The 90,971-nt window shown below is 67.8% G+C and carries 94 protein-coding genes, 1 tRNA gene and 1 other RNA gene; 64 read left to right on the forward strand and 32 right to left on the reverse strand.

Translation table 11 applies throughout. From position 1 onward, the window contains the following. Window positions 1-176: 176 nt before the first annotated feature. The 6 genes from NMI01S_RS35450 to NMI01S_RS28670 all read right to left on the reverse strand — a co-directional run bounded on the left by NMI01S_RS35450 (window position 177) and on the right by NMI01S_RS28670 (window position 6,037). Entirely contained in the window at window positions 177-455 is a 279-nt protein-coding gene (locus NMI01S_RS35450; RefSeq protein WP_167669959.1) for a hypothetical protein, read from the reverse strand. Window positions 456-651: 196 nt separating this feature from the next. Then, entirely contained in the window at window positions 652-1,890 is a 1,239-nt protein-coding gene (locus NMI01S_RS28650; protein ID WP_063001839.1) for an acyl-CoA dehydrogenase family protein, read from the reverse strand. Window positions 1,891-1,936: 46 nt separating this feature from the next. Beyond that, window positions 1,937-3,322, reverse strand: coding sequence for an acyl-CoA dehydrogenase family protein (locus tag NMI01S_RS28655; RefSeq protein ID WP_084513364.1), 1,386 nt, complete (start codon window positions 3,320-3,322; stop codon window positions 1,937-1,939). Window positions 3,323-3,687: 365 nt separating this feature from the next. Continuing rightward, on the reverse strand, window positions 3,688-4,473 hold the full coding sequence (gene hisN, locus NMI01S_RS28660; RefSeq protein ID WP_245717070.1) for a histidinol-phosphatase: 786 nt from the start codon (window positions 4,471-4,473) through the stop codon (window positions 3,688-3,690). Window positions 4,474-4,529: 56 nt separating this feature from the next. After that, window positions 4,530-5,336 carry an SDR family oxidoreductase gene (locus NMI01S_RS28665; protein WP_063001841.1) on the reverse strand — a complete coding sequence of 269 codons (807 nt, stop codon included), beginning with the start codon at window positions 5,334-5,336 and terminating at the stop codon, window positions 4,530-4,532. Between the two features lie 113 nt (window positions 5,337-5,449). After that, a complete protein-coding gene (locus NMI01S_RS28670) occupies window positions 5,450-6,037 on the reverse strand; it encodes an NADPH-dependent FMN reductase (protein ID WP_063001842.1) in 588 nt (195 codons plus the stop codon). A gap of 132 nt (window positions 6,038-6,169) precedes the next feature. On the opposite strand from NMI01S_RS28670, the gene NMI01S_RS28675 reads away from it, so the two are divergent. The 6 genes from NMI01S_RS28675 (at window position 6,170) to ftsX (ending at window position 11,011) form a co-directional block, all read left to right on the forward strand. Continuing rightward, entirely contained in the window at window positions 6,170-7,027 is an 858-nt protein-coding gene (locus tag NMI01S_RS28675; RefSeq protein WP_063001843.1) for a helix-turn-helix domain-containing protein, read from the forward strand. Between the two features lie 75 nt (window positions 7,028-7,102). Beyond that, entirely contained in the window at window positions 7,103-8,215 is a 1,113-nt protein-coding gene (gene prfB, locus NMI01S_RS28680; RefSeq protein WP_036504255.1) for a peptide chain release factor 2, read from the forward strand. Between the two features lie 127 nt (window positions 8,216-8,342). Next, window positions 8,343-9,200: a mechanosensitive ion channel family protein gene (locus tag NMI01S_RS28685; RefSeq protein WP_039780106.1), complete on the forward strand. Its 858-nt coding sequence runs from the start codon at window positions 8,343-8,345 to the stop codon at window positions 9,198-9,200. Beyond that, a complete protein-coding gene (locus NMI01S_RS35140) occupies window positions 9,187-9,342 on the forward strand; it encodes an Rv3103c transmembrane domain-containing protein (protein ID WP_157104419.1) in 156 nt (51 codons plus the stop codon). The genes NMI01S_RS28685 and NMI01S_RS35140 overlap by 14 nt, the downstream gene beginning before the upstream one ends. 74 nt (window positions 9,343-9,416) lie before the next feature. Then, window positions 9,417-10,106 carry a cell division ATP-binding protein FtsE gene (gene ftsE, locus NMI01S_RS28690; RefSeq protein ID WP_039780105.1) on the forward strand — a complete coding sequence of 230 codons (690 nt, stop codon included), beginning with the start codon at window positions 9,417-9,419 and terminating at the stop codon, window positions 10,104-10,106. Continuing rightward, window positions 10,106-11,011: a permease-like cell division protein FtsX gene (gene ftsX / locus NMI01S_RS28695; protein WP_036504252.1), complete on the forward strand. Its 906-nt coding sequence runs from the start codon at window positions 10,106-10,108 to the stop codon at window positions 11,009-11,011. Before ftsE ends, ftsX begins: the two co-directional genes overlap by 1 nt. Here the strand turns inward: ftsX and NMI01S_RS28700 are convergent. Together NMI01S_RS28700 and NMI01S_RS28705 are read right to left on the reverse strand one after the other, a co-directional pair. Next, window positions 10,996-11,406: a nuclear transport factor 2 family protein gene (locus NMI01S_RS28700; RefSeq protein ID WP_063001844.1), complete on the reverse strand. Its 411-nt coding sequence runs from the start codon at window positions 11,404-11,406 to the stop codon at window positions 10,996-10,998. The two genes, ftsX and NMI01S_RS28700, sit on opposite strands and share 16 nt — an antisense overlap. 80 nt (window positions 11,407-11,486) lie before the next feature. Then, complete coding sequence (locus tag NMI01S_RS28705; protein WP_063001845.1) at window positions 11,487-13,037, reverse strand: HD domain-containing phosphohydrolase; 1,551 nt, start codon at window positions 13,035-13,037, stop codon at window positions 11,487-11,489. Window positions 13,038-13,235: 198 nt separating this feature from the next. Here NMI01S_RS28705 and recQ point away from each other — a divergent pair, with 198 nt between their 5' ends. The 3 genes from recQ (at window position 13,236) to NMI01S_RS28720 (ending at window position 16,005) form a co-directional block, all read left to right on the forward strand. Further along, complete coding sequence (recQ, locus tag NMI01S_RS28710; RefSeq protein WP_063001846.1) at window positions 13,236-15,356, forward strand: DNA helicase RecQ; 2,121 nt, start codon at window positions 13,236-13,238, stop codon at window positions 15,354-15,356. A gap of 145 nt (window positions 15,357-15,501) precedes the next feature. Continuing rightward, window positions 15,502-15,753 carry an Rv3103c transmembrane domain-containing protein gene (locus NMI01S_RS28715; RefSeq protein WP_157126425.1) on the forward strand — a complete coding sequence of 84 codons (252 nt, stop codon included), beginning with the start codon at window positions 15,502-15,504 and terminating at the stop codon, window positions 15,751-15,753. Between the two features lie 15 nt (window positions 15,754-15,768). Beyond that, on the forward strand, window positions 15,769-16,005 hold the full coding sequence (locus NMI01S_RS28720) for a WLR motif membrane protein (protein ID WP_063001848.1): 237 nt from the start codon (window positions 15,769-15,771) through the stop codon (window positions 16,003-16,005). A gap of 7 nt (window positions 16,006-16,012) precedes the next feature. On the opposite strand, the gene NMI01S_RS28725 is transcribed toward NMI01S_RS28720, so the two are convergent. Beyond that, window positions 16,013-16,381, reverse strand: a complete 369-nt coding sequence (locus NMI01S_RS28725) for a hypothetical protein (protein WP_039780101.1) — start codon at window positions 16,379-16,381, stop codon at window positions 16,013-16,015. A 339-nt stretch (window positions 16,382-16,720) separates the two neighbouring features. Between NMI01S_RS28725 and smpB the strand changes: the two genes are divergently transcribed. Further along, window positions 16,721-17,194, forward strand: coding sequence for an SsrA-binding protein SmpB (smpB, locus tag NMI01S_RS28730; RefSeq protein WP_063001896.1), 474 nt, complete (start codon window positions 16,721-16,723; stop codon window positions 17,192-17,194). A gap of 81 nt (window positions 17,195-17,275) precedes the next feature. Beyond that, window positions 17,276-17,646: a transfer-messenger RNA gene (gene ssrA / locus NMI01S_RS28735) on the forward strand. Here the strand turns inward: ssrA and NMI01S_RS28740 are convergent. After that, window positions 17,625-18,023 carry an NIPSNAP family protein gene (locus tag NMI01S_RS28740; protein ID WP_245717071.1) on the reverse strand — a complete coding sequence of 133 codons (399 nt, stop codon included), beginning with the start codon at window positions 18,021-18,023 and terminating at the stop codon, window positions 17,625-17,627. The genes ssrA and NMI01S_RS28740 overlap by 22 nt on opposite strands. A 176-nt stretch (window positions 18,024-18,199) precedes the next feature. On the opposite strand from NMI01S_RS28740, the gene NMI01S_RS28745 reads away from it, so the two are divergent. Beyond that, the gene (locus NMI01S_RS28745) at window positions 18,200-19,210 is read left to right on the forward strand and encodes a hypothetical protein (RefSeq protein ID WP_063001849.1); all 1,011 of its coding nucleotides are present in this window, start codon (window positions 18,200-18,202) and stop codon (window positions 19,208-19,210) included. Between the two features lie 188 nt (window positions 19,211-19,398). Here NMI01S_RS28745 and NMI01S_RS28750 read toward each other — a convergent pair whose 3' ends face one another. Together NMI01S_RS28750 and NMI01S_RS28755 are read right to left on the reverse strand one after the other, a co-directional pair. Continuing rightward, on the reverse strand, window positions 19,399-20,088 hold the full coding sequence (locus NMI01S_RS28750; protein WP_063001850.1) for a DUF899 domain-containing protein: 690 nt from the start codon (window positions 20,086-20,088) through the stop codon (window positions 19,399-19,401). A gap of 77 nt (window positions 20,089-20,165) precedes the next feature. Further along, on the reverse strand, window positions 20,166-21,137 hold the full coding sequence (locus NMI01S_RS28755; RefSeq protein ID WP_063001851.1) for a GlxA family transcriptional regulator: 972 nt from the start codon (window positions 21,135-21,137) through the stop codon (window positions 20,166-20,168). A gap of 90 nt (window positions 21,138-21,227) precedes the next feature. Here NMI01S_RS28755 and NMI01S_RS28760 point away from each other — a divergent pair, with 90 nt between their 5' ends. From NMI01S_RS28760 to NMI01S_RS28775, 4 genes are all read left to right on the forward strand, one after another. Beyond that, a complete protein-coding gene (locus NMI01S_RS28760) occupies window positions 21,228-22,046 on the forward strand; it encodes a dienelactone hydrolase family protein (protein WP_063001897.1) in 819 nt (272 codons plus the stop codon). 224 nt (window positions 22,047-22,270) lie between these two features. Further along, the gene (locus NMI01S_RS28765) at window positions 22,271-25,063 is read left to right on the forward strand and encodes a type 1 periplasmic-binding domain-containing protein (protein WP_245717072.1); all 2,793 of its coding nucleotides are present in this window, start codon (window positions 22,271-22,273) and stop codon (window positions 25,061-25,063) included. A gap of 48 nt (window positions 25,064-25,111) precedes the next feature. Next, complete coding sequence (locus NMI01S_RS28770) at window positions 25,112-25,903, forward strand: thioesterase family protein (protein WP_063001853.1); 792 nt, start codon at window positions 25,112-25,114, stop codon at window positions 25,901-25,903. 125 nt (window positions 25,904-26,028) lie between these two features. Then, window positions 26,029-27,534: an alpha/beta fold hydrolase gene (locus tag NMI01S_RS28775; protein WP_063001898.1), complete on the forward strand. Its 1,506-nt coding sequence runs from the start codon at window positions 26,029-26,031 to the stop codon at window positions 27,532-27,534. Window positions 27,535-27,583: 49 nt separating this feature from the next. On the opposite strand, the gene NMI01S_RS28780 is transcribed toward NMI01S_RS28775, so the two are convergent. Beyond that, window positions 27,584-28,345, reverse strand: a complete 762-nt coding sequence (locus tag NMI01S_RS28780; RefSeq protein WP_063001854.1) for a 3-hydroxyacyl-CoA dehydrogenase — start codon at window positions 28,343-28,345, stop codon at window positions 27,584-27,586. A 192-nt stretch (window positions 28,346-28,537) separates the two neighbouring features. Then, window positions 28,538-29,497 (reverse strand): serine hydrolase, encoded by a 960-nt coding sequence (locus tag NMI01S_RS28785; RefSeq protein ID WP_063001855.1) that lies wholly within the window; start codon window positions 29,495-29,497, stop codon window positions 28,538-28,540. 129 nt (window positions 29,498-29,626) lie between these two features. On the opposite strand from NMI01S_RS28785, the gene NMI01S_RS28790 reads away from it, so the two are divergent. Beyond that, window positions 29,627-30,199, forward strand: a complete 573-nt coding sequence (locus NMI01S_RS28790; protein WP_063001856.1) for a TetR/AcrR family transcriptional regulator — start codon at window positions 29,627-29,629, stop codon at window positions 30,197-30,199. A 19-nt stretch (window positions 30,200-30,218) separates the two neighbouring features. On the opposite strand, the gene mscL is transcribed toward NMI01S_RS28790, so the two are convergent. Beyond that, the gene (gene mscL, locus NMI01S_RS28795) at window positions 30,219-30,680 is read right to left on the reverse strand and encodes a large conductance mechanosensitive channel protein MscL (protein ID WP_063001857.1); all 462 of its coding nucleotides are present in this window, start codon (window positions 30,678-30,680) and stop codon (window positions 30,219-30,221) included. A 145-nt stretch (window positions 30,681-30,825) separates the two neighbouring features. Here mscL and NMI01S_RS28800 point away from each other — a divergent pair, with 145 nt between their 5' ends. Next, window positions 30,826-31,566, forward strand: a complete 741-nt coding sequence (locus NMI01S_RS28800) for a helix-turn-helix transcriptional regulator (RefSeq protein WP_245717073.1) — start codon at window positions 30,826-30,828, stop codon at window positions 31,564-31,566. Here the strand turns inward: NMI01S_RS28800 and NMI01S_RS28805 are convergent. Next, on the reverse strand, window positions 31,548-31,940 hold the full coding sequence (locus NMI01S_RS28805) for a VOC family protein (RefSeq protein WP_084513370.1): 393 nt from the start codon (window positions 31,938-31,940) through the stop codon (window positions 31,548-31,550). The genes NMI01S_RS28800 and NMI01S_RS28805 overlap by 19 nt on opposite strands. A gap of 220 nt (window positions 31,941-32,160) precedes the next feature. Between NMI01S_RS28805 and NMI01S_RS28810 the strand changes: the two genes are divergently transcribed. Beyond that, window positions 32,161-33,168 carry an AraC family transcriptional regulator gene (locus NMI01S_RS28810; protein WP_063001859.1) on the forward strand — a complete coding sequence of 336 codons (1,008 nt, stop codon included), beginning with the start codon at window positions 32,161-32,163 and terminating at the stop codon, window positions 33,166-33,168. A gap of 124 nt (window positions 33,169-33,292) precedes the next feature. Here the strand turns inward: NMI01S_RS28810 and NMI01S_RS28815 are convergent, their stop codons facing one another. The 3 genes from NMI01S_RS28815 to NMI01S_RS28825 all read right to left on the reverse strand — a co-directional run bounded on the left by NMI01S_RS28815 (window position 33,293) and on the right by NMI01S_RS28825 (window position 37,111). After that, window positions 33,293-33,484, reverse strand: a complete 192-nt coding sequence (locus NMI01S_RS28815) for a hypothetical protein (protein WP_030515537.1) — start codon at window positions 33,482-33,484, stop codon at window positions 33,293-33,295. Between the two features lie 262 nt (window positions 33,485-33,746). Continuing rightward, a complete protein-coding gene (locus NMI01S_RS28820; RefSeq protein ID WP_063001860.1) occupies window positions 33,747-35,450 on the reverse strand; it encodes an AMP-binding protein in 1,704 nt (567 codons plus the stop codon). After that, window positions 35,450-37,111 (reverse strand): AMP-binding protein, encoded by a 1,662-nt coding sequence (locus NMI01S_RS28825; protein ID WP_063001861.1) that lies wholly within the window; start codon window positions 37,109-37,111, stop codon window positions 35,450-35,452. Before NMI01S_RS28825 ends, NMI01S_RS28820 begins: the two co-directional genes overlap by 1 nt. A gap of 70 nt (window positions 37,112-37,181) precedes the next feature. Here NMI01S_RS28825 and NMI01S_RS28830 point away from each other — a divergent pair, with 70 nt between their 5' ends. Next, entirely contained in the window at window positions 37,182-38,063 is an 882-nt protein-coding gene (locus NMI01S_RS28830; protein ID WP_063001862.1) for a LuxR C-terminal-related transcriptional regulator, read from the forward strand. A gap of 118 nt (window positions 38,064-38,181) precedes the next feature. Here the strand turns inward: NMI01S_RS28830 and NMI01S_RS28835 are convergent, their stop codons facing one another. Further along, complete coding sequence (locus tag NMI01S_RS28835; protein ID WP_063001863.1) at window positions 38,182-38,721, reverse strand: YceI family protein; 540 nt, start codon at window positions 38,719-38,721, stop codon at window positions 38,182-38,184. 102 nt (window positions 38,722-38,823) lie between these two features. Between NMI01S_RS28835 and NMI01S_RS28840 the strand changes: the two genes are divergently transcribed. The 10 genes from NMI01S_RS28840 (at window position 38,824) to NMI01S_RS28885 (ending at window position 44,070) form a co-directional block, all read left to right on the forward strand. After that, the gene (locus NMI01S_RS28840; protein ID WP_063001900.1) at window positions 38,824-39,645 is read left to right on the forward strand and encodes a helix-turn-helix domain-containing protein; all 822 of its coding nucleotides are present in this window, start codon (window positions 38,824-38,826) and stop codon (window positions 39,643-39,645) included. A gap of 145 nt (window positions 39,646-39,790) precedes the next feature. Next, a complete protein-coding gene (locus NMI01S_RS28845) occupies window positions 39,791-40,357 on the forward strand; it encodes an RNA polymerase sigma factor (RefSeq protein WP_084513365.1) in 567 nt (188 codons plus the stop codon). Then, window positions 40,348-40,932, forward strand: coding sequence for an anti-sigma factor family protein (locus NMI01S_RS28850; RefSeq protein ID WP_218021144.1), 585 nt, complete (start codon window positions 40,348-40,350; stop codon window positions 40,930-40,932). The genes NMI01S_RS28845 and NMI01S_RS28850 overlap by 10 nt, the downstream gene beginning before the upstream one ends. Next, on the forward strand, window positions 40,929-41,309 hold the full coding sequence (locus tag NMI01S_RS28855) for an Asp23/Gls24 family envelope stress response protein (protein ID WP_063001864.1): 381 nt from the start codon (window positions 40,929-40,931) through the stop codon (window positions 41,307-41,309). The genes NMI01S_RS28850 and NMI01S_RS28855 overlap by 4 nt, the downstream gene beginning before the upstream one ends. Then, entirely contained in the window at window positions 41,306-41,629 is a 324-nt protein-coding gene (locus NMI01S_RS28860) for a hypothetical protein (protein WP_245717074.1), read from the forward strand. The genes NMI01S_RS28855 and NMI01S_RS28860 overlap by 4 nt, the downstream gene beginning before the upstream one ends. Before the next feature lie 99 nt (window positions 41,630-41,728). Continuing rightward, window positions 41,729-42,244 carry an Asp23/Gls24 family envelope stress response protein gene (locus NMI01S_RS28865; protein WP_084513371.1) on the forward strand — a complete coding sequence of 172 codons (516 nt, stop codon included), beginning with the start codon at window positions 41,729-41,731 and terminating at the stop codon, window positions 42,242-42,244. A 1-nt stretch (window position 42,245) separates the two neighbouring features. Next, window positions 42,246-42,434 carry a hypothetical protein gene (locus tag NMI01S_RS28870; RefSeq protein ID WP_030515548.1) on the forward strand — a complete coding sequence of 63 codons (189 nt, stop codon included), beginning with the start codon at window positions 42,246-42,248 and terminating at the stop codon, window positions 42,432-42,434. After that, window positions 42,431-42,781, forward strand: coding sequence for a hypothetical protein (locus NMI01S_RS28875; protein ID WP_063001865.1), 351 nt, complete (start codon window positions 42,431-42,433; stop codon window positions 42,779-42,781). The genes NMI01S_RS28870 and NMI01S_RS28875 overlap by 4 nt, the downstream gene beginning before the upstream one ends. Next, window positions 42,778-43,350, forward strand: coding sequence for a DUF6286 domain-containing protein (locus tag NMI01S_RS28880; protein WP_063001866.1), 573 nt, complete (start codon window positions 42,778-42,780; stop codon window positions 43,348-43,350). Before NMI01S_RS28875 ends, NMI01S_RS28880 begins: the two co-directional genes overlap by 4 nt. Before the next feature lie 138 nt (window positions 43,351-43,488). Continuing rightward, complete coding sequence (locus NMI01S_RS28885; RefSeq protein ID WP_063001867.1) at window positions 43,489-44,070, forward strand: hypothetical protein; 582 nt, start codon at window positions 43,489-43,491, stop codon at window positions 44,068-44,070. 66 nt (window positions 44,071-44,136) lie between these two features. Here NMI01S_RS28885 and NMI01S_RS28890 read toward each other — a convergent pair whose 3' ends face one another. Together NMI01S_RS28890 and NMI01S_RS28895 are read right to left on the reverse strand one after the other, a co-directional pair. Next, window positions 44,137-45,435, reverse strand: coding sequence for a D-arabinono-1,4-lactone oxidase (locus NMI01S_RS28890; RefSeq protein ID WP_063001868.1), 1,299 nt, complete (start codon window positions 45,433-45,435; stop codon window positions 44,137-44,139). Between the two features lie 150 nt (window positions 45,436-45,585). Next, window positions 45,586-46,260 (reverse strand): TetR/AcrR family transcriptional regulator, encoded by a 675-nt coding sequence (locus tag NMI01S_RS28895; RefSeq protein WP_063001869.1) that lies wholly within the window; start codon window positions 46,258-46,260, stop codon window positions 45,586-45,588. Window positions 46,261-46,389: 129 nt separating this feature from the next. Here NMI01S_RS28895 and NMI01S_RS28900 point away from each other — a divergent pair, with 129 nt between their 5' ends. From NMI01S_RS28900 to NMI01S_RS28915, 4 genes are all read left to right on the forward strand, one after another. Continuing rightward, a complete protein-coding gene (locus NMI01S_RS28900) occupies window positions 46,390-47,907 on the forward strand; it encodes an MFS transporter (protein ID WP_063001870.1) in 1,518 nt (505 codons plus the stop codon). Between the two features lie 843 nt (window positions 47,908-48,750). Beyond that, window positions 48,751-49,152 carry a DUF190 domain-containing protein gene (locus tag NMI01S_RS28905; protein WP_084513372.1) on the forward strand — a complete coding sequence of 134 codons (402 nt, stop codon included), beginning with the start codon at window positions 48,751-48,753 and terminating at the stop codon, window positions 49,150-49,152. Window positions 49,153-49,199: 47 nt separating this feature from the next. Continuing rightward, the gene (gene pgm, locus NMI01S_RS28910; RefSeq protein WP_063001905.1) at window positions 49,200-50,855 is read left to right on the forward strand and encodes a phosphoglucomutase (alpha-D-glucose-1,6-bisphosphate-dependent); all 1,656 of its coding nucleotides are present in this window, start codon (window positions 49,200-49,202) and stop codon (window positions 50,853-50,855) included. Between the two features lie 14 nt (window positions 50,856-50,869). After that, window positions 50,870-52,084 (forward strand): MFS transporter, encoded by a 1,215-nt coding sequence (locus NMI01S_RS28915; protein ID WP_174554580.1) that lies wholly within the window; start codon window positions 50,870-50,872, stop codon window positions 52,082-52,084. A gap of 44 nt (window positions 52,085-52,128) precedes the next feature. On the opposite strand, the gene NMI01S_RS28920 is transcribed toward NMI01S_RS28915, so the two are convergent. Continuing rightward, window positions 52,129-53,154, reverse strand: coding sequence for an NAD(P)H-dependent amine dehydrogenase family protein (locus NMI01S_RS28920; RefSeq protein ID WP_063001908.1), 1,026 nt, complete (start codon window positions 53,152-53,154; stop codon window positions 52,129-52,131). Window positions 53,155-53,234: 80 nt separating this feature from the next. Beyond that, on the reverse strand, window positions 53,235-54,062 hold the full coding sequence (locus tag NMI01S_RS28925) for an SDR family oxidoreductase (RefSeq protein ID WP_245717075.1): 828 nt from the start codon (window positions 54,060-54,062) through the stop codon (window positions 53,235-53,237). Between the two features lie 94 nt (window positions 54,063-54,156). Here NMI01S_RS28925 and NMI01S_RS28930 point away from each other — a divergent pair, with 94 nt between their 5' ends. Then, a complete protein-coding gene (locus NMI01S_RS28930; RefSeq protein ID WP_063001871.1) occupies window positions 54,157-54,753 on the forward strand; it encodes a TetR/AcrR family transcriptional regulator in 597 nt (198 codons plus the stop codon). 111 nt (window positions 54,754-54,864) lie between these two features. Beyond that, window positions 54,865-55,566, forward strand: a complete 702-nt coding sequence (locus NMI01S_RS28935; RefSeq protein ID WP_063001910.1) for a DsbA family protein — start codon at window positions 54,865-54,867, stop codon at window positions 55,564-55,566. Window positions 55,567-55,654: 88 nt separating this feature from the next. Here NMI01S_RS28935 and NMI01S_RS28940 read toward each other — a convergent pair whose 3' ends face one another. After that, on the reverse strand, window positions 55,655-55,888 hold the full coding sequence (locus tag NMI01S_RS28940) for a hypothetical protein (protein WP_063001872.1): 234 nt from the start codon (window positions 55,886-55,888) through the stop codon (window positions 55,655-55,657). A 55-nt stretch (window positions 55,889-55,943) separates the two neighbouring features. Further along, on the reverse strand, window positions 55,944-57,320 hold the full coding sequence (locus NMI01S_RS28945) for a DUF222 domain-containing protein (RefSeq protein WP_063001873.1): 1,377 nt from the start codon (window positions 57,318-57,320) through the stop codon (window positions 55,944-55,946). Between the two features lie 151 nt (window positions 57,321-57,471). Here NMI01S_RS28945 and NMI01S_RS28950 point away from each other — a divergent pair. Next, window positions 57,472-57,547: transfer RNA gene (locus NMI01S_RS28950), tRNA-Ala, on the forward strand. A 527-nt stretch (window positions 57,548-58,074) separates the two neighbouring features. On the opposite strand, the gene NMI01S_RS28960 is transcribed toward NMI01S_RS28950, so the two are convergent. Further along, a complete protein-coding gene (locus NMI01S_RS28960) occupies window positions 58,075-58,779 on the reverse strand; it encodes a TetR/AcrR family transcriptional regulator (RefSeq protein ID WP_063001875.1) in 705 nt (234 codons plus the stop codon). Between the two features lie 135 nt (window positions 58,780-58,914). On the opposite strand from NMI01S_RS28960, the gene NMI01S_RS28965 reads away from it, so the two are divergent. From NMI01S_RS28965 to NMI01S_RS28990, 6 genes are read left to right on the forward strand one after another with little or no spacing between them, the layout of a single operon-like run. After that, complete coding sequence (locus NMI01S_RS28965) at window positions 58,915-60,138, forward strand: oxygenase MpaB family protein (RefSeq protein ID WP_063001876.1); 1,224 nt, start codon at window positions 58,915-58,917, stop codon at window positions 60,136-60,138. A gap of 52 nt (window positions 60,139-60,190) precedes the next feature. Next, the gene (locus tag NMI01S_RS28970) at window positions 60,191-60,493 is read left to right on the forward strand and encodes a hypothetical protein (RefSeq protein ID WP_063001877.1); all 303 of its coding nucleotides are present in this window, start codon (window positions 60,191-60,193) and stop codon (window positions 60,491-60,493) included. Further along, a complete protein-coding gene (locus tag NMI01S_RS28975) occupies window positions 60,490-61,470 on the forward strand; it encodes an FAD:protein FMN transferase (RefSeq protein WP_063001878.1) in 981 nt (326 codons plus the stop codon). Before NMI01S_RS28970 ends, NMI01S_RS28975 begins: the two co-directional genes overlap by 4 nt. Further along, on the forward strand, window positions 61,467-62,033 hold the full coding sequence (locus NMI01S_RS28980; RefSeq protein WP_063001911.1) for a ferric reductase-like transmembrane domain-containing protein: 567 nt from the start codon (window positions 61,467-61,469) through the stop codon (window positions 62,031-62,033). The genes NMI01S_RS28975 and NMI01S_RS28980 overlap by 4 nt, the downstream gene beginning before the upstream one ends. Beyond that, window positions 62,030-63,112, forward strand: coding sequence for an NADH-ubiquinone oxidoreductase-F iron-sulfur binding region domain-containing protein (locus NMI01S_RS28985; RefSeq protein ID WP_063001912.1), 1,083 nt, complete (start codon window positions 62,030-62,032; stop codon window positions 63,110-63,112). The genes NMI01S_RS28980 and NMI01S_RS28985 overlap by 4 nt, the downstream gene beginning before the upstream one ends. Window positions 63,113-63,115: 3 nt before the next feature. After that, window positions 63,116-63,355 (forward strand): ferredoxin, encoded by a 240-nt coding sequence (locus NMI01S_RS28990; protein WP_063001879.1) that lies wholly within the window; start codon window positions 63,116-63,118, stop codon window positions 63,353-63,355. Between the two features lie 34 nt (window positions 63,356-63,389). Here NMI01S_RS28990 and NMI01S_RS28995 read toward each other — a convergent pair whose 3' ends face one another. Continuing rightward, on the reverse strand, window positions 63,390-63,638 hold the full coding sequence (locus tag NMI01S_RS28995; protein WP_063001880.1) for a hypothetical protein: 249 nt from the start codon (window positions 63,636-63,638) through the stop codon (window positions 63,390-63,392). A 462-nt stretch (window positions 63,639-64,100) separates the two neighbouring features. Here NMI01S_RS28995 and NMI01S_RS29000 point away from each other — a divergent pair, with 462 nt between their 5' ends. From NMI01S_RS29000 to NMI01S_RS29060, 13 genes are all read left to right on the forward strand, one after another. After that, window positions 64,101-64,325: a hypothetical protein gene (locus NMI01S_RS29000; protein ID WP_063001881.1), complete on the forward strand. Its 225-nt coding sequence runs from the start codon at window positions 64,101-64,103 to the stop codon at window positions 64,323-64,325. Between the two features lie 2 nt (window positions 64,326-64,327). Then, complete coding sequence (locus NMI01S_RS29005) at window positions 64,328-64,519, forward strand: hypothetical protein (RefSeq protein WP_063001882.1); 192 nt, start codon at window positions 64,328-64,330, stop codon at window positions 64,517-64,519. Between the two features lie 305 nt (window positions 64,520-64,824). Further along, window positions 64,825-65,643, forward strand: a complete 819-nt coding sequence (locus tag NMI01S_RS29010; RefSeq protein ID WP_063001913.1) for an MlaE family ABC transporter permease — start codon at window positions 64,825-64,827, stop codon at window positions 65,641-65,643. A 1-nt stretch (window position 65,644) separates the two neighbouring features. Next, the gene (locus tag NMI01S_RS29015; protein ID WP_039780054.1) at window positions 65,645-66,508 is read left to right on the forward strand and encodes an ABC transporter permease; all 864 of its coding nucleotides are present in this window, start codon (window positions 65,645-65,647) and stop codon (window positions 66,506-66,508) included. Window positions 66,509-66,517: 9 nt separating this feature from the next. Further along, window positions 66,518-67,969 carry an MlaD family protein gene (locus NMI01S_RS29020; protein ID WP_063001914.1) on the forward strand — a complete coding sequence of 484 codons (1,452 nt, stop codon included), beginning with the start codon at window positions 66,518-66,520 and terminating at the stop codon, window positions 67,967-67,969. Beyond that, window positions 67,966-68,988 (forward strand): MlaD family protein, encoded by a 1,023-nt coding sequence (locus NMI01S_RS29025; RefSeq protein ID WP_063001883.1) that lies wholly within the window; start codon window positions 67,966-67,968, stop codon window positions 68,986-68,988. The genes NMI01S_RS29020 and NMI01S_RS29025 overlap by 4 nt, the downstream gene beginning before the upstream one ends. Beyond that, window positions 68,988-70,019: an MCE family protein gene (locus NMI01S_RS29030; RefSeq protein WP_063001915.1), complete on the forward strand. Its 1,032-nt coding sequence runs from the start codon at window positions 68,988-68,990 to the stop codon at window positions 70,017-70,019. The genes NMI01S_RS29025 and NMI01S_RS29030 overlap by 1 nt, the downstream gene beginning before the upstream one ends. Then, window positions 70,019-71,122, forward strand: a complete 1,104-nt coding sequence (locus tag NMI01S_RS29035; RefSeq protein WP_063001884.1) for an MCE family protein — start codon at window positions 70,019-70,021, stop codon at window positions 71,120-71,122. The genes NMI01S_RS29030 and NMI01S_RS29035 overlap by 1 nt, the downstream gene beginning before the upstream one ends. Continuing rightward, window positions 71,119-72,312 carry an MCE family protein gene (locus NMI01S_RS29040; protein ID WP_063001885.1) on the forward strand — a complete coding sequence of 398 codons (1,194 nt, stop codon included), beginning with the start codon at window positions 71,119-71,121 and terminating at the stop codon, window positions 72,310-72,312. Before NMI01S_RS29035 ends, NMI01S_RS29040 begins: the two co-directional genes overlap by 4 nt. Further along, complete coding sequence (locus NMI01S_RS29045) at window positions 72,309-73,502, forward strand: MCE family protein (RefSeq protein WP_063001886.1); 1,194 nt, start codon at window positions 72,309-72,311, stop codon at window positions 73,500-73,502. The genes NMI01S_RS29040 and NMI01S_RS29045 overlap by 4 nt, the downstream gene beginning before the upstream one ends. Before the next feature lie 12 nt (window positions 73,503-73,514). After that, window positions 73,515-74,237 carry an Rv1363c family protein gene (locus NMI01S_RS29050; protein ID WP_157126427.1) on the forward strand — a complete coding sequence of 241 codons (723 nt, stop codon included), beginning with the start codon at window positions 73,515-73,517 and terminating at the stop codon, window positions 74,235-74,237. 31 nt (window positions 74,238-74,268) lie between these two features. Next, window positions 74,269-75,522: a TetR/AcrR family transcriptional regulator gene (locus NMI01S_RS29055; protein ID WP_063001916.1), complete on the forward strand. Its 1,254-nt coding sequence runs from the start codon at window positions 74,269-74,271 to the stop codon at window positions 75,520-75,522. A gap of 360 nt (window positions 75,523-75,882) precedes the next feature. Further along, window positions 75,883-76,890, forward strand: coding sequence for an oxygenase MpaB family protein (locus NMI01S_RS29060; protein WP_084513369.1), 1,008 nt, complete (start codon window positions 75,883-75,885; stop codon window positions 76,888-76,890). An 89-nt stretch (window positions 76,891-76,979) separates the two neighbouring features. Here the strand turns inward: NMI01S_RS29060 and NMI01S_RS29065 are convergent, their stop codons facing one another. Beyond that, complete coding sequence (locus NMI01S_RS29065; RefSeq protein WP_245717076.1) at window positions 76,980-77,732, reverse strand: oxygenase MpaB family protein; 753 nt, start codon at window positions 77,730-77,732, stop codon at window positions 76,980-76,982. 475 nt (window positions 77,733-78,207) lie between these two features. Between NMI01S_RS29065 and NMI01S_RS29070 the strand changes: the two genes are divergently transcribed. The 4 genes from NMI01S_RS29070 (at window position 78,208) to NMI01S_RS29080 (ending at window position 81,184) form a co-directional block, all read left to right on the forward strand. Beyond that, window positions 78,208-78,684 carry a MarR family winged helix-turn-helix transcriptional regulator gene (locus NMI01S_RS29070; RefSeq protein WP_063001888.1) on the forward strand — a complete coding sequence of 159 codons (477 nt, stop codon included), beginning with the start codon at window positions 78,208-78,210 and terminating at the stop codon, window positions 78,682-78,684. Continuing rightward, complete coding sequence (locus NMI01S_RS29075; protein ID WP_063001889.1) at window positions 78,677-79,054, forward strand: DUF5313 family protein; 378 nt, start codon at window positions 78,677-78,679, stop codon at window positions 79,052-79,054. The genes NMI01S_RS29070 and NMI01S_RS29075 overlap by 8 nt, the downstream gene beginning before the upstream one ends. A gap of 209 nt (window positions 79,055-79,263) precedes the next feature. After that, window positions 79,264-79,419 (forward strand): hypothetical protein, encoded by a 156-nt coding sequence (locus NMI01S_RS35145; RefSeq protein ID WP_157104334.1) that lies wholly within the window; start codon window positions 79,264-79,266, stop codon window positions 79,417-79,419. 316 nt (window positions 79,420-79,735) lie between these two features. Continuing rightward, on the forward strand, window positions 79,736-81,184 hold the full coding sequence (locus NMI01S_RS29080) for a hypothetical protein (RefSeq protein ID WP_157126428.1): 1,449 nt from the start codon (window positions 79,736-79,738) through the stop codon (window positions 81,182-81,184). Here NMI01S_RS29080 and NMI01S_RS29085 read toward each other — a convergent pair. Further along, window positions 81,124-82,200, reverse strand: a complete 1,077-nt coding sequence (locus NMI01S_RS29085; RefSeq protein WP_245717077.1) for a substrate-binding domain-containing protein — start codon at window positions 82,198-82,200, stop codon at window positions 81,124-81,126. The two genes, NMI01S_RS29080 and NMI01S_RS29085, sit on opposite strands and share 61 nt — an antisense overlap. Before the next feature lie 194 nt (window positions 82,201-82,394). Between NMI01S_RS29085 and NMI01S_RS29090 the strand changes: the two genes are divergently transcribed. Continuing rightward, window positions 82,395-84,719, forward strand: a complete 2,325-nt coding sequence (locus tag NMI01S_RS29090; RefSeq protein WP_063001892.1) for a heavy metal translocating P-type ATPase — start codon at window positions 82,395-82,397, stop codon at window positions 84,717-84,719. Between the two features lie 17 nt (window positions 84,720-84,736). Here the strand turns inward: NMI01S_RS29090 and NMI01S_RS29095 are convergent, their stop codons facing one another. Then, window positions 84,737-85,981, reverse strand: coding sequence for a serine hydrolase (locus tag NMI01S_RS29095; RefSeq protein WP_245717078.1), 1,245 nt, complete (start codon window positions 85,979-85,981; stop codon window positions 84,737-84,739). Window positions 85,982-86,102: 121 nt separating this feature from the next. Beyond that, window positions 86,103-86,813, reverse strand: a complete 711-nt coding sequence (locus NMI01S_RS29100; protein ID WP_063001893.1) for an MgtC/SapB family protein — start codon at window positions 86,811-86,813, stop codon at window positions 86,103-86,105. A 344-nt stretch (window positions 86,814-87,157) separates the two neighbouring features. Here NMI01S_RS29100 and NMI01S_RS29105 point away from each other — a divergent pair, with 344 nt between their 5' ends. From NMI01S_RS29105 to NMI01S_RS29115, 3 genes are all read left to right on the forward strand, one after another. Beyond that, entirely contained in the window at window positions 87,158-87,481 is a 324-nt protein-coding gene (locus NMI01S_RS29105; protein WP_245717079.1) for a hypothetical protein, read from the forward strand. A 69-nt stretch (window positions 87,482-87,550) separates the two neighbouring features. Further along, window positions 87,551-89,080 (forward strand): catalase, encoded by a 1,530-nt coding sequence (locus NMI01S_RS29110; protein ID WP_063001894.1) that lies wholly within the window; start codon window positions 87,551-87,553, stop codon window positions 89,078-89,080. Between the two features lie 98 nt (window positions 89,081-89,178). Further along, on the forward strand, window positions 89,179-90,971 hold a 1,793-nt coding region (locus NMI01S_RS29115), incomplete at its 3' end, for a glycoside hydrolase family 15 protein (RefSeq protein WP_063920899.1).

Below are 90,971 nucleotides of genomic sequence, written 5' to 3' on the forward strand. Positions count from 1 at the left end.
GGGTCCGGCTCTGGTGAGGGTTCTGGGTCCGGCTCTGGTGAGGGTTCTGGGTCCGGCTCCGGCGAGGGCTCGGGCTCTGGTTCTGGTGAGGGTTCGGGCTCTGGTTCTGGTTCTGGTTCTGGCGAGGGCTCCGGCTCAGGCTCCGGTTCCGGTGACAGTTCGAGTTCGGGCTCCGGTCACGGTTCGGGGTCGGGCTCGGGTTCTGGCGACGGATCGGGTTCCGGTTCCGGTGATGCTTCGGGTTCCGGTTCCGGTGATGCCTCGGGTTCCGGTTCCGGTGATGCTTCGGGTTCCGGTTCCGGTGACGCCTCGGGTTCCGGCTCCGGCAATACCTCGGCTTCCGGCCAGGGATCGGGCACGACCTCGGCGCACAGTTCCGGTTCCGGCGAGACCGCGAATTCCGGTGCCGATTCGGCGAATTCGAGTGCCGATTCGAATCCCGTCGGCGAGCCCACCGCGGTCCCGGCGACCTATCGCCCGGGAGATCGCTGGCAGTTCGGCATATCTCCGCCCGGCTCGCACCCCTGGCAGCGACTCGCCACCACCGCCCCCGCGAACGGCTCCAACCCTCCGCCGACCAAGACCTGAGCGTACGCACGAAAAAACCGGTGCGGGTCGTGAACCCGCACCGGTTTTCCGTTGTCCCGCAATCTACTTCAGCTGCGCGCTGCTCAGTTCCAGCACGCGCCGGGCCACGATCAGCTGCTGGATCTGCTGGGTGCCTTCGAAGATGTCGAGGATCTTCGAGTCGCGGCTCCACTTCTCCAGCAGGGTGCGCTGCGAGTAGCCGACCGCACCGGCGAGCTCGACGGCCTTCAAGGTCACGTCGGTGCCCATGCGGCCGGCCTTGGCCTTGGACATGGAGGCTTCGAGGGAGTTGGGCTTCTTGTTGTCGGCCATCCACGCCGCGCGCAGGGCGAGCAGGTAGGCGGCTTCCCAATCCGATTCCATGCGAAGGAATTCCGCGGCGGCGGCGGACTGGTTGTTCGCGGGGAGGTCGTAGGAGATCTCCACACCGGACTCCTCGAGGATGGTACGCAGTTCCTCGAGGGCGGCGCGGCCGACGCCGATGGCCATGGCGGCCACCAGCGGGCGGGTGTTGTCGAAGGTCTGCATGACCCCGGCAAAACCCTTCTCCACGTTGACTTCCGGGCTGCCGAGGATGTTGTCGGCCGGAATGCGGCAGTCCTCGAGGCGCAGTTCGGCGGTGTCGGAGGCCTTGATGCCGAGCTTGTGTTCGAGGCGAGCCACGGTGAGGCCCTTGGCATCTCGCGGCACCACGAACGACTTGATCGCCGCGCGGCCCTTGGACTTGTCCACCGAGGCCCACACCACGATGTGGGTGGCGCGCGAGCCGGCGGTCACGAAGATCTTGGTGCCGTTGAGAACCCACTCGTCACCGTCGAGCACCGCGGTGGTCGACACGGCCGCGGAGTCCGAACCGAAGGAAGGTTCGGTGATGGCCATCGCCGCCCACACCTTGCCGAAGCGCTCCAGCTGCTCGTCGGTGGCGACCGCGGCGATGGCCGCGTTGCCCAGTCCCTGGTAGGGGATCGACAGCATCAAACCGACATCGCCCCAGCAGGTTTCGAGCGCGTTCAGCAGTGCGGACATGTTGCCGCCGTTGCTGTTGCCGAGCAGTTCGGTGGAGTGGCTGTCGGCGGCCTCCTCCCCGGATTTGGCCTTGCGGCCGCCGGTGGCGCCGGAGATGTCCTGGGTGCCGGAGTCGGCCAGGCCCTCCACCATGGCGGCCATGGTGTCGAGCTCCACCGGGTATTCGTGCTCGGCCAGGTCGTATTTGCGCGAGATGGGCCGGAAGATCTCGGCGGCGACCTGATGGGCCTGGTTGGCGCTGGCCCGCAGCTTCTTGGGGAGTTCGAGATTGATCATCGGAATGTCTCCATCAATACGGTTCAGGGGGTCGAGGAGACCCGGATCAGATCAGGACCACACCTTCGGCGACGCCGATCGCCCGCAGATCGCGGTACCAGCGCTCGACCGGGTGTTCCTTGGTGTAGCCGTGACCGCCGAGCAGCTGCACGCCGTCCAGGCCGATCTGCATGCCCTTGTCGGTGGCGAACTTGCGGGCCAGCGCCGCCTCCCGGGAGAAGGACAGCCCCTGCTCCGCGCGTGACGCACCCCGCAGAGTCACGAGCCGCAGGCCGTCGAGTTCGATGGCGATATTGGCGACCATGAACGCCACCGCCTGCCGGTTCGCGATCGGCTCGCCGAACGCCTCGCGCTCCTTCACGTACGGCTTGACGTAGTCCAGCACGGCCTGGCCGGTGCCGACCGCGAGCGACGCCCAGCCCAGGCGGGCCAGCCGCACGGCGTCGGCGTACTCCTCGGCGCGCTGCGCGGCGTCGCCGTCACCCAGGATGGCCTCGGCCGGAACCGCGACGTTGTCCAGGATCAGCCGGCCCAGGCCGGCGGCGCGCAGGCCCATGCTCGGATCGGCCTCGATCACGACACCCGGCGTATCCGATTCGACGATGAAAAGCGCGGGGCGGCCGTCGATTTCGGCGCCGACGATGAACAACTCGGCGTCGGCGGCGGCCGGAACCAGGCTCTTGACGCCGTTGATCCGGTAGCCGCTGGGGGAGCGGGTGGCCTTGGTCTGCAGCGCGAACGGATCGAACAACGCCCGCGGCTCGCTGATCACGACCGAGGCCTGCGGCACGTTCTCACCCGTGAAGGCGCCCAGGTAGGTCTGCTGCTGCGCGTCCGAACCCCACTGCGACAGCGCGACGGCCACACCCGACGGGGCCAGGATCGGCAGGGCCAGGCCCATATCGCCGTGCGCCAGCGCCTCGGCGACCAGCGAGTTGGTGACGGCGCCACGCTCGGTGGCGGCACCCTCGAGTTCCTCGGGCACGTTGATCAGCGTGATGCCCAGTTCGGCGGCGCGCTCGAGCAGATCCTTGGGCGCCTGGGCCGCGCCGTCGGCCTCGTAGGCCGCCGGGCGCAGGATCTCCGCGGCGAATTCGCGCACCGTCTCGACGATCATCTGCTGCTCGTCGGTCGGGGTGAGGTCGAAGTAGTCCTTGCTGCGGGACTCGTTGGCGGGCAAGCGCTTCGGCTTACCACCACCGGATACCTTGCCGAATGCGCGGGTCGCGGCGCCGAGCGTGCGGAAGCCGGTCTTCGTGCCCTCGTAGGTCAAGCGTTCGATGGGCTTGCGCAGGTTGCACTTCTCGGCCAGTTCGGAACCGGTAATGGTCGTCATGACCCGCATGGCCGCGCCCATCCAGTCGCGCTTGACCGGGTTGAGGCCGACAGCGGAATCCGGACGTCGCTTCGTTGCGGTGTCTCGAGTGCTCATAGTCACCAGTCTTCTCGGGTGTGGGTATCGGGTGATCGGTCCCAGGATCTTACTTTCGAGTAAGTCTATCTTACTCCAGAGTAAGAACGCAGTCGAGAGGCTGCGGATATCGCCGTGATCTCGATCCCATCGCCGCCTCGGCAACCGCGCCGCGTAAGCAGGGCAATTGACCAGGACGGCCACCGAGTACCCAGGTGTAACGGAGCCGAACGCGAAAACGGCCGAACGGCGAACGCCGCATCGGCCGGGGCTTCGGCGCAATGCGGCGTTCGGTTTCCCAGGGTGCTGGATTCCGGGGGTGGTCGGAGAAAAGCGGTCGGCAGGGCGAGACGGTGCCGGCGTCGCACATGCGCCGGCCGCCGTCCTCAGGGGCGCAGCGCGGCGAGTACCGAGTCGTGCAGCAACCCGTTGGTGGCGACCGCGCTACCGTGATGCGGTCCGGGGTTCCCGTCCAGGGCGGTGAAGCGGCCGCCGGCCTCGCGCACCAGTACATCGAGGGGTGCCAGATCCCACAGCGAGACCTCCGGCTCGGTGGCGATGTCGACCGCGCCCTCGGCGAGCAGGCAGTAGCCGAAGAAGTCGCCGTAGCCGCGGGTGCGCCACACCTGATCGGTCAGTTCGATCAACTGGTCACGCAGGCCCAGGTCCCGCCAGCCGGACAGGCTGGAGATCGCGAGACTGGCCGAATTCAATCCGCCGACCTCGGACACCGTGATCGGCTTCGGTTCCCCGGCCTCGAAGCGGGTCCACGCGCCGGAACCCGTTGCGGCCCACCAGCGTCGGCTCAACGCGGGCGCGCTGACGGCGCCGACGACCGGAACGCCGTCCCGCAGCAGCGCGATCAGGCTGGCCCACACCGGAACTCCGCGCACGAAATTCTTGGTGCCGTCGATCGGATCGATCACCCACTGCCGGCCGATGAACTCGGCCTCACCGCCGAACTCCTCACCCAGCACCGCGTCGTGCGGGCGGCGCTCGATGAGGATTTCGCGGAGCGCCCGCTCCACCGCCAGATCCGCGTCCGAGACGGGAGTCAGATCCGGTTTGCTGTTCACCTTCAGGTCGAGGGCGCCGAAACGATCACGGGTGATCGCATCGGCCGCATCGGCCAACAGCAGGGCAAGTTCGAGATCGCCGGCATGATCGCTCACACGGCAACCGTAATCGGCGCACCCGATCGGAGCCATTCGGCCTCGCGGCGGCCCGTTTACTGCTGCGGATTCCAGACCGCGGGCCAATCCTTACCGCGGAAAGCCGCATCGATACCGCCGTCGCAGAAGATCACCGAGCCGACGAAGAAGCCGGCCTTGTCCGACAACAGGAAGGCCGCGAGGTCGGCGATCTCCTCGGGGCGTCCCGGCCGGCCGATCGGGGTCATGGCGAGGAACTGCTTCATCCCCTCGCCGGTGAGCGCGTCCTTGCTGCCCTCCTGGGTCATCGGGGTGTCGATGATGCCGGGCGCGATGGCGTTGAGGCGGATGCCGTCGGCGATGTATTCCGCCGATTTGGTGCGGGCGTACCAGGCCAGGGCCGCTTTCGTCGCCGGATAGGCCTGGATCGCGCCCAGGTCGCCGAACGATTCGGCGATGCCGCGGGCCCGTTCCTCGTCGCCGGCCAGGCACGCGTCGGCCAGCTCCACCGGCCAGAGCGGTTGTGTCGTCGTGGAATTCGACGACACCAGCACCACCGAGGCGTTGCCGGATTCGCGCAGCAGCGGCCGCAGCCCCTCCAGCAGGGCGATCGCGCCGAAGTAGTTCACCGACACCACGAGCCCGCCGGGACGCCCGGTCGCCGCGGCGACCCCGGCGAAGGGCAGGAATCCGTCCAGCCGGCCCGCGCTGATCCGGGTGACCTCGGCGACCGCGTGCGCCCGGCCCTCGGCCGTGGCCAGGTCGGCGGTCACTTCGGTGTCGCGCAGATCGACACCGATGACCCGGTGCCCTTCTTTCTCCAGGTGAGCGGCGACGGCCGCCCCGATCCCCGACGCGCTCCCGGTTACGGCGATGGTCCCCATCGACCCTCCTGTTTCGGCTGGATGAAATCACGACTCAGACATTCGAAATCGAGGCTAGTGGCCGGGGCCGGTCGTGTGGCGCTGCGTTCCGCTGAGCGGGCCTGCCGCGTTGTTCACGCCGCGACCCGCGCCGCAGCCAAAGCAGTCGCCCACCAGTGCAATTGGTCGAGCATTCCCGCTGCCGCCGCCTCGGATTCGCTCGGTGCGGTCCACTGCCCCTCGGCGTCGAACTGCTGGTAGTACCGAGGGAACGAGACGTAGTCGCGGATCGTGTGCGCGTTCAGTTCGGCGAACACCTGCCGCAGGTGGGCGATGGCGTTCAGCCCGCCGCTCGCACCGCTGTAGCCCACGAATCCGATCGCCTTGCGGTCCCACTGCGTGTAGTGCCAGTCGATCGCGGTTTTGATCGATGCCGGGTAGCTGTTGTTGATATCCGGCGTGACGACGACCATCGCGTCGGCGGCGTCCAAGCGCGCCGTGAGATCGAGCATTCCGGCCGGACGCTGCGGATTCGGCTCGATCCGTGGTGATACGGCGGGCAGCGCGACGGGCAGATCGGCCTCCGCGAGGTCGATCAGGTCGACCTCGAAGCCGTCGTGCCGCCGGGCCTGTTCGGCGAACCATTCACCGACCACCGGCCCGAACCGGCCCTCCCGGACGCTGGCGATGACAACGGCGAGCCGCAGTGTGCTGCTGGACATTTCGGATCTCCTTCGGAAAGCGTCGTTCGCTGTCGTCGACTCTGCCGTCCGGACACAAGGCCAGGGAGCCCGCTGTGAGGGTGGTAGTGAGAGGGATACCCTCGGCGCGCCCCGCGCTGTTAGCGTCGATCTGTGAGCGATAACGAGCTGGGGCTTTTCCTGCGTACTCGGCGGGAGGCGGTCACCCCCGCCGAGGTCGGGCTCCCGGCCGGACCCCGCCGCCGCACCCCGGGACTGCGCCGCGCTGAACTCGCGACACTCGCCGGCGTCAGCGTCGAATATCTGATCCGGTTGGAACAGGGCCGCGACCGGCATCCCTCGACGGGTGTGCTGTCCGCCCTGGCCGATGCCCTCCGGCTGAGCCCGAGCGAGCGCGTCCAACTGCATCGGCTGGTCAAGTCGGCCGACCCAGGATTCAGCTGCACCGGCGGTGCTCTGCCCAATCGCTCGGTCCGGCCCGCGGTGCAAGCGATTCTCGACCGTCTCGCCCCGGCGCCCGCGGCCGTCTTCAACCGGCTCGGTGAGGTCCTGAGCTGCACTGATGGCTACCGCGCACTGGTCGGCGGCACCGGCTTGCTCGACCACGGCCTGCCCGCGGGCTACCCGCGCTGGTTGTTCACCGATCCGCGCGCCCGCGTCGTGTACCCGGAGTGGGACCGTCGTGCCGATCTCGCGGTGGCGAATCTGAAGGCAGGTCCCTTCCGCTCGGATCCGGCCATCGCCGTGCTCGCCGACGAGCTGACGCTGCTGGCGGGTGCCGCATTCACCCGCCGCGTCGCCGACATCGCCGGACTGCCCGATACCAGCGGCATCAGCCGGATGAACCATCCCGAGGCCGGCCCGCTGCGGCTGGCCTACGAACGGCTGGACCTGTCCGCCGACGACGACCAGTACATCCAGGTCCAGCTCCCCGCCGACGACGCGACCGCCGCGGCCCTCGACACGCTGCTGGGCCGTCGCCCGGGTGGACTGCGCGCGGTATCCGGCTGAGCCGCCACGGCGCCCGCGCTGCCGGCGCCTCGCCGCATTTCACCGCCACCTGCGTGAGCGGTAGATTGGACAACCGTGCATCCTGACGTTTCCGCTGATCTCGCCGAACTCGACACCACGTTGAAGACTGTCGAGTCGGTGCTCGACGTCGACGAGCTGCGCCGTCGCATCGACGAACTCGAACATCAGGCCGCCGATCCGGAGCTGTGGAACAACCAGGAACACGCCCAGCAGGTGACCAGCGAGCTGTCGCACGCCCAGGGTGAGCTGCGCCGCGTCACCGAGTTGCGGCAGCGGCTCGACGATCTGCCGGTGCTCTACGAACTCGCCGAAGAGGAAGAGGGCGAGGCCCGGACGTCCGCGCTGGCCGATGCCGACGCCGAACGCGCCGCGCTGCACGCCGACGTCGAGGCGATGGAGGTTCGCACCCTGCTCTCGGGCGAGTACGACAAGCGCGAGGCGCTGGTCAACATCCGCTCGGGCGCGGGTGGGGTGGACGCCGCCGACTGGGCGCAGATGCTGATGCGCATGTACGTGCGCTGGGCCGAGCGCCACAAGTACCCGGTCGAGATCTACGACACCTCCTACGCCGAGGAGGCGGGCATCAAGAGCGCCACCTTCGCGGTGAAGGTGCCCTACGCCTACGGCACCCTCTCGGTGGAGATGGGGACCCACCGCCTGGTGCGGATCAGCCCCTTCGACAACCAGGGCCGGCGCCAGACCTCCTTCGCCGAGGTCGAGGTGCTGCCGGTGGTCGAGGGCACCGACCATATCGAGGTCCCGGAATCGGAGATCCGCGTCGACGTGTACCGCTCGTCGGGCCCGGGTGGTCAGAGCGTCAACACCACCGACTCGGCGGTGCGGATCACCCACATCCCGACCGGCATCGTGGTGACCTGCCAGAACGAGAAGTCGCAGCTGCAGAACAAGATCTCGGCCATGCGCGTGTTGCAGGCGAAACTGCTCGAGCGCAAACGCCAGGAGGAGCGCGCCGAGATGGATGCGCTCAAGACCAACGAGGGTGCCTCCTGGGGTAATCAGATGCGCTCGTACGTGCTGCACCCGTATCAGATGGTCAAGGACCTGCGCACCAACTTCGAGGTGAACAATCCGTCCTCGGTTCTCGACGGTGATATCGACGGCTTCATCGAAGAGGGAATCCGCTGGCGGATGCGCCAGGACGCGTGAAACTCGCCTATCACGGCACAATCACGGCATATCGGTCGGCGTGCGGTCGTAGTAACCTGTCTGGCGTGTGTTCGGGCGCCAGAACGGCTTGTGTCGGTGCACGGTTGATACCGGAAAGGATGCGCCGATGACGACGACTCTCGCGGCCGGAACCGGGGCGGAATTCACCTCGTGGCTGCGCGGCAGCGGGCTGGAGATCGTGCTCCTGATCGTGGGCGCGATGCTGTTCAGCCGCTTCGCCACCTTCGTGCGCGACCGGATCACCCGCCGCATCGACTCCGGCTTCCAGAGCAGCGATTCGCTGGTGCGCACCGAGGCCGCCAAACATCGGCACGCGCTGGCCCAGGTCATCACCTGGGTCGTGCTGGTGATCGTGTACTTCCTGGTATCGCTGGAAGTGTTGCGGCGCTTGGGGTTCCAGCTCAGCGGCCTGGTCGCGCCGGCGGCGGTACTCGGTGCCGCGCTCGGTTTCGGCGCCCAGCGCATCGTGCAGGACCTGCTGGCCGGATTCTTCCTGATCACCGAGCGGCAGTACGGATTCGGTGATGTGGTGCGCATCGCGGTCACCGGGCAATCCGAGCCGGCCGAAGGTACCGTGGAGGACGTCACGCTGCGGATCACCACGCTGCGCAATCCCGACGGGGAGGTCATCACGGTGCCCAACGGGCAGATCGTGAAAGTGACCAATCTGTCGAAGGATTGGGCTCGTGCGGCGATCGATGTGCCGGTGCCCGCCACCGCCGATATCACCAAGGTCAACGAGATCCTGCACGAAGTGGGCGCCAAGGCATTTCAGGATCGCCGCCTGAAATCGCTACTGCTGGACGAACCTACGGTGATGGGTCTGGAAGATCTCACCGTCGACCAGATGAACATCCGGATGGTGGCCCGCACACTGCCGGGTAAACAATTCGACGTCGGACGTGAGCTGCGTGTGCGTGTCGCCGCGGCGCTGCGTCGGGAGGGTTTGAGTGAAACCGCGTAAATCGACCGCGATCCTGCTCAGTGTCTGGGTCGCGACGCTCGTGTTGTATCTGTTCGTGAAACCGGCCACGCCGGACCATTCAGGTTTCAACATCGCGAATACCGTTTCCGGTTCCGCGCTGACGACCGCGCCCGCCCGCTGACCTCTCTGTGACAAGTCGCATGCCGTGGAGTGGGCCGGAGTGTGCCATGACTTCGCTGGCTACACTGGCACCTCGTGATCACCCTGCGGAACGTCACCAAGTCTTATAAAACCTCGACGAGACCCGCGCTGGACAATGTTTCGGTCGAGGTCGACAAGGGCGAGTTCGTCTTCATTATCGGACCGTCCGGGTCGGGTAAATCGACGTTCATGCAACTGTTGCTGAAAGAGGTCAAGCCGACCACCGGCGAAGTGCATGTCGCCGATTTCCGGGTCGACCGGTTGCCGGGACGGCGGGTGCCCAAGCTGCGCCAGCGCATCGGCTGCGTCTTCCAGGATTTCCGATTGCTGCAGCAGAAGACGGTCGAGCAGAACGTGGCGTTCGCGCTCGAGGTGATCGGCAAGAATCGCAAATTCATCAATCGGGCGGTGCCGGAGGCGCTGGACCTGGTGGGTTTGTCCGGCAAGGCGGATCGCCTGCCGACCGAGCTGTCCGGCGGTGAACAGCAGCGGGTCGCGATCGCGCGCGCGTTCGTGAACCGGCCGCTGGTGCTGCTCGCCGACGAGCCCACCGGCAACCTGGACCCCGACACCAGTCAGGACATCATGATGTTGCTGGAACGCATCAACCGCACGGGCACCACGGTGCTGATGGCCACCCACGACAATCACATCGTCGACGCCATGCGCCGGCGCGTGGTCGAACTCGATCGCGGTCGACTGGTCCGCGACGAGGCCACCGGCGTGTACGGGGTGGGCCGGTAATGCGCGCGAGCTTCCTGTTCGGTGAGGTCTTCAACGGCCTACGCCGCAACGTCACCATGACCATCGCGATGATCCTCACCACCGCGGTCTCGCTCACCATGCTCGGCGGCGGCATGCTGGCCGTCCGGATGGCCGACAAGACCGAGCAGTACTTCCTGGACCGGCTCGAGGTGCGGCTGTACCTGACCGAAGACGTCTCGGCCAACGATCCGGACTGCTCGCAGGATCCGTGCAAGGCGCTGATGTCGTCGCTCAAATCCGAGCCCGGCGTGGAATCGGTGCAGTACCTCAATCGCGAGGAGGCGGTCCGCGAGGCGAAGGAGAAGACCTTCAAGGACCAGCCCGAGCTGGCCAAATACGTCAGCGAGTCGCCGCTGCCGGCCTCGCTGCGCGTCAAGATGACCGACGCCGCGCAGTACCCGCGCATCTTCAAGGACTTCCAGGGCAAGCCCGGCGTCGGATTCGTACGCAACGACAAGGACATCGTCGACCGGCTGGTGAGCCTGTTCGACGGCCTGCGTAACGCGGCCTTCGGCCTGGCCGTGCTGCAGGCCCTGGCCGCCCTGCTGCTGATCGCGAATATGGTGCAGATCGCGGCGTTCACCCGCCGGGAAGAAGTCGGCATCATGCGTCTGGTCGGTGCGACGCGCTGGTACACCCAGCTGCCGTTCCTGCTCGAGGCGGTGGTCGCGGCGCTGGCCGGGTCGGTGCTGGCGGTGATCGGACTGATGGTCGCGCGACCGCTGGTCATCGACCGCGCCCTCGGTGATCTGTTCGCCTCGAAGGTCTTCCCGCGCATCACCGGTGACGACATCGCGGTGGTGGCGCTGACCGTGGTGCCCGTCGGCATCGTGTTCGCCGCGCTGACGGCCTACGGCACGCTGCGCTACTACGTGCGCGAATAGGGTCGTTCCGGGTTCCAGCCGGAGCAGAGCAGGTCGATGGCTTCGATGCGGTCGCCCGCGACGGCGAAGAGATGTTGTTCCGCGATCCGCGCGGGCGCGTCGGTGTCGATCGGCCACATGCGGACCAGGTACCGCAGATACACCTTGTCGCCGACGCGGCCGGTCTCGCAGCTGAGCACCTCGAACGCGTCCGGCCCGCCGAACCAGTGCCGGAACCGGCTCACCGCCGCGTCGGCGGTGTCGGTGTCGAAGGGACCCGGCGGTATCAGCCCGCGCATCCGGACGTCCGGAGTGAGACAGCGCGACAGTTCGGTGAAGTCGCGGGCGGTCAGTGCGTCGAGGAATCGGCCTGTTACCGGTCGATCCGTGGTGGGGGTGGATGTGATCGTGGTCATATCTTTTTGTACGACCGCAGGGCTTTCCGCACATCGGGCGAACACCCGATCTCGGGCGACGGGTGTGCGCCGAACGGCGCTCAGTCCGCGCCCACCAGGCCGTGGCGCATGGCGAACATCGCCGCAGCGCCCCGGGTGGTGACGCCGATCTTCGTATAGATGTGCTCGATATGGCTACCCGCCGTGCGCGGCGTGATGGACAACTGCGCCGCGATCTGTTTGTTCGACCGTCCTCGCACCAGCAGTTGCAGCACCTCGATCTCCCGTGCCGTCAGGCCGGCGACCTGCCGGATGCGGCGCGGGGCCCGCTGTCCGGCGGCTTCCAGAACCGCGCGCACCGCGTCGGAGTCGAGCCGACCGGCGGCGACCTCGTCTTTCAGGATCGCGCAGCGCTGATCGAGGGCCAGCGCGGCGCGATACGGCCGCTCCTCGCCGAGCGCCTGAAACGTGTCGGCCGCCGCGATCAACCGCGCCGACGGCGGAATCGCCGCACCCGAAACGCCGCGCGGATAGCCGGAACCGTCCATCCGTTCATGGCACAGACCCGCCACCGTGCCGAGCCTGCGCAGCCGCGCACACCGCGACAACACCCGCTCGGTGAGATAGGGAACCATCCGGACCCGTTCGAATTCCGCCGGCGACAGCGCGGTGGCCTTGTCCCAGATGCCGGTGGAGACACCGGTGACGCCGAGTCTCGACACCAGTGCCGCTCGCGTCACCTCCGCCGCCTCCTCGCCGGCCATCCCGCAGTGCCGCGCGGCGGCGCCGGCCAGTGCGGCGGTCGCGCGGGTGTGGCCCAGGAACCACGGCGACTTCAGGTCGGCATAGTCGGCGAAGATTTCCAGCACCTCGGTCAGCTCCGCGTCGGGCACCCAGCGATCCAGCGCGGCGCAACCGTCGATGACGGCACTCCAGGCATCGACGGCATCGATGTCATCGAGTACCTCGGGCCGTCGTTCGCACAGCGCCACCAGCTCCGGATCGAACTCGGTGCCGCTGCGCGAACGCAGCATCTCGACCGCCGCCGCGGGGCCGCCGAACCGGCAATAGACCTCGGCGTCGTCGGCGATCTGCACGACCCGCGTCACCCGCGTGATCCGCGCACCCGCGATCCCGTCCGGCACTCCTTTGCCGTCCCAACGCTCGAACGCCTGCGGCAGCGCGGCACACACCTCGTCCGGCAACCGCAACCGATCCGCGATATCGGCCGTCGTCTGACAGTGGGTCAGGAAGGAATGCATCGCATCCCGGAATCCGCTGGTCAGAAAGGCGCCGGTCAGCGCCATCCGTCGTATCGGCGACAACCCCGGCCCGATATGGCCGAGCAGAAACCCCATCATCGGCAGCCCGGCCTTGTCGACCCGGTAGCTGTCCGCGCGGATCACCCGATCGTCACCGAACCAGTGCGCCATCTCGTGCGAATCCGCGACACACCCCACCCATGCGAGCAGCGACACATAGAACGCGCCCGCCTGCTCCGCGCCGGAGAACCCGGCGGCCTTCGCCAGCCGCGTGGCGATCACCGTCTGCCGCAGCACATGCTCCTCCGGCTGCCCCAGACCGAGATCCGTGGCCAGCGACAGCGAGGCGACCAACTCGGCCAGCCGCAACCCGACCGGCGGTGTGTCCATGGAGTAATTGTGCTCGTATTTTCGGCCTCCGCTTCGCTGCGGCGGGGTTCGCGGTCTCGGAGGGCGCTCGTATTCGGGTCGGGTGGACGTCTGCCGCGAGGGAGATCGGGTTGGCGAAGGTTTGCCGCCCCGCGGGATCTTCGTGGACGGGGTGCGGCTGTGGATTGGGGGTTCGGATCGTCGGTGGAGGTCCGTAGGATGGCTGGCGTGAATTCCCCGGAGACGCTCGAGACGGCCGACGCTTCGTCGCGCACTGTGGAAACCGATGCGGCGCAACAGGTTCTGCAGCGCGTATTCGGGTACGACAGTTTCCGGGGATTACAGCGCGAGATCGTCGAGCAGGTCGTCTCCGGTGGCGACGCGCTCGTTCTGATGCCCACCGGCGGCGGCAAGTCGCTGTGTTATCAGATTCCGGCGCTGGTGCGGCCCGGGGTGGGTGTGGTCATCTCACCGTTGATCGCGCTGATGCAGGACCAGGTCGACGCGCTGACCGCGCTCGGGGTGCGGGCCGGCTTCCTCAACTCCACCCAATATCCGGACGAGCGGCGCACGGTCGAGGCGCAGTTCGTCGCGGGCGAGCTGGACGTGTTGTATCTGGCGCCGGAGCGGTTGAAGCTCGAATCGACCGCGGATTTGCTCGATCGCGGCAAGGTGTCGGTCTTCGCCATCGACGAGGCGCACTGTGTCTCGCAGTGGGGCCACGACTTCCGTCCCGACTACCTGGCGCTGTCGGTACTGCACGAACGCTGGCCGGACGTGCCGCGGATCGCGTTGACCGCCACCGCCACCGAGGCCACGCGCCGCGAGATCGCCGAACGGCTCGACCTCACCGGGGCGAAGCATTTCGTCGCGGGTTTCGACCGGCCCAATATCCAGTACCGGATCGAACCGAAGAATCGCGCCGATCAGCAACTGCTGTCCTTCATCCGCACCGAACATCCAGGGGAGGCGGGCATCGTCTACTGCCTGTCCCGCAATTCGGTCGAGCGCACCGCGGAATTCCTGTGCCGCAACGGAATCGAGGCGGTGCCCTATCACGCCGGCCTGGACGCGCGCACCCGTGCCACCAATCAGTCCAGGTTCCTGCGCGAGGACGGATTGATCGTCGTCGCGACCATCGCCTTCGGCATGGGCATCGACAAACCCGATGTGCGGTTCGTGGCACATCTGGATCTGCCGAAGTCGGTGGAGGGCTACTACCAGGAGACCGGTCGCGCCGGTCGTGACGGCCTGCCGTCCACCGCCTGGATGGTCTACGGCCTCAATGATGTTGTGCAGCAACGCAAGATGATCGACTCCTCCGAGGGTGACGCGGCGCACCGGCGGCAGTTGCAACTGCATCTGGACGCGATGCTCGCGCTGTGTGAGACCGTGCAGTGCCGCCGCACCCAGCTGCTCAACTATTTCGGCCAGTCCGGTGACACCTGCGGCAACTGCGACACCTGCCTGAATCCGCCGGAGTCCTGGGACGGCACGGTCGCCGCGCAGAAGGTTCTCTCGACGGTGCTGCGGCTCAGACGTGAACGCGGGCAGAGCTTCGGCGCCGGGCATATCGTCGACATCCTGCTCGGGAAGTCGAATCCGAAAGTGTTGCAGCACAAGCACAACGAGTTGAAAGTCTTCGGCGTCGGCGCCGATCTGCGCGATACCGAGTGGCGCGGCGTGATTCGCCAGTTGCTCGCCCAGGGCCTGCTCGCGGTGCACGGTGAATACGGTGTGCTGACCCTCACCGAAGCCAGCGACGACGTGCTGTTCAAGAAGCGCACGGTCCTCATGCGCCGCGAGCCGGAACGAGTGAAGCCGCCGCGCGCCGCCAAGGCGAAGGCGTCCCGCCTCGCGGCGGCCGAGCTGGCGCCCGCCGCGGCGGGACTGTTCGAACAGCTCCGCACCTGGCGCGCCTCGGTCGCCAAGGAGCAGGGCGTTCCCGCCTACGTCGTCTTCCACGACGCCACCCTGCGCGATATCGCCGGCCGGGCCCCCGCGAGCCTGGCCGAACTCGGCGGGATCAGCGGAATCGGTGAGAACAAGCTCGCGAAGTACGGCGAGGGTGTCCTCGAGGTGGTCGCGGGATTCGATGCGGGTAGCTCGGGCGGTGCGCCGGAGGCGCCGGCCTCGCGTCCGAACCGAGCCGAGCGACCGGCCGACCAGCGTGGCTCCTCTCGCGCAGCCGCATCGAGTGCCCGCTCGCGCCCCGAGCCGTCTCGTGGCACGGTGACGCGCTCGAGGTTCGAGGCCTCGGACCCGGGCGCCCCGGATGATTCGGTGAACTGGGACATCCCCGACGCCGATTTCGAGCCCCCGCCGGAAGACTTCTACTGAACCGCTCGGTGAGCCGGCCTGCCCGCTCACCAGCGCGGCCGGTGGTTTCCGTCTCCGCGCGGGCCGGTGTCGACCGCCACGCCGCCTCGGGAGTGACGGCCGTTGCACGTTTATCCCTCCACCCGGCGAGGGTAACCGTGTCGCCGTGACGCATGGCCAGGACGGAGTGATCGAGGGCAACGGGTTGCCGGGAAACCACAACAAGGCTGCGGACGCCGATTCGACCGTGCCCGCCACGCCGGATCCTTCCCGGATGGAGGTGCGGCCCGTCGGCAGGATCAGCATGCCCCGGCGGCTGCGTCGGGCCCACACCGGTATGCGGCCGTCGACGCTGGCACTGATTACGGTGTGGATTGCCGTTTTGGCGCTGTATCTGGCGGTGCGACCGGGCGGATAGCGGTAGCGTGCCGCTATGTCCCACGACCATCACGACGACCGCTCCGATCAGTCGTCGGATTCCGGCCCCGGCGGCGATCCGCCGGACGCCGCGAAACCCGGACCTCGCCGCACCCGAGCGGATTCGGTCGAGGCCGGGTGGCTGCGTCCGCACACGAGCCCGCTGGGTCGCCCGCGGGTGACGACCGTGGTGCTGCTGCTCACCTGGATCGCCGTACTGATTCTGTACCTGCAGGTCCGGCCCGGCGGCTGATCGCGCGTCAGCGGTCGGCGCCGACTCGCTCCCACATCATCGCTTCGTGCCAGCCGTAGCGTTGAAAGGCCCAGTCCTGCACGGTCTTTGCGACGAGTTCGAAGGCCGGGGAGTGTGGGGTTCCCCAGCGCGCGGTGTCGCGTACGCTGGCGCGGAACTGCATACCGGGCCCGCCCCCGCCGTACTCGACGATATAGCCGCGACCGTCGTCGGGATCGATGCGCCGATCCATCTCGACGCGCAGATAGTGTTGGGCCGCAGGCGAACCCGGGCGTTCGACGACGAGTTGGGGTTCTCGATAATCCAACTCGGCCAGGAGGTCGTGTAGTTGCGCATCGGTCGGGTCGTCGAGTACACGATCCGAGGCGGTGCTCACTCTGAATCTGGGTACCGTTGTCACGCAACCATTTTGCGCGCTCGCGCGGCGGAGGGCACACGGAATCGGTTCCCGGCGGTGGGGATGTCCGCAATCGTCCGCAGCCGCCGTCCTCCGGTGCGGTGTTTTCTCCCGCGGCGCCGCCTCCGGGCGACCGGGGCAGGTTTCCGGATGACGGCCGATCGTGAGCCGGATCACGGCATGTTCCGGGCCGGAATTTCGTTTTCCTTCTGTTCGGCGGCCGTGTAAACCGGACAGGTCCGTACGCTCAGCGGGCATCGAGGCACAATGACAGCGTGGAGCGCCGCCGAGCTGCGCGGACTCGAGGGAAAGGTGTTCATGAAGGAGAAGGGGCGCAAGGTCATCGCCACCAACCGCAAGGCGCGGCACAACTACACGATCCTCGACACCTACGAGGCGGGGATCGCGCTGGTCGGTACCGAGGTGAAGAGCCTGCGGGAGGGTAAGGCGTCGCTGGTGGACGCCTACGCCACCATCGACGACGGTGAGGTGTGGCTACGTGGCCTGCACATTCCCGAATACGGGCACGGCACCTGGACCAACCACGCCCCGCGCCGCACCCGGAAATTGTTGCTGCACCGCCGCGAGATCGACAAGCTCACCGGTAAGACCAAGGAGAGCTCGCAGACCCTCGTCCCGCTGTCGATGTACTTCACCGACGGCAAGGTGAAGGTCGAACTGGCGCTGGCCAAGGGTAAGCAGGACTACGACAAGCGTCACGACCTGGCCAAGCGCACCGCGGAGCGTGAGGTGACGCGCGAACTCGGCCGGCGTGTGAAAGGCATGCGCTGACCGGCGGGAATGCATGAAGGTGAAGTGATGTTAATATGAACAGCCCGGCCCACCAGCCGGGTGTTCAACTGAGTTGACTACGGGGCTGATCGGTTTCGACTGCGTACGTCGATTCAGGGGAAGCGTGTCGGTGCAGGCAGGAGACCACCGTAAGCGTCGCTGTAACCCAATAAGCGCCGATTCTCATCAGCGCGACTACGCTCTCGCTGCCTAAGCAGTAGAGCGTGTCTGTCAGTCCGGGTTTGCTCTCGGCCCGGGTACTGGCATCAGCTAGAGAGCTTCACCGTCCGGCTCGGTCGCGGAGTCGTACGGGACAACCAACAGCGACTGGGATCGTCATCTCGGCTTGTTCGCGTGACCGGGAGATCCGAGTAGAGGCCTAGCGAACTGCACACGGAGAAGCCCTGAAGAAGCGGCGGAGGACCCGGGTTCAATTCCCGGCAGCTCCACTAGGGCCCCTCACCTGAGCCCCAGGTGAGGGGCTTTTTTCATGCCCCGACTCACTGTGCCGTCCGGTGTTCGGCAGTGGTTGTGAAGCGTTGGGCAGCAGTGGACGCATGAAGGTGCGCTCGTAGCGCAGCACGCATCCGCTGTCGTCTCGGATGCGATCGGCTTCGACGAAGTCGGGATCGACACCGAAGCGGGTGCGATATTGCTCGTAGGCCGCCAGGCTCGGAAAGCTGAACAGTGCCAGCGCCTTGTCGCTCGCCCCTTCGCCCGGCAGGAAGTACCCGTGGTGGGTGCCACCGTGGGCGTCGACCAGTTCCATCCAGCGGCGCGCGAAGCGTTCGAAGGCGTCGATGCCGGCCGGATCGATCACGTATTCCACAACGCAGGTGATCATGACCCGGGGGTAACCGGCATACGGGGGGCCCACACCGGACGTCGCGAACGCAGTTTCGGCTCGCGTCTGTCCACGAGGGTAGAACTGACAGCGTGACGCGGTATGCATATGAGCAGGGGGCCGGCGCACTTGTCGCGAGTTGGGGGACCGGCCGGGGAGATGTGGCCGAGACGATCGCGACTCTGCCGGAGACGGTGGCGGCGGAGGTCGCGCTCGCGTTGGCGGCGGCGCTGACGAAGCTGTCGGAGTACCAGTGGCGGACCTATACGCATCCGGCGTCGGCGGCGGGGGATCCGGAGGTGCCGAACAGTGTGGCGTGGCATCGGGCCGAGGAGCGCAACCGGTTCCGGGAGGTGGAGGCGGCCGTGCGGGAACCGAATCTGCCGGACGCGGACGGGATGATGGCGGTCTCCTACAGCGTGATCGAGGAGGCGGCACATCGGATCGGGCGGGTGGCGCATCTGATCGGCGACGCGACGCTGGTGGATGCCCTGGTCGCCGAGGTGCGCACCGAGCAGGCGGCGATCGAGGCGGCGGAGCTGGGCGATCTGTCCGGGCGGGCCCGGCAGGCGGTGGAGTTGTCGCGGGCCGACATCTCGCCGGTGCAGGTGCACGCCGCCGATGCGCTGCTCTACGCCGACCCGCTCGCCTCCATCGACCGATTCACCGATATCGACCCGGCCGCCGCCGCGGTGGCCGCCGCACGCTGGCTGTATCTCGCCGCTCAGGTCGCGGCCGAGGTGGCTGAGGTGCATCCCGTGCACGTGGTCGCGGAGGCGGACAACCTCGAGGCGTTTCAGGTGGAGACGCCGACGCTGGTGCTGGAGCGGCTGTGCGCGGGTGAGAGCCCGACCGAGGTGGTGGTCGACCTGATCGCCGACGCACTCGCCGCCGCGGAAGGCCGGGTGCGCAACCCGGCCCGGATCGTGGAGGCGGCCGAGGCGATCGAAAGACGTTTGCGCGGAGAGGAACTCGACGAGGAGGGGCTCACCGCGATCACCGACGAGTTCCGCATTTCCAGTCTCGATCCGGCCCGCCCGGCCGTCGACCTCCTGGAGGATCTGCTGGACGGCATCCGCGGCTGCTGGCTGCTCTACCAGGAGGAGTACGAGTCGGGGTTCGAGGACATGGTGCGCGCCGAAGGCGACAAGCAGGGCACGCCGCGGCTGTAGCACCACAGCCTGACGGAGTTACTCCGCTGCGTCCCAGGAACTACATCCTCGTCGGAGAGTGCTCTCCGGACACGGCGCCCGCAGTCACGACCGGTCTGCCGTTCGCGATAGATATTCCCTGGGCCGACCTGGAGTTCTAGGCGCCGGGCGAGGAGAGCCGGTCCCGGAGGCCGGTTCGCGCGGACCGCTCACGCCCCTGGATCTCCGTAGGCGGCAGCGATCTCCTTCGATCCGCTCCATTTGCTGTAGGTCGGCGATTGTGGCCAGCCCTCCGGGGAGTCCTGCCATTCTTCCTGCCGCCCGTAGGGCAGCAGGTCGATCAGGGCGAAGCTGTAGCCGAGCTGTTCGGTGCCGCGGCCGTCGGTGTGCCAGGTGCGGTAGACGGTGTCGCCGTCGCGGAGGAAGACGTTGACCGCGAAGCCGCCGCCGGGAGGTGCGCCGACGTCCGCGCCGAAGGAGCTGTTCGCGGTCGAGTACCAGGTCATCGTGTTGCCGACGCGACGCTTGTAGGCCAGTGCCTCGTCGATCGGTCCCTGGGTGACGATGACGAAGCGAGCGTCCCAGTTGTCCAGGAACTCCAATCGGGTGAATTGCGAGGTGAATCCGGTGCAACCCGGGCATTGCCACGTCTCGGCCGGGAACCACATGTGGTTGTAGACGATCAGCTGTGACTTGCCCTCGAAGACGTCCGCCAGCCGGACCGGTCCGTTCTCGCCCTCGAGGGTGTAATCGGGCATCCGGACCATCGGCAGGCGACGGCGCGCGGCCGCGATCGCGTCGAGTTCCCGAGTCGCCGCCTTCTCCCGTACCCGCAGCGCGTCGAGTTCACGCTGCCAGGTCTCGGCGTCGACGACGGGCGGCAGTGCTGTGGTGCTCATGGGTCCTCCCTGACCGTTCTCCCGGATTGCGAGCTGTAGATACAGACGTGACCCCGCTCCGGAACTCATCGGTCGATTCACGAACGGGTGCGGCGGAAGGTGGTGCGGTAGTCCCCGGGGCGCTGTCCGGTGTGTTCGGCGAACAGGGCGGCGAAGGTGCCGGCATCCCGGTATCCGACGGCGCCGCAGATGTCGGCGACCGTGCGGTCGGTGGTTTCGAGCAGATGGCGGGCGCGGCGTACGCGCGCGGACTGTAGATAGTCGAGCGGGCTGTGCCCGGTCTCGTCGGCGAAGCGCCGCAGCAGCGTGCGGGTGCTCACATGGAAGGTGTTCGCCAGTGCGGTGAGGTCGTAGCGGGTGGAGAGATTGCGGTCGAGGTGACGCATCACCTTGCGGGAGAACATATTTCCGGGTTGCGGCAGCAGGTGGGCGTCGACATACGGGGTCTGTGACGAGCGGGCGTCGTCCACCAGGGCGATCCGGGCAGTGGTCCGCGCGACCCGCGGGCCGCTGTGACGTGCGATCAAGTCCAGCGCGAAGTCGTACATGGCGCTGAACGCTGCCGTCGTCGTCACACCGCGGTCGGTGACGACCAGTCGATCGGGCCGGATATCGGCCTCCGGATACTGCTGCGCGAGGTCGTCGGCGAACAACCAGGCCGTCGTCGCCTGCCGGCCCGCGAGCAGGCCCGCCCGGGCGAGCAGGAAGGCGCCCACACAGATCGATACGACGGCGCCGCCCGCGGCGGCGTGGTCGCGGATCGCGGCGATCTCGGCGGTGAGCGGTGGCAGCCGGGCATCCGGATCGATTCCCGGAACGAGTTCGAAGCCCGGCACCACGAGGATGTCGACCTCCCGCAACGGCGACACCGACAGTGCGACACCGCCGGACGCCACCACTCGGCGCCGCGGCGAGACCACCGTCACCTCGTATCCCGCGCGGTCCGGACCCGCGACATGCGCGGCCATCGTCAGCAGATCGGGAATCCCGAACACCTCGGACGCGAAGCAGCCCGGATATGCCAGCACACCGACCCGATACGCGCTCACGACCCGCCTCTTCGTCCGATGGCGAGATTACCCCTCGATGTGGCGATCCCGCCGATCGCTTTCCCGCCGATTCCGGCCGAGGCTGACCGAATGACTATCGACGACAACCCGATCGCCGCCTTCGCACCCCGTCTCGTCGACGTGGACGGGGTGAGCAAGACCGTCTACACGGCCGGATCCGGCCCGGCCGTCGTGGTGATGCCGGAGATGCCGGGCATCAGCCCCGACGTTCTGCGGCTCGCGCGCTGGATCCGCGACGCCGGGTTCACCGTCTATCTGCCGTCGCTGTTCGGCGTCGACGGTGCCTATCCGACGGTCGACGACGGCGCCGAAGTCGTGCGGCGCGCCTGCGTGAGTGCCGAATTCCGCGCCTTCGCGGGCGGAGGCACCAGTCCCGTCACCCGATGGCTGCGCGGACTCGCGCGGCTGGCCCACGACGAATCCGGCGGCCCCGGAGTCGGCGCGCTCGGGCTGTGTTTCACCGGCAATTTCGCGCTCACCATGACCCTCGAACCGGCCGTCGTCGCGCCGGTGGTGAATCATCCCTCGCTCCCACTCGACGATCCGGCCGGGCTCGAGATGAGCGACGAGGACGCGACCGCGATCCGCGACCGTATCCGGCGCGACGGGCTCACGGTCCTGGCCTACCGTTTCGACAACGACCGCTGGTGCACCGGCCGCCGCTTCGCCGCCTACCGGGCACTGCTCGGTGACGCTTTCGACGGCCGCGTGCTGGCGGGCGATTCCGCCAACCCGGCCCCGCCGCCGTTCTTCCGCGACATCGTCCAGACCCCGCACAGCATCGTCACCGCGCATTTCGTCGACGAGGAGGGCCACCCCACTCGCGCGGCCCGCGACGAGATTCTCGAGTTCCTCAGCGCGCGCCTGCACACACCGGCAACGGAGTAGATCCACGATCGGAGCCGTCCTCGACCCGACCGCTCGAAGTCCGAGACCCCGTCTCACCGGATGCCGCCGGGAGCGCACGCACCCGCCGCGGGTCGGCGAAATAGCCGGCCGATAGCGGATTGGCACCCGGAAACCGCTCCGCCGCACCGGATTCGGCGTCCGCACGCGTAGTCGGTTACAGTTCCGGGAACTCTGGAAGTGATGGGGAGCACTCACGATCGGGGATGGCAATGGCGGACCGCGAGCGCTATATCCGCAAGTATCTGAAGGCGCTACGGGCGGTCTACGTTCCGGATGAGCGCCCGCGGATTCTGCCGACCTTGGTGCGCCGCCGGAAGAATCGGCGTCTGCCGCCGCCGATCGTGCGGCTGATCGCGCCGGAGACCACCGAATTCGACCGCACCACCGGTCTGCTGCCGCGCACGGGGGAGTGGCTGGCCGAGCCCGGAGGACGGCGGGCGGTGCCGCGGGCGGTGATCGACGTCGCCGGCGCACTGCCGGATATGTTCACTCCCGGTTTCGCCCCCGCCGGCGATCAGGAGATGGAGGGTCACTGCCTGCCGATCCTGCACGACCTCTACACCTGCTTCGCCAGTGACGATACGGCCATGGGGCCCATCCCGTTTCCGCGCTACCGCACCGCCGACTGGCTGACCCGGCAGCGGTTGCGGGGTTCGGCGACCGACGCCTCCGATGAACTGCGGGAACGGCTGCCACAGCTGCTGCGGGGAAAGGCGTCGGCCGATCGTTCCGCGACCGCACTGGGCGCGGTGGGTGGCACCGTCGCCCGGATCCTGACTGTGCTGGTGTCGGTATGGCCGGTGGTGCGATTGTGGTTGTTCGTGAGTTCGCACATTCCGGGACTCTCGCGGGTGAGCTACTGGTTCATGCACCAGCGCTACCTGTCTCCGGGCCTGTCGCACAGCTTCGTCGGCTTCGGAGTCCGTCTGACCGAGCCGATGCGCGCCCGGGAGAACAAGGACCAGATCGCGAAGCTGCTGCTGAACGCGTTTCTCGAGGATTTGCGGGCGGCCTATCGACGCGCGCCGTGGCGGCCTTCGGGGTGGCGGCGCACCGCCTACCCGGTCGCGCTCCTCGACGGCGTCACCGCTGACGACGGCGCCGACCGCATCATCCGATTCCTCAACGAGATCCGCAACGAGACAGGGCTTTTCGATCCGCTGGTGATCGTGGCGCGGATCGAGCATTCGGCAGAGTCCCCGGATGCGCGATTCGACGATCTCGGTGTCACGGTCGACGGCGAAACCCAGGATCCGCTGCTCTCGTGGCGCGACGATATCGACGAAAGCCGCCGCCACCGCAACACCGACAGCTGGTACCTCACGCTGCCCCTTCCGGAATCGCTGAGCACATCGCTGTCGCGGTTCGATCGGTCCGAATTGGCTTATCCACCCGCACCGCCGTGGGCGGCCCGCAGGTCGATGGTGGCCGCGGTGGCGCTCCTCCCGGTCGTCGCCCTGGTGGCGGCCGCGGTGGCCGTCGTCCAGCCGCGGCTCGTCGCCGGATGCACCGCGTCGCCGTGGCGGTCCGGGGTGGATGTCAGCGTGCGCGGCACCGAATGCGTCGGACTGAGTAGTTCTGCGGCACAGACCTTTTCCGACGATCTGGAACTCGGCGAGATGCAGCGCGAGGTTTTCCACCAGAACGAGGTGGCCGCCCGCTTGCGCCACGACAATCCGCGCCGGCCCCTCGTCACGCTGGTCTACTTCGCCGGGATGACCTACGTCGATCGCAACGGGCGCTACCCCCACGCCCAGGCCGAGGAGCTGGCCGGATTGGCGGTGCGCCAGCGCTGGGCCAACAAACAGAGCGGTGCGTCCGAACCGCTGCTGCGCGTCGTGATAGCCAACGGCGGGACGACGATGCGCTACGCCACCTGGGTGGTCGACCACCAGATCGGCCGGTTGGTGCGTTCGGACCCGACCGTGGCCGGAGTGATCGGCCTGGATCGCAGTACGGCCGAAACGCGCAGGGCGATCGCGAGATTGGGCGAGCTCGGGGTTCCCACCATGGCGACCACCCTGTCCGCAGACGGGCTGGAGGAAGTCTCACCGCTGTATTTCCAACCCGTGCTGCCCAATTCGATGCAGGCGAAGTTGGTCGCCGAGTATGTTCTCGGCGCGCGGAATCTCGATGGCAGCCCTCGCTACGGCAAGGTGAACGTCTACGTCTCCGACGACCCGTCCGATATCTACGTCCGCACGTTGGAGAACGATCTGCGGCAGGAGCTCGGGGACCGATTCGGCGAGATCGAACCCTGGTCCGATCAGGGCCAGATCCCCAGCCGGCGGATGCCCTGCGCACCGGCGGACCACACGCGGCCGAGCGATCTGCTGTTCTTCGGCGGCCGCAATCCGGATTTCGGCCCCTTCGTCAGTGCGGTCGCCCAGCACTGCGGTGCCGACATGCCGCCGATCCTCGCCAACGACACCGCCACCCGTGCGGTGTCGGACAAGCTGGTCCAGAATTCGGCGCCCACCGGATTTCCCGTGCATTATGTCGCCAAGGGCGTGCCGGCGCTGCTGGCGGGCAGAAACTGTGTTCGCGACGGCGAACCCGTTCGGCCCGCGAGCCCGAATATGCACACACTGTGTTCCGAGCTGCGCGATCTGCGCCGGGCCTTGCCGCATTTCCAGGTGAGCTGGCCCGGTGATCGCACCGGTATCGGATTCGACGTAGCCGAACTGTTCCTGGGAGCGGTCAAGCGAAACCGGGCTCGGCCGGAGTATTCCGGTGCGGTCGTCAACCGTGCCGCCATCGCGCTCGAACTGCGCCGAGGTGAACTCGACGCCGACACCGTGACGGGGAACCTCCGTTTCGACGGCCCCCACGGGCTGGTCAGCGGCGCAACGATCGCGATCCTGAGGACCTCGGATCTCAACGACGCCGAGACTCCGCCGGCGTGTTTGCTGCAACTGCCGTTGCCGCCCGACGGCGGCAACGGCTGCCCACCGGGCACCGGAAGCCAGACCGAAACGTGGGTGCGGCCGGGCTGAGTCCGCACCACCGCATCGCCGGCAGGTGCCGTGCGGTAGTAAGGATCCATGGAGGCCTTCTATCGACCCGATCCCTCGGATCCCACGCTGTTCCACTCCACCGAGCTGACCCGCGGTCCGTGGTCGCCGGACGCGCAGCACGCGGGGCCGCCGTCGGCGCTGCTCGGGCATGTGATCGAGCGCTGTGAGCCGCGGCCGGGGTTCCGGGTCGGCCGCGTGGCGGTCGAAATTCTGGGGCCCGTTCCCATCGCGCCGCTGCGGGCCGAGGCGCGGGTGGTGCGGCCGGGGCGCAGTGTGGAGTTGATCGAGGCCACCGTCGCCACCGACCGCGGACCGGTGTTGAAGGCGAACGCGTGGCGGTTGCGGGTGGCCGATCCGGAAATCGAGGTGCCGGCGGATGCGGTCGCGGCCGGCGCGTATCCGGGGCCGGAGACCGTGCCGCACAGTGGGGAGTTCCCCAGCGACCAGCCCGTCGGATTCCATACCGGGATCGACTACCGCTTCGTCGCGGGCTCCTTCCAGCAGCCCGGGCCGGCGGTGTGCTGGATCAAGCTGCGGTATCCGATCGTCGCCGGAACCACGCCGAGCCCACTGGAGCGGATCCTCGCGGCAGCCGACTCCGGAAACGGTGTGAGTGCGGTATTGGATTGGGAGCGTTACCTTTTCATCAACACCGACCTCACCGTCACACTGCATCGTGAGCCCATGGGGGAGTGGGTCTGCCTGGACGCGGTCACCTATCCGGAACGCGACGGCATCGGGATGGCCGAATCCCGGCTCTACGACGAGAAGGGACCGGTCGGCCGCGGCACCCAGACCCTGCTGATCGGGAACCGGTAGCGGGCGGCTCGCGGCGCCGGGCCTCGGTGATCGCGCCCCGATCACCCTATGCTTCCCGCCACGGGCGACTCCGAATCCCTCGGCTACCGTGGCGACGTGGACGAGTGTGGCGCTGGAACCTGGTGATGTCGAGGGTGTTTCGCTGGGGAGCGGCGGTTCTGGCGGTGGCGGCCGTGCTCGTCACGTCCGGCGCGGCAGTCCCGTCGCCCGTCACCGGCATGGACCGCTTCTACCGGCAGCAGGCGAAGTGGAAGCCTTGCGCAGTGGAGACGCTGGACGCCGCCGGAGGATCCTGCGCGGCGGTGCGGGTCCCGCTGGACTACGCCGATCCGGACGGCCGCACCCTGAACATCGCGATATCCCGGGTGCCCGCGACCGATCCGGACCGCAGGCGTGGTGTCCTGCTGGCCGATCCCGGCGGACCGGGAGCCTCCGGGCTGGACACCGTCGACCTGCTGGGTGATGTTCTCGCGCCGGAGGTCCGGGCCCAGTACGACCTGATCGGAATGGACCCCCGCGGCGTCGGGCGCTCCGACGGCGGCCGGACCTGCGGCTGGCCGATCGGCGAGATGATCCGGTCCGCCGGCGTCGGACCGGCCGGATTCCTCACCGACACCGCCCGCGCCGCGCGTCTGGCGATGGCTTGTCTGACAGGTGATTCCGCCTCACTGCGGCAACTGACGACCCGCAACACAGCGCGCGATATGGAGGTGATCCGGCGCGTCCTCGGAGAACCGTCGCTGAGCTACTACGGAGTCTCCTACGGCACCTATCTGGGCGCGGTGTTCGCGCAGATGTTTCCGCGGTCGGTCGATCGCATGGTGCTCGACAGTGCGATCGATCCCGATCGATACTGGAACGCGATGGTGCACGACTGGGGCGCCGCCGACGAAGCGGCACTGGACGATTGGGCCGGGTGGGCCGCTCGTCGCGACCCGGACTATCACTTCGGCACGACGGCCGCGCAGGTACGCGCCGCGGTCGAGCAGTTGATGAACGACATTGCCCGGCAGCCTATTACGGTGAACGACTTCGTCATCGACGATCATTGGCTGCCGTTCCTGCTGCACAATCTGCTGGGCAACTTCCGGCTGAACGAGAAGATGGCCGACACCGTCGCCGAACTGCGGGCCGCGACCGGCGCAACGCCACCGGCCGTCCACACGCCCTGGCTGACCGACACGCTGGATTCCCTTCGGCAATACGAGGATTCGGCGCTGGCGTTCGTCGCCTGCGGTGACGATGCCGCGCCCGAGGATCCGGTGCGCTACTGGGCGGAGATCGAACAACGCCGCGCCACGCAGCCGATCTTCGGCGCGCTGGCGGCGAACATTCAGCCCTGCGCCTTCTGGCCCCGGCCCGTGGAAAGCATTACCACAGTGCGGAATTCGGTTCCGGCGCTGATCGTGCAGGCGACCGGCGACCCCCGCACGCCCTACGATCACGCCCTCGCACTTCATCGCGATCTGGTCGCGTCCCGCCTCGTCACACTGGCGGATGTGCGGATTCACATGACGTTCCGTCCCGGTCTCAGTCGCTGCGTCGGCGCGGCGATCAACGGGTATTTCGCCGACGGCCTGTTACCCGCGACCGACGTGGTGTGCGCGCCCGACAGCCGAGCTGAGCCGTAGCACGGACAGGCCCGGCTTCCGAGGAAGCCGGGCCTGTGTGCAGACGAAATCAGCGCGGCGCCATGCGGATCGCGCCGTCGAGGCGGATGGTCTCGCCGTTGAGCATCGGGTTTTCCACGATGTGGCGGGCCAGGGCCGCGTATTCGGCGGGGTCGCCGAGACGGGCGGGATGCGGGACCTGCGCGCCGAGGGCCTTGATGGCCTCCTCGGGCAGGGTGGCGAACAGCGGGGTGTGGAACAGGCCGGGCGCGATGGTGTTCACGCGGATGTTCACGCTCGCCAGGTCGCGGGCGATCGGCAGGGTCATGCCGACGATGCCGCCCTTGGAGGCGGAGTAGGCGGCCTGGCCGATCTGACCGTCGAAGGCCGCGACCGAGGCGGTGTTGATGATGACACCGCGCTCCTCACCCTCGAGCTCGGTGGCGGCGATGCGCTCGGCGGCCAGGCGGATCACGTTGAACGTGCCGATCAGGTTGACATTGATGATCTTGGTGAAGTCGGCCAGCGGGAACGCGCCCTTCTTGCTGACCGTCTTGATCGCATTGCCGATACCGGCGCAGTTCACCGCGATCCGCAGGGTGCCCAGCTGCGCGGCGGCATCCAGCGCGGCGCTCACCTGCTCCTCGTCGGTGACGTCGGTCGCGGCGAAGACCACACCGTCGCCCCGCTCCTTGGCGATCGCCTCCCCGTTGGACGAGGGCAGGTCGATGATCACCACCTTGGCGCCCTGGCCGTGCAGTTCCTTCACCGTGGCCAGGCCCAGACCCGACGCGCCACCGGTGACCACGGCGACCGCATTCTCGAGCTTCATACGAGGTCCTTTCTGATCGGTATCGGCGTCAGACTAACCGCCGCACCAGCCATAAGTAAATAGCGATTCGCCTTGCTGCTCATGATGGAGCAGGAGGCGATCCGCAGTCGGTTCTTTTGTTATACCAGCTCACAGCGATTCAACCAGAACGTTCTGGATCGGTCGCGCGACCTTGATGTTCTGCCGAGTTCGCTACTTGTCGCCAACTGCGCAGAATTTAGAACATGTTACAGTTTCGGTGGAGGCGGCGGCAACCGCCGAGGTCGCCGCGAGGGTCTGCCGCAAGGCGGTGACGGCCGCGCCGCCGGTGGTCCACGCGGTTCCGGCCGGCTGGGTGGTGAGCACGACGACCACGTAGCGGCCCGGCTGGGCCGGGTCGGTGGAAACCAGGCCGGTCGTATTCAGTGTCGTGGAGTCGTCCGTCGTCATCCAGCCCTGTTTGATCGCCCAATCCGTCCCGGTGAGGGCGTCGGGGATGCCGAAGTACTGATCGGTTCCGTCGGCGGCGGTCGCACTCGCCCGGTGCAGCGCGGTGAGAATCAGATCGCGTGCCGGCTGCGGGATCTCGGCGCCGATGTAGCGATAGATTCGCACCACATCGGCCGCAGTGGTGAGTGTTTCGCCCCACTGAGCCGGATCCTGCGGCGGCCGAGTGGCGTCGAGTCCGATGTCCGCCGCGACGCGGGACACGATGTCCGGGCCGCCGCGGGTATCCCACAGCGCGTCGGCGATATCGTCGTCGCTGGCCGACAGCATCTGCGACAGCTGCGCGGCGGTATCCGAATCCGGCTGCCAGTTCCCACTTTTCAGCTCGTCGAGGGCGATCAGTAGTTTGACCACCGAAGCGGTGTAGAACTGCTGGTCGGTGTTCAGTCCGGCGAGCGACGTCCCGGTGACCGTGTCGACCACGTCGATGCCCACCTGGCTGCCGGGTTCGGCGGTGAGGATCGCATCCCGCATCTGCTGCGCCAGCGGATTCGGCGAAATCGGCTGAGCCGCAACGGTGGTCGACTCGCCGACGGTGGCCGAACCCGGGTGTGCCGCAGCGGTTCCGGTCGCCACGTGTGCCACCGCGATCCCCGAAATCGCGAGTACCGCAGCGAATGCCACGACAGCCAGTACGCGGCGCCGCCGGCCGGACGGAGTGTTCATACTTTCCAGAAACCGCGCGCAGCTGTGTACAGCTCGAGGGCCGGTTGGTAGAACGCTGTCGGTTCACGGTGGGGTCGCTGTCGGGCGTGTTGGTGGACGCGGACCCGGTCCCTGCGCCACGATCGTCGGGTGACCAAGAGCTCCTACCACCACGGAGATCTGCGGGCCACGCTGCTGACGGCGGCGGCCGAGCAGATCGCTGCCGACGGCGTCGACGCGGTGTCGCTGCGAGCGCTGGCCCAGCGCGCCGGCGTCTCACATGCCGCGCCCGCCCACCATTTCGGCAATCGGCAGGGTTTGCTCACCGCGCTCGCGATCCGCGGACACGAGCTGCTGGCCGACGAATTGCGGGGCGCCCGCGACGATTTCCGGGACATGGCGGTCGCCTACATCCGCTTCGCGCGTCGCCATCCCGGGCATTTCGACGTCATGTTCCGCCACGATCTGCTACGGGCCGACGATCCGGAGCTGATCGCTGCGCGCACCGTCTCCGGCGAGGAGTTGCGTTCCGGCGTAGCTCACCTGGGCGTCGCGGAATCCGCGCGACCGGCGACCGAACTGGCGGCCTGGTCGCTCGTGCACGGCTTCGCGTCGCTGTGGCGCGAGGGCGCGCTCACCGACTCCGAACTCGGCGGCGCCGATCCCGAACAGCTGGCCCGGCAGATGGTCGCCACCGTCGACTTCGTCGGAGCGAAAATGTAGCGACGACAGGTTATCCGGCTCAGCGTTCGTGCACCATCTCGGCCACCCGGCGCTGCGCTTCCGTCGCGTCGGTGTCGACGATGGCGTCGGTGGTCGCGTTCTCGTTGCGGCCGGCGAGCAGATCGCGGATTTCGATCAGCAATTCCGTTTGGGTCGGAACGGCCTTCTTCTTGCGGCTGAACCGTTTCTGCAAGGTGTTCATCGGAAGAATGAGCACGAAATACAACACCGTCGCCACCATGAGGAAATTGATCGCCGCACTGATGATCGGTCCGATGGCGATGAACGCGGCCGGTTTCCCGGCGACCAGTTGCACGCCCAATCCGAGCTGCCCGTTGGTGCCCACGACCGCCAGCAGCGGCTCGACGATTCCCTTCGTCACCGAGGTGACGATCGCGGTGAAGGCCGTGCCCATCACCACCGCGGTCGCCAATTCGATGACGTTGCCGCGCATCAGGAAGTCTTTGAACCCTTTGAGCATGTCAGCCTCACGATCGATCCGAACACATCAACGCTGTCTCGGACGGGCAGTCTAACGGCGAGCAGCGAACCAGCAGCAACTCGTTGTGGGCTCGATCACGCGTTCGGATCCGAATCCGTCGGTCCCGGACGATAACCTTTCCGGCGTGGCCGAGAATTCGCCGGGGTGCTATCGCGAACGCCGCTCGCGGGCGTCCGCGGGCGCGATGGTGTGGCAGCGGGAGGTGGCGGGGGAGTCGGCCACGGTGTTGCCGGACGGCTGTATGGATCTGTTGTGGCTCGGCGGCCGGCTGGTGGTGGCCGGGCCGGACACCCGCGCCTACCGCAGCGGCGCCGCCGCGCAGACCGTGTACGGCATTCGCTTCGCGCCGGGCACCGCTCCGGCGCTGCTCGGCGTGCGTGCGCCGGAACTGCTGGATCGCCGCGCCGAGCTGGACGAGCTGTGGTCGTCGCGGCGGGCCCGCGTCATGGCCGACGTGGTCGCCGCGGCGCCGGACCCGCTGTGCGGACTCGAGGAGGTGGCCCGGCGCTGTGCGGCGGCGACCGCCCCGCCCGACCCGGTGGTGGCACAGATCGTGCGCCGGCTGGATGCGGGGGAGACGGTCGCGGCCACGGCCGACGCGCTGGGTCTGGGGGCGCGGCGGCTGCATCGGCTCTCGGTCTCGGCCTTCGGATACGGGCCCAAGATGCTGGTCCGCGTGCTGCGGATGCGCAGGGCTCTGGATCTGACTCACACCGGCGTGGGTTTCGCCGAGACCGCGGCGCTGGCCGGATATGCCGATCAGGCCCATATGACCCGGGAGATCCGGGCGTTGACCGGGCGATCTCCCGGTGGTATCCGAGGGGCCGCCGCGCGTCTCGAGGACGCTCAGCCCAGCGGCGCGTAGAGGTCGACGCCGTTGCCGTCGGGGTCGTGCACGGTGGCGTAGCGCTGGCCCCATACGGCGTCGAAGGGCTTCGTCTCCCCGTGGTATCCGGCCGCGACCAGATCGTCGAATACCGCGTCGACCTCGGCCGCCGAACCGCATTCGACGGCCAATCCGATCCGGCCCGCCGCGGCGTTCCAGTGCCGATCGCCGCCGACGTCGCGGGCGATGTTCTCCTCGGAATCGAGCATCAGGCGGAATCCGCCCGGTAGCTGCGCTTCCACGTGCCCACCACCGACGACCTCGCCGAATTCGAGACCGAGCCGCCGGTAGAAGCCGAGTGCGGCCGTCAGATCGGAGACGACCACGCCGATTGCGTTGAGTTGAGGTGCCATGGCGTCACCGTAGAGCGCCGCCGGCAGTGCCGTCTTGAACGAATCGGACGGCGTGGCTGGGTTTGTCACAATTCGGGATCGAAAGCCTGGTGACCAGGATCAATCTATTACCGCGACGTGCTGACCACCACAATCGGAGTGAAATTAGGTCGGAACGCTGGTCGGAGTGGTTAGCGTTTCCCCCAACGTGTTCGGGGACGCGAATGAGGGCAGGAGGGATATGGGTACCGACCAGACATTGCTGCATCGTTTCGTGATCTCGCAGATGACCGACGCCGGGATCGATCGTGACCGACTGCTGCGCGAATGCGAACTACCGGAATGGACCCTGGCCGGCGAAGGCGTTCACGTGCCCGCGCGGGTCTTTTCCCGGTTGTGGGAGATCGGTGAGAATTGGCTCGACGATCCCGACGTGGCGCTGCATGTCGCCAGCAGATATCAGCTGGCCGCCACCCGGCTCTACGACTATCTGTTCGCCAGTGCGCCGACCGTGGGCGCCGGCCTGGCGACCTGCGGTCCGTACGTCACCGCCGTGACCACCAATCACCGTTTCGATCTGGTGGTGGAGAACGAGGCGGAGACCACGCTGTACCTGGACATGATCGAGGGCGAGGGTCGCGGCCGCGAACTGGTGCAACTGTGGGGGCTGGTCGCCGTGCTGACCCGAGCCCGCCGCGTGGTGGCCGCGCCGTTCGACCCGGTTCGCGTAGCGCTGCGGCAACCGGCTCCGCGTCGCCTGGACACGTTCGCGCAGGTATTCGGTTCGGCAATGGTGGAATTCGATGCTCCGGTGGATTCGATGACCTTTCGGTCGGCCGATATGGATCTGCCCCTGACCACCGCCGATCCGGTCCTCGCGGATGTGCTGCAACCGCTGGCCGCGGCGCTGCCGCCGCCACCGCCGCTGGCTTCGGCGTGGCCGGAGCGTGTTTCGCGGGCCTTGGCCGACGCCTTCGCCGAGGGCGAGGTGTCGCTCGAGCAGGTGGCGCGGCGGCTCGCCATCAGTCCGCGCACCTTGCAGCGGCGGCTGTCCGAGGCGGGGACCACGTGGCGGCGCGAATTGGATCGGGCCCGCTTGGCCCGGGCCCAGGCCGCGGGACCGCTGAGCCGGGAGCGGCAGGCGGCATTGCTCGGCTATGCCGACGCCGGCTCGATGCGGCGTGCGGCGCGGCGCTGGTCGATGGTGGCGCACACGCGCACTGCGGGATCGGCCGACTGTCAGGCCTAGTTCACCGGACGCGCCCCTGATCGCGGGGCCGCGTAGCCGCGGAGCGCTTCGCTCGATCACCGGCCTCGGCGTGCGGGTGTAGCGACCGACGCCGAGATGGGTGATCGAGCGGCACCGCGCTGCGCTATGCCCGCAGATTGCTCGCCGCGATACTCCAGAACGTATGCCGGTCCAGTGCCTGGAAATCCCAGCTCTCGGCGATGGCGTGGGAGGTGGCGACGATGGCCGGTACATCGAAGTCTTCGCGGGTCGCCGTGCCCTTGGCCTCCAGTTCGGCGATCACGTACTGGGTGGCGGTTTCGAAGGTGTACAACACGGTGCTCTCCCATCGGTCGTAGCTACACATCCGGAACGCGCTGCGCGTACTTTGTCAGTCTTGTCACGCTGTCACAATCGGGCCAGCGCCGAACGCGCCACATCCGGGCAAATGTGCCATTTTCACATTTCGACGGCCGCGAGGAATCTGCGTGAGAATTCTCTACCCGCAGGCGGTTTCGACCAAACTATTCACCGAAAGTGTAGCGCCGCCGGCAAGCCTCCGGCGGCGAGCAACTCATCGGCAAAGCTGTGGCGAACCGCTAAACGGTCGGTTGTGCGAGAACGTCCTCGTAGCGGAATTCCTGGGCGATGCCGGTGCCGGCGGCATGGGCGGCCTCCTCGCGCTGCCGCAGTTCCACGCGGCGGATCTTGCCCGAGATCGTCTTGGGCAGTTCGGTGAATTCGATCCGCCGCACCCGCAGGTACGGTGCGAGGTGATCGCGCGCGTATTCCAGTATGGCCCTTGCGGTTTCACGGTCCGGCTCCCAGCCGGCGGCCAGCGTGACATACGCCTTGGGGACGGCCAGGCGGGTGTCGTCGGGTTGCGGCACCACCGCGGCCTCCACCACCGCCGGGTGTTCGATCAGCACACTTTCGAGTTCGAACGGCGAAACCTTGTAATCGGAGGATTTGAACACGTCGTCGGTCCGGCCGATATAGGTGATGTAGCCGTCTTCGTCGCGGGCCGCCACATCGCCGGTGTGGTAGTAGCCGCCCTCCATCACCGCCGCGTTCCGTTCCGGATCCTGGAGATAGCCGTTCATCAGGTTGACCGGATGGGCCCTCAGATCCAGGCAGATCTCGCCCTCCTCGGCGGGCATGCCGGTGACGGGATCGACCAGCACCACGGGCACACCCGGCATGGGGCGGCCCATCGAGCCGGCCTTGACCGGTTGTCCGGGCGTGTTGGCGATCTGCAGGGTGGTTTCGGTCTGGCCGAATCCGTCCCGGATGGTCAGTCCCCAGGCGGTTTCCACCTGGGCGATCACATCGGGATTGAGCGGTTCGCCGGCGCCGAGGATTTCGCGCAGTCCGGACGGACGCTCGCCGAGGTCGGCCTGAATCAGCATGCGCCACACCGTCGGTGGCGCACAGAAGGTGTTGACCTCCGCGCGGCGGAGCTGACCGAGTAGCGCCTCGGCGTCGAACCGGCCGTAGTTGTAGACGAAGATCGTCGCCTCGGCGATCCAGGGCGCGAAGAAGCAGCTCCAGGCGTGCTTCGCCCAGCCCGGCGCGCTGATCGCGAGATGCACGTCGCCGGGACGGACGCCGATCCAGTACATGGTGCTCAGATGCCCGACCGGATAACTGGTCTGGTTGTGCTGCACCATCTTCGGCTTGCTCGTCGTGCCGGAGGTGAAATAGACCAGCAGTTCATCGCCCACCTGTGTCACCGTGGGAAAGGGGCCCGCGGACTCCACCGCGGCCGCCGCCGCGTAGTCGTGCCAGCCCTCGACCGGACCGCCGACCGCGATGCGCCGGTAGTCGCCGGGGACCTCGTCGAATTTCGCGGTGTCGCGGGCGTTGGTGAGGACGAAACGCACCTCGCCCCTGGTGATCCGGTCGATCAGATCGGCCGGTCCGAGTGCGCCCGTGGTGGGCATGACCACCGCGCCGAGTTTGGCGACGGCGAGCATCGACTCCCACAGCTCGACCTGGTTGCCCAGCATCAGGATGACCCGATCACCTTGGCGCACACCGAGTTCGGCGAGCCAGGTCGCCACTCGATCCGAGCGCCGCGCCATCTCGTCGAAACTCACCCGCAGTTCACTGCCGTCCTCCTCGACGATCCACAGCGCGGTGCGGTCGTTGCCGCGCGCGATCACGTCGAACCAGTCCACGGCCCAATTGAACGCGCCGGTCAGCCGGGGCCACTGAAACGTCCGCACCGCGGTGTCGTAGTCGGTCGCCAGTTCGACCAGCCGGTCGCGCGCCTGGCGATACAACTCGGTGTTGGACGTCATCACTGCTCTCCTGTCTGTTGCTGATCCAGCTCCCGCACGCCGAACAGGCGCTCCGACGTCGTGCGGATATCGACCTTGCGCACTTTGCCGGTGACGGTCATCGGGAATTCCTCCACCACGTGGACGTAGCGCGGAATCTTGTAATAGGCCAGGCGACCGCCGCAGAACTGAGCCAGCGTCTGCGCGTCCAATGGTGCCGCGCCCTCGCGCATCCGGATCCAGGCGACCAATTCCTCACCGTATTTCGGGTCCGGGATCCCGACCACCTGGGCGTCGAGAATATCGGGGTGGGTGTAGAGGAATTCCTCGATCTCGCGCGGATAGATGTTCTCGCCGCCGCGGATCACCATGTCCTTGATCCGGCCGGTGATCGCGACGTAACCGTCGTCGTCCATGGTGGCCAGATCGCCGGTGTGCATCCAGCGGGCGGAGTCGATCGCCTCGGCGGTCTTGTCCGGATCGTTCCAGTAGCCGAGCATCACCGAATATCCGCGCGTGCACAGCTCACCCGGTTCACCGCGCGGGACGGTCAGCCCGGTATCGGGATCGACGATCTTGATCTCGAGGTGCGGGCCCACCCGGCCGACCGTGGCGGTGCGCTGGGTGATGGTGTCGTCGCGCCGGGTCTGCGTCGACACCGGCGAGGTTTCGGTCATGCCGTAGCAGATGGAGACCTCCGCCATGCCCATCCGCTCGATCACCTGCTTCATCACCTCGACCGGGCACGGTGAGCCGGCCATGATGCCGGTGCGCAGCGAACCGAGGTCGAAGGATTCGAAGTCCGGATCGGCCAGTTCGGCGATGAACATCGTCGGTACCCCGTACAGCGAGGTGCAGCGTTCCTCGGCGACGGCGGCGAGGGTGGCCCGCGGTTCGAAGGAGGCCGCCGGAATCACCATGGCCGCACCGTGACTCGTCGCCGCCAGATTGCCCATCACCATGCCGAAGCAGTGGTAGAACGGCACCGGGATGCAGATCCGGTCGGCCTCGGTGTAGCCGCACAATTCGCCGACGAAATAGCCGTTGTTGAGGATGTTGTGGTGCGACAGCGTCGCACCCTTGGGGAAACCCGTTGTGCCCGAGGTGTATTGGATGTTGATCGGATCGTCGGCGGCGAGTCCCGCTCCGGCCTCGGCCAGGCGCGCGGGATCGGCGGCGCGACCGGCGGCGACCAGCGCCTCCCACTCGGCGCTGTCGAACAGGACCACCCGCTCCAGCTTCGGGCATTCGGGCCGCACCCGGCCGATGATCTCCGCGTAGTTCGAGCTCTTGTGCGCCCGCGCCGAGATCAGCATCCGGATCCCGGCCTGGGTGATGACGTAGCGCACTTCCTCGCTGCGGTAGGCCGGATTGATGTTGACCAGGATCGCGCCGATCTTCGCGGTGGCGAACTGCACCAGCGTCCACTCGGCGCGATTGGGCGACCAGATGCCGACCCGATCGCCTTTGCCGATCCCGGACGCCAGCAGTCCGAGAGCCACGGCGTCGACCTCGGCGGCCAATTCGCGGTAGGTCCAGCGCACTCCGGTCACCCGGTCGACGAGTGCGTCTCGATCACCGTGGACGGCCACCGTGCGATCGAGATTCGCCCCGATCGTCTCGCCCAGTAGCGGCGCATCCCATACCCCGTGCGTATAACTGACCGGCCGGACCCGGCCCATACTCGCGCTCACGGATATAGGATTCACGTCACACTTTGCTCTCCACCACCCCCGGAAAGGGGTAGCGCCGATGGCCTCCGCCGATCTGCTCCGCCCGCGTGACGCCGATGCGTTGCGGGCCGAGTTGCGGCAGGTCTCGGCTCTGTCGGGGATGCCGGTGGTATTCGGGGGAGAGGTCTGCGAGGGGGCGCTGATCCTGAGCGAGTTCTTCGGCACTCGTACCGCCGCGATGCGCGGACTGGTGGTCTCGCCGACCTCGGGGGTGGGTGGCGCGGCCGTCGCGAGCCGGCGTCCGACCTCGGTCGCGGACTATCGGGCGGCGGCGACCATCACTCATCACTACGACGCGCCGGTCTCGATGGAGGGGCTGCGTGCGGTGGTCGGGGTACCGGTCGTGGTGGACGGGAGTTCCCGGGCCGTGCTCTACGTCGCCAGTCGCGAACCGGGGCCGATCGGCGATCGGATCGCGGAGCTGGTGCTGCGGTCGAGCCGGCGGCTGGCGGTGGAACTCGCGGTGCGCGACGAGGTGGACCGGCGGCTGCGCCTGCAGGCGGCGGCGCGCGCGACCGCGGAGGTCACCCCCGGTCTCGCTCCGGATACCGTTGTCGCGGAACAACTTCGGGATTTGCACGCCGAGGTGCGCGGGATTGCGCAGACACTCACCGACGCTGAGGCCCGCAAGCGGTTGCGCGCGGTATCGGACACCCTCGTGCGCCTGATGGGCGGGTCCGATGAGCCCCCGGCCGCGGACGTCGCGCCCGGACTGTCCCCGCGCGAGCTGGACGTGCTGTCGTATGTCGCGCTCGGTTGTACGAACAGCGAAGCGGCGCAGCGGCTTTCGCTGCGCCCGGAAACGGTGAAGAGTTATCTGCGCAGTGCCATGACGAAACTCGGCGCCCACACCCGGCACGAGGCGGTGGTCCGGGCGCGTCGCCGCGGTCTGCTGCCGTGATGCTGCCGGCCGCTGATCGACCGCGGATACGCGACTGCCGGCCCGGAGAACCGGACCGGCAGATGCGGTGTTCCGCCCGGCGGTGCGGCCGCGGCGGTGTGACCGTGATCGGTGTGGACTAGGCCTGCGGCTCGACGAGCTGGATGTCGAGCTCGATGGCGACCTTGTCGCTGAGCATGGCGGTGGGCAGGCCGGGCGCGACGTCGAATTCGCTGCGCTTGATGGTGCCGGTGGCGGTGAATCCGGCGTGGCGGCTGCCGTCCGCGAACGGCTGTACGCCGCCCCACTCGACGTCGAGGGTGACGGGCTTGGTCACGCCGCCGAGGGTCACCTCACCGGTGACCTCGAACTCCTCGGCGACCCGCACCGGCTCGACGGCCTTGAAGTGCAGGGTGGGGCGATCGGTGACGTTGAGCAGCTCGGCGCTGCGAACGTGCTCGTCACGCTGGGAGTTGCCGGTGTCGAACGAGTCGAGGTAGATGGTGGCCTCGATGGTGGCCGCACCCGAGGCGTCCACGACGAAGCTGGTCTCGAAGTTGTTGAAGCGGCCGCGGACCTTGGAGATGCCCAGGTGGCGAACGGTGAAGTTCACCGAGGAGTGGGCGGGGTCCAGGGCCCAGGAACCGGTAGCGAGAGTGGTCTGCTCGGAAGTGGTCATGTCCACCAGATTTGCGGACCGTGGTCCGGTTAGCCACACCGCGGTTATCCTGGGACTGCCAGGGCGTGGATAAGGAGGCCCGGACAGATACAGGATGGTGTGGTGGCACGATCGGAATTCGGCGAGTTTCTCATCGCGCGGCGGGCTCAGTTGCAACCCGAGGATGTCGGGCTGCCGGTCGGCCGCCGGCGACGCACCCCCGGACTGCGGCGCGAAGAGGTGGCGGCGCTGGCCGGGGTGAGCGTCGATTATCTCGCCCGCCTCGAACAGGGCCGCGATACCAACCCCTCGATGGCGGTGCTGGGTGCGCTCGCCGAGGCGCTGCGGCTCAACGAGGTCGAACGTCACCATTTCGGCAATCTCGCGGTCGGGATGGAACACGCGCGCGAGTGCCCCTCCTCGGGTCAGGCGCGGGAACAGGTCACCGACACCGTGCAGGCCGTCCTCGATGTGATGCATCCCACCCCGGCCTTCGTGGCGGGCCGGTGGCTCGACATTCTCGCCTGGAATCCCGCGTGGCGCGATTTCGCCGAACCGCTGGGTCTGCTCGACGAGGTCGCCGAACACAATCTGGCCACCTACTTCTTCGCGCACCCGCAGGCGCCGCAGCGATGGCGGGACTGGCCGGTCGCCGCGGAGATGATGGTGTCGACGCTGCGCTCGGCGCGCACACACTGGCCCGACGATCCCGGACTCGACGCGCTGATCCAGGGATTGCACCGATTTCCGGAATTCTCCTGCCGATGGCGCGAACACCGGGTCACCGACTTCCGGTCCGGTGCGCTGCACATCGACCATCCGCAACGCGGCGAGGTCGAGGTCGAGATCCAAACCCTCAGTCCGGCAATCGATCAGAGTGTGCAGGTGTGGCTGGTCGACCGTCGCGCCGCGCGCACTCCCGCCTTACGGCTGGTCAACGAATAACCTCCGCGCGACCGAGTCCGCTCAGCTGTCGATCCGGACACGGAATCCGCGGTCCGCGACTCGTGAGACGCCGATCACGCATAATCCAACGTGAGGATTCCTGCCGGCCGGTGTCTATCGATTCGAGCAGCGGAGGAGGTGCTGTGTGACCGAGGCGGCAACGGCACCCGAGGCAGCGCTGGACGACGCCACCCTGACCGGGCGCGCACGTGACGGCGATGTCCGGGCCTACGAGCAACTGGTGCTGCGCTATCAGGGAGCGATGTTCCGGTTGGCGGCGCGGATGCTGGCCGACCGGTCCGAGGCGGAGGACGTCATCCAGGAGGTGTTCCTCACCGCGTGGCGCCGCCTGGCTCAATTGCAGGACGACAGCGCCTTCTCGGGGTGGTTGTACCGGATGACCACCAATCGCTGCCTCAACGTCATCCGGTCGCGTCCGGCCCGCGCCGACGTGGATCCCGACACCACCGAATCGCCGCAACGTGCGACCCAGCCCGAACACGCGGCACAGGTGCACAGCGAGATGGCCGCGCTCACCGCGGCGTTGCAGCGGCTGACTCCCGAACAGCGTGCCTGCTGGCTGCTGCGGGAGGTGCACGGCCGCTCCTACGAGGAGATCGCCGAGATCGTCGGCACCAACACCACCGCGGTTCGGGGGCGGATCGCCCGAGCCCGGGCGCAATTGGCGGAGGTGATGAAGCCGTGGCGCTGAAGGAGATGACCGACAGCGACTACACGCTGCCCTGCGGGCGCAGCGTCGAACAGGTGTGGGACCGGCTCGACGCCGTGGAGGCGGGGCTGGCCGACGAACACGAATCGGAGTGCCCGCACTGCGCGGCCGCGCGCGAGAGTCTGCTCACGCTGCGCGCCGCCACCCGCGAACTCGTCGACGAGCCGGATCCACCGCCGCCCGCGATGTTCGACCGGATCATGTCGGCCGTGCGGGCCGAGGTCCGGCGCGGACGCATGGTGAGCCTTGCCACGCCGCATCCGGGCTCGATCGAGGTGAGCGAGCAGGCCATCGCGGCGGTGCTGCGCTATGCCGCCGACACCGTGCCGGGTGTGCGCGCCCGCAGCTGCCGCATCGACGATCACAGGGCCGATCCCGACGGCCATCACGCGATCACGGTGGCGCTGTCGATCTCGCTGCGGCACGGCGACACCGCGGTCGAACGCGTCGTTCCCCAGGTGCGCGAACGAGTGCGGGCGGCGGCCACGGCCCGCGCCGGTCTGGCGCTGGAGCGGCTCGACATCACCGTGGTGGACGTCTACCAGGAGGAGCCGTGAGCGCGGGATTCGCGGAGAGAGCGGAATATATCGCCTCCGATGCGGTAATCGCTGCAGTAGCGGCTCGGGCCGCGGCCTCGGTTCCCGGGGTGGCGCGGCTGGAGCCCGGTGTCCTCGGTTTGCTCGGCCATCTGGCCCGGACGGGACGGCAGTGGTGGAGCAGCCAGGACATCGCACCCGGTGCGGGCGTGCGCGTCCGCCACAGCGGTGGCTGGCTGAAGGTGCAGGTCGACCTGTCGGTGCGGGGCGGATGCCAGGTCGGCGAGGTCGGGCAGGCGGTACAGCAGGAGGTGGTCCGGATGGTCGCGCAACAGACCGGGATGCTCGTCGACGCGGTGTCGGTGGCGATTCTCGATATCGCACCGGGAGCGTTGTGACGGCGGCCGTGAGCGAGGACGAGCTGGCCGGCGACATCGTCGCGGCGATCGAATCGGTGGCGGGATTGCGTCCGGCCGTGCCGTCGGGCGTCGACCTCGCCGAGTGGGTGCCGCGGCTGGGCCCGCGGTCGGCGGTGGACGTGAGTGCCGAGGTCGTCGAGATCCGCGTGATCGCCTCGGCACTGCCGCTGCCGCCGCTGCTGGACAAGCTCGCCGCGGCCGTGGGCGAGCTGCAGGCCGCCACCCGGTGGGCCGGTGCGCGGCTGCGCATCGTGGTCACCGATCTGGACGCGGAAGCGTTCGACACCGCGGTTACCTAGATCATCGGTCTCGCCCGTGACATTTCGCCGCCGGCGGGGTCGTAGCTAGTGAAGGTTCGTTATCCGCTGTACCGCAAGGAAACTGAACTGGAGGTAATCATGACCAGCACGACAGCCGGTAAGGGCGCGGAGAACGCCAAGGCCGAGGCGGGCAAGGACATCGGGGGCGGTGCGGGCCAGGGCGGAGCCCCGGCCAAAACACCCGCCCGGACCAGCAGCGCGCTCGTCAGCGATCAGGGCACCACCGCCATCGCCGATGCCGTCGTCCAGAAGATCGCCGGGTTGGCGACCCGCGAGGTGCGCGGGGTGCACAACCTCGGCGGTGGCGCGGCGCGCGCGTTCGGCGCCTTCCGCGATCGCATCCCCGGCGCTTCGGCCAGTGTGGGACAAGGGGTTTCGGTCGAGGTCGGCGAGACGCAGGCGGCGGTGGACCTGGAGATCGTCGTCGAATACGGCGTGTCCATCGCCGAATTGGCTCGCGCGGTGCGCCGCAACGTCATCACCGCGATCGAGCAGATGACCGGACTCGAGGTGGTCGAGGTGAACATCAACGTCAACGACGTCTTCATCGAAGAGGACGAGGATCAGCCGCCGACCCGCGACCGGGTGCAGTGATATGAACGCCACCACGATCTGCCTGATCTTCGGTCTCTCCCTCGGGTTCGCCGCGGCGTTCGGCGGTTTCGGGGCCTTCGCGGTGGTGCTGATCTTCGGTGCGCTGGGACTGGTGATCGGCCGCTGGCTCGACGGCCATGTCGACCTGTCCGGCCTGATCCGTTCGGCGCAGGATCGGGGCCGGAAATGAGCGCCGCCGCGGAGACGGCGCCCGCGTCGCTGCTCTCCGCGGCCGAGTTCCGGGGGCGCACCACGGTGTCCGAACGTACGGTACGGCGCTTGGCGGCCCGGGCGGCGCGTGAGGTCGACGGTGTCGCCGCCGCCCCCGAGGTTTCCGCGCGCGTCACGGCCGATACCGCCGTGCTGCGGGTGCGCCTGCCGGTCAGCTATCCGACGCCGGTCGCGGTGGTCACCGAGGCGTGCCGCGAGCACCTGATGCGGCGTACCCACGAACTGTCCGGACTGGTCGTTCCGCGCGTGGACATCGAGGTCTCCGAACTGGTCAACACGATCGAACCCGCCGGGGGGTTGCGATGAACCGCAGGCCCCGGCGCATCACACCGGCCGTACTGGTCGCGGTGGCGCTGCTGGTGATCGCGGTTCTCGTGGTGGTGTCGCTGATCCAGAACCTCGGCAACGCGAAGGAATTGGTGTCCTACCACAGCATCGCGGTGCGTCTGCACGACACGACCTGGCACAGCTACTGGGTGCTCGGTGCCGGCATCGTACTGGTGGTGCTCGGTGCGGTGCTGTTGCTCGCGGCGCTGCTGCCCGGCCGGCGCGTGGTGGAAGCGCTGGACGCCGAGGAAGGGATGGACGCGGGAATCACCCGGCGCAGTCTCGACGGCGCCCTGCACGATGCGGCGGCTTCGGTCGCTGGGCTCGAAGCGGCGCGAGTTCGCCGCAGCCGCAAGAACATCCGGGTCAGCGGCCGTGCCGCCCACCCGGACCATGCCGATCTGGAGCAGACGGTCACGGCCGCCGTCGGCGATCGCCTGGCCCGCATCGCCCCGAAATCCACCCCTCCCGTCAGCACCCGCCTGCGCGCGGCGCAGCAGCCGGAGCGGGTGGACAAACGAGTGCACGTTCGCAAGGAGGTGTTGTGAGCGACAATCGCGCAGCGGCTCGTGACACCGACCGGGTGCGGGTGTCCCGCAGGTCGCAGGAGGTGTTGTGAGCGACAATCGCGCAGCGGCTCGTGACACCGACCGGGTGCGGGTGTCCCGCAGTACACAGGAGGTGTTGTGAGTTCGAGCTCGGCCAATCGTCCCGCACGGCTCAATCGGGCGTTGCTCGCGCTCATCGGGCTGGCGCTGATCCTCGCGGGCGCCTATGGCATTCTCGCGTACGCCGGCGTGCTGCACTGGGTCGATCGGGACGCGCCGCTGGTACCCGGCACCGCCGAGCCGTCGCAGTGGGTGTTCGTGGCAGTGGTGGCGGGTGCGGTGGTCGTGGGCCTGGCGGCGCTGCGGTGGCTGGCCGCCCAGTTCGTGCGGCTGCCGGCGCGGATGCGCTGGCATATCGGCACGGTCGGTAATTCCGGTGAGACGCTGATGGATTCGAATGTCGCGGCCGCCCCGGTGGCGACCGATATCGAGTCCTATCCGGAGGTGCGGTCGGCGCAGGCCAGGCTGTCGGGTCCGGGTCGCGCACCGGAACTGCACCTGGTGGTCACGGCGGAGCCCGATGCCGATCTGACCGCGCTGCGCCGGCGCATTCTCTCCGACGCGGTGGGCCGGCTGCGGCAGGCGCTGGAGGTCGATGTCGTGCCGGTGTCGCTGGAATTGCGGCTCGCCGATCGCGGTCGCACCGCCCGGGCGAGATAGCGGCCGCGCCACGGGGCGAAACAGCCTCGCCGCCACCGTTTCCCGGTGCCGGTCGAGGCAGTCCGTTCAGTCGAGGGGGCCGAGAACCCGCTCGACGTAGGCGTTGGCGAAGCGCCCCTTCGGGTCCAGTCGCCGTCGCACATCCTGGAAGCGATCCCACTCCGGATAGCGTCCGCGCAGCGTTTCCGCGGTCTGGAAGTGGCGCTTACCCCAGTGCGGGCGGCCGTGGTAGCGATCGAAAATCGCTTCGCAGGCACGGAAATACGGTTCGTAGTCCATCCCACGGTATTGGTGCACGGCGATGTAGCAGGTGTCGCGACCTCCGGCGGGGGACAGGAACGCGTCGTCGGGCGCCACGAACCGCACCTCGGTCGGCATCGGCGAATCGAAGTGCTGCCCAACGGCTTTGATGTCGCGGATGGCGTCGACGGCGTATTCGCGCGGGATGGCGTATTCCATCTCGGTGAAGCGAATCAGCCTGGGGGAGGCGAAGACTCGGTAGGATCGGTCGATCTGGCGGCGGTAGCTGCCGGCATAGGCCGCGCCCCGGTGGATCCATGGGATCAGGTTCGGCTGCCGGCGCGCGAGGCGGCACAGCGCGTCGAAGGTGTGGTTGGACATCAGGATGTCGGCGAACCAGTCCACGGCCTTCGCGCGGGGCTGTTCGGCGAGCTGGACGCGATTGTTGCGCTTGGTCATCGCCAGCGGGCTGTGCGCGAACATGTAGAACTCGAAATGGTCGTTGCCGTCGACGAATTCGTCGAGATCGGTCAGTACCTCCTCGACCGGAACGGGCCGCTCGATTCCCTCGAGGACGAACGACGGCACCAGTTGCAGCGTCACGGCGGTCACCACACCGAGCGCGCCGAGGTTCACCCGGGCCGCGCGCCAGCCGTCGGGATCGCTGCGCTCGTCGAGTTCGACCACGCTCCCGTCGGCGAGCATCAGTTCCACCGAATGCAGTGCGGCGGATATGTTCTGCAGCGCCGCGCCGGTGCCGTGGGTCGCGGTCGCGGTCGCCCCGGCGATCGACTGGACGTCGATGTCGCCGAGGTTGGGGAAGGCCAGGCCGAGCGGATGCAGGGCGGTACTCAGCTCGTTCAGCGTCGCCCCCGCCTCCACCCGCGCCAGGCCGGTGGCGCGGTCGACCTGCAGAATCCGATTCAGCTGCGAGAGTTGCAGCAGAGTGCCGTCGGTGAGCACGGTGTCGGTGAACGAATGTCCGGCTCCGGCCACGCGCACGATATGGCCCTCGGCCTCGGCCCGGGCCAGGAGTTCGGCGACGTCGTCGCGTGTGCGGGGAGCGGCGTAGGTCGCCGGCGCGCACCGTTGATCGCCGGCCCAGTTCACCCACGAATTGGTCATGCGTCCAACTTTAGAACATGGCCGAACTGTGCGCCAGCCCTCGTTCGAGCGCGAACCTGTCCGATCACACGGCCGTGATCGCGGGCGGAGCACTTACGTTGCGGGCGGTTCGCTCGGTAACGTTGGCGGGTGCACGGTGCCGGACAGGAATTATTTTCTGCGGCAGGCGAATACGGCTTCCTTCGCGTTGTCGACGTCGTCGTCGTTCAGGGGTGGAACCGTCAGGGGCTGCCGCGGGATGCAATCGCCACGCACGCCGTCCAGGACGATGCCCATGTAACGCCGCCAGACGTCGGGGTTCACCGGCTTGGCGAAGCTGGCGATCGCCTCGACCATGTTGATCATCGCGAAGAAGTCCGACGCGGCGATCCCGGGGCGCAGCACACCCTCGGCGACGGCCTTGTCGAACAAGCGGGTGACCATCGGCTTGATCCGCTCGCGGACCGAGACGAAGCGCTCCATGGCGTCGGGCAGCTCGAGCATCACCTCGCCGAAGCCGCGGTTGCTGGCCATGTGTTCGCAGCTCCACTCGAACAGCCGGGTCAGGCCGTGCCAGGTGTCGGGGTCGGCGTAGGCGGCCTCGGTCGCCTCGGCCATATCGGTGACGGTCTGGTCGAAGACCTCTCCGATGAGCTCCTGCTTGTTCGCGAAGCGCCGGTACACCGTGCCCACGCCGACGCCGGCCGCCTCGGCCACGTCGTCGAGGGTCACCTCCAGGCCGCGATCGGCGAACAGCTCTCTGGCCGCTCTGAGGATCCGCGCGTGGTTGCGGGCGGCATCGGCGCGCAGGCGCCGGGGAGCGGGAGCGGCCGTGGCGTGATTCACACCGCGATATTACCAAGTTCGGGGATTAACCGGAGGCCGTCTCTCCGTTATCGTGATAGCTTTCCATGCAAGCGGAGGTAACTCCTCCACTTCAACTCCTTCCGCAACCGTCGTCGAACAAGGGGACCCATGACTTCCGCGATCGATCTCGAAAAGAGCCGGTCGGACCTGCCGTCGAGGCAGTCGTCCGGCTCCGCGGGCCGCCGTGGCTCGCATGCGCTGCGCTGGTGGGTGCTCGCCGTGCTCGGCGTCGCCCAGCTGATGGTCGTGCTGGACGCGACCGTGGTGAATATCGCACTTCCCGAGGCCCAATTGGACCTCGGTTTCTCCAACGCCGACCGCCAGTGGGTGGTCACCGGTTACGCCCTGGCCTTCGGCAGCCTGCTGCTGCTGGGCGGCCGGCTGAGCGACCTGTTCGGCAGGCGCACCACCTTCATCATCGGACTGGTCGGCTTCGCGGTCGCCTCCGCGGTCGGTGGCGCGGCCAACGGCTTCGAAATGCTCGTGGTGGCCCGTGTCGCCCAGGGTGTGTTCGGCGCTCTCCTCGCGCCCGCCGCGCTGTCGCTGCTGACGGTGACCTTCACCGAGCCGTCGGAGCGGGCCAAGGCCTTCGGTATCTTCGGCGCCGTCGCCGGTACCGGCGGCGCGCTCGGCCTGCTGCTCGGTGGCGCGCTCACCGAATGGGCCTCGTGGCGCTGGGTGATGTACGTCAACCTGATCTTCGCCGCCGTCGCGCTGGTCGGCGCCGTGCTGCTGCTGGCCAAGCACACCGCCGAACACCGGCCCAAGCTCGACATCCCGGGCACGATCACGGTCAGCGCCGCCCTGTTCGGCATCGTCTACGGCTTCTCGCACGCGGAATCGCACGGCTGGTCCAACGGGCTCACGCTGACCTTCCTCATCGGCGGTACGGTGCTGCTGGGCGTGTTCGCGTGGCTCCAGACCCGGGTCGAGCACCCGCTGCTGCCGCTGCGGATCCTGCTCGACCGCACCCGGGCCGGCTCCTACATGACGGTCTTCGTCATGGGTATCGGGATGTTCGCGATCTTCCTGTTCCTGACCTACTACATGCAGCTGACGCTGAAGTACTCGCCGATCATGACCGGTGTCGCGTTCCTGCCGATGATCGCGGGGATGGTCGCCTCCTCGACCACGGTGCCCTCGCTGCTGCTGCCCAAGATCGGCCCGAAGATCACCGTCGCCGCCGGCTTCCTGATCGCGGCCGCCGGGATGGCGTGGTTGACCCGCATCGGACTGGACACCGGCTACGCCTCGCACATCCTCCCGGCCCTGATCCTGCTGGGCCTGGGTCTCGGTGGCGCCATGTCGACCGCCTTCCAGGGTTCGACCGCCGGTGTGCACCACGAGGACGCCGGTGTGGCCTCGGCGATGGTGAACACCAGCCAGCAGGTCGGTGGTTCGATCGGTACCGCGTTGCTGAGCACCATCGCGTCCTCGGCGGCGGCGAACTACCTGTCCGGCCGCCAGCCCACCCAGCTCGCGGTCGCCGAATCGCTGATCAAGAGCTACACCACCAGCTTCTGGTGGGCGACAGCGATTTTCGTGGTCGGCGCGATCGCCGCCGCGGTGCTGATGCCCAGCACCGCGCCGGCCCCCGCCGAGGGCGAGCCGGTGCTGGCGCACTGAGCGCGGCCGCGGTCGCAGGGTGAATCGCCCTGCGTGACAATCGGATAGGGTGCCCCGGACTCGACGAGTCCGGGGCACCGTCGTCTCTCGGTGGGAGTCGCGCGGGATGAAGCCCGTGAACGGGTCCGCCGCTACCCGGAACGCGTCAGGCGCGGGGCCGCGTCGTCTCGTCGCCGGAGTCACCGTCCGTCCCGCGGCGGGGATACGAGGGACGCGCCCGAGCGTCGTTCGGTGGCCACTTCGTCGACGGGGCCGCGATGCGCCGGTGCCCATCCGGGCAGTGACCGGTGCGAATTCGGTTGCTACTCTCCGTGCCGCCGGAGAGCAAACCGACGGCTAGCGGCAGGGCGGCGCTGGTGAAGCGGTTCGGGACGGGTGTCGCCGAGTCGTGTGCGGCCCGGCGGATCACGGGTGGGAGCCGAACAGGGCAGGCCGAATCCGTCGGCCGGACATCGCCCGGTCGTGGCCGCGCGGTCGGTGTGGCGGGCCCGCACGACCCGGCTGCCGGCCCGCGGCTCGATCGCTGACAGTTAGCATGGCTCCACACATTCGGTCGGGCAGGGAGGTGCACCAGGTGGGTTCGCGAACCGGCGCCGCGGTGATGGTCACGCCGGAGGGGCCGAACGTGCCCCCGACGAGTTTTTGCTCGTCGCAAGCGAATCCGTTAGTCTGGACAGCTCTCTGTGGCATATGCGACCGCTGCTCCGCCCGATCGGACGACGCTCTAGACTGCACGGATCGGGTGTGGTGGGTCCGCCGCTCGGATCGGTGGGCGGACGGTGGTGACAGCGCGTGGCGCGGCAGAACGGACAACTGGTACGGCACGACGACAGGGGGTTGGCGATGAGTGAAGCACCGGACGAGTCCGCGATGCAGATCGTCACCGAAGCCGATGCGTGGCAGCCGGATCCACGCTGGCGGTCCGCGGCCCGTTTGACGGTGCTGCTCGGTGAGGACGACCACTACAAGCATCGGCCCCGCTATCACGAGATCGTGCGGCGGGCGCGCGACAGCGGCCTGGCCGGCGCCAGCGTCTGGCGCGGCGTGGAGGGCTACGGTGTCAGCTCGCGCATCCACACCACCCGCATGCTGGATCTCGCCGAGAACCTGCCCGTGATGGTGATGATCATCGATGATTCGCAGCTGCTGCGCGATTTCGTGGTGGCCAACGCCGAACTCTTCGAATCCGGGACCGTGACCCTGTCCGCGGTCCAGGTGTGGCAGTCGGGCGGGGTATCGCCGTGATTGTGATGACGAGCCGGGCGCAGGCGCCGAGGAAGGGAGGCCCGAGCATGGCCCACGATCGAGCCGGCCGACCGGCGCGGGCCAGCGATCTCGAGGATCTGCCGCATCTGGTGACGGCGTACTACAGCCGTATCCCCGATCCCGCCGAACCCGCGCAACAGGTGGTCTTCGGGACGTCCGGACATCGCGGTTCGAGCCTCGATTGCGCGTTCAACGAGGCCCACATCCTCGCCATCACCCAGGCGATCGTGGAGTATCGCGCCACCCGCGGGATCACCGGCCCGGTGTATCTGGCTCGCGACACCCACGCGCTCTCGGAACCGGCGTGGACGACCGCGCTGGAGGTGCTGGCCGCCAACGAGGTGACCGCCGTGATCGACAGCCGCGGGCGCTACACGCCGACCCCGGCGCTCAGTCACGCGGTGCTGCGCCACAATCGCGGCGGCACCCGCCATCAGGCCGACGGCATCGTGGTCACGCCGTCGCACAATCCGCCCCGCGACGGCGGCTTCAAATACAACCCGCCGCACGGCGGGCCGGCCGACACCGTCGCGACCGACGCCATTGCCGAGCGCGCCAACGAACTGCTGCGCGGCGGGCTGGCCGGGATCAAACGCACCACGCTCCAGCATGCGCTGGCCACCGGTGTGCAGCGCTACGACTACCTCGACCAGTACATCGCCGATCTGCCGAACGTGTTGAATCTGGACGCCGTGCGCGGCGCCGGAATCCGGCTGGGCGCGGACCCGATGGGCGGGGCGAGCGTCGACTACTGGGAAGAGATCGGCCAGCGCTACGACCTGGAACTCGAGGTGGTCAACCCGTTCGTCGACCCGACCTGGCGGTTCATGACCCTCGACAGCGACGGCAAGATCCGGATGGATCCGTCCTCGCGCTATGCGATGGCCTCGCTGGTGGCGATCCGCGACGACTACGACATCTCCACCGGCAACGACGCCGACGCCGACCGGCACGGCATCGTGACACCCGACGCGGGATTGATGAATCCCAACCACTTCCTGGCGGTGGCCATCGAATATCTGGTCGCGAACCGGATGGGGTGGGACGCGCTGACCAAGATCGGCAAGACCGCGGTGACCTCCTCGATGATCGATCGCGTGGTCGGCGTGCTGGGCCGGCAGACCCACGAGGTGCCGGTCGGCTTCAAATGGTTCGTCCCCGGGTTGTTCAGCGGCTCCCTGGCTTTCGGTGGTGAGGAGAGCGCCGGGGCCTCGTTCCTGCGCCACGACGGCACGGTGTGGACCACGGACAAGGACGGCATCCTGCTGGCGCTGCTGGCCGCCGAAATCACCGCGGTCACCGGGCAGAGTCCGTCGGCGCGGTACGCCGAACTCGAAAAGCGTTACGGCACACCGGCTTACGCGCGCATCGATGCCGTCGCGAATGCCGAGCAGAAGCGGCGGCTGGCCGCGCTGACACCGGACGACATCACCACCACCGAAATCGCCGGGGAGCCGGTGCTGTCGGTGCAGACCCGCGCCCGCGGCAACGGCGCGGCGCTGGGCGGGGTCAAGGTCACCACCGAGAACGCGTGGTTCGCGGCCCGCCCCTCGGGCACCGAGGACAAATACAAGATCTACGCCGAATCGTTCGAGGGGCCCGAACATCTGGCCCAGGTGCAGGCGGCGGCGGAGGAAGTGGTCGGACGGGCACTCGGCATCGAGGAGCCCGCGGTCGACTGATTCGCGGAAATGTGGTGAGCGAGAGTTACGGTGCCGGTTCCCGGCTGCCCGCCGAGACCTGGGTGCTGATCGGCGCGGCATTCATCATCGCGCTCGGATTCGGGCTGGTCGCACCGGCGTTGCCGCAGTTCGCCCGCAGCTTCGGCGTCGGTGTCGCGGCCGCTTCGGCGATCGTGAGCAGTTTCGCGCTGATGCGCCTGCTGTTCGCGCCGGTGAGCGGGCGGCTGGTCCAGCGGTTCGGTGAGCGCGCGCTGTACCTCGCGGGTCTGCTGATCGTGGCCCTGTCCACCGGCGCGTGTGCGCTGGCGCAGACCTATTGGCAGCTGATCGTGCTGCGTTCGCTGGGCGGGATCGGATCGACCATGTTCACGGTCTCCTCGCTGGGGCTGGTCATCCGGCTGTCGCCGCCCGGCGAGCGGGGCCGGGTGTCCGGGCTGTGGTCCACCAGTTTCCTGATCGGCTCGCTGGCCGGCCCGCTCCTCGGCGGTGCGCTGAGCGGACTGGGGTTGCGCGCCCCCTTCGCGATCTACGCGGTGGCCCTGCTGGCGGCCAGTGCGGTGGTGTTCTGGAAGTTGCGCGGTTCGCATCTGGCCGAATCGGTGGGCGCCGAGCCGATGCCGGTGGTGAGTTTCGGTCGCGCACTGGCCGATCCGGTGTACCGGGCCGTGCTGTGGTCGAACTTCGCCAACGGCGCGGCGGTGTTCGGCGTGCGGATGGCGCTGGTTCCGCTGCTGGTCGTGGAGGTACTCGACGAGTCGCCGGGAGTCGCCGGGGTGGCGTTGACGGTCTTCGCCGCGGGGAATGCCGCGGTGCTGTTCGCCTCCGGCCGGTTGTCGGATCGATGGGGGCGTAGACCCTTCCTGATCGCCGGCACACTGGTGTGCGCGACGGGCACGATCGCGCTGGGTCTCGCGCCGAATGTGGTGTGGCTGCTGGGAGCCTCGTTCGTCGCCGGTCTCGGCTCCGGGATGTACACACCCGCGCAGCAGGCCGCGGTCGCCGACGTGATCGGCCCGCGGGCGCGCGGTGGGCCGGTGCTGGCCGGATATCAGATGGCCGCCGATCTGGGCACGGTCGTGGGCCCGATCGCCATCGGGTGGCTGGCGCAGCGGGTGTCGTTCGGATTCGCGCTCGCGATGACCGGTGCGCTGCTGGTGGTGGCCGCGGCCGGATGGACAGTGGTGCGCGAGCCGCTGCGGCGGCATCTGGTCCCCGCGGCAGTCGACTGATACCACTTCACGAGAAGCGCTGTGGACAAGGCACTTCCGGTATATCAGCGAATGGTGCCGACACCCGGGACGAGAGGCAGGTCCAGCGGCGTCACCCAGCCGGGCGGCAGGGCGTTGACCGCGGGGACGGCGTTCAGGGCACGCATCCCGGTGGCGAGACATCCGGCCACGGCGGGTGTGCGCCCCGAGCCGTCGGTGAACCGGAAGGAGGTTTCCTGCGAGATGGACGGCGTGCCGACGATGTCGACCCGGTACACGTCGTCCTTCGTGCCGGCGGGCCAGTCGGGAGCGGCGTCGGTGCCGATGCGGTTGACGTGCTCGAGAGTGATGACCTCGCGGCCGTGGTAGACCCCGTTGATCGTGAACCGGATGGCCGCGACGTTGCCGGCCGCGACGACACCCTTCGCGGACGGCCGATCCACGGGAGTCACCCATTTGTCCCACGTGGTGGTGATGGCGTCGAGTTCGATGCCCACGGCTGTCGCGATCATCGGCACGGTGGCGCCCCACGCCATGATCAGCAGATCGGGAATCTCCAGCATGGCCCGGAATTCCGGCGGCCGCCCGATACCCATCTCGACTTCGTAATCGCCCTCGTAGGAGGTGTAGTCGAGTAGCTCCGAGGCGCGCACCGACTCCACCTCCCCGCACAGGCCCAGCAGTGTCATCGGGAACAGGTCGTTGGCGAAGCCCGGATCGATACCGGTGGTGAAGCAGGACGCGCCACCCTCGGTGCAGGCCTCGGTGATCGGATCGCGCCAGGCGGCGGGTGTCTGCGCCATCTCCGGCCAGACCCACGGTGTCATCGCGGTGGAGCACACGTCGATTCCCGCCCGCAGGAACGACCCGATGACCCGGATGTTCTCGTCGGCGAACTGTGCGGTCGGCCCGTAGTGCACCACCGCGTCGGGGCGCAGCGCGATCAGTTCCTCCACCGAATCCGTGGCGAGGACACCCGTTTCGCCGCCGCCGCACAGCAGTCCGGCGTCGCGCCCGACCTTGTCCGGATTGCTGACACCGACACCCACCAACTCGAAGAGTGGATGACGGATGATCTCGGCGAGCACCATGGAGCCCACCACCCCGGTACCCCAGAGGACGATTCGCTTCTTCGCGTCGGTCACCGGAACTCCTTGCAGCCGTGAATGTTTCAGTTGTGGTATTCGCCGCAGTCGACGGTGAGAATCTGTCCCGTGACGGCGGAGGCGAGGTCGCTGGCGAGGAACAGGGCGGCGCGGGCGACCTCTTCCGGGGCGGCGAGGCGTTTGAGGTCGGTGGGTTCGGCCTTGCGCCGGTAGATCTCCTCGTGGGTGACGCCGTCCTGGGCGGCGAGCCAGTCGAAGTAGGCCTTGTTCACGTCCTCGTAGATGTAGGAGGGGGCGACGCTGTTGACCCGGATGCCTCGCGGGCCCAGTTCGGTGGCCAGCGACGAGGCGAGATGGGCGAGTGTGCCTTTCGACAGTTTGTAGCCGGCGTAGATCGGCTCGGAATCGAAGCTCACACAGGAATTGAGCATGATGATCGAGCCGCGCGTGGCGGCCAGCGCGTCGGCGAACAGTGTCGAAAGCCGCAGCGGCGCGAAGACATTCGTCTCGTTCGCGGTGCGCAGCGCGTCCAGTTCGATACCGGTGATCGGTTCCATCGGCGGGATGGCGAAGGCGTTGTTGATCAGGCAGTCGACCCGGCCGAATTCGGCGAGGGCCCGCTCGACCAGCGCACTCCGCTGCTCTTCGTCGGTGATGTCGGTGGGCACCACCAGGGCCTTGCGGCCGTAAGACCGCACCACCTCGGCCATCTTCTCCAGCCGGCGTTCGGTGCGGCTGACCAGCACCAGATCCGCGCCCATCCGGGCGGCCTCGGCGCCCAGCGCGCGGCCGAGACCCGGGCCCACACCCGACAGCACGACGACCTTGCCCTCGAGCAGGGGGAGCGGCCGATAGGTATCCGCGGGGGCGATCGGCTGGTCGGTAGTGGACACGACGTCTCCTCGAATTCAGCAGTTACAGAATGTAACGACTCAGATGTGACAGACTGTAACGACTGATGCTCGCGCTGACAAGGACGGTTGTGTCGTGAACGTTCGCCATCGGCTCGGGCCGCATCGTGATCCGGAGGTGGATCGAGCGATCCTCGAGGCCGCCCGCGAGCTGCTGGTGGAACGGGGCTATGCCGCCGTGTCGATCGACGCGATCGCCACCCGTGCCGGGGTGAGCCGGCCCGCGATCTACCGGCGCTGGCCGTCGAAGGCGCATCTGATCGCGCGAGCGGTCTTTCCGGATGTCAGCGGCGAAGAAGCGGCGACCGATCTGGTCGAGGAGATCCGCACGGTGATCCGGGGCACGATCCAGCTCTTCGGGGCGCGGCCCGCGCGCGAGGCGATGCCCGGGTTGATGACCGAGATGCGCGCGGATTCCGGTCTGTATCAGAAACTTTCAGCGCGGCTCGATACCCCGACCCGGCGCGAACTCGCGCGTTATCTGGATTCCGGGGCCGTCCGCGCCGGGGTCGATTCGGACACCGTGCTGGATATGATCGCCGGCGCCGCGCTGTTCGCCATGTGTATCCGGGACATCGACGATACGGACGGGTTCGCCCGCTCGCTCGAGGAATTGGTCCTCTACGGGCTGGTCGGTGTGCCCGCGGGCGAGGCGGAGGAACCGCGAGCGTAGGCCGGCGATATCCGGTCGCGGGGAAATCGGACGGCCGCATTCCGGCGCGGAACCGGTTTTGGCAGAGTGGACGCCGTGAATTCCTCGGATTCGAAATACACACCGCGACCGATGTCGAACCGCACCACGTATGCACTGGGCGCGGTGGCGCTGGTTGTCGTCGCGGTAATCGTGGTGCTCGTCGTGCGCTGGAACAGCGACCATGGTCTGACGGTGCAGGAGGACGGCTACGGCGCCGCGCACGATCCCGCCGTGCAGGCACTCCTGGATTCCGACGGCGCGATCGTGCTCGGTAAGACCGCCGCGGCGAAGACGATCGATATGTTCGAAGATCCGATGTGCCCGTCCTGCGGGGCGCTCGAGCATTACTACGGACAGCAGATCGCCAAGGCGATCGACGAGGGAAAGCTCGCGGTCCGCTACCGGTTCGTGAACTTCCTGGATCCCAAGTCGAGCAGTAAGGACTATTCCACCCGCGCGGTGGCCGCCGGCGAATGTGTGGCCGATGCCGGTGACGGCCCGGTGTTTTCGAAATTCCACATGGCGCTGTTCACCACGAAGCAGCCCAGCGAAGACGGCGGCAATCTGACCAACGATCAATTGGCCGCGATCGCCAAGGATTCCGGTGCGTCCGCCGAGGTGCAATCCTGCATCGCCAAGGGGGACCGGGTGGATTCGGCCCGTAACCACGCCCAGTCGTCGCTGGCGGCGTTGAAGGACGCGGTCGGCCAGGTGCAGACCCCCACCGTGCTCGACGGCGGTAAGAACGTCGACGTGGAAAATTCGGATTGGGTCACCAAGCTGGTGAGCTGATCACCTCCGCGCGGCACTGTCGCGCTTGCCGAGGTCCCGGCCCGGGCGGTATCCCCAACCGCCCGGGCCGGAGTCGTAGCATCGGCGCTCAACAGATCTCGTCGTCGCCGAGTAGCACCTCGTAGATGCGATTGCGCGCGTCCGCGATCGAGTTCACGGTGTCACGCAATTGCCCTGCCATGGCGGCGTAACCGGCGCCCGCGGCTGTGCGGTCGAGTTCGGATTCCAGCCGGAGCCGCAACTTCTCGAGCGCGGCGATCCGTTCCCGTTCCACACCGGCGTCGATAACGGTCGGCGCGGGTGGACGATCCTGGCAAGTCATGGTGTTCGCGGTGTCCTCCGATCACTCGTGTATGTGGTGGTGTAACGAAAGGTGTTCAGTGCCGGTAACTTTTACCGGTGAGGAGACAGTCCTCCGGGGTGCCCTCCGTGAGGCGTCGATGAACCAGGGCGTGATCTCCGATCGGGTAGGCCGCGTCGAGCGTCGAAACAGGCCATGCCACAACGGATGTGGATACCGGGCCCGAGCCGACCAGCGGCGTCTCGGTATCCCGATTCGGAAACAGGTAGCGAGCCACCTCGTCGACCGTGGTGCGCACGTCGCCGGTCGGACTCGTCCACTGCATCCGGTCCGCATCGAGCCGGCGCACCTCCCACCGAGTCCTGTGCTGCACGGTGAGCAGCGCCAAGTGGGAATGGTGGGAACACAACGTCAACCCTTGTCCGCTCGGCGAACTCGCGTCCACGTCGGTATTGCCCGTGCTCCCCTCCGGTACGGGCAAGTCCGTTGTCACGGTGGGCATTACGCAGCCCGGGAATGCGCACAGGCCGTCGATTCGCACGGCGGATTCGGCCACGGTGACCGATTCGCCTCGTTCGACGATCCGCCGCGCGAGTTCCGCGTCGATCGGCCCGTAGCCGGCCAGATAGGCGGGTTCTTCGCTGTCTCCGCCGAGGGTTTCGGCGCTGACGCCGACCTGAATCAGCGGCCGGCGGTTTCCGGCTCGTCCGGACGTGCGCGGAATATTCGGCGCAGTCCGCTCGGAACCGATTGCGGTGCAGCGCTTTCCGCGTCCGCAGGCGCAGTCGAGCCGCTGTGCCCCCTCGGCGAGAGCGACGAGTGCGTCGGCGCGGCGTTGCGGCATGGTGCGCGGGTCCGCGGCGCAGACCTCGTGGGCCATATCGCGCAGTCGCGTCGCGACCGTCTGTGCTCCGTCCGCGGGCAGCAGGCCCGCCACGACCGCGGCTCCGTCCTGGACCGCGGTCAGGCGGATATCGCGGCAGTCCTCGCGCTGTTCGCGCCGGCGCTGCTCACCCGGGCCGTCGAGCCGGCTCAACCAGCGACGCGCGGTCTGCCGTAGCCGCGCCGGTGTGGTTCGTGCGGCGGCCTCGACCAGCGGAACTTCGAGATCGGCCAGCAGATCGCCGGACAGCCCGCGCGTATTGTCGACGATCACCTGCACCCGCGACAGATCGATGCGGCCGGATCCGAACGCCTCCCGGGTATGCGGCAGCGCGTCCAGTGCCAACCCGATATCGATCAGCGCGGCCGCGAGCTGTTCGGATATCTGCACCGCCATCGAGACCTCCGCCGCGGCGAACTCTCCCGCCCGCACCCCGCCCGGCCCGGGCGCGGCGTTGCCGGCGCGATGCCGCCGATACAACTCGCGCACCGCCCGCACCTCCGCCGCCTGTGCGAATGCCGCCGCCCCATGTGCCCGTCGCAGCGCATCGACCAGCCCCTCGTCGCTCATCGCCTGAACTCTCTGCCATCGAACATGTGTTCGAGTCTATCGTTCGAACGTGTGTTCCACCACCCCTGTATGCAGGCGATTTGGTACGCCGAGTCCACGTGGTGTAACTTCTTTCAAGCACGCGGGGAACACCTCCGAGGTGCGAAAACGCGGGGCTATGGCGCAGCTGGTAGCGCACCACACTGGCAGTGTGGGGGTCAGGGGTTCGAGTCCCCTTAGCTCCACCACGTTCGTTGTTACGCGAACACTTTTTCTGCGGTCTTGACCGGCGTTCTTCGCTGATCAGGGCCGCAGTTTTGTTATGGGTGGGTGTACTGCGGGATGCCGCGCGCCATCAACGCCACGCTGGTGGCGAAGAAGGTGTTCGCGGACCGTGATCTGCTCCCGGTCCGCGACATCGCCTGATCCGCCGAGCTGCGATACCGGGCCCCGCCAGGCTTCGCGGTCGCGCGCCGGTTGCCCGGCTGTCTCGGGGGTCCGATCGTGACCGTTCACCTGCTGCCCCCGACCGGCTCCAGGCAGTGTCCGCAGGCACGCTAAGTTGCTCTCCATTCTTCGCCGAAAGTCTGGACAGCGCTGGGCTTAGTTATGTATGTTAATCAATATTCTGAGCTGCCGAGAGGCGAGTCCGACCGTTGGGCCCGCACCACTCGCGGCAGCCGCCCTCTCACCGTGGAGACGGAGGCTTCGACGATGAACCCCTATGTCCTGATTCAGAATCTGCTCAACCAGCTCGATCTCGGATCCGCAGGGATCAGCGCCCAGTAGCGGGCGCATCCGCGCCGGGGTCGAGGGGCGGCTCGAGCATCGGGACGAGATAGTGCCGGGCGAGGGCCGCTACCTGATCGTCGTCGTCGAGGTCGATGACCTGGCTGGGGACCGCCAGATAGGAGGCGGAGATCCGGACCATCAACTCGGCCACCAGATCGACGTCGACCTCTTGGGCGACATGGCCGGCGCGCTGCTCGCGGCGGAGCTGGTCGGCGACGAACCGGCGCACCATGGCGACGGTATGGCCTTGATCGCCGATCATCGATCCGACGAGCATGTCGGGTTCGGCGGCGAGCAGGCCGCCGATGATCGGGTTCTTGCGGATCACCTTCAATGAGCTGACGAAACCCAGGACGACGCGGTCGGCGGCCGTGCGCGCGTGCCGGATGTCGACCAGGAACTGGTCGAAATAGCGCCGGTATTCGCGCACGATCACCTGCTCGACCAGGGCGTCCTTCGTCGCGAAACGGCGGTACACGGTAATGCGGGAGACGTTGGCCCGCCGGGCCACATCGTCCATGGTCGAGCGGCGGACGCCGAGGGCGCCGAACTGTTCGACCGCCGCGTCGAGTATGCGCGAGCGGATGTCGTCACCCTCGTCGACGCGGTCGACCGCGTCGGTGTACGCGCGTTCGAGTGGTGACGTGCCGTTCCCTGAACCCTTCGAGGGCGGTGATCCAAGCTTCACGGTGTCCTCTCCCGCGCTTCGTTTCGAAAATCCTGACAACTTCTTGTGATCGCGGCCACGGTGTGGTCTCATCAAGATACTCAGATACAGAGTTTGTATCTCTGTATCTGCTTCTCAATGAAGAGGGACAATAGCATGGACGGATTGGGTCTCAGCAGGCGCGATGCCCTGCGAGCAGGCGGTGGTTTGATCGGCGCTGCGGGCGCGCTCGCACTCGGCGCGCGGACCGCGCGGGCGGATCCGTGGACATGGTCGCCGAGCGGTTCCGTGGTCGGCAGCGGCGGCGGAGCCGACCCGCTGACCATGTGGGATCCGGAGGCGGATCCGGTGATCGCCGACGTCATGGACCACCAGGACATTCCGCGGATCAACAATCTGCTCCGGACCTGGGTGTACAACGATCAACCCATTCCGGACGGGTTGCCGCAGAATATGCGCGACTTCATGGAGTACGCGCGGCAGCTGCCGTCGTGGGCGGACGAGGCCAAGATGGCGGCCGGCTTCGAATTCAACAAGAAGCGCGGAACGTATCTGGGCGTGCTCTACGCCTTCGCCAGCGGGATGATGGCGAACGTCATCCCGCACGAGGCGCGCGCGGTGTACTACTCCCGAGGCGGTTCGCACCTGAAGGACCGCATCGCCAAGACCGCGAAGTTCGGCTACGACATCGGTACGGTCAACGCCTACCAGCCGGGCGGCGAGATGATCGTGACCTGCGTCAAGACCCGTATCATCCATGCCGCGGTCCGGCATCTGCTGCCGCAGTCGCCGCATTGGCCGAAGGAGCACACTCCGATCAGCCAGGACGACAAGATGGTCACCTGGCACAGCCTCGCCACGACCATCATGCGCACCTTCCGGGCCTGGAATCTGCAGATCCCGCAGGTCGAATCGGAGGGCTACCTGCACACCTGGCAGCTGGCCGGGCACTTCCTCGGTATTCGCGACGAATACATTCCCGCGACGTGGGAACAGGCCGATGCCCAGGCCAAGCAGCAACTGGACCCGATCATCGAAGCGACGCCGGAGGGCATCGAGCTCGCACACAACCTCATGGACCTGGGCTTCGACATCGATCTGACACTGCTCAGCAAGCCCATTCTGGGTGCGTTCACCCGATTCATCCTGGGCGACAAGATCGCCGACGATCTGCGGATCGCGCGTGAGCCGGTGTGGGATCCGTTGCTGAAGTTCAGCTGGGGACCGTTCGTCGCGGTGCGCGAGGGCGTGATGGGCGTGATTCCGCCGACCGCGGACGCGACCTGGCTGTTCGACGAATTCCTGCGGCAGTTCGTGTTGTGGTACATGGCCGAACTGCGGATGCCGCTGAGCATCGAAATCCCGCAGACCAACCGGTGATTCGCCGTCTTCGCGGGCGACGGCGATATTCGGAAGCGAAGGTGGAACAGAGATGACAACGAACCCGAATCTCTCGCGAATCCGGCGCGGCGCAACGGGAGTCTTCGTCGCCGCGACGGTCGCCGTGGGTGGACTCGCCGTGGAATTGGCGGTGCAGGGCGGGACCCTCGGCCATGCGGCGAAACCCGCGGGGACCGTGCAGCGGGTGTCCGTGGACATCCACACGGCCGATCCGGTTGCGGCGCCGACTTCCTCTGCGCCGCAACCGGAAAGCAGTCGGCCGGGGGAGTGGACGCCCACGCCGCCGGTGCAGGATTCCGACAGCGAGCCACACGAGCACACCGCCGGGTCATGAGCACCGCGCGAGGCGCGGCGGCGGCCTCGGAGACGTTTCCGGCGATCGGGACATCGGTCGTGGTCGTCTGCACCGACCCCCGGGAGCTGACTCGCGCGGCCGACCTGGTCCGCGCGCGGCTGGACGACCTCGATCGTGCCGCCTCGCGCTTTCGCGCGGATTCCGAACTCGCGGTGATCAATTCGCGCAGTGCCGAATCGGCCCGAGCGGGTCGGTCGGAGCAGTTGCGCATCCCGGTCGGCACGACCCTCGGGTCGTGTCTGCGGGCGGCGATGCGCACCCAGCGCCTGACCTCGGGGTTGGTCTCGGCCTCCCTGGGGGCGGCGCTGATCGCCTGCGGCTACGACGACGATCTGGACGTGGTGCGCGCCCGCGGTGACGTGGGCCCGCCCGCACCCGATCGGATCTTGATTCCCTTGCGGCACATGATCTTCGACGAGCAGCGATGGGAGGTGGCGCTGTCCCCGGGAACCGCACTGGATCTGGGCGCGAGTGCGAAGGCGTGGGCGGCGGACGCGCTCGCCGCCGAACTGGCCGCGACCGGGCCCGGTGGCTATCTGGTGAATCTGGGCGGCGACATCGCCGTCGCGGGCAGCGTCCCGCCGCAGGGCTGGTCCATCGGGGTGCGGGACTGGAACGACGCCGTGGTGCAGGTCGTCACCTCGACCGGGCAGGCGTTCGCGACCTCGTCGACGCGGCTGCGCACGTGGGTGCGCGGCGGCATTCGCCGCCATCACATCATCGATCCGCGCACGGGCCGGTCCGCCCGGACGCGGTGGGCGCAGGTCACCTGCGCCGGACCCGATGCGGTGCAGGCCAATGCGGCGTCGACGGCCGCGATCATCCTCGACGATCAGGCGCCGCGATGGCTGACCGATCGCGGCGTGCCCGCCTGCCTGATGACCGTCGACCACGAGGTGGTGACGACTCCGGGGTGGCCGGCCCCGACCGCGGCGCGGAAGCGGCACGTGTCATGACCAGTCCGTGGCTGTGGTACGTCTCGCGCGCCGCCGGGGTGGTCACCCTCGTGCTGCTCACCCTGGTCGCGCTGCTCGGGATGTTCACGGCCGCGCGGGTGCGCCCCCGGCTCGCGGTATCGGCCGTGGCGATGGGACTGCATCGCACGCTGGCCCTGGGCACGATCGTCTTCCTGGCCGCGCACATCGTGACCGCGACGGTCGATACGTACGTCCATCTCGGATGGCTGTCGACGGTGGTGCCGTTCACGGCCGGTTACGAGCGGCAATGGGTGGCGCTGGGCACCCTCGCCCTGGATATCCTGCTGGCGGTCGTCGCGACGTCGCTGCTGCGCCACCGGCTGCCGACCCGGACATGGCGTGCGGTGCACCTGCTCGCGTACGCGATGGCGCCGCTGGCGGTCGTGCACGGACTGACGATGGCCTCGGCGCGGGATCCGGCGCTGTTCGCCGTCACCGTCGCCTGCGGTGCGGCGCTGGCGGTCGGCGCGGTGTGGCGCTGGGCCCTTCCCGACGCGGATCGACATCGCCGCTCGGACATCGCTTCTCAGGAGTGGACGTGACCGGGCTGCCGGAGTTGCTGGCGGCCGCCGGGCTGCGCGGCCGCGGCGGGGCGAACTTTCCCACCGCAGCCAAACTCGAACTCGCCGCCCGCCACCGAGCCGAGTTGATCGTCAATGCCTGTGACGGAGAATGGGATTCGGCCAAGGACGCATGGGTCGTCGCGCACCATCTGCCCGAGGTGCTCGACGGCGCCCGGCGCGTTACGGCGCAGCGGGTGCGGGTGGCCGCACACCGCGGTTCGCGGACGCTGGCCCTGTTGGAGGCGGCGGGAGTCGACACCCTCGCGGTGCCCCGGCGGTACGTGTCGTCGGAGGAGTCGGCGCTGGTCCGGCTGGCGCACGGCGGTCCGGCCCGACCGGTGATGCGGTTCGAACCGATCACGGGCGGCGGCCGGGACCCGCGGGGGCGACGACTCGCGCCGACACTGGTACTCAACGTCGAAACGGTGTGGCGGATCCAGCAGATCGCGGAATACGGGCCGGGCTGGTTCCGCTCCTACGGCACCGCCGACGAGCCCGGCCCGCGGCTGGTGACCGTTGCCGACGGTGTCCGCGCCCCCGGTGTCCATGCCGCGGAGGCGGGCTTGCCCGTCTCCGAAATCCTCGATCGGGCAGGCGGTCTCACCACCTGCCCGCAGGCGCTGTGGGTGAACGGTCTGAGCGGCGGATTCCTGCCCGCCGAGGCGCGACATACGCTGTGGTCGCGATCAGGCCTGGAGCCGTTCGGAATCGGGACCGGCGTGGGCACTTTTCGTGTCCTCGCCGCCGGCGCCGATCCGTGGCAGGTGGTGCTGTCCGCGCTGACCTATGCGGCGGGGGAATCCGCCGGCCAATGCGGCCCGTGCATGTTCGGATTGCCCGCGCTGCGTGACGATCTGAGTGACCTGCTCGAGCGGCGAGCCCCGGCCGAGACCGCCGAGCGGCTCCTCCGCAGGCTCGCCCGTGTGCCGGGGCGAGGTGCGTGCCGGTTTCCCGACGGCGTGGCTCGGTTCCTGGCTTCCGCCCTGGACGCGTTCGGCACGTCACTTCTCGTCGAAAGCACGGGGAGCGAACGATTTTCGGCCCCGCACCAAGGATGAATCATGTCTCTGACAACTCGCGCCCTCGGTATCGCCCGGCCCCCGTCCGGCGTCCTGGCGGTCGATCGCATCGCCTGCACCGGCCACGGCATCTGCGCGCATGTGCTGCCGGAACAGATAGTTTCGGACGAGTGGGGTTATCCCGTCCTCACCGACTCCGGGCCGGATCCCGCGCTCGCGGCCGAGGCGATCAAACTCTGCCCGGCCGCTGCCCTGCGCTGGGTCGGGCCACCGGTCCACTGACGAGCGGATACGTTGGCGCCCAGCGCATTCGAGATCACAGTTCCGTGCGCACCGTCATCACCGTGGGCGCCGCCGTGCCGGACCACCCGCACGGCGAGGCGCAGGTCGCGATGACCGCATCGGTGATCGTGCCGTCGCTGTAGAGCGTGGTTCGCAGGACCGCCTGTGCCGGGTAGCCGCAGGCCTGGCATTTGCCGAAGTAGTTGAGAATTTCGCGCGATCGGACAGCGGCGATACTGCGCCGCCCGGATGCGCCGTCCGGGTGGATGGTTTCGCTGGGCACGATGATCCTTCGATTCGGTGGACCCGGCGGTGTCGGTGAACGACAATCGAGCCGGCCGGGATCCGCTGCCGAGACCGGCGATCCCCCTGCGATACCGCCGGGCTCACGCACCGGTCGTGCCGGGTCCGTCGTGGTCACGCCCCGTGGGGCCGATCGCGTCCGACGGTCGGCGGCACCCTTCCATGCTAAACCCTGCGCCTCCCGCGTGCATGAATTCTCGGTAACTTCCCGCTTGCGGCCGGCTTCCTGCGTAGCTACCGCTGATCGTATGAGCACCGGCTATTCGCCAGGTGACCAGTTCCGGGCGTCAACTTCACAAAACGTGAATTTCCAGTAACATACGCATTTGCGGCCCACGAATCGCCGGGGGCCGCGGCCAGCGGGCAAAGGTGCCCGTATCCGGTGCGTGCGCGGGTGTGTGCGCCGGATGTCCGGCCGATGGGTGAAAGGACTTGCGTCGCAATGCTGAAGCGACTCGATCGGCTGTTGAGCTACGAGATGAAGGTGTCCGAATTCCTCGGGACACTCGTCATTCTCGCCGTGCCCTACGGTCTCATCGGGGTGATCTGGACCCTGACGCACACCTCGCACCTGAAGCAGATGCACGGCATCGACGTGGTCATATCCTTCTTGGGATCGATCCTGTGCTGGCCCGTGCTCACCTTCTCGAACGTCTGCATGACCTAGTCATGATGGCGCTGGTGTGGCTCATCGACATCGTGGTGATCGGAGTCAAGATCCTCGGTGGGCGAATCAAGGTCAATCCTGTTCTCCGATTCGGCCTGTGGGTCGCGGTGTTGTGTGCGGTGGGCGCCGGGATCGCACTGCTCGGGGCGCTGGTGGTGCTGCTGCAGCACTACCTGGAGAATCTCCCGGAATGAACCGGGCGGCGGCCGTCTGAAGACGGAATATTCCATAACTTGGTAACGCCGCGTTCTATGCGAAAAACTGTGTGTTCTCGCACCCGATCTGATTCGACATTGCGAGAACAGTCGATAACTTACTATCTTGTGTCGCACCGAATCGGTGTGTAACACTTCACACGCTCAACGCCCTGGCAGCTCGGTTGCGGCTGTCCGTGACCAGCGGTGAGCGTGAGAAAGGAACGACCGCTGTGACGTCGACCCGAGCCTCCGATCGGCCGGACCCGCCGGCTCCGCCCTGGCGGACCACCGACGAGGGCGAGCTGCGGCGACTCGTCGATGCCGCCGGCGGCCTCTGGCGCCGGCATCCGCAACGTTCGCTGGAAACCCTCGGCCGGCAGGTCGCGCTGGGGCGAGAGGCGTTCGTCCAGCTCTTCGTCGCGATGATCCAGCGCCGGTTTCCGTACCAGGAATTCATCAGGCAGTGCGCCTTCATGGCCAACGTCTCGGCCGCGCCGACGGTGTTCGTGGCCATCCCGATCGCGGTCGTGGTGTCCATCGAGGTCGGTGCGCTGGTGAACCAGGTGGGCGCGACGACGTTCATCGGTTCGGTTGCCGCACTGGGGATCATCCGTCAGGGCGCGCCGCTGGTCTCGGCGCTGATGATCGCCGGCGCGGTCGGTTCGGCGATCTGTGCCGACCTCGGGTCGCGGACGATCCGCGAGGAGATCGACGCCATGCGGGTGATGGGTGTCGATCCCGTGCGCCGGCTGGTCGCTCCGCGGCTGGCCGCGGCGGTGCTGGTGAGCGTATTGCTCTGCGGCTTCATCGTTTTCGTCGGATTCGCGACGGCGTACATGTTCAACGTGTACGCCCAATCCGGCACCCCCGGATCGTTCATCGGGTCGTTCGCGTCGTTCGCGGTGGCCAGCGATCTGTTGATCGCCTTGACGAAGGCCGCGATCTTCGGCGCACTCACCGCGATCATCGCCTGCGATGTGGGTCTGCACACCAGCGGCGGTCCGGCCGGTGTCGCGAATTCGGTGAACTCCGCGGTGGTCAGCTCCGCGCTGATGTTGTTCGCCACCAACATCATTCTGACCCAGCTGGCGAATACCCTGCTCCCGACGAAGGTCGGCTGAGATGGCCAGCTCCTACACGCCGCCCGCGGCCCGGCCGCTGCGGGCCGTCGGAAATGCCGCTCTGGCCCCGGTGCACGCGAACCAGCGCCTCGGGCATCAGGCCATCACCTTCTTCCAGGCGCTGGCCGCGATCCCGTTCGTGGTCAAGCATTATCGGAAGGAACTGGCCCGGCTGACGGCCGATGTGAGCTGGGGCAACGGGTCGCTGATCGTCGGTGGCGGCACCATCGGCGTCGTCTTCATCCTGTGTTCGTTCGGCGGGATCATCGTCGGAATGGAGTCGTTCACGGCGTTGAACCTCCTGACCATGAGCCCGCTGACCGGCGCTATCGCCGGTTTCGCGACCACCCGGGAATTGGCGCCCATCCTGGCGACCCTGGCCTTCGCTATTCAATCGGGCTGCCGGTTCACCGCGCAGCTGGGCTCGATGCGGATCTCCGAGGAGATCGACGCGCTGGAATCGTGCGCGATCCGGCCGCTGCCCTACCTGGTCAGCACCCGGATGATCGCGGCGACGGTGACGATCGTTCCGCTCTACAGCGTCGGTCTGGCCGCCGCCTACCTGACCACCAAACTCACGGTGCTGTTCCTCGGCGGCACCACCGCGGGGACCTACGACCACTATTTCTTCCAGTTCCTGATCGGGCCGGACGTGTTCTATTCACTGCTGAAGGTCGTGATCTTCACACTGCTCGCCACCTTCATCCAGTGCTACTACGGCTATGTCGCCAGCGGCGGGCCGGAGGGAGTCGGAGTGGCGGCCGGGCGGGCGATCAAGATGGTGATCGTCGTGATGGTGTTCGCGAATCTCTTTCTCACCCTGGCGATCTGGGGCATCGACCCCGGATTCCGGATCTCAGGATAGGTGTCGTTCGTGATTCTCGATCCCAGCGGCCGCGGTGCGACCGCTCGCCAGCTCACGCTGGCCGGTCTCGCGATGCTGCTCGTGGTGGCCGCGCTGCTGTATCTGCTCGCGCTGCGCTACACCGGTCGTTTCAGCGAGAAGGTTCCCGTCCACGCCGTTCTCACCAGTACCGGCGACGGGCTGCCCAAACATGCCGACGTGAAATTCCGCGGCATGGTAGTCGGCACCGTCGACTCGGTCGAGGTGGTGGCGAAAGGGGAGCGACAGCGCGCCGATATCGCACTGAAACCGCATGTCGCCGAGGCGATTCCGGCCAACGTCACCGCCCGCGTCATTCCCAACAACCTGTTCGGCGTGACCGCGATCGAATTGGTCGACAACGGGCCCGATGCCGCGAAACTGCATTCCGGCTCGACCATTTCGCAGGACACCGGTGCCGCGACCATCCAACTGCAGACCACGCTCAACGTCCTGCGCAATGTGCTGAGCAATATCCAGCCCGAGAAGTTGGGCCGGGTGCTGGCGACGCTGTCCGCGGCGCTGGAACCGTCGGCGCGGGTGCCGGGTTCGACCGTGGAGCGGCTCGACACCTGGCTCACCCAGGTGCACGACATTCCCGATATCGGCGACCTGCTGGGTGATCTGGGCCGTGCCGCCACCGCACTGAGCCAGTCGGCGCCGGAATTGGTGGGAGTGCTGTCGGATTCGGTGACGACCGCGCGTACCCTCACCGAGCGCCGCTCGAATCTCGTTGCGCTGCTGACGAATGCGGGTGGCGCCGTCGACTCGGTCAACCGCCTGTTCGCGCGCAATCCGGATTCGGGCAAATTCCTCGTCGCCGGTCTGGACGATCTGTTCGGCGGCCTGGCCAAGGATCCCGAGGCGATTCCGTTCACCGCCGCCAATCTCAACATCGCGTTGCAGCGTCTGAAGACCACGTTCCACTGGGGTCCGAAACAGCAGATGGTGTGGGCGATGGACGCCTCGCTGACTCCGTTCCAGCAGTACACGGCGAAGGACTGCCCGCACTACGGTGACGAGTACGGTCCGCGCTGCGGTGGTGCGACGGTGCCGAATGTGGCTCCGCCGCAGGACTATCCACAACAGCAGCTACCGCGCTGGCTCGACGCGGCCGGACCCCGTCCGACGCCGGCTCCCGCGGCGCCGACCGCGCCCGCGCAGCAGCCGCTGATCCCCGGCCTGCCCGCCCTGCCCGGCGTTCCGGCGCTGCCCGGTCTGCCGAGCCTGCCGCTGATCCCCGGCATCACCGCACCGGCCGCCTACCGCGCCACGCCCGGCGATCCGGCGGCAACCCGTCCCGCCGCCCTGCGCGGGCCCGCGGCGGTCGCCGCGGTGGTCGGCGGTGCGCCGAACCTGGCGCAGCTGCTGCTGCTGGGGCCGGTCCTGGCCGGGGGCTACCTGACCGTCGGAGAGACGCCGGAAGGCGGTGTGACGCAGTGAAATCGACGAAGGCACTGATCGGTTTCGGCATCTTCGCGGTCGTCGCGATCGCGCTGACCTCGACCATCTACGGCACCCTGCAACGCACGGTGCCGGGCTCGACCAACCGGTATTCGGCCGTCTTCTCCGATGTGCTCGGCCTGCGGGTCGGCGACGACGTGCGCATGGCCGGGGTGCGGGTCGGCCGGGTGGACAAGATCGACTTCGTCGGCGACTACAAGGCCGGCGTGGAGTTCAGCATCCGGAGCAACCAGCATCTGACCACCACGACCAAGGCGATGGTGCGCTACCAGAACCTGATCGGCCAGCGCTACGTCGCGCTGGCGCCGGGGAAGGAAGCGGGCACATCCCTGCCGGCGGGCGGGCGTATTCCCCTCGAGCACACCGAGCCGTCGTTCGACGTGTCGGCCTTGCTGTCCGGCTTCGAACCGCTGTTCTCGGTGCTGCAACCCGATCAGGTGAATTCGCTGTCCGAGACACTGATTCAGGCGCTGCAGGGCAATCAGGTCTCGCTGAGTACCTTGATCACCCAGGCCGCGCAGCTGGCCGGAACCTTCGGCCAGCGCGACAAGATCCTCGGTGACGTGGTCTCGAACCTGGGCAGCGTGATGTCCGGCCTGGCGCATCGCAGCAACGAGCTGGAGACACTGATCACCCAGACTCGTTCGCTGATGGACGGGCTCTACGCCCAGGGTGAGGCGTTGAAGTCGTCGGTCGACCAGGTAGCCACCTCGACCGATTCGCTGGTCGGATTGGTGGCCCAGGTCAAGCCCGGCATCGCGGCCGCGCAGAACAAGGCCACCACCGGTGTGGCGCTGCTGCTGCTCAACGGCGCGTCGCTGGACCGGGCGGCGGTGCAATTGCCGAGCGTGCTCAACCGGGTGGCCCAGTTCTCCAGTTACGGCGCCTACGGCAACGCCTACTTCTGTGGTCTCGACGTCTCGCTGTGGGGCGTGCTCCTGCCGCCGGGCCTGTTCTCCCAGATCGGTGGCAACGCGCATTCGGAGGTGTGCCGGTGATGGCGAGGTTCGCGCGACCGAGGTTGCCGAAGGTGTTCGGATTCCTGCGCAACCGGTATCTGCGGCTCGGCCTGATCGCCTCGGCGACCGTGCTGATTCTGCTGCTCGGCTCCAGCGCGCTGACCCAGGCGCGCCTGGGGGACAAGACGATTCACGCCGAATTCGCGCAAGCCGCGGGATTGCGTCCCGGTGCGACCGTCGACGTCTCGGGGATCGAGGTGGGCGCGGTGCGGGCGGTGCGGCTCGACGGCGCCAAGGTGGTGGCGGATCTGAAGGTGCGCGGCGATCTGCGGCTGGGACCGGACGCGCGGGCGGCGATCAAGATGTCGACCATCCTCGGGCGGCTGCACGTGGACCTCGTACCGGGAAACGGGAAAGGACTGCCGGACAACCGGATCAAGCTCGATCACACCAGCGTGCCCTACAACCTGAGCAAGGTGATCCAGGACCCGCAGTACAAGGCGTCGTTCGAACGGATCGAGCGGATCGACCCGAAGAAGTTGCGGGAGGCGCTCGACACCATGAACCAGCAGATGGGCGACTCGCCGCAGCTGGCGGTGCAGGCGCTCGACAGCATCGGCTCGCTGGCCAAGGTGATCAACGACCGCCGCGACGAGGTCGACACCCTGCTGAAGGGAATGGATCAGGTCTCCCAGCTGGTCGCCGACAACCAGAACAGCGTGCTGATGCTGCTGACCCGCGGCGAGGCCATCGGTCAGGCGGTGCAGAAGCGCCAGCAATTGCTGAAGAACCTGCTCGACAATGTCGCCTCACTGTCGAAGTTGTTGCAGGACATGGGGTTGGAGAACAACAACCAGTTCGGCCCGATGATCCGGGATCTGAACACCATGTCCGAGGGGCTGGAGAAGAACAAGACCAACCTCGACCGGCTCTACGAGATCATGCCGGTCACCTTGCGGCAGTTCAACAACGTATTGGGCAACGGACCGTACGGCGACGTGTATGTGCCGTGGGGACTGTTCCCCGACAACTGGATCTGTTTCGCACAGGTCGTTCAGGGGTGTAAGTGATGAAACTGCGCGCACTGGCCCAACTCGCCGCGGTGTGCCTGGTCGCCTCCGCCGGCTCGGGCTGTTCGCTGCTGCCGGGTTCGCTCGGCACCGCCACCAACGAGGTGCTCGGCGACAACATGCGCATCAGCGCCGATTTCGACAATGTGGCCGGGCTGTACGCCGGCAACGAGGTCGATGTGCTGGGTGTGCCGGTCGGCACCGTCGAATCGGTGGAGGCCAAGGGCACCTATGTGCAGGTGGTCATGAAGGTCGACAAGAGCGTGAAACTTCCCGCCGACGCCATGGCCGCCCTGGTGAATCCGCAGCTGATCACCAACCGTCACGTCGAATTGGCGCCGGCCTACGACGGTTCCGGCCCGACCATGGCCGACGGCGCGCATATTCCGTTGCCGCGCACCAGGACACCGGTGGAGCTCGACCGCATCATGCAGACCTTCGACCAGCTCGGGGCGTCGCTGAAGGGAGACAGCGACACCGGGCCGATGGCCAGCCGGGTGTTGTTCCCGCTGCTCAACGGCAACGGCGACAAACTGCGCGAGACCCTGGACGCGCTCTCGGGCGCGTTCGAGACGACGTTCGCCAACAAGGACCAGATCTCCAATACGATCGTCAAACTCAACGACGTCACGCAGGTCATCGCCCAGAACGACCAGACCGTACGGGATTTCAGCGGCCGGCTCACCGAATTGCTGAAGCTGATGGGTGATCAGGCGCCCGGTCTGCAGGCGGTGCTCACCCAGCTCAACGATTTCGTCGCCAACACGGCCACGGTGGTGGGACAGAACAAGGACCAGCTCGCCGGGGCTCTGACCCGGTTCGTGGCGATCAGCGATCAGATGCGCGCCAACGCCCGCAATCTCACCGAAATCGTGGATGTCGCGCCGCTGATGTTCGAGAACCTGGCCAACGCCACCAGTTATGAACATCAGGCGCTGCGCCTGCACGGGCTGCTCGACAAATCCGTGCTCGACGGTGAAGCGCTGTCCACCTTCTGTGAGCGGGTGATGATGCGCCTCGACGGCTGCCGGACCGGAAAGATCGCCGATATGGGGCCCGATTTCGGACTCACCGCCGCACTTCTGGGGATCAGCGGAAAATGACACGATCACAGCGCAGAACATCGCGTCGCGGCCTCGTTCTCAGCGCCGTCGCGACCGCCACCACACTCGGCATCAGCGGGTGTGGGCTGACATTGGAGAATGTGCCGATGCCCAAGCCGGGTATCGGGGGTCCCGGCTACACCGTGCACGCCGCGTTCACCGATGTGCTGAATCTGCCCGATCACGCCCACGTGCGCATCGGCGGCACCGATATCGGCACCGTCACCGGTATCGAGACCACGAATTTCGTCGCCGATGTGCGGATGCAGATCCGCTCCGACATCGTGCTGCCGCGCGGGACGACGGTGGAATTGCGTCAGGCCACGCCGCTGGGCGATATGTCGGTGGCCATGACCCTGCCGTCCGCGCAGGAAGCGGGTCCGCCGCTGCGCGACGGAGACACCATCGGCGTCGATCACACCGGCACCGCCGCCTCCGTCGAGCAGTTGATGATGTCGGTGGCCATGCTGGTCAACGGCGGCGGTATCAACCAGGCCGCGCAGATCACCACGCAGATGAACTCGATGTTCGCCGGGCGCGGACCACAATTGGCGCACCTGCTGACCGAGATGACCGATGTGATCGCCGCGCTCAATCAGCGCACCGGCGATATCGACGCCACCCTCCAGGGCTTGAACACGCTCTCCGGCGAATTGGCCAGGCGCAAAAAGGAACTCGGCGCGGCGGCCGATACCTTCCCGCAACTGCTCGGCCTGGTGAACGAGAACAATCAGCGCATCGTGGATCTCACGACGAAGGTGTCGACCACCATGGCGGCGCTGGGCGATTTCACCGATACCACCAGCCCGCAGTTCCTCAGCTTGTTCGACAGCATTCAGAAACTCATGTCGGGCTTCACGGAAATGGGCGGCAATCTCACCGAGGCGCTCAACGGGCTCAACGACATCTATCCGCCGCTGATGGCGAGCCTGCGAGGTTCCGGGCTGGCCGTCATGCCGGTGGTGTCGTATCTGAGTATCGGCGCGCTCAGTGATCCGCACGGCAGCCGGTTGCCCGAAATCGGCGACGTTCCGGCATTCGCCGGCAGTTTGGCGCAGGTATTCGAGAAAGTGTTCGGCCGGGTCATCAGTCCACCGCAACCGGTGCCCGGGACGACGCCTCCCGGCGCGAATCCGCCGGACGCGCCCGGCGCCCCGACCGAACCTTCCCAGCAGGGTGGTGACCGATGAATACTCCGCTGTGGAATTGGGTGGTGCGCCGGCGCATCGCCCTGGCCAACCTCAGCCTGATCGTGGTGCTGGTGATCGGGTCCGGATATCTGGCTCGATATGTGTTGCGGTTCAATCCGATTCCGCACACCTTCACCGTCACCGTGCAACTGGCGACCTCGGGCGGCATCCTCCCGGGCAACGACGTGACCTTCCGCGGCACCCGGGTCGGCACGGTCGCCGATGTGCGGGTCTCCGGGGACGGAATCGACGCGATCGCCGAAATCGACGACAGCGCGAAGATTCCCGTCGGCGGCGCGGTCCACGTCGGCCGGTTGTCCGCGGCGGGCGAGCAGTACCTGGACTTCCGGCCCGACGCCGATACCGGTCCGTATCTGTCCGACGGCGCCGTCGTGGAGCGCGCACGCACCAGCGTGCCGATCCCGGTGCAGAATCTGCTGACCGACCTGAGCGGATTCATCGGCGGATTGAATCCGGACCGGCTCACGGTCATCGTCGACGAGCTGGACACCGCGCTGGGCGGGGGCCCGGATCGATTGCGCAACATGATCTCCGGGATCAGCCGTGCGATGGCGGGGCTGTCCGATCTGCTGCCGCAGACCCAGCAGCTGCTCGAGAACCTGCAGGTGATCGCGGAGACCACCTCGCACGCCCAGCCCGATCTGAGCACCCTCACCGCGGCGGGCAGCGCGCTGTTCCAGCAGGCGACCGCCGCCGACAACGAAATCCGGAAGTTCCTCGACCAGGGCCCGGGTGAGCTGGCGACCCTCGGTGACGTGGTGGCGAAGAATCAGGATCCGCTGACCGATCTGGTCACCAATTTCGTCGCCATCACCAAGGCCGCGAAACTGCGCCAGCCCGCGATCGAGGCGCTGTTTCCCGCGCTGCGCCAAGGCATTCAGGCGCTCGGCGTGCCCGCACACGACGGCGCGTATCACACGCTCGCCGACTTCTGGCCGCGTCCGACCTGCGACTACGACACGATTCCGGTCACCCCGACCAAGATCATGACCGATACCCGGGTGCGGCTGTACAACTACTGCCTCACCGCAGATCCCGCACTGCAGGTGCGGGGTTCGGCCAATGCGCCGCGGCCGAATCTCCCCGACAACGGATCCGGGCCGCCGCCCGGCGTCACCGGCAACGAGATGTCGCGGCCCATCCCGTCCGGCCCCATACCCGACAACTAGGAAGCGAACACGATGAGCGACAAGGAAAGCGGAGGCGCCGAGAAGCGCGAACCCACGATCGACACCGTCGACGAACCGGAGACCGCGGCCGCCGCGCCATCCGGGGCATCCGACACGGCCGGATCGGATGCGGCGGGGACATCCGATACCACCGAGTCGAATCCCACCGAAACGACCACCGTGGCGAAGGTTTCGCCGCTGTCGCGACTGCGTGCGGCAGCCGGCCGACGCGGTGTGCGGATCGGCCTGCGCGCGGCGGTGGCCGTGGTGCTGGGTTCCGCGATCGGCACGAGCATCTACTTCTACCTGCAGAACAAGGACCACGAGGAGGTGCTCGACGCGCAGGCGCAGGCCCGCCGGGCCGCGTGCGCCTACGGTCCCGTGGTCTCGACCTACGATTCCGAACATCTCGACCAGTACGTCCGCGATGTGCTGGCCGGCGCTTCCGGTGAGTGGAAGAAGCAGTTCGAGTCCAACAGCAAAGACCTCAGCGACGTCCTGGCCAAGGGCGAGGTCGTCGCGAAGTCGACCGATGTGCAGTGCGCGATCCGTTCCGGGGACAAGAATTCCGCGGAGGCGATCGTGGTGATCGGCCAGACCATCACCAGCCTGGGCACCCAGGGCAAACCGGAACCGGGACAGCTGTCGACGGTGATGCGACTGCAGAAGCAGGGCGACCGCTGGCTGGTCGACAAGATCAGCACGCCGCTGACTCCGCTGCCGCCGCAGTCGTAGCGTCTCTCGGCGAAAAGGATTGGCAGACAATTTGAGTCGCGCACAGGACGGACGCGCGAAGGCGACGGCGCCGGCCACGCACAACCCCGAACGCGTGATCCGCCGCCGGCCCAAGAACCGCCGGGCGCAGATCGCCTCCGCCGCGGCGGCGGCTTTCGGATCGCTGGGCTATCACGGCGTGAGCATGGAGGATATCGCCGCCCGGCTGGGGATTTCCTCGGCGGCGCTGTACCGGCACTATCCGAGCAAGTACGCGCTGTTCCGCGAGGAGCTGCTGCGCTTGTCCGCCGCCGCGGTGACGGCGGTGACGCTGCCCGCGGAGGTTCAGGGCCACAGCCCCGAAGCGCGACTCGGACTCGTCATCGACGCCATCGTGGCCGATACCATCGCCAACCGTCCGACGGCCGCGCTGGCGCGGTGGGAGGCCCGCTACCTCGATCGCGACGATCGCCGGACCTTCGACGAACGGTTCGAGACCGCGATCTCCGCTCTGCGTGCGCTGATCGGTGAACTGCGCCCGGAATTGGCCCGCCGCGAGGGTCTGGTGCGCGCGGTCGCGATCTTCAGTGTGGTGAGCAGTATCGGCGATCACCACGCTCATCTGCCGGCGAAATCGCTCGCGGTGGTGCTGAGCGAGGCGGCCTGGTCGTTGATTCGAACCGACCTGCCGGTTGCCGCCGACCCGCCGGAACCCGCGCGGGCGAGCGATGTTCCGCACTCGTTCAAACATCAGGTGCTGCTGAACAAGGCGGTCGAGCTGTTCCACGAGCGCGGTTATCCGAATGTGAGCGTGGAGGAGATCGCGGCGGCGGCCGAACTGTCGGCGGCCTCGGCGGTGTACCGGTACTACCGCAGCAAGGATGCCCTGCTGGCGGCGGCATTCCGGCGGGTGGCCGACCGGATGGCCGCCGCGATCGCACCGGCGGTGGAGGCGTCGCGGACCTCCGAGGAGGCGTTGGCGACGCTGATCGACCTCTATGTCGCGGGATCGTTCGCCGAACGCGAGCTGACATTCGTCTACTACGCCGAATTCGGCAATGTCGGAGCCTACGAGCGGACGGTGCTGCGCAACATCCAGCGGCTGGTGGTGGCCGAATGGGTGGAGCTGCTGGTGGATGCGCGACCGGAGCTGGCGCGGGCGCAGGCCCGCATCCTCGTCCATGCCGGATTCGGGCTCGTCGTCGGTCTGGGGCGGCTGTTCGGGAACAACCAGCAGATGTGTCCTCGTCCCCATGTGGTCAGGCTGATGGAGATGACGTTGTTCGGGCGACTCGCCACGCGATAGGCGTGAAGTTCCTGAATTCGCGACAACTTAGTAGCTGGAAAGAGTCCTGAAGGCGCGAATATTGCGCTTCCTACCCGTTGATCAAATGAGAATTGTGAGTAACATAGTGAAGGCCGGGCCGACCCTGAGAAGTATACGAGGCGGTGTCGCCGTGGCAGAGGGAGAAATCCGCGAGAGCGCCGGTAACCGCGCATCGGTGGTTGTCGCGTCGGCTCCGAGACGAGCCGGTCTGCCGGGTGGGCCCCTCGGTCTCCCGTGTCGCATGGTGCCGCCGACCCCGGCGGCACCGCCCGCGTCCCGAAGCGCGGGGCCCGGCGCATCTCCGGTCGCGCCGGCGAAACGTTCCGAGAGAGGACTCGCATGACAACGGCAACGCAGCCTTGGGAGCCGAATTACACCGACCCGCACAGCGATTCCTACGTCCCGGAGGAATCCGTGCCGGTCGGGCGGGGCCGGACGCAGGAGGAGCGAGCTCCACGCCCCGACCTCGCGCAGACGCCGCCGCTGACGTTGGAGCAGACGCGCATCCACATCCCGGACTTCCATCGCTCGCCGCGCAAGCGGCCCGCGCAGTTGCCCGACTCCCTGGATTTCTGGATGTTCGCGGGTGCGGCCGCCAACGTCGCGATGCAGTTCGCGCACCCCGCTGTGGCGGCCGGCGTCATGGAGAGCACCGTGGAATCCGGTGCGCTCATGGTGCATCCGTGGAAACGGCTGCGCACCACGGCCTCGTATCTGGCGGTGGCGATTCTCGGTACACCCGAGGAGAAGAAGGAATTCCGTGAGGCGGTGAACGTCGCGCACCGGCAGGTGCGGTCCAAGCCCGGCTCGAAGGTGAAGTACAACGCCTTCGACCGGAACCTGCAGCTGTATGTCGCGGCGTGCATCTACATCGGGTTCGAGGATTCCCACCAGCTCATCAACGGCAAGATGTCACCGGAGGAACTCGAGGCGTTCTATCAGGGGGCGGATACCTTCGGCACCACGCTGCAGGTGCATCCCGACATGTGGCCGAAGACGCGCGCCGACTTCGACGAGTACTGGGTCGAGGCCTGCCGGCAGGTGATCGTCGACGATGCGTTCCGCGCGTATATCGGTGACCTGCTGCATCTTCGGATGATCCACTGGTACATGCGACTGCTCTTCGGCAGGCTGCTGCGCTTCCTCACCGCTGGATTCCTGCCTCCGCATTTCCGCGAACAGATGGGCGTGGAGTGGAGCGCGGCCGATCAGCGCCGATTCGAGCACCTGTTCCTGTTCGTGGGATTCGTGAATCGGTTCATCCCCAAGTTCATCCGGTTCTCCGGGACGAAGATGATGATGCGGGATGTGCAGCGGCGGATCCGTAAGCAGAAGGTCCTCGTGTGAATCCACCGGTGCGGCACAGCGATTGCCGACCGTGACCTGTGCGGCGGATCCGGCCGATCCGCCGCACAGGTCGCATTCTCCGGCTGTGGTCAACAACGCTGTGGCGCAGGTGTCGCTCTCGCCGTGGTCATTCCGTGCGCGGTGCGGGCCTGGGGAAGGCAGCGCATACGGGCGGGAAGTAGCGCCATACGGCTTCGCGTGGTCGCCGCGCAGCGGCGCAGCGCGAATCGGTCGCCGCGATGCAGGTCGACTCCGAGCAATTCACGCGCCGGAGCGGCGATGAGCGCGCGGACGGCGGGGGTGGGAAGCCGACGGGGGATCCACGTGTCGGGGCGAAGCACCTGCGGTGCCAGCGCCGCGGCGTCGGCACCGAATCGCAATCCGGCGCAGGCGTTCTCGAAGTAGGTCACGAACTCCGGCCACGTCTGCGGCATGGCGCGCGCGGAGATGCCGTGCCGCAGATACCACTCGCAGCATTCGTGGTAGAGCCGCTCGCGGTCGTGCTCGGAGAGCGGGCGATGGAAGATGTCGACCGAGGTCATCAGCGTATCGACGTAGGTGGCGTGCTGGAAGAAGAAGATCTCCGGCTGCAGAGCGTGATACCGCGCGCCCCATTCGTCGCGTCCCTTCACGTGCTCGTGCCCGAATTGGATCACCGATCGCATATCCCGTTCGCTGTAGGCCATGTACACCATCTGCGATACGGTGCGTTTCTTGTGCTCCCACAGTCGATTCGGCGCGTGTTGCACCAGACCGGCGGCGATACCGGGATGCAGGATCTGAAAGGCGAGCGCCCGCGGCAGGCACAGCGCGAACCGCCGATCTCCCAGATAGCGATGCAACAACGAATCCCGCTGCCCCGGCCCGGCCACTGTGCCTCGCCCTCTCCGATTCCGCTGCGAAAATCCGGGCTCGCCCCATGCGGACGGGAACTGGGGACCTCGACGGAGCGAGCCCGGACAGACGGCCCGGTCGATCACACCCACGGGCACCACGAGCTCGGCCGGTCGTCGCGGAACAGTACATCACCGACTGTGAATGATCGTCAACATAATTGCGAGAAAAGATCACTCCCGCTTCAGATTGTGCCGAATAGATGCAAGTGAACGGCTATCCAGCGGTTGCCGCGTCGGAGATGGACCTCGGTATAGCACCGGAATTCACTGATAACTACCAGGCCTCCCGTCGGTGAACTCGATCCGGCCCGTCCGGCCGCGTCGGAGATCGCTCGCCGAGGTCGAGTGTGTGATAGGGCACTAATAGTTTGTGTGCAAACTATTAGTGCGCTAATCTGGCCTCGACACGAGGAGGTGGGCCATGACGACCGAGGTCGAGGATCCGCTGCGGCTGGACCGGCAGGTGTGTTTCGCGCTGGCCGTCGCGAACCGATCGGTGCTGACGGTGTACCGCCCGCTGCTGGAGCCGCTGGGACTGACCCATCCCCAGTATCTGGTGATGCTGGCTCTGTGGGGTGAGGCGCCCATGTCGGTGAAGGCCATCGCCGAGGCGATCCAACTCGATTCCGCCACGCTGTCCCCACTGCTCAAGCGGCTCGAGTCGGCGGGCCTCATCACCCGCCGCCGGGATCCGCGCGACGAACGCACACTGCTGATCGATCTGACCGAGGCCGGGTGGGCGCTGCGCCGCCGAGCCGAGCAGATCCCGCCGGCGGTCGTGCGGCGGCTGGGCGTGAGCCTGGCCGATCTGGAGGAACTGCGCGAGGTACTGACCCGCGTCAACGAGGCCGCCCGGCGAGCCGCACTCGCCGATATCCAGGGAGCTACCGATGAGTGAGCAGAAGCCGAATCCGGTTCAGCGCGTGCGCTATATCTGCGGCGCCACCCTGCCCCCCTCGATGCAGCAGTGGGTGCTTCGCGATCTGACCGGGCCGGGAGCCGCCCGCCGGTACCTGCTGCGGTTCCTGGTGCCGATCATCCCCGTGTTGTGCCTGTTCCTGCTCGTTCCCGGGCCGCTGTGGATCGGACTGTCGATGGCGGCGCTGCTGTACGTGCCGCTGGTCTACTTCACCATCGCGCTGATGTACGTGTATCGGCGGCATCGCCTGCTCAAGCACGGACTCGATCCCGAACTGGCCGATGTCGCCGAACGACAGCGCGCGGCGGTCGAACGCGAGCAGTACGAACTGCGGCACGGTCGCGGCTGACGGCCACGCGGTCGCGGAATGTGTGCCCGCCGAACCGATTCCGCGCCGCGACCCGAGTGACCGGTCCGGCTCGTCGCGCCCGCGGTCGGTTATCGGGGGTGTACTGTAAGTCCTGTCGGTAATCGCACAGTGCGCTGTGCGCGCGAGCGGTGCGGCCGATTCGCTGGCCGGACGGGCCGTCGATGGTGAGAATCTGAAGGACATCCGATATGAGTGAGCAGCCGAATCTGTTCAGCCACAGTCCGGTACCCATCGAGACGCCGGCGCCCGCCGGCGGGGTGGCGCATCGTCCGCTGTTTCGCAGTGCGAGTTCCTCGGCCGGACCCGAGGGCGGGGAGGCGCCCGCCGACGACGTAGCCCGGTGACCCACGCGGCGCCCGTCGCCGATCGGTCCGAAACCTCGGACACGATCCGGCAACGGGCGCGCCCGTGGGAACCAGGCGCGACCTGGGCGAACGGGTGGTGACACGCGGTGGCGGACGGGATTGATACGAAAGCTATATCCGTCGCGACCGAACCGTTAGCAAATCCTCATCGAATTGCCGATTTTCGGGCTCTGATACCGATCAGAAGGCCGAGGGGCGTTTCCGTGCTCCGGTAGTGTCGGTCCCGCAATCATTCGGCTAACGAATCGGCGGGGTAGTCACGCCCAGGCGTTACCTGCTGGGGACGGAGTCCGGCATGAGTGCTGTGACTTTCGGTTCTCCGGATATCCGGGGGCACGTACAACGGTTGTCGGCCGGCATCACCGACACGCAATGGCTGCGAGTGGCCGCGGAAACGTCGGCCGCCTGCATCAGCGCCGCGGTCGCCGGGCTCGCCATGATGATGCCGATCAGCCAGTCCTGGCTCTCGCCGGGGTCGGCGCTGCAGGTCGACCTGCTGATCTTCAATATGCCGCTGGCGCTGACCGCCGGAGCGCTGATCGCGGTGATCGCGGTCTCGGTCTCGGCGGCGATCGGTAACAGTCGCCTGGCCTGGTGCGCCGTCTTCTGCGCGACCGCGACGATGCTGGTCAACCACACCCTGCTCGTGCGGCTGGAGACCCGGACGCTGTCGACGCTCAACTACGTCGACTCCATGCTCGCCGGCGTGATCCTGGGCTGTCTGGCCGCGGCGGTCTGGCATCGCCGCGCCCCGGCCGGGGGATATCTGTTCGGTGCGCTGGCCTCGATTCTGTTCGCCGACCTCACCCAGGCCCCGGATTTCGCGTCCGCCGTCCCGGGGGAGGGCATCCTGCGCGGGGCGCCTCCGGTCTGGCTGATTCTCGTCGCACTCGGACTGATGCTGCTCACGGCCGTGCTGTTCCGGCAAGAGCGGCAACCGGAACCCGACGACAGCGCGGTGGTACCGCTGAAACCGGTGGTGTCGGCGGTCGTGATCGTCTCGGCGACCCTGGCCACGTCCGTATGGATGGCCCGCGGCGGCGCGCTCGTGTCGATCCTGGTGGGCGGGGCGATACTGCTGCTCGCCACCGCGGTGGCGGCGCTGCTGCTGCCCGAACGGGACGGAATGCTGATCGTGGTCATGGTCGCCTTCGCCTCGGCGGGGTCGGCCCTGCTCACCGTCCCCCGGCCCTCCTGGTCGACCGTGCTGGTGGTCGCGGCCGCGGGCGCCGGGCTCTACGCCGGATGGCGAATCCGCCTGCCGATGCCGGCCGTCGCGGGCTCGGTCGTGCTGGCGATCGCGGCCGCGGTGAGCTCATCAGTGGTGGACGTGCCGACCGCGGCGGTGACCGTGCCGAGCTGTATCGCGCTGGCGGCGATGGCCGGTTACGCCCTGGGTTGCGCCATCGGCCCGCGTGCGACCAGTGCGGTCGTCGGGATCGTCATCCTCTTCGTGCCCTCCGCGGGGGTGGCGTTGCAGGGTCGCGACCTCGGCCGGCTCGAATATTCCCACACCTGGTTCCGCAGCGCCGAGGCTGCCGTCACCGCGGTGCCGGGGATCGTCGCCGCCGGGATCGGGATCGGCTGCGCCGCCATCGTGCTCCTGATCGGGCGGCTGAGGCCGGAGGATGCCGTCGGCCGGCGCGGGGCCGACGGTGTGGAGGGTTCCGCGCCGAATGCGGCTCAGTCGCGGCGCAATTCGCTCACCACGTCGAAGTCGACGCCGTCGGCATCGGCGAGGTAGACGGGCTGGGTGGTGTGGGCGCCACGGACCTTCACCTCGCCGCGCGGGCCGCCGTAACGCACCCGGGCGGCATGCCGCTCGATAACGCGCACGTCGAGGCTGCGCGCCGCCTCCGCCAGCGAGGCGAACAGCAGCAGACCCTCGTAGCAGGATTCGCCGATATTGTTCAGCGCCGGAGCGAAGGTGCCGTACCGGGCGGTGTAGCGGCTGCCGAATTCCATCGCCTCGGGCGATACCACGCTCTCGAAATAGCCTGAAGCGGTGAACAATCCGCGGGTGCTGGCCGGGCCGCCCGCGTACAGGACGTCCTCGCCGATCATCATGCTCAGCCGCAGCCGGTCCTCGTCGAGGCCCGCGCGGGCGAAGGCGCGATTGAACGCCGCGCAGTCGGCGCCGACCATCAGCAGCAGCACCCCTTGGGCGGAGGAGTGGCGAATCAGGTCGAGGGCAGGTCCGAAGGCGCGGCTGCCGAGCGGGACGAACGTCTGGCCGACGATGTCGATATCCCCGAATGCCGCCGCCTCGCGGGTGACCCGGGCGGTTTCGCGCGGCCACACGTAATCGTTGCCGACGATGCACCAGCGGCGGATGCCCTGTTCCGCGCGCAGCCAGCGCAACGCCGGGAAGAGCTGATGATCGGGGGTCTCGCCGACCATGTACACGCCGTCGGAATTCTCGCCGCCCTCGTAGAACGTCGTGTAGACGTACGGCACCCGTCCGGCCGTGCGGGGCGTCAGCACCCGGCGGGCGTTGGACAGATGCCAGCCCACCACACCGTCGACGGCACCGGTGCCGATCATGCGGTCGATGCGCTCGGCCAGCAGCGGTAGCGGCGCGCCCGCGTCGACCGTGTGCAACCGCACCGGCCGGTCCAGGATGCCGCCCGCGCGATTGATGTCGTCCACCGCCAGCGCGGCGCACGCCTCACAGGACGGGCCGAACAGGCCCGCCGGTCCGCTACCGGGCACCACCAGCGCGATATCGACGGTGTCGCGCCCGCCGCGGGAGTTCGACACCCTCACCGGAACCTCCGCCGCCCGAAACATCCTTCGCCGAATAGTCGTCCCCCGAGCCGACCATGTTAACGACCGCCCGGGACCGTGGCGAGCCCCGACCTTCCGGGGCAGGTGAAGGGGCCTTGTTTGGCAGATACCCCATAAGGGTATATGGTCGTGGTAGTCGCTCGCGCCGGTCGAGAGGAGTCGTGCACATGGCGGACAACGGTCACACAACCGTGGTGCTGGATCTGAGTGGCCTGCACTGGGCGAGCCGCCGGCAGGTCGCCACCCGGGTGCTGCAAGCCCGTCCCGGTGTCCTCGAGGCCACGGTCAATCCCGCCGCCCAGACCGCGACGGTCGGCTTCGACCCGGCCCGGACCTCGGTCCACGAATTGCGGGAATGGTTGCGGGACTGCGGAATCCACTGCTCCGGACGTTCGGTTCCCCGGCACGTCTGCGACCCCTTGGCCGAGCCGTCCGAACCGGCCGGCGCGCACCGGCACGAACTCCCGCAACCTTCGCACGATCATCACGGCACGCACGATCATCACGACATGTCGATGGCCGCGATGGCCGCCGATATGCGCAACCGATTCCTGGTCGCGCTGCTCTTCTCGGTGCTCGTCATGATGTGGTCGCCGATGGCGACGGATATGTTCGGCATCGATCTGCCGGTACCGTTCGGGCTGCGCCAGGATGTGTGGGCGTTGATCCTGAGCCTGCCGGTGATCGGCTATTCGTCGACGATCTTCTTCACCGGTGCGTGGCAGGCGCTGCGGGCGCGGACCCTCGACATGATGGTCCTGGTGGCGGTCGCCATCGGCGCGGGCTGGCTGTATTCACTGGCCATCACGCTCACGGGCGGCGGCGAGGTCTTCTACGAGGCGTCGACCATGCTCGCCACCTTCGTGCTGCTCGGGCACTGGTTCGAGATGCGCGCCCGCGGCGGGGCCACCGACGCCATCCGCACGCTGCTGGATCTGGCGCCGCCGCGCGCGGTGGTGTTGCGGGACGGCGAGGAGGTGGAGGTTCCCACCGCCGAGGTCGCCGTCGGCGATCTGCTGCTGGTGCGCCCCGGTGCCAAGATCCCGGTGGACGGCGTCGTGGAAGACGGCGACAGCGAGGTCGACGAGTCGATGGTGACCGGGGAGAGTTTGCCGGTGCACAAGCAACCGGGCGCTCCGGTGATCGGCGCCAGCATCAACGTCGACGGCACCCTGCGCGTGCGTGCGGACAAGGTCGGCTCCGACACCGCGCTGGCCCAGATCGTGAATCTCGTTCAGCAGGCGCAGAATTCGAAGGCGCCGGGCCAGAAGCTGGCCGATCGCGCGGCGTTCTGGCTGGTACTGGTCGCGCTGATCGGCGGTGCGGCCACCCTGGCCGGGTGGCTGCTCGCCGGCGCCACCTTCGCCACCGCCATGTTGTTCGCGATCACCGTCGTCGTGATCACCTGCCCCGACGCACTCGGCCTGGCCACGCCGACGGCGATCATGGTCGGCACCGGACTCGGCGCTCGCCGGGGCGTGCTGTTCAAGAACGCCCTCGCGCTGGAGACCGCGGCCCGCGTCGACGTGGTGGTGCTGGACAAGACCGGCACCCTGACGAAGGGCGAACCGGCCGTCACCGAATTCGTGACCTCGGCGGCCGAGCCCTCACCCCGGTTGCTCGCGGCGGTGGCCGCCGTCGAGCGGGAGTCCGAACATCCATTGGCCCAGGCGATCGTCCGCTACGCCGAGGACCGTGGCGTCGCGCCGGCGCGGGCCGAGAAGTTCGAGAACGTACCCGGCCACGGCGCCGTCGCCACGGTCGACGGGCAGCGTGTCGTCGTCGGCAATAGGCGACTGCTGGATCGCGAGGGGATCGAACTCGGCGAATTGGCCGCCGCTCGGAGCCGGATAGCGGATGGCGGGCAGACCGCGGTGCTGGTGGCGGTCGACGACAAGGCGGTCGCGGTCGTCGGCATCGCCGACGCGCCCCGCGAGACCGCCGCCGCCGCGGTGCGCGAGATGCACGATCTGAGTGTGGAAGTCGTGATGCTCACCGGCGACAATCGCGCGACCGCCGACCGCATCGCGGCCGAATTGGGTATCGACACCGTCATCGCGGAGGTGCTGCCCGGTGACAAGGCCGACACCATCGCGCAATTACAGTCCGGCGGAAGGAGAGTCGCGATGGTCGGCGACGGCGTGAACGACGCGCCCGCGCTCGCGCGGGCCGACCTCGGCATCGCCATCGGCGCCGGTACGGATGTGGCCATCGACACCGCCGATGTGGTTCTGATGCGATCGGACCCGCTCGACGTGCCCACCGCGTTACGGATCGGGCGTGGCACCCTGCGCAAGATGCATCAGAACCTGGCGTGGGCAGTGGGATACAACGCGGTCGCCCTCCCGATCGCGGCGGGTGTGTTGGAGCCTGCCTTCGGGTTCACCCTGCGTCCGGAGATCGCCGCCCTGACCATGTCGGGATCCAGCATCATCGTCGCGCTGAACGCGGTGTCGCTCAAACGACTTCGCTTGCCGCAGCGGCAGGGGTGAGAGCCGGCCGGACGGCGCTACCCCTGCGGCGGGGGGAGGGACGAGCGAGGAACGACCGCCGAGATCTGTGCGCACAACTGCCAGGGCCGCTCGGTGTCCACGGTCGACTTGCCGCTGGTCAAGATGGCGCCGGACAGTCCGCGGTCGAGATCGGCCCAGCCGTACTGGGTGGTCAAACCGCTACGGCCGAAATGGGTTTCGGTGTGGGCGCCGAATTTCGACCGGCGCCCGCCCAGCTCGAATCCGGCCCGGCTGACCCGGCCCGCGATGCCCGGGATCCGCGGCGCCGGTGCGATCGCGCCGCGTAGCGTGTCGGGCGACAGGATCCGCACGCCGTCGAGTTCCCCACCCCGACACAGTATTTCGTAGAAGCGTGAAAGTTCCGAGGCGGTGGTCACGAGATTGCCGGAGGGCAGCTCCGCGGTGAGGAACGCGCGCACCGATTCCTCCGACGTGGAGGCGCTCATGCCGCCGCCGAGCGCCTTACCGGCCACCACCGACCAGGCCCGCGAGGGCCGCGGTCCGGTGCGCACGCTCGGCACCACCCGGTCGACGTCCTCGGGGGCCACGCCGAAGGTGGTCCATCGGAAACCGAGCGGATTCAGCACCTGTTCGGCGAGATGGTCGCCCATCCGTTTACCGGTCGCGCGCTGGACCAGCAGGCGCAGGATCAACCCGCTGGTCAGGGCGTGATAGACGCGCAATCGCCGGGGTGGCCAGCTCGGCCGCAACTCGATCAGCGCCCGCACCGCGAGTTCCTCGTCCACGACGGCGTCGAAGCCGCGGTAGCCCGCCGGCATGAACGGCACCCCGGCGGAGTGAGAGAGCACATCGGCGATGGTGATGCGGCCCTTGCCGTGCGCCGCGAATTCCGGAATGTAGTCGCACACCCGGTCTTCCGGGGCGAAGGCGCCCTGCTCGATCAGCATCGCCATCACCGTCGCGGCGACGCCTTTGGCGGTGGAGAAACCGCAGAACGGGGTGTCGACGGTGATCGGTGTGCGCTCGACGTCCGGCCCGTCGCCGGGGGCGTTACCCCAGCCGTGACCGATGGCCCGGTTCAGCACGACGGCGCCGTGGCGGCGCAGGCAGATCTGGATCGCGGGAGTGGTTCCCATCCGGTACCACGCGCGGACCGACTCCCACACCGCTTCGACGTCGGCGGGCCGCAGACCCACCGCGGTGGGGTCGTCCTCGGGACCCACCGCGGTCACGGTGTCCGGATCGGCGGGGACGGAAACCATCGGGGCGACACTGCTCACGGCGTCAGCATAGTGATCGGGGGCGTCGGCGCAGGTCGGAGCGTCGTCGATGCTCAGCTGTGCGATGGTAGGCGCCACACCGGCCACGAGGCGAGGGTTGCGATGTCACCCCGCGTGCGCACTACAGCCCGGGCGCGACCGGTTCGACCGTGCGCCATCCGACACTGGTTACCGACGGTTCCAGGCTCAACCGGCTCACCGCCGACTCCATCTGCCGGTCGTCGCGCTGATCGCCGACCAGATCCGCGCGCACCTCCACCCGGCCCGCATCCTCGGCATTGGCGCTGGCGACCGACACGAGCTGGAAGTCGGTGCGCGTCAACGCCTGTACCAGCAGTGCGCGCACATGCGCTTCGTGCGCGTCGTCGGTGACGGCGGTGAACGCGTAGTGCGCGGGTTGCTCGTGACCCGACTCGGGCCGGCGGTCGACCTTGCGCCCGGCCGCCCGCAACGCGATGTTGACGATCACCACCGCGACCGTTCCGGCCGCCGCGGTGCCGTACATGCCTGCACCGGAGAGCGCGCCCACCGCCGCCGCGCACCAGAGTGTCGCGGCGGTGTTGAGACCGCGCACGTTCAGTCCGTCGCGGATGATCACGCCCGCGCCGAGAAAGCCGATACCGGAAACGATTTGGGCCGCGACCCGCGTCGGGTCGGCAGCGCCACCGTGAAACCCGTGCGCGGACAACAACACGAACAACGCCGCACCCGCGGAGACCAGAGCGTTGGTCCGCAGTCCGGCCATCCGGGCCCGGTACTGGCGTTCGAAACCGATCACCGCACCGAGACCGACACCGGTGGCAAGGCGCAGCAGCATCTCCCACGTCGACATGAGAAGACGACCCTTCGATGGAGGGCGAGAACTCGCGCGCGCAGGCTACCGCGACATCCGCACGGCCGCGTCGACACGAGAATGGTCGCCGAGTGAATTCTTGGCAAAACGACGTATGTGACTGTCGTCGGGCACGGCGACCACCTCCTTCCGGGATACGTCCCGCGTAGTACAGCGCCGGGCGGCGGCGCCGGGAAGGAAGTAAACACCCGCATCGCGATCCTGGCAACTCTGGCGCCGGGCCGGAGGGATTTGCCTGATTCGAACCGCCGAACCCGGGTAGTACGCCCTGCAAGCAGGGAGGAGTGTGCCCTGTGCGGCCGAAACCGGGAGACGGAGGTGCCATGATGACGGACCCGCGGATGGCGCGTGGAAGCACATCGCAGGAGCAGACGCAGCGGCGGCGGATGCTGCGAGCGCCGCGCAAGCATGCCGGTGAGGGAATCGAGGACACGTACAACATTCCGGGCATCGTGCTGTGTGCCTTGAGTTTCGTCGCGCTGGCGCTCGCGCTGACCGCGGCCGGATACGGCTTCGGCGGATGGGCGATCGTGGCCGGTGTGGTGTGCGCGGTGTGCTTGATCAGCGGCGTGGCGTGGATCGCGCTCGAGAGCAAGCGGACGCAGGCTCGCGACCAGTGGGAGCCGCATCAGCGACAGGGGCACTGATCAGGGTAGGACCGTGGGTCCGGCGCGGGGTGTGATCGCGGCGCCGATCCGGTCCCGGAGAGGAGAGAGATGGTCGAGAAGACTCGCGCCGGCGGTTTCACCACCGACGACGCCGGAATTCCGGTGGCCAGCGACGAAGATTCGCTGACGATAGGCCCCGACGGCCCGATCCTGCTCAACGACGCGTATCTGATCGAGAAGATGGCCGCGTTCAACCGCGAGCGCGTCCCCGAACGGCAGCCGCACGCCAAGGGCGGCGGCGCCTTCGGTGTGTTCGAGACCACGCAGGATATGAGTGCCTACACCTGCGCGAAGGTCTTCCAGCTCGGGGCGAAGACGGAGATGCTGGCGCGGTTCTCCACGGTGGCCGGGGAGCGGGGCAGCCCGGACACCTGGCGAGATCCGCGTGGATTCGCGTTGAAGTTCTACACCGAGGACGGCAATTTCGATCTGGTCGGCAACAACACCCCGATCTTCTTCGTCCGCGATCCGATGAAGTTCCAGGACTTCATCCGATCGCAGAAACGCCGGGCGGACAACAACTTACGCGACCACGACATGCAGTGGGATTTCTGGACGCTGTCGCCGGAGTCGGCGCACCAGGTCACCTGGCTGATGGGCGATCGCGGTATCCCGCGCACCTGGCGTCACATGAACGGCTACTCCAGCCACACCTACATGTGGGTCAACGCCGAGGGCGAGAAGCACTGGGTCAAGTACCACTTCCTCACCGACCAGGGTGTGGAGTTCTTCACCCAGGACGAGGGCGATCAGATGGCCTCGATGGATACCGACTATCACACCCGGGATCTGTGGGAGGCGATCGAGCGCGGCGACTACCCGAGCTGGACGCTGAAGATGCAGATCATGCCGTTCGAGGCGGCCAAGTCCTATCGGTTCAACCCGTTCGATCTGACCAAGGTGTGGCCGCACGGCGACTATCCGCTCTACGAGGTCGGCCGGATGACGCTGAACCGCAACCCGTCCGACTATCACACCGAGATCGAACAGGCCGCCTTCGAGCCGAGCAGCGCGGTGCCGGGCACGGGACCGAGCCCGGACAAGATGCTGCTGGGCCGGTGGTTCTCGTATCCGGACGCGCACCGCTACCGGATCGGCGCGAACTACAAGGAATTGCCGGTCAATGCGCCGAAGTCGCCGTCGCACTCCTACACCAAGGACGGCCACATGCGGCACCACAATCCGGGCGACCCTGTCTACGTGCCGAATTCCAAGGGCGGTCCGCACGCCGAACCCGGCCGGGCCGGTCCGACGGCCGGCTGGTACACCGACGGCGAAATGGTGCGCGAGGCCTACACGCTGCGCCGCGACGACGACGATTGGGGCCAAGCGGGCACTCTCGTGCGCCAGGTGCTCGACGACGCGGCGCGAGAACGGCTGGTGGACAACATCGTCGGCCATCTGCTCAACGGGGTGTCCGAGCCGGTCCTGGCGCGCGCCTTCGAATACTGGCGCAATGTCGACAAGGATCTCGGCGACCGGGTGGAATCCGGGGTCCGGGCGAAACAGGACGAGAAGGATCCGAAGGCGGCCGCGCAGGGCAATTCCGCCCGCTCCGCCGCCCAGCACAAGGCCTGAGGAGGGCCCGGAAAGGCGAATGCGGTCGGCCGCGGAGCGCCCACCCCGCTGGGAGCGGGTGGGCGGTTGAGCAGGGCTGCTCGTGGTATGCCCCGACCATGATCGCGAATTCCGCTGCCGCCCCCCATGTCCTGCGGGAGTACTCGTTCATCGCGGACGGTCAGCGCGGCGCCCTGGTCGGTCCGCGCGGCGACATCTCGTGGATGTGCCTGCCATGCTGGGACGGAGATGCCGTCTTCGCGACCCTGCTGGGCGGTTCCGGCATGTACGCCGTGACTCCGTCGGGGCCGTTCGTCTGGGGCGGCTACTACGAGGACGGCACGCTGATCTGGCGGTCGCGGTGGCTGTCCGGGAGTGCGGTGATCGAATGCCGGGAAGCGTTGGCCTTTCCGGGCGATCGGCATCGGGCGGTGCTGATGCGCCGCGTCGTGGCGGTGCAGGAGGACGCCGAGGTCGATGTGGAGTTGCGGCCGGTCGCGCGGTTCGGTGCCGCGCAGGTACACCATCCGCGCCGCGCGGACGGGGTGTGGACGGCTCGGGCGGGCGGGCTGCGGATGCGCTGGGCGGGCGCGCCCGGCGCCGAGCTCGACGAGGACGGTTCCGGCCGGGGATGGACGGCGCACCTGTCGGTGCCCGCGGGCAGCTGTCACGACCTGATCCTGGAAATATCCGATCGCACCCTGCCCGATGATCTTCCCGACCCCGATACCTACTGGGAGACAACCGAAAACGCCTGGCGGCGTGATCGCCCGGATTTCGGTGCCACGGCGGCGCCGCGCGACAGCGCCCACGCGTTCGCGGTCCTGCGCGGGATGACCGCCGATACCGGCGGCATGGTGGCGGCGCCCACCACCAGCCTGCCCGAACGCGCCGACCGGGGCGAGAACTACGACTATCGCTACGTCTGGATCCGCGACCAATGCCTGGCCGGGCAGGCGATCGCGATCGGCGGCCCGCATCCGTTGCTCGACGCCGCGGTCGGTTTCACGGCCGCCCGCCTGCTCGACGACGGTCCCACGCTGGCGCCCGCCTACACCATCGACGGGAAGGGGGTGCCGCCGGTGCGCGAGATCGAGCTTCCCGGATATCCGGGCGCGCGGCCCGTCGCCGGCAACCGGGTTCGCGGGCAGTTCCAGCTCGACACCTTCGGCGAGGCGTTGTCGTTGTTCGCCGCGGCCGCTCGCCACGATCGGCTCGGCGGCGATCACCGCCGCGCGGTCGATATCGCCGTGGCGGCGATCGCGGACAACCATCACCGCCCGGATGCGGGGATCTGGGAGATCGAGAACCGGTTGTGGACCCATTCCCGGCTGATCTGCGCGGCCGGGCTACGCGCGGTCGCGGCCTGTCCGGACACCGGCGCCGATACCGCCTACTGCAGTTCGCTGGCCGATACGCTGGTGGCCGAGGCCGCCCGCACCGGAGTGCATCCGACCGGTCGCTGGCAGCGCGCCCCCGATCAGCCGGGTGTGGACGCCGCGCTGCTGCTGCCGTTGATTCGCGGTGCGATCCCGGCCGACGACCCGCGCTACGCGGCCACCTTCTTCGCGATCCAGCGAGATCTGACCACCGACTACTGCGTCTACCGCTACCGTCACGACGATCGTCCGCTCGAGATGAGCGAAGGCGCGTTCCTGCTGTGCGGCTTCACCATGGCGATGGCGGCCGCCCAGCTCGACCGCCCGGTGACCGCGATGCGCTTCTTCGAGCGCAATCGCGCCTCGTGCGGCACACCGGGTCTGTTCGCCGAGGAATTCGATGTCCGCCAGCGGCAGTTGCGCGGCAATCTGCCCCAGGCGTTCGTGCACGCGATGCTGCTGGAAGCGTCGCTGCGGCTCGGGCCGCTCGCGCCGGAGCTGCCGTCGGAAGCGGTGGTGCCGACGGATCGGGG

The organism is Nocardia mikamii NBRC 108933 (assembly GCF_001613505.1).
GTDB lineage: Bacteria > Actinomycetota > Actinomycetes > Mycobacteriales > Mycobacteriaceae > Nocardia > Nocardia mikamii.

What these genes read in the sequence shown, in the direction of transcription:
- NMI01S_RS28830 (WP_063001862.1), top strand. Translation starts at nt 37,182, where the DNA reads ATGGCCTCCGCCGATCTGCTCCGCCCGCGTGACGCCGATGCGTTGCGG.
- NMI01S_RS28825 (WP_063001861.1), bottom strand. Translation starts at nt 37,111, where the DNA reads ATGGGCCGGGTCCGGCCGGTCAGTTATACGCACGGGGTATGGGATGCG.
- NMI01S_RS29040 (WP_063001885.1), top strand. Translation starts at nt 71,119, where the DNA reads ATGACACGATCACAGCGCAGAACATCGCGTCGCGGCCTCGTTCTCAGC.
- pgm (WP_063001905.1), top strand. Translation starts at nt 49,200, where the DNA reads ATGGCCCACGATCGAGCCGGCCGACCGGCGCGGGCCAGCGATCTCGAG.
- NMI01S_RS28865 (WP_084513371.1), top strand. Translation starts at nt 41,729, where the DNA reads ATGACCAGCACGACAGCCGGTAAGGGCGCGGAGAACGCCAAGGCCGAG.
- NMI01S_RS28890 (WP_063001868.1), bottom strand. Translation starts at nt 45,435, where the DNA reads ATGACCAATTCGTGGGTGAACTGGGCCGGCGATCAACGGTGCGCGCCG.
- NMI01S_RS28670 (WP_063001842.1), bottom strand. Translation starts at nt 6,037, where the DNA reads ATGTCCAGCAGCACACTGCGGCTCGCCGTTGTCATCGCCAGCGTCCGG.
- ftsX (WP_036504252.1), top strand. Translation starts at nt 10,106, where the DNA reads ATGCGCGCGAGCTTCCTGTTCGGTGAGGTCTTCAACGGCCTACGCCGC.
- NMI01S_RS28750 (WP_063001850.1), bottom strand. Translation starts at nt 20,088, where the DNA reads ATGAGCACCACAGCACTGCCGCCCGTCGTCGACGCCGAGACCTGGCAG.
- NMI01S_RS28920 (WP_063001908.1), bottom strand. Translation starts at nt 53,154, where the DNA reads ATGGTGCTCGCCGAGATCATCCGTCATCCACTCTTCGAGTTGGTGGGT.
- smpB (WP_063001896.1), top strand. Translation starts at nt 16,721, where the DNA reads ATGAAGGAGAAGGGGCGCAAGGTCATCGCCACCAACCGCAAGGCGCGG.
- NMI01S_RS28900 (WP_063001870.1), top strand. Translation starts at nt 46,390, where the DNA reads ATGACTTCCGCGATCGATCTCGAAAAGAGCCGGTCGGACCTGCCGTCG.
- NMI01S_RS28820 (WP_063001860.1), bottom strand. Translation starts at nt 35,450, where the DNA reads ATGACGTCCAACACCGAGTTGTATCGCCAGGCGCGCGACCGGCTGGTC.
- mscL (WP_063001857.1), bottom strand. Translation starts at nt 30,680, where the DNA reads ATGCTCAAAGGGTTCAAAGACTTCCTGATGCGCGGCAACGTCATCGAA.
- NMI01S_RS28880 (WP_063001866.1), top strand. Translation starts at nt 42,778, where the DNA reads ATGAACCGCAGGCCCCGGCGCATCACACCGGCCGTACTGGTCGCGGTG.
- NMI01S_RS28970 (WP_063001877.1), top strand. Translation starts at nt 60,191, where the DNA reads ATGACAACGAACCCGAATCTCTCGCGAATCCGGCGCGGCGCAACGGGA.
- NMI01S_RS29090 (WP_063001892.1), top strand. Translation starts at nt 82,395, where the DNA reads ATGGCGGACAACGGTCACACAACCGTGGTGCTGGATCTGAGTGGCCTG.
- NMI01S_RS29035 (WP_063001884.1), top strand. Translation starts at nt 70,019, where the DNA reads ATGAAACTGCGCGCACTGGCCCAACTCGCCGCGGTGTGCCTGGTCGCC.
- NMI01S_RS29100 (WP_063001893.1), bottom strand. Translation starts at nt 86,813, where the DNA reads ATGTCGACGTGGGAGATGCTGCTGCGCCTTGCCACCGGTGTCGGTCTC.
- NMI01S_RS35145 (WP_157104334.1), top strand. Translation starts at nt 79,264, where the DNA reads ATGAGTGAGCAGCCGAATCTGTTCAGCCACAGTCCGGTACCCATCGAG.
- NMI01S_RS28650 (WP_063001839.1), bottom strand. Translation starts at nt 1,890, where the DNA reads ATGATCAATCTCGAACTCCCCAAGAAGCTGCGGGCCAGCGCCAACCAG.
- NMI01S_RS29060 (WP_084513369.1), top strand. Translation starts at nt 75,883, where the DNA reads ATGACAACGGCAACGCAGCCTTGGGAGCCGAATTACACCGACCCGCAC.
- NMI01S_RS28705 (WP_063001845.1), bottom strand. Translation starts at nt 13,037, where the DNA reads ATGGACACACCGCCGGTCGGGTTGCGGCTGGCCGAGTTGGTCGCCTCG.
- NMI01S_RS28720 (WP_063001848.1), top strand. Translation starts at nt 15,769, where the DNA reads ATGTCCCACGACCATCACGACGACCGCTCCGATCAGTCGTCGGATTCC.
- NMI01S_RS28805 (WP_084513370.1), bottom strand. Translation starts at nt 31,940, where the DNA reads ATGGCACCTCAACTCAACGCAATCGGCGTGGTCGTCTCCGATCTGACG.
- NMI01S_RS29050 (WP_157126427.1), top strand. Translation starts at nt 73,515, where the DNA reads ATGAGCGACAAGGAAAGCGGAGGCGCCGAGAAGCGCGAACCCACGATC.
- NMI01S_RS28965 (WP_063001876.1), top strand. Translation starts at nt 58,915, where the DNA reads ATGGACGGATTGGGTCTCAGCAGGCGCGATGCCCTGCGAGCAGGCGGT.
- NMI01S_RS28835 (WP_063001863.1), bottom strand. Translation starts at nt 38,721, where the DNA reads ATGACCACTTCCGAGCAGACCACTCTCGCTACCGGTTCCTGGGCCCTG.
- NMI01S_RS28770 (WP_063001853.1), top strand. Translation starts at nt 25,112, where the DNA reads ATGGAGGCCTTCTATCGACCCGATCCCTCGGATCCCACGCTGTTCCAC.
- NMI01S_RS28935 (WP_063001910.1), top strand. Translation starts at nt 54,865, where the DNA reads ATGTCGAACCGCACCACGTATGCACTGGGCGCGGTGGCGCTGGTTGTC.
- NMI01S_RS28875 (WP_063001865.1), top strand. Translation starts at nt 42,431, where the DNA reads ATGAGCGCCGCCGCGGAGACGGCGCCCGCGTCGCTGCTCTCCGCGGCC.
- NMI01S_RS29030 (WP_063001915.1), top strand. Translation starts at nt 68,988, where the DNA reads ATGGCGAGGTTCGCGCGACCGAGGTTGCCGAAGGTGTTCGGATTCCTG.
- NMI01S_RS29005 (WP_063001882.1), top strand. Translation starts at nt 64,328, where the DNA reads ATGATGGCGCTGGTGTGGCTCATCGACATCGTGGTGATCGGAGTCAAG.
- NMI01S_RS28760 (WP_063001897.1), top strand. Translation starts at nt 21,228, where the DNA reads ATGACTATCGACGACAACCCGATCGCCGCCTTCGCACCCCGTCTCGTC.
- NMI01S_RS29075 (WP_063001889.1), top strand. Translation starts at nt 78,677, where the DNA reads ATGAGTGAGCAGAAGCCGAATCCGGTTCAGCGCGTGCGCTATATCTGC.
- NMI01S_RS28810 (WP_063001859.1), top strand. Translation starts at nt 32,161, where the DNA reads ATGGGTACCGACCAGACATTGCTGCATCGTTTCGTGATCTCGCAGATG.
- NMI01S_RS29015 (WP_039780054.1), top strand. Translation starts at nt 65,645, where the DNA reads ATGGCCAGCTCCTACACGCCGCCCGCGGCCCGGCCGCTGCGGGCCGTC.
- NMI01S_RS28665 (WP_063001841.1), bottom strand. Translation starts at nt 5,336, where the DNA reads ATGGGGACCATCGCCGTAACCGGGAGCGCGTCGGGGATCGGGGCGGCC.
- NMI01S_RS28870 (WP_030515548.1), top strand. Translation starts at nt 42,246, where the DNA reads ATGAACGCCACCACGATCTGCCTGATCTTCGGTCTCTCCCTCGGGTTC.
- NMI01S_RS28975 (WP_063001878.1), top strand. Translation starts at nt 60,490, where the DNA reads ATGAGCACCGCGCGAGGCGCGGCGGCGGCCTCGGAGACGTTTCCGGCG.
- NMI01S_RS28940 (WP_063001872.1), bottom strand. Translation starts at nt 55,888, where the DNA reads ATGACTTGCCAGGATCGTCCACCCGCGCCGACCGTTATCGACGCCGGT.
- NMI01S_RS28990 (WP_063001879.1), top strand. Translation starts at nt 63,116, where the DNA reads ATGTCTCTGACAACTCGCGCCCTCGGTATCGCCCGGCCCCCGTCCGGC.
- NMI01S_RS29045 (WP_063001886.1), top strand. Translation starts at nt 72,309, where the DNA reads ATGAATACTCCGCTGTGGAATTGGGTGGTGCGCCGGCGCATCGCCCTG.
- NMI01S_RS28905 (WP_084513372.1), top strand. Translation starts at nt 48,751, where the DNA reads ATGAGTGAAGCACCGGACGAGTCCGCGATGCAGATCGTCACCGAAGCC.
- NMI01S_RS29080 (WP_157126428.1), top strand. Translation starts at nt 79,736, where the DNA reads ATGAGTGCTGTGACTTTCGGTTCTCCGGATATCCGGGGGCACGTACAA.
- NMI01S_RS29070 (WP_063001888.1), top strand. Translation starts at nt 78,208, where the DNA reads ATGACGACCGAGGTCGAGGATCCGCTGCGGCTGGACCGGCAGGTGTGT.
- NMI01S_RS29110 (WP_063001894.1), top strand. Translation starts at nt 87,551, where the DNA reads ATGGTCGAGAAGACTCGCGCCGGCGGTTTCACCACCGACGACGCCGGA.
- NMI01S_RS28700 (WP_063001844.1), bottom strand. Translation starts at nt 11,406, where the DNA reads ATGACCACGATCACATCCACCCCCACCACGGATCGACCGGTAACAGGC.
- NMI01S_RS28655 (WP_084513364.1), bottom strand. Translation starts at nt 3,322, where the DNA reads ATGAGCACTCGAGACACCGCAACGAAGCGACGTCCGGATTCCGCTGTC.
- NMI01S_RS28785 (WP_063001855.1), bottom strand. Translation starts at nt 29,497, where the DNA reads ATGAACACTCCGTCCGGCCGGCGGCGCCGCGTACTGGCTGTCGTGGCA.
- NMI01S_RS28780 (WP_063001854.1), bottom strand. Translation starts at nt 28,345, where the DNA reads ATGAAGCTCGAGAATGCGGTCGCCGTGGTCACCGGTGGCGCGTCGGGT.
- NMI01S_RS29000 (WP_063001881.1), top strand. Translation starts at nt 64,101, where the DNA reads ATGCTGAAGCGACTCGATCGGCTGTTGAGCTACGAGATGAAGGTGTCC.
- NMI01S_RS28945 (WP_063001873.1), bottom strand. Translation starts at nt 57,320, where the DNA reads ATGAGCGACGAGGGGCTGGTCGATGCGCTGCGACGGGCACATGGGGCG.
- recQ (WP_063001846.1), top strand. Translation starts at nt 13,236, where the DNA reads ATGGCTGGCGTGAATTCCCCGGAGACGCTCGAGACGGCCGACGCTTCG.
- NMI01S_RS28775 (WP_063001898.1), top strand. Translation starts at nt 26,029, where the DNA reads ATGTCGAGGGTGTTTCGCTGGGGAGCGGCGGTTCTGGCGGTGGCGGCC.
- NMI01S_RS29105 (WP_245717079.1), top strand. Translation starts at nt 87,158, where the DNA reads ATGATGACGGACCCGCGGATGGCGCGTGGAAGCACATCGCAGGAGCAG.
- NMI01S_RS28685 (WP_039780106.1), top strand. Translation starts at nt 8,343, where the DNA reads ATGACGACGACTCTCGCGGCCGGAACCGGGGCGGAATTCACCTCGTGG.
- NMI01S_RS28980 (WP_063001911.1), top strand. Translation starts at nt 61,467, where the DNA reads ATGACCAGTCCGTGGCTGTGGTACGTCTCGCGCGCCGCCGGGGTGGTC.
- NMI01S_RS28765 (WP_245717072.1), top strand. Translation starts at nt 22,271, where the DNA reads ATGGCAATGGCGGACCGCGAGCGCTATATCCGCAAGTATCTGAAGGCG.